At 66.8% G+C, this 112,837-nt stretch carries 101 protein-coding genes and 1 tRNA gene (2 of these 102 only partly in view); 59 read left to right on the top strand and 43 right to left on the bottom strand.

Going from position 1 to position 112,837, the window contains the following annotated elements:
- Positions 1–646 carry the 5' portion of a tryptophan--tRNA ligase gene (locus DZC73_RS03865; protein WP_124538857.1) on the bottom strand. The gene continues 563 nt to the left of window position 1, outside the view, so the window shows 646 of its 1,209 coding nt (coding positions 1–646); the start codon lies at positions 644–646; its stop codon lies beyond the left edge, outside the window.
- A gap of 70 nt (positions 647–716) precedes the next feature.
- Here DZC73_RS03865 and purN point away from each other — a divergent pair, with 70 nt between their 5' ends.
- Complete coding sequence (gene purN / locus DZC73_RS03860; protein ID WP_124539494.1) at positions 717–1,343, top strand: phosphoribosylglycinamide formyltransferase; 627 nt, start codon at positions 717–719, stop codon at positions 1,341–1,343.
- Between the two features lie 35 nt (positions 1,344–1,378).
- Here the strand turns inward: purN and DZC73_RS03855 are convergent, their stop codons facing one another.
- The 3 genes from DZC73_RS03855 to DZC73_RS03845 are packed head-to-tail and all read right to left on the bottom strand — an operon-like array spanning position 1,379 to position 2,933.
- Positions 1,379–2,023, bottom strand: coding sequence for a glutathione S-transferase family protein (locus DZC73_RS03855; RefSeq protein WP_124538856.1), 645 nt, complete (start codon positions 2,021–2,023; stop codon positions 1,379–1,381).
- Between the two features lie 25 nt (positions 2,024–2,048).
- On the bottom strand, positions 2,049–2,690 hold the full coding sequence (locus DZC73_RS03850; RefSeq protein ID WP_124538855.1) for a DUF1345 domain-containing protein: 642 nt from the start codon (positions 2,688–2,690) through the stop codon (positions 2,049–2,051).
- A 6-nt stretch (positions 2,691–2,696) separates the two neighbouring features.
- Complete coding sequence (locus tag DZC73_RS03845) at positions 2,697–2,933, bottom strand: DUF1653 domain-containing protein (RefSeq protein WP_124538854.1); 237 nt, start codon at positions 2,931–2,933, stop codon at positions 2,697–2,699.
- A 23-nt stretch (positions 2,934–2,956) separates the two neighbouring features.
- Between DZC73_RS03845 and DZC73_RS03840 the strand changes: the two genes are divergently transcribed.
- Positions 2,957–4,216, top strand: coding sequence for an RsmB/NOP family class I SAM-dependent RNA methyltransferase (locus tag DZC73_RS03840; protein WP_124538853.1), 1,260 nt, complete (start codon positions 2,957–2,959; stop codon positions 4,214–4,216).
- Positions 4,217–4,345: 129 nt separating this feature from the next.
- Positions 4,346–5,569: a DesA family fatty acid desaturase gene (locus DZC73_RS03835; RefSeq protein WP_124538852.1), complete on the top strand. Its 1,224-nt coding sequence runs from the start codon at positions 4,346–4,348 to the stop codon at positions 5,567–5,569.
- Positions 5,570–5,635: 66 nt separating this feature from the next.
- Here DZC73_RS03835 and DZC73_RS03830 read toward each other — a convergent pair whose 3' ends face one another.
- From DZC73_RS03830 to acpS, 4 genes are read right to left on the bottom strand one after another with little or no spacing between them, the layout of a single operon-like run.
- Positions 5,636–7,468, bottom strand: a complete 1,833-nt coding sequence (locus tag DZC73_RS03830) for an alpha/beta hydrolase (protein ID WP_161974440.1) — start codon at positions 7,466–7,468, stop codon at positions 5,636–5,638.
- Positions 7,465–10,011: a glycoside hydrolase family 2 protein gene (locus DZC73_RS03825; RefSeq protein ID WP_124538850.1), complete on the bottom strand. Its 2,547-nt coding sequence runs from the start codon at positions 10,009–10,011 to the stop codon at positions 7,465–7,467. Before DZC73_RS03825 ends, DZC73_RS03830 begins: the two co-directional genes overlap by 4 nt.
- On the bottom strand, positions 10,008–10,274 hold the full coding sequence (locus DZC73_RS03820) for an acyl carrier protein (RefSeq protein WP_124538849.1): 267 nt from the start codon (positions 10,272–10,274) through the stop codon (positions 10,008–10,010). Before DZC73_RS03820 ends, DZC73_RS03825 begins: the two co-directional genes overlap by 4 nt.
- 7 nt (positions 10,275–10,281) lie before the next feature.
- Positions 10,282–10,692, bottom strand: a complete 411-nt coding sequence (acpS, locus tag DZC73_RS03815; protein WP_161974439.1) for a holo-ACP synthase — start codon at positions 10,690–10,692, stop codon at positions 10,282–10,284.
- Between the two features lie 552 nt (positions 10,693–11,244).
- On the opposite strand from acpS, the gene DZC73_RS03810 reads away from it, so the two are divergent.
- From DZC73_RS03810 to DZC73_RS03800, 3 genes are read left to right on the top strand one after another with little or no spacing between them, the layout of a single operon-like run.
- Entirely contained in the window at positions 11,245–12,417 is a 1,173-nt protein-coding gene (locus DZC73_RS03810) for an acyl-CoA dehydrogenase family protein (protein WP_124538847.1), read from the top strand.
- A 36-nt stretch (positions 12,418–12,453) separates the two neighbouring features.
- Positions 12,454–13,365 carry an amino acid--[acyl-carrier-protein] ligase gene (locus tag DZC73_RS03805; protein WP_124538846.1) on the top strand — a complete coding sequence of 304 codons (912 nt, stop codon included), beginning with the start codon at positions 12,454–12,456 and terminating at the stop codon, positions 13,363–13,365.
- Positions 13,362–14,339, top strand: a complete 978-nt coding sequence (locus DZC73_RS03800; protein WP_124538845.1) for a DUF1839 family protein — start codon at positions 13,362–13,364, stop codon at positions 14,337–14,339. Before DZC73_RS03805 ends, DZC73_RS03800 begins: the two co-directional genes overlap by 4 nt.
- A gap of 87 nt (positions 14,340–14,426) precedes the next feature.
- On the opposite strand, the gene rpmG is transcribed toward DZC73_RS03800, so the two are convergent.
- From rpmG to trxB, 3 genes are all read right to left on the bottom strand, one after another.
- Entirely contained in the window at positions 14,427–14,594 is a 168-nt protein-coding gene (rpmG, locus tag DZC73_RS03795) for a 50S ribosomal protein L33 (protein WP_047498832.1), read from the bottom strand.
- 17 nt (positions 14,595–14,611) lie between these two features.
- Complete coding sequence (gene rpmB, locus DZC73_RS03790; protein ID WP_124538844.1) at positions 14,612–14,845, bottom strand: 50S ribosomal protein L28; 234 nt, start codon at positions 14,843–14,845, stop codon at positions 14,612–14,614.
- Positions 14,846–15,056: 211 nt separating this feature from the next.
- Positions 15,057–16,004, bottom strand: a complete 948-nt coding sequence (gene trxB, locus DZC73_RS03785) for a thioredoxin-disulfide reductase (RefSeq protein WP_198414772.1) — start codon at positions 16,002–16,004, stop codon at positions 15,057–15,059.
- Between the two features lie 173 nt (positions 16,005–16,177).
- On the opposite strand from trxB, the gene DZC73_RS03780 reads away from it, so the two are divergent.
- The 12 genes from DZC73_RS03780 to DZC73_RS03725 all read left to right on the top strand — a co-directional run bounded on the left by DZC73_RS03780 (position 16,178) and on the right by DZC73_RS03725 (position 30,140).
- A complete protein-coding gene (locus DZC73_RS03780; protein WP_124538843.1) occupies positions 16,178–16,840 on the top strand; it encodes a Crp/Fnr family transcriptional regulator in 663 nt (220 codons plus the stop codon).
- 52 nt (positions 16,841–16,892) lie between these two features.
- The gene (locus DZC73_RS03775) at positions 16,893–19,289 is read left to right on the top strand and encodes a DNA translocase FtsK (protein ID WP_124538842.1); all 2,397 of its coding nucleotides are present in this window, start codon (positions 16,893–16,895) and stop codon (positions 19,287–19,289) included.
- Positions 19,289–19,900 (top strand): outer membrane lipoprotein chaperone LolA, encoded by a 612-nt coding sequence (lolA, locus tag DZC73_RS03770; RefSeq protein ID WP_328589472.1) that lies wholly within the window; start codon positions 19,289–19,291, stop codon positions 19,898–19,900. Before DZC73_RS03775 ends, lolA begins: the two co-directional genes overlap by 1 nt.
- A 22-nt stretch (positions 19,901–19,922) precedes the next feature.
- Positions 19,923–20,657 carry a response regulator transcription factor gene (locus DZC73_RS03765; RefSeq protein ID WP_124538840.1) on the top strand — a complete coding sequence of 245 codons (735 nt, stop codon included), beginning with the start codon at positions 19,923–19,925 and terminating at the stop codon, positions 20,655–20,657.
- On the top strand, positions 20,654–22,081 hold the full coding sequence (locus DZC73_RS03760; RefSeq protein WP_198414771.1) for a sensor histidine kinase: 1,428 nt from the start codon (positions 20,654–20,656) through the stop codon (positions 22,079–22,081). Before DZC73_RS03765 ends, DZC73_RS03760 begins: the two co-directional genes overlap by 4 nt.
- Positions 22,078–23,403: a replication-associated recombination protein A gene (locus tag DZC73_RS03755; protein ID WP_124538839.1), complete on the top strand. Its 1,326-nt coding sequence runs from the start codon at positions 22,078–22,080 to the stop codon at positions 23,401–23,403. Before DZC73_RS03760 ends, DZC73_RS03755 begins: the two co-directional genes overlap by 4 nt.
- A gap of 223 nt (positions 23,404–23,626) precedes the next feature.
- Complete coding sequence (locus DZC73_RS03750; protein ID WP_124538838.1) at positions 23,627–24,547, top strand: branched-chain amino acid ABC transporter permease; 921 nt, start codon at positions 23,627–23,629, stop codon at positions 24,545–24,547.
- Between the two features lie 13 nt (positions 24,548–24,560).
- Positions 24,561–25,643, top strand: coding sequence for a branched-chain amino acid ABC transporter permease (locus DZC73_RS03745; protein WP_124538837.1), 1,083 nt, complete (start codon positions 24,561–24,563; stop codon positions 25,641–25,643).
- Positions 25,644–25,657: 14 nt separating this feature from the next.
- Positions 25,658–26,434, top strand: coding sequence for an ABC transporter ATP-binding protein (locus tag DZC73_RS03740; protein ID WP_124538836.1), 777 nt, complete (start codon positions 25,658–25,660; stop codon positions 26,432–26,434).
- A 30-nt stretch (positions 26,435–26,464) separates the two neighbouring features.
- Positions 26,465–27,178: an ABC transporter ATP-binding protein gene (locus tag DZC73_RS03735; protein WP_198414770.1), complete on the top strand. Its 714-nt coding sequence runs from the start codon at positions 26,465–26,467 to the stop codon at positions 27,176–27,178.
- 225 nt (positions 27,179–27,403) lie between these two features.
- Entirely contained in the window at positions 27,404–28,351 is a 948-nt protein-coding gene (locus DZC73_RS03730; RefSeq protein WP_124538835.1) for a porin, read from the top strand.
- Between the two features lie 565 nt (positions 28,352–28,916).
- The gene (locus DZC73_RS03725; RefSeq protein ID WP_124538834.1) at positions 28,917–30,140 is read left to right on the top strand and encodes an ABC transporter substrate-binding protein; all 1,224 of its coding nucleotides are present in this window, start codon (positions 28,917–28,919) and stop codon (positions 30,138–30,140) included.
- Between the two features lie 4 nt (positions 30,141–30,144).
- Here the strand turns inward: DZC73_RS03725 and DZC73_RS03720 are convergent, their stop codons facing one another.
- Both DZC73_RS03720 and DZC73_RS03715 read right to left on the bottom strand, forming a co-directional pair.
- The gene (locus tag DZC73_RS03720) at positions 30,145–31,122 is read right to left on the bottom strand and encodes a Bug family tripartite tricarboxylate transporter substrate binding protein (protein WP_124538833.1); all 978 of its coding nucleotides are present in this window, start codon (positions 31,120–31,122) and stop codon (positions 30,145–30,147) included.
- A 14-nt stretch (positions 31,123–31,136) separates the two neighbouring features.
- Entirely contained in the window at positions 31,137–32,174 is a 1,038-nt protein-coding gene (locus tag DZC73_RS03715; RefSeq protein ID WP_124538832.1) for a CDP-6-deoxy-delta-3,4-glucoseen reductase, read from the bottom strand.
- Positions 32,175–32,243: 69 nt separating this feature from the next.
- Between DZC73_RS03715 and DZC73_RS03710 the strand changes: the two genes are divergently transcribed.
- Positions 32,244–33,143 (top strand): SDR family oxidoreductase, encoded by a 900-nt coding sequence (locus DZC73_RS03710; RefSeq protein WP_124538831.1) that lies wholly within the window; start codon positions 32,244–32,246, stop codon positions 33,141–33,143.
- A gap of 3 nt (positions 33,144–33,146) precedes the next feature.
- Here DZC73_RS03710 and DZC73_RS03705 read toward each other — a convergent pair whose 3' ends face one another.
- The 3 genes from DZC73_RS03705 to DZC73_RS03695 form a co-directional block, all read right to left on the bottom strand.
- The gene (locus tag DZC73_RS03705; protein WP_124538830.1) at positions 33,147–34,187 is read right to left on the bottom strand and encodes a S1C family serine protease; all 1,041 of its coding nucleotides are present in this window, start codon (positions 34,185–34,187) and stop codon (positions 33,147–33,149) included.
- A gap of 84 nt (positions 34,188–34,271) precedes the next feature.
- On the bottom strand, positions 34,272–34,880 hold the full coding sequence (locus tag DZC73_RS03700) for a rhomboid family intramembrane serine protease (protein WP_124538829.1): 609 nt from the start codon (positions 34,878–34,880) through the stop codon (positions 34,272–34,274).
- A 131-nt stretch (positions 34,881–35,011) separates the two neighbouring features.
- Positions 35,012–35,099 (bottom strand) — tRNA-Leu (locus DZC73_RS03695).
- An 85-nt stretch (positions 35,100–35,184) separates the two neighbouring features.
- Here DZC73_RS03695 and cysM point away from each other — a divergent pair.
- The 3 genes from cysM to DZC73_RS03680 are packed head-to-tail and all read left to right on the top strand — an operon-like array spanning position 35,185 to position 36,891.
- Positions 35,185–36,102, top strand: coding sequence for a cysteine synthase CysM (cysM, locus tag DZC73_RS03690; protein ID WP_161974438.1), 918 nt, complete (start codon positions 35,185–35,187; stop codon positions 36,100–36,102).
- Positions 36,099–36,653, top strand: coding sequence for an NUDIX hydrolase (locus tag DZC73_RS03685; RefSeq protein WP_124538827.1), 555 nt, complete (start codon positions 36,099–36,101; stop codon positions 36,651–36,653). The genes cysM and DZC73_RS03685 overlap by 4 nt, the downstream gene beginning before the upstream one ends.
- Before the next feature lie 10 nt (positions 36,654–36,663).
- Positions 36,664–36,891 (top strand): sulfurtransferase TusA family protein, encoded by a 228-nt coding sequence (locus DZC73_RS03680; protein WP_124538826.1) that lies wholly within the window; start codon positions 36,664–36,666, stop codon positions 36,889–36,891.
- A gap of 15 nt (positions 36,892–36,906) precedes the next feature.
- Here DZC73_RS03680 and galU read toward each other — a convergent pair whose 3' ends face one another.
- The gene (gene galU, locus DZC73_RS03675; protein ID WP_124538825.1) at positions 36,907–37,773 is read right to left on the bottom strand and encodes a UTP--glucose-1-phosphate uridylyltransferase GalU; all 867 of its coding nucleotides are present in this window, start codon (positions 37,771–37,773) and stop codon (positions 36,907–36,909) included.
- Positions 37,774–37,873: 100 nt separating this feature from the next.
- Here galU and DZC73_RS03670 point away from each other — a divergent pair, with 100 nt between their 5' ends.
- Positions 37,874–38,851: an NAD(P)-dependent oxidoreductase gene (locus DZC73_RS03670; protein ID WP_124538824.1), complete on the top strand. Its 978-nt coding sequence runs from the start codon at positions 37,874–37,876 to the stop codon at positions 38,849–38,851.
- On the opposite strand, the gene DZC73_RS03665 is transcribed toward DZC73_RS03670, so the two are convergent.
- On the bottom strand, positions 38,793–41,639 hold the full coding sequence (locus DZC73_RS03665) for a valine--tRNA ligase (protein WP_124538823.1): 2,847 nt from the start codon (positions 41,637–41,639) through the stop codon (positions 38,793–38,795). The genes DZC73_RS03670 and DZC73_RS03665 overlap by 59 nt on opposite strands.
- 149 nt (positions 41,640–41,788) lie before the next feature.
- On the opposite strand from DZC73_RS03665, the gene DZC73_RS03660 reads away from it, so the two are divergent.
- A complete protein-coding gene (locus tag DZC73_RS03660; protein WP_124538822.1) occupies positions 41,789–42,292 on the top strand; it encodes a tetratricopeptide repeat protein in 504 nt (167 codons plus the stop codon).
- A 94-nt stretch (positions 42,293–42,386) separates the two neighbouring features.
- Here DZC73_RS03660 and DZC73_RS03655 read toward each other — a convergent pair whose 3' ends face one another.
- A complete protein-coding gene (locus tag DZC73_RS03655) occupies positions 42,387–43,364 on the bottom strand; it encodes a GMP reductase (RefSeq protein WP_124538821.1) in 978 nt (325 codons plus the stop codon).
- Positions 43,365–43,690: 326 nt separating this feature from the next.
- Here DZC73_RS03655 and DZC73_RS03650 point away from each other — a divergent pair, with 326 nt between their 5' ends.
- A complete protein-coding gene (locus tag DZC73_RS03650; protein ID WP_124538820.1) occupies positions 43,691–44,857 on the top strand; it encodes an ABC transporter substrate-binding protein in 1,167 nt (388 codons plus the stop codon).
- Between the two features lie 103 nt (positions 44,858–44,960).
- Positions 44,961–47,288, top strand: coding sequence for a UvrD-helicase domain-containing protein (locus DZC73_RS03645; protein ID WP_124538819.1), 2,328 nt, complete (start codon positions 44,961–44,963; stop codon positions 47,286–47,288).
- A gap of 8 nt (positions 47,289–47,296) precedes the next feature.
- Here DZC73_RS03645 and DZC73_RS03640 read toward each other — a convergent pair whose 3' ends face one another.
- The 8 genes from DZC73_RS03640 to DZC73_RS03605 all read right to left on the bottom strand — a co-directional run bounded on the left by DZC73_RS03640 (position 47,297) and on the right by DZC73_RS03605 (position 54,901).
- On the bottom strand, positions 47,297–48,655 hold the full coding sequence (locus DZC73_RS03640) for a DUF58 domain-containing protein (protein ID WP_235834972.1): 1,359 nt from the start codon (positions 48,653–48,655) through the stop codon (positions 47,297–47,299).
- Between the two features lie 19 nt (positions 48,656–48,674).
- Complete coding sequence (locus tag DZC73_RS03635; RefSeq protein ID WP_124538817.1) at positions 48,675–49,667, bottom strand: AAA family ATPase; 993 nt, start codon at positions 49,665–49,667, stop codon at positions 48,675–48,677.
- Positions 49,668–49,696: 29 nt separating this feature from the next.
- Positions 49,697–50,896, bottom strand: coding sequence for a DUF4350 domain-containing protein (locus DZC73_RS03630; protein WP_124538816.1), 1,200 nt, complete (start codon positions 50,894–50,896; stop codon positions 49,697–49,699).
- Positions 50,893–51,642 carry a DUF4129 domain-containing protein gene (locus DZC73_RS03625; protein ID WP_235834971.1) on the bottom strand — a complete coding sequence of 250 codons (750 nt, stop codon included), beginning with the start codon at positions 51,640–51,642 and terminating at the stop codon, positions 50,893–50,895. The genes DZC73_RS03630 and DZC73_RS03625 overlap by 4 nt, the downstream gene beginning before the upstream one ends.
- Complete coding sequence (locus DZC73_RS03620) at positions 51,626–52,360, bottom strand: hypothetical protein (RefSeq protein WP_124538815.1); 735 nt, start codon at positions 52,358–52,360, stop codon at positions 51,626–51,628. The genes DZC73_RS03625 and DZC73_RS03620 overlap by 17 nt, the downstream gene beginning before the upstream one ends.
- A complete protein-coding gene (locus tag DZC73_RS03615) occupies positions 52,350–53,378 on the bottom strand; it encodes a stage II sporulation protein M (RefSeq protein ID WP_124538814.1) in 1,029 nt (342 codons plus the stop codon). The genes DZC73_RS03620 and DZC73_RS03615 overlap by 11 nt, the downstream gene beginning before the upstream one ends.
- On the bottom strand, positions 53,375–54,085 hold the full coding sequence (locus DZC73_RS03610; protein ID WP_124538813.1) for an RDD family protein: 711 nt from the start codon (positions 54,083–54,085) through the stop codon (positions 53,375–53,377). The genes DZC73_RS03615 and DZC73_RS03610 overlap by 4 nt, the downstream gene beginning before the upstream one ends.
- 120 nt (positions 54,086–54,205) lie before the next feature.
- Positions 54,206–54,901 carry a P-loop NTPase family protein gene (locus DZC73_RS03605; RefSeq protein WP_124538812.1) on the bottom strand — a complete coding sequence of 232 codons (696 nt, stop codon included), beginning with the start codon at positions 54,899–54,901 and terminating at the stop codon, positions 54,206–54,208.
- A 200-nt stretch (positions 54,902–55,101) separates the two neighbouring features.
- On the opposite strand from DZC73_RS03605, the gene DZC73_RS03600 reads away from it, so the two are divergent.
- The 4 genes from DZC73_RS03600 to DZC73_RS03585 are packed head-to-tail and all read left to right on the top strand — an operon-like array spanning position 55,102 to position 59,761.
- Complete coding sequence (locus DZC73_RS03600; protein WP_124538811.1) at positions 55,102–56,553, top strand: alkaline phosphatase; 1,452 nt, start codon at positions 55,102–55,104, stop codon at positions 56,551–56,553.
- Between the two features lie 47 nt (positions 56,554–56,600).
- Entirely contained in the window at positions 56,601–58,028 is a 1,428-nt protein-coding gene (locus DZC73_RS03595) for an alkaline phosphatase (protein ID WP_124538810.1), read from the top strand.
- Between the two features lie 14 nt (positions 58,029–58,042).
- Positions 58,043–58,804 (top strand): hypothetical protein, encoded by a 762-nt coding sequence (locus DZC73_RS03590; RefSeq protein WP_124538809.1) that lies wholly within the window; start codon positions 58,043–58,045, stop codon positions 58,802–58,804.
- Positions 58,805–58,831: 27 nt separating this feature from the next.
- Positions 58,832–59,761, top strand: a complete 930-nt coding sequence (locus tag DZC73_RS03585) for a LysR family transcriptional regulator (RefSeq protein WP_124538808.1) — start codon at positions 58,832–58,834, stop codon at positions 59,759–59,761.
- A gap of 17 nt (positions 59,762–59,778) precedes the next feature.
- Here the strand turns inward: DZC73_RS03585 and DZC73_RS03580 are convergent, their stop codons facing one another.
- Both DZC73_RS03580 and DZC73_RS03575 read right to left on the bottom strand, forming a co-directional pair.
- The gene (locus DZC73_RS03580; RefSeq protein ID WP_124538807.1) at positions 59,779–61,215 is read right to left on the bottom strand and encodes a hypothetical protein; all 1,437 of its coding nucleotides are present in this window, start codon (positions 61,213–61,215) and stop codon (positions 59,779–59,781) included.
- A gap of 31 nt (positions 61,216–61,246) precedes the next feature.
- Positions 61,247–62,521 carry a pyridoxal phosphate-dependent aminotransferase gene (locus DZC73_RS03575; protein WP_161974437.1) on the bottom strand — a complete coding sequence of 425 codons (1,275 nt, stop codon included), beginning with the start codon at positions 62,519–62,521 and terminating at the stop codon, positions 61,247–61,249.
- A gap of 315 nt (positions 62,522–62,836) precedes the next feature.
- On the opposite strand from DZC73_RS03575, the gene DZC73_RS03570 reads away from it, so the two are divergent.
- The 6 genes from DZC73_RS03570 to DZC73_RS03545 all read left to right on the top strand — a co-directional run bounded on the left by DZC73_RS03570 (position 62,837) and on the right by DZC73_RS03545 (position 69,477).
- A complete protein-coding gene (locus tag DZC73_RS03570; protein ID WP_124538805.1) occupies positions 62,837–64,141 on the top strand; it encodes an ABC transporter substrate-binding protein in 1,305 nt (434 codons plus the stop codon).
- A gap of 170 nt (positions 64,142–64,311) precedes the next feature.
- Positions 64,312–65,211: a carbohydrate ABC transporter permease gene (locus DZC73_RS03565; RefSeq protein ID WP_124539488.1), complete on the top strand. Its 900-nt coding sequence runs from the start codon at positions 64,312–64,314 to the stop codon at positions 65,209–65,211.
- Complete coding sequence (locus tag DZC73_RS03560; RefSeq protein WP_198414769.1) at positions 65,208–66,044, top strand: carbohydrate ABC transporter permease; 837 nt, start codon at positions 65,208–65,210, stop codon at positions 66,042–66,044. Before DZC73_RS03565 ends, DZC73_RS03560 begins: the two co-directional genes overlap by 4 nt.
- Before the next feature lie 15 nt (positions 66,045–66,059).
- Entirely contained in the window at positions 66,060–67,115 is a 1,056-nt protein-coding gene (locus tag DZC73_RS03555; protein WP_124538804.1) for an ABC transporter ATP-binding protein, read from the top strand.
- A 34-nt stretch (positions 67,116–67,149) separates the two neighbouring features.
- Positions 67,150–68,523 carry a D-arabinitol 4-dehydrogenase gene (gene dalD, locus DZC73_RS03550; RefSeq protein ID WP_198414768.1) on the top strand — a complete coding sequence of 458 codons (1,374 nt, stop codon included), beginning with the start codon at positions 67,150–67,152 and terminating at the stop codon, positions 68,521–68,523.
- 18 nt (positions 68,524–68,541) lie between these two features.
- Positions 68,542–69,477 (top strand): AraC family transcriptional regulator, encoded by a 936-nt coding sequence (locus tag DZC73_RS03545; protein ID WP_124538803.1) that lies wholly within the window; start codon positions 68,542–68,544, stop codon positions 69,475–69,477.
- A 6-nt stretch (positions 69,478–69,483) separates the two neighbouring features.
- On the opposite strand, the gene DZC73_RS03540 is transcribed toward DZC73_RS03545, so the two are convergent.
- A complete protein-coding gene (locus tag DZC73_RS03540; RefSeq protein WP_124538802.1) occupies positions 69,484–70,410 on the bottom strand; it encodes a LysR family transcriptional regulator in 927 nt (308 codons plus the stop codon).
- A gap of 96 nt (positions 70,411–70,506) precedes the next feature.
- On the opposite strand from DZC73_RS03540, the gene metE reads away from it, so the two are divergent.
- Positions 70,507–72,825, top strand: coding sequence for a 5-methyltetrahydropteroyltriglutamate--homocysteine S-methyltransferase (metE, locus tag DZC73_RS03535; RefSeq protein WP_124538801.1), 2,319 nt, complete (start codon positions 70,507–70,509; stop codon positions 72,823–72,825).
- A 10-nt stretch (positions 72,826–72,835) separates the two neighbouring features.
- Here the strand turns inward: metE and DZC73_RS03530 are convergent, their stop codons facing one another.
- The 5 genes from DZC73_RS03530 to DZC73_RS03510 all read right to left on the bottom strand — a co-directional run bounded on the left by DZC73_RS03530 (position 72,836) and on the right by DZC73_RS03510 (position 76,976).
- Complete coding sequence (locus DZC73_RS03530; protein WP_124538800.1) at positions 72,836–74,011, bottom strand: hypothetical protein; 1,176 nt, start codon at positions 74,009–74,011, stop codon at positions 72,836–72,838.
- A gap of 122 nt (positions 74,012–74,133) precedes the next feature.
- The gene (locus DZC73_RS03525) at positions 74,134–74,883 is read right to left on the bottom strand and encodes an SDR family oxidoreductase (protein WP_124538799.1); all 750 of its coding nucleotides are present in this window, start codon (positions 74,881–74,883) and stop codon (positions 74,134–74,136) included.
- A complete protein-coding gene (locus tag DZC73_RS03520; RefSeq protein WP_124538798.1) occupies positions 74,880–75,674 on the bottom strand; it encodes a BPSS1780 family membrane protein in 795 nt (264 codons plus the stop codon). The genes DZC73_RS03525 and DZC73_RS03520 overlap by 4 nt, the downstream gene beginning before the upstream one ends.
- A complete protein-coding gene (locus DZC73_RS03515; protein ID WP_124538797.1) occupies positions 75,671–76,630 on the bottom strand; it encodes a homoserine kinase in 960 nt (319 codons plus the stop codon). Before DZC73_RS03515 ends, DZC73_RS03520 begins: the two co-directional genes overlap by 4 nt.
- 16 nt (positions 76,631–76,646) lie before the next feature.
- Positions 76,647–76,976 carry a hypothetical protein gene (locus tag DZC73_RS03510; RefSeq protein ID WP_124538796.1) on the bottom strand — a complete coding sequence of 110 codons (330 nt, stop codon included), beginning with the start codon at positions 76,974–76,976 and terminating at the stop codon, positions 76,647–76,649.
- Between the two features lie 495 nt (positions 76,977–77,471).
- Here DZC73_RS03510 and DZC73_RS03505 point away from each other — a divergent pair, with 495 nt between their 5' ends.
- From DZC73_RS03505 to DZC73_RS03450, 12 genes are all read left to right on the top strand, one after another.
- Positions 77,472–77,858 carry a response regulator gene (locus tag DZC73_RS03505; RefSeq protein WP_124538795.1) on the top strand — a complete coding sequence of 129 codons (387 nt, stop codon included), beginning with the start codon at positions 77,472–77,474 and terminating at the stop codon, positions 77,856–77,858.
- An 8-nt stretch (positions 77,859–77,866) separates the two neighbouring features.
- Positions 77,867–80,452 (top strand): response regulator, encoded by a 2,586-nt coding sequence (locus DZC73_RS03500; RefSeq protein WP_235834970.1) that lies wholly within the window; start codon positions 77,867–77,869, stop codon positions 80,450–80,452.
- Between the two features lie 384 nt (positions 80,453–80,836).
- On the top strand, positions 80,837–83,620 hold the full coding sequence (gene polA / locus DZC73_RS03495; protein WP_124538794.1) for a DNA polymerase I: 2,784 nt from the start codon (positions 80,837–80,839) through the stop codon (positions 83,618–83,620).
- 32 nt (positions 83,621–83,652) lie between these two features.
- The gene (locus tag DZC73_RS03490) at positions 83,653–84,420 is read left to right on the top strand and encodes a thioredoxin domain-containing protein (RefSeq protein WP_124538793.1); all 768 of its coding nucleotides are present in this window, start codon (positions 83,653–83,655) and stop codon (positions 84,418–84,420) included.
- A 694-nt stretch (positions 84,421–85,114) separates the two neighbouring features.
- Positions 85,115–86,371 (top strand): lipoprotein-releasing ABC transporter permease subunit, encoded by a 1,257-nt coding sequence (locus DZC73_RS03485; RefSeq protein WP_124538792.1) that lies wholly within the window; start codon positions 85,115–85,117, stop codon positions 86,369–86,371.
- Entirely contained in the window at positions 86,364–87,044 is a 681-nt protein-coding gene (gene lolD, locus DZC73_RS03480) for a lipoprotein-releasing ABC transporter ATP-binding protein LolD (protein ID WP_124538791.1), read from the top strand. The genes DZC73_RS03485 and lolD overlap by 8 nt, the downstream gene beginning before the upstream one ends.
- Positions 87,045–87,267: 223 nt before the next feature.
- Entirely contained in the window at positions 87,268–87,360 is a 93-nt protein-coding gene (gene kdpF / locus DZC73_RS03475) for a K(+)-transporting ATPase subunit F (protein WP_124538790.1), read from the top strand.
- Positions 87,357–89,147 carry a potassium-transporting ATPase subunit KdpA gene (gene kdpA, locus DZC73_RS03470; protein WP_124538789.1) on the top strand — a complete coding sequence of 597 codons (1,791 nt, stop codon included), beginning with the start codon at positions 87,357–87,359 and terminating at the stop codon, positions 89,145–89,147. The genes kdpF and kdpA overlap by 4 nt, the downstream gene beginning before the upstream one ends.
- A gap of 7 nt (positions 89,148–89,154) precedes the next feature.
- Positions 89,155–91,272, top strand: coding sequence for a potassium-transporting ATPase subunit KdpB (gene kdpB, locus DZC73_RS03465; RefSeq protein WP_124538788.1), 2,118 nt, complete (start codon positions 89,155–89,157; stop codon positions 91,270–91,272).
- Between the two features lie 13 nt (positions 91,273–91,285).
- A complete protein-coding gene (kdpC, locus tag DZC73_RS03460; RefSeq protein WP_124538787.1) occupies positions 91,286–91,870 on the top strand; it encodes a potassium-transporting ATPase subunit KdpC in 585 nt (194 codons plus the stop codon).
- Between the two features lie 23 nt (positions 91,871–91,893).
- The gene (gene kdpD, locus DZC73_RS03455) at positions 91,894–94,590 is read left to right on the top strand and encodes a two-component system sensor histidine kinase KdpD (protein WP_124538786.1); all 2,697 of its coding nucleotides are present in this window, start codon (positions 91,894–91,896) and stop codon (positions 94,588–94,590) included.
- Positions 94,587–95,282 (top strand): response regulator, encoded by a 696-nt coding sequence (locus tag DZC73_RS03450; protein WP_124538785.1) that lies wholly within the window; start codon positions 94,587–94,589, stop codon positions 95,280–95,282. Before kdpD ends, DZC73_RS03450 begins: the two co-directional genes overlap by 4 nt.
- Here DZC73_RS03450 and DZC73_RS03445 read toward each other — a convergent pair.
- Together DZC73_RS03445 and DZC73_RS03440 are read right to left on the bottom strand one after the other, a co-directional pair.
- The gene (locus tag DZC73_RS03445) at positions 95,264–96,307 is read right to left on the bottom strand and encodes an MBL fold metallo-hydrolase (RefSeq protein ID WP_124538784.1); all 1,044 of its coding nucleotides are present in this window, start codon (positions 96,305–96,307) and stop codon (positions 95,264–95,266) included. The two genes, DZC73_RS03450 and DZC73_RS03445, sit on opposite strands and share 19 nt — an antisense overlap.
- A gap of 4 nt (positions 96,308–96,311) precedes the next feature.
- Complete coding sequence (locus DZC73_RS03440; RefSeq protein ID WP_124538783.1) at positions 96,312–96,821, bottom strand: ester cyclase; 510 nt, start codon at positions 96,819–96,821, stop codon at positions 96,312–96,314.
- A gap of 91 nt (positions 96,822–96,912) precedes the next feature.
- Here DZC73_RS03440 and DZC73_RS03435 point away from each other — a divergent pair, with 91 nt between their 5' ends.
- The gene (locus tag DZC73_RS03435; RefSeq protein ID WP_124538782.1) at positions 96,913–97,566 is read left to right on the top strand and encodes a Crp/Fnr family transcriptional regulator; all 654 of its coding nucleotides are present in this window, start codon (positions 96,913–96,915) and stop codon (positions 97,564–97,566) included.
- On the opposite strand, the gene DZC73_RS03430 is transcribed toward DZC73_RS03435, so the two are convergent.
- The 4 genes from DZC73_RS03430 to DZC73_RS03415 are packed head-to-tail and all read right to left on the bottom strand — an operon-like array spanning position 97,559 to position 101,540.
- The gene (locus DZC73_RS03430) at positions 97,559–98,587 is read right to left on the bottom strand and encodes a VWA domain-containing protein (protein ID WP_124538781.1); all 1,029 of its coding nucleotides are present in this window, start codon (positions 98,585–98,587) and stop codon (positions 97,559–97,561) included. The two genes, DZC73_RS03435 and DZC73_RS03430, sit on opposite strands and share 8 nt — an antisense overlap.
- Positions 98,584–99,543: a DUF58 domain-containing protein gene (locus DZC73_RS03425; protein ID WP_124538780.1), complete on the bottom strand. Its 960-nt coding sequence runs from the start codon at positions 99,541–99,543 to the stop codon at positions 98,584–98,586. The genes DZC73_RS03430 and DZC73_RS03425 overlap by 4 nt, the downstream gene beginning before the upstream one ends.
- On the bottom strand, positions 99,524–100,516 hold the full coding sequence (locus tag DZC73_RS03420; protein ID WP_124538779.1) for an AAA family ATPase: 993 nt from the start codon (positions 100,514–100,516) through the stop codon (positions 99,524–99,526). The genes DZC73_RS03425 and DZC73_RS03420 overlap by 20 nt, the downstream gene beginning before the upstream one ends.
- A gap of 34 nt (positions 100,517–100,550) precedes the next feature.
- Positions 100,551–101,540 (bottom strand): S1C family serine protease, encoded by a 990-nt coding sequence (locus tag DZC73_RS03415; protein WP_124538778.1) that lies wholly within the window; start codon positions 101,538–101,540, stop codon positions 100,551–100,553.
- Between the two features lie 107 nt (positions 101,541–101,647).
- On the opposite strand from DZC73_RS03415, the gene DZC73_RS03410 reads away from it, so the two are divergent.
- The 9 genes from DZC73_RS03410 to DZC73_RS03370 all read left to right on the top strand — a co-directional run bounded on the left by DZC73_RS03410 (position 101,648) and on the right by DZC73_RS03370 (position 111,196).
- Positions 101,648–102,463, top strand: a complete 816-nt coding sequence (locus DZC73_RS03410; protein ID WP_124538777.1) for a TatD family hydrolase — start codon at positions 101,648–101,650, stop codon at positions 102,461–102,463.
- Positions 102,464–102,467: 4 nt separating this feature from the next.
- Positions 102,468–103,250 (top strand): spermine/spermidine synthase domain-containing protein, encoded by a 783-nt coding sequence (locus DZC73_RS03405; RefSeq protein ID WP_124538776.1) that lies wholly within the window; start codon positions 102,468–102,470, stop codon positions 103,248–103,250.
- The gene (locus DZC73_RS03400; protein WP_124538775.1) at positions 103,247–105,028 is read left to right on the top strand and encodes a GspE/PulE family protein; all 1,782 of its coding nucleotides are present in this window, start codon (positions 103,247–103,249) and stop codon (positions 105,026–105,028) included. Before DZC73_RS03405 ends, DZC73_RS03400 begins: the two co-directional genes overlap by 4 nt.
- 128 nt (positions 105,029–105,156) lie before the next feature.
- Positions 105,157–105,621: a tripartite tricarboxylate transporter TctB family protein gene (locus DZC73_RS03395; protein WP_124538774.1), complete on the top strand. Its 465-nt coding sequence runs from the start codon at positions 105,157–105,159 to the stop codon at positions 105,619–105,621.
- A gap of 10 nt (positions 105,622–105,631) precedes the next feature.
- A complete protein-coding gene (locus tag DZC73_RS03390; protein ID WP_124538773.1) occupies positions 105,632–107,137 on the top strand; it encodes a tripartite tricarboxylate transporter permease in 1,506 nt (501 codons plus the stop codon).
- Between the two features lie 99 nt (positions 107,138–107,236).
- Positions 107,237–108,517, top strand: coding sequence for a DUF3422 family protein (locus DZC73_RS03385; protein WP_124538772.1), 1,281 nt, complete (start codon positions 107,237–107,239; stop codon positions 108,515–108,517).
- A 77-nt stretch (positions 108,518–108,594) separates the two neighbouring features.
- Positions 108,595–110,211 (top strand): gamma-glutamyltransferase family protein, encoded by a 1,617-nt coding sequence (locus DZC73_RS03380; protein WP_124538771.1) that lies wholly within the window; start codon positions 108,595–108,597, stop codon positions 110,209–110,211.
- The gene (locus tag DZC73_RS03375; RefSeq protein ID WP_198414767.1) at positions 110,211–110,816 is read left to right on the top strand and encodes an HAD family hydrolase; all 606 of its coding nucleotides are present in this window, start codon (positions 110,211–110,213) and stop codon (positions 110,814–110,816) included. The genes DZC73_RS03380 and DZC73_RS03375 overlap by 1 nt, the downstream gene beginning before the upstream one ends.
- Entirely contained in the window at positions 110,813–111,196 is a 384-nt protein-coding gene (locus DZC73_RS03370; RefSeq protein WP_124538769.1) for a RidA family protein, read from the top strand. Before DZC73_RS03375 ends, DZC73_RS03370 begins: the two co-directional genes overlap by 4 nt.
- On the opposite strand, the gene DZC73_RS03365 is transcribed toward DZC73_RS03370, so the two are convergent.
- Both DZC73_RS03365 and DZC73_RS03360 read right to left on the bottom strand, forming a co-directional pair.
- Complete coding sequence (locus DZC73_RS03365) at positions 111,193–111,882, bottom strand: hypothetical protein (protein ID WP_124538768.1); 690 nt, start codon at positions 111,880–111,882, stop codon at positions 111,193–111,195. The two genes, DZC73_RS03370 and DZC73_RS03365, sit on opposite strands and share 4 nt — an antisense overlap.
- Before the next feature lie 114 nt (positions 111,883–111,996).
- On the bottom strand, positions 111,997–112,837 hold the 3' portion of the coding sequence (locus DZC73_RS03360) for a DUF3616 domain-containing protein (RefSeq protein WP_161974436.1). It continues 173 nt past the right edge of the window; 841 of the gene's 1,014 nt are visible here — the last part of the coding sequence; the start codon falls outside the window, past its right edge; its stop codon occupies positions 111,997–111,999.

Raw genomic sequence — 112,837 nt, 5'->3', positions numbered from 1 at the left:
ATTCGCCCTTGGCCATCGCCTCGGGCTTGCCTTCCTGCTGGTGGTCCTTGCGCTGCTTTTCCAGGTAGCGGGCGTCGTCCTTGCTCAGCTTGGCAATTGCCGCCGCCACCTTGGCGTCGAAGTCCGGCGTGCGGCCATAGAGGTGGTTGAAGCGGCGCGCCACCTCGCGGGTGATTTCGACGTGCGGGGCCTGGTCCTCGCCTACAGGCACGTAGGCGGCCTTGTAGATGAGGATGTCGGCTGCCTGAAGCAGCGGGTAGCCCAGGAAGCCGTAGGTCGCGAGGTCGCGGTCCTTGAGCTTCTCCATCTGGTCCTTGTAGGTAGGCATGCGTTCCAGCCACGACAGCGGCGTGCCCATGGACAAGAGCGTGAAGAGCTCCGCATGCTCGGGCAGGCGGCTCTGGATGAAGATGGTGGCCTTCTCGGGGTCCAGGCCCGCGGCCAGCCAGTCGATCACCATGTCATAGACATTGCGCTCGATGATCTCTCGGTCTTCGTAGTGCGTGGTCAGGGCGTGCCAGTCGGCCACGAAATAGAAGCATTCGTAGTTTTCCTGCAGCTTGACCCAGTTCTTGAGCGCGCCGTGGTAGTGGCCGAGGTGCAGGGCGCCGGTGGGGCGCATGCCGGAGAGGACTCGCTGTTTCATCGCAGTGGCGGTCTGGAGGGCTGAAGGGGCAGGAGGCGGATTGTAGGTGGCCGCTACACTTTCGCCCGCCATGAAGAACATCGTGATCCTGATCTCCGGCCGCGGCTCCAACATGGAGGCGATCGTGCACGCTTGCGCGAGCGAGGGCTGGAATGCGCGGATCGCCGCGGTGGTGAGCAACCGGCCGGAGGCGGCCGGGCTCGGCTTCGCGAAGGAGCGCGGCATCGCGACGGCGGTCGTGGACCACAAGGCCTATTCCGGACGCGAGGTGTTCGATGCCGAACTGGCTCGCGTCATCGAAGGCTTCGAGCCCGATGTGCTGGTGCTGGCGGGCTTCATGCGCATCCTCTCGCCGGGCTTCGTCCAGCGTTTCGCGGGACGGATGGTGAACGTGCATCCCTCGCTGCTGCCGGCGTTCACCGGGCTGCACACGCACCGCCGTGCCATCGAGGCGGGCTGCAAGGTGGCTGGGGCCACCGTGCATCTGGTCACGGCCGAGTTGGACCACGGGCCCATCATCGTCCAGGCTGCAGTGCCGGTTCTGCCCGGCGACGACGAGGCCACGCTGGCCGCGCGCGTGCTCAGCCGCGAGCACGTGATCTACCCGAGGGCGGTGCGCTGGCTGGTGGAAGGCGTGCTGCGCGAAGAGGGTGGCGTGGTGACGCACACCGGAGGCGAGAGCCAGCTGCTGGCGTAGTGGCCACCGCCGGCCTCGCGGCTGACGACGGCGGTCTAACCCGCCTCGACCCGCGCGCAATACATCTCGATGGTCCGCTGCCACGCGGGCCGGGCCAGGCACCGATCCCGATACGACACGACGCCCTTGTGGGGCTCGATCAATCGTTCGTCCTTGATGCCGGACAAGAGCACATGCGCCATCAGGATGTCGGCCACGGTGAACTCCGTCGTGGCGACGAACTCGCGGCCGGCGAGCCAGCGCTCCAGGTTTCCGAGCATCCGATGCACCCAGCCGACCAGGAACTCGCGAGGCTTGCCGCAGCTGCCATCCGCGGTCCAGTCGTGCACCATCAGGGCGAGCAACGGTGGCTCGACCGAGTTCATCGCGGCGAAGCACCAGCGCATCACCTGCGCCTCTGCGGCACGGTCGGCAGGGATCAGTCGGCCGCACTTCTTCGCCAGATAGACCAGGATGGCGGCGGACTCGGACAGCACCAACCCGTCGTCGTCGATGGCGGGGATTTGCTGGAAAGGACTGAACCCACGATACGTCTCGCGGCTCAGGTCGTGCGCGGGGTGGTCCATGCCAGCGAGTTCGTACGGCAATTGCAACTCCTCCAGCGCCCACAGCACGCGCAGGTCGCGCGTGTGACCGCGCGCGACGGGATTGACCTTGGAAAAGCCGTAGAGCTTGAGCATGTCGACAGTCCTTCGTTGACGCTGTTCAGAACAACCCGCTCGCGATGTTGATGAAGAATGCGAGGACCGCAGTGTTGAACACGAAGGACAGCACCGATTGCGCCAGCACCACCATGCGCATGGTCTTGTCAGTGACGGTCACGTCCGAGGTCTGCAGCGCCACCGCGATGGTGAACGAGAAGTAAAGGAAGTCCACGTAGTGCGGGCGGAATTGAGGGTCGGCACCGGGGAATCCCAAGCCCATGCCGGGTTCCCGCGAGTAGTACAGGCTCGCGTAGTTCAGCGTGAAGAGCGTGGGCAGCAGCAGCCATGAGCCGGTGACGGTGACCAGGGTCAGCGCCACCTGCGCCGTGCCGGGCTGCATGTGGCCCTGCCTGCTCGCCGCCAGCTCCAGCACGATGGCCGCCAGGCTCGCCAGCGAGGCCAGCACCACCAGCACGGACACGGTCAGCGCGCCTTCCGAATGAGCCAGCGCCGCACGCTTGAGTCGGCCGTGGTCCGCGCGGTACATGGACGTCGCGATCAGCGCGAGGTACAGCCACACCGCCATGTTCCATCCAATGAGCGCGCGGGTGACCACCGTCGATGCCGGCACGGCGAGTCCCACGGCGATGCCGATCGCCGCGGCAATGAGCATGCGGGGACGGGCGCGGAAGTGGTTGGCCATGCGGCCTCAGTCCGCGATGCGCACGAAGCGGCGCACGGTCTGGCCGTCGACTTCGAGCTCACCGAAGAACATCGCATGCGGCCGCACCCACCAGCCGGAGTCGTTGTAGAGCGTCCGGTACACCACCAACGGCTCGTGCGTCTCGCTGTGCCGGGCCACGCCCATCACTTCATATTCGCCGCCTTTGTAGTGGCGGTAGCGGCCAGTCGGCGTGGGCGGCAGGGGGGCGAGGTCGGTGCTCATGGCCGCCAAGGATAATCGCGCCCATGCATCCGAACGCCCTCCTCGAACTCGCCACCGAACTGCTGCACCGCGTGATGAGGTTCGATTCGCCCGCCGACGGCGTGGTTTCCGCCTTCTTCCGCGAGCATCGCGCACTCGGCGCCCGCGAGCGCCACACCCTGGCCGAAACCACCTACAACGTGTTGCGCAACCGATTGCTGTTCCAGCACCTGGCGCAGTCGGGCAAGGGCGAGATGGAGCGGCGACTGGCCATCCTCGGCTGGCAGGGCAATGAAGGCTTCCTGCGCGCCGCGCTCAACGAGCAGGAGCAGCACTGGCTGGAGCAGGTCAAGAAGGTCGATCGAACCTCGCTGCCCGAGAAGCTGCGGCACAACCTGCCCGAGTGGCTGGCCGAGCCGCTGCACGCCGAGCTGGGCAATGAGTTCTGGCCGCTGGTGGACAGCATGAACCAGTCCGCCGCACTCGACCTGCGGGTGAACACCTTCAAGGCCAAGCGTGACGACGTGCAGGCGGCGCTGGCACAGGCCAACATCCAGGCCGTGCCGACGCCGTATTCGCCGTGGGGTCTTCGCATCGACGGCAAGCCCAACCTTGCCAAGCTCGACGTCTTCACCAAGGGCGAAATCGAAGTGCAGGACGAGGGCAGTCAGCTGCTCGCGCTGATGACCGATGCCAAGCGCGGCGAGATGGTGGTGGATTTCTGCGCCGGCGCCGGCGGCAAGACACTGGCGCTGGGTGCGGCCATGCGTAACACCGGAATGCTCTATGCCTTCGATATTTCCGGCCATCGGCTGGCGGCGCTCAAGCCGCGCCTGGCGCGCAGCGGACTGTCCAACGTCCACCCGGTTCAGATCGCCCATGAGCGCGACGCGCGCGTGAAGCGCCTGGCCGGCAAGATCGACCGCGTGCTGGTGGACGCGCCGTGCTCGGGCCTGGGCACGCTGCGCCGCAACCCGGACATGAAATGGCGGCAAAGCCCCGAAGCGATCAAGGAATTGACGCAGAAGCAGGCAGCGATCCTCGAAAGCGCCGCACGGCTGGTGAAGCCCGGTGGCCGCCTGGTCTACGCCACCTGCAGCCTGCTGGACGAAGAGAATGAGGCGATTGCCCGCGCCTTCATCGAGGCCCATGGCCGGGATTTCCAACCCTTGCCGGCCTCCGAGATCCTGGACAAGGCCCATGTGTCCGCTTCCCAGACGCTGGTTCGTGACGAATTCCTCCGTTTGTGGCCGCACAGGCACCAAACCGATGGATTTTTCGCGGCGGCCTGGGAACGCCGTTGAACCTGGGCTGATCCACCGCAAATCATGTGAATTGATGGCGGCCAACCCCGTAGTTTCCGAGGGGAATCACCAGAGGGCGTCAGTACAATGCGCATTACCCGCCGTCGGTGACGGCTTGAAGGCTTTTTCATGAATCTTCTGATGTCGGTTTGGGATGGTCTGATCAACTGGCTGGCCAATGGCCTGTCGGGCATGGCGTGGTGGCAAGTTGCCCTCTACACGCTGGTCACCACCCACATCACGATCGCGTCCGTCACGATCTTCCTGCACCGCTCGCAGGCGCACCGCGCGCTCGACCTGGGCCCCATCCCCTCGCATTTCTTCCGCCTGTGGCTGTGGCTGATGACCGGCATGGTCACCAAGGAATGGGTTGCCATCCACCGCAAGCACCACGCCAAGTGCGAGACGGAAGAAGACCCGCACAGCCCGCAGACCCGCGGCATCAAGAAGGTGCTGCTCGAGGGCAGCGAGCTCTATCGTGAAGAAGCCAAGAATCAGCAGACGCTGGCCAAGTTCGGCCACGGCACGCCCGACGACTGGATGGAGCGCAACGTCTACAGCCGTTTCACCTGGCAGGGCGTGGGCATCACGCTCATCGTCGACCTGGTGCTGTTCGGCGCCATCGGCGCGGCCGTCTGGGCCGTGCAGATGCTGTGGATTCCCATCACCGCCGCCGGCATCATCAACGGCATCGGCCACTGGTGGGGTTATCGCAATTTCGAAGCTTCGGACGCGTCGCGCAACGTGTCGCCCTGGGGCATCATCATCGGCGGCGAAGAGCTGCACAACAACCACCACACCTACCCGACCTCTGCCAAGCTGTCGGTCAAGCCCTACGAATTCGACATCGGCTGGGCCTACATCCGCGGCCTGGAGATGCTGGGCTGGGCCAAGGTGCGCAAGACCGTGCCGCAGCTCAAGCTGGGCAACGTGAAGCCGGTGGCCGACTCGCAGACGCTGGAAGCCATCATCGCCAACCGCTATGAAGTGATGGCCAAGTACGCCAAGCACCTGCGCCACGCCTGCCGCGTGGAGCTGGCCCGGCTGAAGGCCGAAGGCGCGCAGAACACCGCGAAGTGGAAGGAAATGCACTTGGCCAAGCGCTGGCTCCATCGCGACGAAGACAAGATTCCGAGCGACGTGAAGACGCAAGTGGCCAACGCCTGTGCCCAGAACGCCGGCCTCGCCAAGCTCGTGGCGATGCGCGAAGAGCTGCGCCAGCTCTGGACGCGCACCAACGTGTCGGCCGAGCAGCTCGTGATCGATCTGCAGGCCTGGTGCAAGAAGGCGGAAGAAAGCGGCATCGCCGCGCTGCAGGAGTTCGCGCTCAAGCTGCGCGCTGCACACGCCTGAGGGTCACGCCTCGCTTGAACGAAGGGCCTGCGATGCAGGCCCTTTTTCATGGGTGCCGATGCAAGGTCAGGCCATGCCCTTGGAAGGCGACATCGCCCGGTGAGCGACCGGAGATGGTGAGCTGGTTGCCTGCACCGGCTCGATCAGCCCGGCAAGCTGCTTGACCAGGGCCTCGCGGTCTGACTGCAGCGTGAACAGGTGATCGGCGCCACGGGCGTGGTCGATGCTGAGCCTGCCCTTGCGCCTCAGTCGCTTGACGGTGGCGCCACCCAGTGACCACAGCAGCGACTCGCCATGTTCGTCGTCGGAGAACACGAGTCGGACCTGCGTGTTGCGCCGTGCAAGCTTCAACAGCTCGCTGGGCAAATCGTCCTTGAGGTGCACGCCGAGCAGGCGCATCAGGTCGCGGACACGATTCGACAGCTTGCCGCGCACCAGCTCGGCCAGGATGCGGCCCACGCGCAGGACCTTGCCGGGGTCGGCCAGGAGCGCGCGCCACCGGTCCCAGTGGAACAGGCTTCGCTTGTAGCCGCGCACGGAGTCGTTCACCTCGGTCCTCTGCACGGTCAGATCCACCGGGCCGTCGCCCACGGACAGGTACAGCAGCGGATTGATGAGGACCACCGAGTCCACCACGGTCGTTTCCACCGCAGCGCGGAATGCGTTGTAGGCGCCGGCACAGTGGCCGACCAGCTGGCAGTGGCCGACGCGGTGCTCGCGCCGCAGGTGCTGCACGGCGGCGGCGATGTCATCCAGCGCATGGCGCATGTAGGGAAGGTTCTCCGCCATGCCCGGACGCGGCTCGCTGTCGCCGATGCCCGACAGGTCCAGCCGCAGCACGATGAAGCCACGTGCAGCCCATTCCCTCGCAAAGCGTACGAAGAGACGGCCCGGGCCAATGCGCCGGTCCGCCCCGCCCGACAGCAGCACGATGGCTCGCTGCGGAGCAGAGTCGACCGCCGCAGAGGCGGGCCGGGTCACCAGCGCGGTGAGACGCGCACCGACGTCCACCGTCTCGACCTGTTCGACCAGCTCCACGCCCTGTGGCGAGGTCCAGCGCATGGCGCTTGCCACCGGCACGGACTTCACGTGTGCCGAGCCGCTGAGCGGCAAGCGTTCCATCATCCACGGCATGACCGCGTCGATGATCATCGACGGCACCTCGCAGTGGTGCGGCGAGGAGTCGCGCACCATGCCCGCAAAGCCCGGGATGCGCAGCGAGGACACCTGCGAGCCCACGCCCTGCAGGTGCTGCAGCCAGCGCGGATCGGGCGGCACGTCGTCGCGCTCGATGATGAGCGCGGGGTAGGGCGGCTTCCAGTCGTCCTTGAGCAGGTCCACGGCCTTGAGCGCTTCCTGCGTGGTGTCGTCCATCGCGAAGCCGCCGGCTTGCAGCAGGTGGTCACCGCGCTCCTGCGGCACGGTCATGCCCATGCTCGCGGCGCCCAGCGCGTAGGCCTTCAGCTCGCGCACGTAGAAGCGGCCGGCGATGAGCGGTGCGATGGCCACCATGCCCGCCACGTCGTCGCGGCCCGTTGCGGCGCAGGCGGCCAGCAAGGTGCCCAGGCGCACGCCCAGCAGGCAGACCTCGGTGACGCCGGTCTCCTGCTTGAGCGTGTCGATGGCGTCGCCGATCGATGCGATCCAGCGGCCGACGACCCCGTCGCCGAATTCAGCACCCGCGCTGTCACCGGAGCCCGGATAGTCGAAACGCAGCGCGGGCATGCCTTGTGCTGCCGCGGCCTGGGCGATGTGCTTCAGGCTGCGGTGGATGCACAGATCCTCGCGGCCGAAGCTGCTGCAGATGACCAGCCCGCGCTGCGCAGGCTGCTCGGCGTCGTGCAGCCAGGCCAGGGCCTCGCGACCGGTCTGCCCGAAGTAGAGGCTTCGCATCGTCATCTGCTGTCCTCGATGCTGATGCTGCGCCTGGAGTTGAGCGCGCGCAGGCTGCCGCGGTGGGCCGCGCCGGAGGCGGGGCCGCGCAGCAGGAGCGTCCTGGCTCCTCGCGGCGCCAAGTGGAAATGATTGTCGGCTGCGGCGTAGCCGGGCCATTCGACGCACACGTGCTGCGCGAGGCGCTCGGTGTGGATCGTGAGTTCGATGCCCTCGTCACTGCGGTGCGTGATGGCCGCACTGAGCCCCACGTCGTCTTCGCGCTGCGCCGAGAAGCCTGCCGGGAAGTGGAAGTCCTGGGCGAGCAGCTTCGCGTCCTTGTCGAGCAGGCTGGCGACGACGACCTGCGCCGGTGGCGGGCCGAAGCGGTACGCCGCCGAGAGATCGAGGAAGCCGTCGAAGAAGCCCGCCACCGGCAGGCCGCGCGTGCTGCGGGCATCGAGTGCGATGGGCTGGCTCGCGTGCCCCACCAGTGCTGCGGATTCGTTGTACGCCGCGATGGACAGCGAGGCGGCGACCGGTGCGGCCTGCTCGTTCACGGCATGAAGGTAGAGCCCGTTGCCGCCCTCGTCGGTGAAGGCCAGCGACACCGGTTGCAGCACGCGACCAAGGATATGCATCGCCGCCTTGGGCTGGCCCTGGTCGTCGAGCAAGCCCCAGCCTGCGCCAGCCCACAGGTCATGCAGGAACCACACGAGTGCACCGCCGCAGCGCGAGCCCGCGCGGCGCCATTCCTTGAACGCGGCGGCCATCACCTCGCCGGTGGCGACGCGGCCCAGTTCGAGGTAGCGCCCGTGGTCGGCGTAGCGCAGCCTGGAAGGATCGAGCTTGAAGAGTTCGGCGAGGTAGTGGTCGCGGACGTCCTCGAAGTCCCAGCCCGCGCCCAGGTCACGCGGCGTGCGCGACTTCCAGCCGGGGTGCGTCACCCTCAGGCTCTCGCCGCCGGGCATGCGGGTGATGGTCGATGCATCTGGCAGGTGGGCGAAGGCCAGGCATTCAGTGGCGAAGCTCAGGTCCGAGCGGCGGGCATCGTCCTGCGGGCGCAGGTAGGCGCCCACGCCGTAGTAGGAGGTGGTGCCGGCGTCGCCCTGGTACGGGAAGGCGCCGCCATGGGCGCTCGACGGCCAGTAGGCGGTCAGCGGCAGCGTCTCGCGCACCCAGGACGGCACATGCTCATGGAAGAGGGCGGGCGCCCAGCGCTCACGCGTCGCGCCCCACATGGCGGCCTGCTGCTCGACCTCGCTGTTGCCGCAGACCACGGCCAGGCTGGGCCGCGATTGCAGCCGGCCCAGCTGCTGGCGGACCTCGGTTTCCACCGAGGCGAGGAACGCCGGCTCCGTCGGGTAGTCCATGTTCGCGAACATGAGCTCCTGCCAAACCAGCATGCCCTGCTCGTCGCACGCGTCATGGAAGGCATCGTCTTCGTAGACCATGGTGCCGCCCACGCGCAGCATGTTCATGCCGGCGCCGCGAACTTGGGCGATGGCTTGCGTGTACGACTCGCGGTCGCTGGAGAAAGAGACAGGATCCAGCGGCGTCCAGCAGGCCCCGCGGCAGAACACCGGCACGCCGTTGACTCGGATGGCAAAGCGGCCTTGTGAGGTGTCGGCCTCGATGGTGCGAAAGCCGATGCGACCGAGGTCGACGGTCACCGGATCGTTCCGGCCGGCCAGGGACACCGACAAGCGCGCGCCGTACAGCGCCGGCTCGCCGTGGGTGTGCGGCCACCACAGCGCGGGTGCGTCAATGCTCAGCGACCCGGCGAATTGCGTCCCGGCCTCTCGCGACAACAGGGTGCGGTACGACTGCCCGTTGCGCTCGACTTCAAGCACGACGGCGTCGATGCGTTGCCCGGCGTGCGCAGCGATGCTGGCGCCGACCTGCACGACGCCCTCCGTGCCATTCACCGACGCATGCATGCGCAGATGGCTCACGTCGACCAGCGAGCGAGTCTCGATCCAGACATCCCGCCACGGCCCGACGGCTGCTGCAGGCGGCGACCAGCCGGGGGTGCGGCCCAGGACGGTGGTCCGCAACCAGCGCAGTTGCTGGTGCTCGATCATCGGCGCCCGCCACGCGGGGCGCGGGCGTTTCGCAGCCAATGCCGCATCCAGCGATCGGAAGCGCATCACCAGTTCGTTGCGGCCGGAGCGCAGCCGCGAACGCACCTCGTGCTCATGGGCGACGAACATGTTCTCGCTGGACAGCAGCAGTTCGCCGTTGAGCCAGACATCGGCCAGCGTGGCGAGTCCGTCGAAGCCGAGGACGACCTCGTCGCCGTCATCGGACTCGGGAGCGGTGAAATGGGTGCGGTACCACCAGTCGTCCGCGTCGAAGCGGCGTGGCGGATGGTCCAGCGACCATGTGCCGGCGTCGCGCAGCGCGGCGGCCACGGTGCCCGGACGCTGGGCTGCCACCCACGCATGCGGACCGGTGTCGGCCAGCTGGGACGGATCGCTCAGGCTTCCCGCTGGAACCGATGCCAGTTCCCAGTCGCGCACCAGGCGTTCGCGTCGATGGGTCGCGACACGCCCAGGCCGATGGGTCATTGCAAGCGCGCCCCGGGCAGCTGGGTGATGGCTTCGCGGATGGCGACCACGCTGGCGAACACGCTGCGCTTGAGCATGTGATCGGGGAATTCCACGTCGAAGGCGCCTTCGAGCGCCAGCATCACGTTCACGCTCGCATGCGAGGTCATGCCCGCCTGGTACAGGTCGGCATCCGGCTGGATCGACAAGGCATCCTGGCTCAGTCGGCCATGGTCCTTCAGGACCGTGCGGATCATGTTGTCGATGGTGAATTGTTCGTTCATGGCGAGACTACTGCTTCGGAGAAGGGAGAAAACTGGACGCTGCCGTGACCACTGCCATGGCGTGGTGGCCGTCTTGGCTGAGGCTGAGCGCGATGCCGTCGCTGCTCACGCCGGCCAATTCCGCGGCCTTGCCGTGCAACTGGAGCCTGCAGGTACCGTCGGCCAGGCGGCGCACTTCCATCTCGCGCCAGTCGATGCCCGCTTCGCACAGGTCCAGGGCCTTGAGGGCGGCCTCCTTGGCGGCAAAGCATTCGGCCAGTCCCGGCGCCAGCCGAGCGGCAACATCGGCCAGCTCGGTGGAGGTGAACAGGCGCTGCGTGAAACGGTCGCCGAACTGGCTCAGGGAGTCGGCGATGCGGCTGATCTGCACGATGTCGATGCCCACGCGCGTGCGGCCGTCGCCCACGAGGGCGAGCAAGCTTTCATCCTGGAAGACCACAGGCGCTGACATGACAAATGGGTGACCCTGAGGGCTAATGTGCTACCAGTTGTTTTTATCACGGGGGTCCACCCGGCAGCTCCCTTCTTACCCGCCTTCCCCCTCGGTTTGGGGGTGGATGTGAACAATTGCTCTCGCGGATCATGATTGGCGATGAGCCTGCGCCACAGATTGCGGGACCCGCCGGGCAGCCCAGCTGCCGCCAATGGCCTCGAATGCCCCGCAGGAAGTGGCAGGCCGCACTCGGCCGCACGGCCTGCACGAAGGGCCGGAAGTGTTTGGGCGACATGGCGTGCCCATTCAGGAACACGATGGTCATGTCAGCCATCGATGGATGCGCCTTGGACGAGTGCGGAATACGTCATGCAAGTCGCGGCGCACACCGCGAGTGAGGGGGACGAATGCGCCTGGAATTCCGTTCCAATCTGCGCATGCCGGGTGCCAGCCGCCGGCCAGTTCCTATTCTTGCAGCGCCTTCGTGGACGCACCCCTGGCCGATGGTCCGGTGAAAAACAGCGGGAGACCTACAACATGAGCACCACCGCCACTTTCGAGACCCTGCTGGTGGCCGTCCGAGGCATCGCCACCGAAGTGGCTGCCGTGCACGCGGCCGACGTGGACGCCAGCGCGCGTTTTCCTTCAGAGACCTTCGACGCCTTGCGCGCGGCGCGCGTGCTGTCCGCACCGGTCCCGCGTGAGTTGGGCGGATCCGGCTGCTCGATGATGGAGCTGGCCCTGTTGTGCTCCACGCTCTCGCAGGCGTGCAGCGCCAGCGGCATGGTGCTGGCCATGCACTACATCGAAGTCGCCTGCCTCGCGCGCCACGGCATGGGCTCGGCCTTCTTCCGCGGCTACATGCAGGCCATCTCGGACAAGCAGTTGCTGATCGCCTCGGTGACCTCCGAGGTCGGCACCTTCGGCGACACGCGTTCCAGCATCTGCGCGGTGGAAGTGCAGGGTGATCGCTTCACGCTGCGCAAGGATGCAACCACCGTGTCCTACGGTGCCCATGCCGATTCGCTGCTGGTGACCGCACGCCGCGCGCCGGATGCCTCCAACAGCGACCAGGTGCTGGTGCTGCTGCAGGCCGGCGACTACACCCTCACGCCGACCTCCAACTGGGACACGCTGGGCATGCGCGGCACCTGCAGCCCGGGCGGCAGGCTGGAGGCGAATGCCGGCGTCGAGCAGATCCTGCCTGGCGAGTTCGCCGAGTCCTCGGCGCAGACCATGGTGCCGTACTCGCACATCCTGTGGTCCTCGCTGTGGTGGGGCATTGCGGCCGATGCGGTCTCGCGCGCCGGCGCCTTCGTGCGTGGCCAGGCGCGCAAGAACCCGGGCACCGTGCCGCCCGCGGCGCATCAATTGGCGGAGGCCACGGCGCAGTTGCAGGTCATGCGCGCCGCCTGGGCTCAAGCGGCAGCGGAATTCGACCAGACCGCCGTGCGCCCCGAGGGCATGCAGGAGCTGCTTTCGATGGCCTGGGCGCTCAAGTTGATCAACCTCAAGGTGTCCGCCTCCGAGGCGGCGCCGCGCCTGGTGCACATGGCGCTGCAGATCATCGGCGTGATGGGCTACAAGAACGACTCGCCGTTCAGCGTGGGCCGCCACTACCGTGACGCATTGTCGGCCTCGCTCATGATCTCCAACGAGCGGCTCATGGCCAAGAGCGCGTCCATGCTGCTGGTGCTCAAGGACGCCTGATCCTTCTCAAGAGACAAGAACGACAAGGAAGCTCTCATGCCCACGGTCTACGACATCCAGGGATTCCATGACGACCTGGTCCGTCAAGGCTTCATCGTGCCCACGGAAGTGAAGGGCGGCTGGGGCCGCACGGGCAAGTTCGAGGACATCGTCGATCGCTTCAACGCGCTGGTGTCACGCACCGCCCAGGACGACGGCGCGGAGCTGTTCCAGTTCCCGCCCATCGTGCCGCGCGCGCTCATCGAGCGGGTGGGCTACATGGACAACTTCCCGCACCTGAGCGGCTCCATCAGCAGCTTCTTCGGCAACGACCGCGAGGCGCTTGCGCTGTCGGGCAAGGTCAACGGCGGCGAACGCTGGGAAGACATGCTCGCGCCCACCGAATCCATGCTCACGCCGGCGGCGTGCTACCCCGTCTACCCGATGTTCAGCGGACTGCTGCCGGGCAAGGGCCGACTGGTGACGGTGACGGGCTGGGTGTACCGGCACGAGCCCTCGGATGAACCCACCCGCCTGCAGGCCTTCCGCATGCGCGAGTTCATTCGCGTGGGCACCAACGAGCAGGTGGTGGACTGGCGCAATGCGTGGCTGGACCGGGGTCTGGCGCTGCTGAAGTCGCTGCAGCTCCCGGTGGTCAGCGACGTGGCCACCGACCCCTTCTTCGGCCGTGCCGGCAAGATGATGGCGGCCAGCCAGCGCGACCAGCGGCTGAAGTTCGAGATCCTCGTACCGGTGATCTCCGAGGAGAAGCCCACAGCCATCTGCTCCTTCAACTGGCACCAGGACCACTTCAGCGGCACCTTCGGCATCAAGGATGCAACGGGCAACACCGCGAGCACGGCCTGCCTGGGCTTCGGGCTGGAGCGGGTGACCTTGGCGCTCATCAAGCACCACGGCTTCGATGTGGCTGCCTGGCCGGCGCCGGTTCGCGCGCTGCTGTGGCCATGAGCCGTGTCTCGGTCATCCAGGGCCTGGATGCGGCGTCGTACCAGCGGCACGCGCTGCATGCCGAGGACTGCATCTGGGTCGAGAAGAACTGCTACGTCGACCTGTGGATCGAGCTGCTGCACGCTCTGAAGCTGGAGCCGCGTGCCTGCCTGGGCTTCACGCTGGCCGTCGACTTCGAGGACGACCAGTGGACCTTCTTCAAGCCTTCGCACGATGAACTGCGCGACCTGTATGGCGTGGACGTGCAGGAGCTGACGGTGTGGCGGCCGCTGATCGACCATGCGGTGGAGCAGCTCGGCAAGGGCAAATGGATCTCGACCGAGGCCGATGCCTTCTGGCTGCCCGACACCGCCGGCACGGACTATCGGCACCAGCACACCAAGACGACCATCGTGCTCAACGACATCGATGTCGATGCGCAGCGGCTGGGCTACTTCCACAACGCGGGCTACTTCACGCTGGAAGGCGAGGACTTCATCAAGACCTTCCGGCTGGATGTGGCGGGAGACGATGCGGAGTTCCTGCCGCTGTTCGCGGAGCTGGTTCGCATGGATCGGGCGGTGGATCGGGGCGAGACGGTGTTGTGGCGAGAAGCCAGGGGACTGCTTCGCAAGCACCTGTCCCGCCGGCCTGCCACGAACCCGGTCGCCCGCTTCGCGCAACGCTTCGAGCGTGACCTTCCCGGCCTGCAGGCCGCCGGCCTCGCGACGTATCACAAGTGGGCGTTTGCAGGCATCCGGCAGCTCGGTGCGGCAGCGGAGCTGTCGGCTCAGCACCTGGAATGGCTGGATGCCTCGGCCTTCGCACCGGCCATCGAGGCTTGGCGCCAGATCGCCAACGACAACAAGGCGCTTATCCTCAAGGCGGCCCGGGCGGTGAATGCCAAGCGCCCCCTCGATGCCTCCGCGACCTTCGCCAGCATGGCCGATTCGTGGGATCGGGGCATGGCGGCGCTGGATCAGTTGGCCGGCTGAACTCCGTTCAGCATCGATTCGACTCAGACAGCCAACAAAAAACCCGCCGGACTTGCGTCGGGCGGGTTCTTTGCGAAACAGCTGCTATTACTTCAGCTTGGTTTCTTTGTACATCACGTGCTTGCGAGCCTTGGGATCGAACTTCATGATTTCGATCTTCTCGGGCGTGGTCTTCTTGTTCTTGTCGGTCGTGTAGAAGTGACCGGTGCCGGCGCTGGACTCCAGCTTGATCTTTTCGCGTCCACCTTTTGCCATGATTCAGCTCCTGGATATCAGAGTTCGCCCTTGGCGCGGAGGTCTGCGACGACCTGGTCGATGCCGACCTTGTCGATGAGTCGCAGTGCGGCGTTGGTGATGCGCAGGCGCACCCAACGGTTCTCGGTCTCGAGCCAGAAGCGGCGGTACTGCAGGTTCGGCAGGAAGCGACGCTTGGTTTTGTTGTTGGCGTGGGAGACGTTGTTCCCCACCATCGGGCGCTTGCCCGTGACTTGACAGACGCGTGCCATGACGCTTCTCCGTGTGAATCTCGTTGCGTATCGCGGTGAAAAGAGCAGGACTGGCTGGGCCGGTCTTGAATAGTCACCCTGGAGCCTGTAGACGGGGACGCTGTTAGGTAAGTTGGGTAAGGAACTACGAAACAACGCCGGCCGCTTCCGGCAAAGACGACGATTATAGCCAGAATTCCGGACGACGCCAAATCGCCCGGAATGGCCGGATTTACTGCTCCAGGAAGCGCTGAGCGTCCAGGGCTGCCATGCAGCCCGTGCCGGCGCTGGTGATGGCCTGGCGATAGACATGGTCTTGCACGTCGCCCGCGGCGAAGACGCCCGGCACGCTGGTCATCGTGGCGAAGCCTTCCAGCCCGCTCTTGGTCACGATGTAACCGTCCTTCATCTCCAGCTGGCCCTTGAAGATGTCGGTGTTGGGCTGGTGGCCGATGGCGATGAAGCAGCCCTTGAGCGTCAGGTCGCTGGTCGAGCCGTCCTGCGTGTTCTTGATCCGCACACCTGTCACGCCTGACTGGTCGCCCAGCACTTCGTCCAGCGTGTTCCACAAGTGCAGCTGCATCTTGCCGGCGGCGACCTTCTCCATCAGCTTGTCCACCAGGATGGGCTCGGCGCGGAACTTGTCGCGGCGGTGGATGAGGTGCACCTTGCTGGCGATGTTCGACAGGTACAGCGCCTCCTCGACGGCGGTGTTGCCGCCGCCGACCACGCACACATCCTGGCCGCGGTAGAAGAAGCCATCGCAGGTGGCGCAGCCGCTCACGCCCCGGCCCATGAAGGCCTCTTCGGAGGGCAGGCCGATGTACTTGGCCGAAGCGCCGGTGGCGATGACCAGCGCGTCGCAGGTGTAGGTGCCGGAGTCGCCCTTGAGCGTGAACGGCCGCTTGCTGAAGTCGACGGTGTTGATGTGGTCGAAGACGATCTGCGTGTTGAAGCGCTCGGCGTGCTTCTGGAAGCGGGCCATGAGGTCCGGGCCCATGACGCCGTCCACGTCGGCGGGCCAGTTGTCCACGTCGGTCGTGGTCATCAGCTGGCCGCCCTGGGCGATGCCGGTGACGAGCATGGGTTTCAGGTTGGCGCGCGCGGCGTAGATGGCGGCGGTGTAGCCGGCGGGGCCGGAGCCGAGGATGAGGACGCGGGCGTGTTGGACGGTGCTCATGGACAGGGAGATTTCAGGGGATGGGACGTCTGGCGAGGGCGCAAGTCTGACATGGGGTTCTCTCGCGCTGGCGTCAACGGCCGCAATGGTGACAATAGCCAAATTGTAGGCAGCGTGACATCTTCACGGTCTCGCCCTAACAATAGCGATAACAACTGTCTGGAGCTTCCCGTATGGCAATGCTTTCGAATCTCGACCTGATCCGCCGTGTGCCTCTCTTTTCCATGCTCACCAACGACCAGGCGCAGGGGATCGCGGACAGCGTGGTGAAGCGCCGCTTCCGTCGGGGCGAGATCATCGTGGAGCACGGGCGCAAATCGAATGCGCTGTTCATCCTGCTCACGGGCCGGGCCCGCGTGCTGACGGCGGACTCCCGCGGCCGGGAAGTCATCCTCGCAGTGTTGCAGCCAGGCGACTACGTGGGCGAAATGAGCCTCATCGACAACGAGCCGCACTCGGCCACGGTGCGCGCCGAGGTCCAGACGGACATGCTCATCCTGGGGCGCGCGGAATTCGCACGCTGCCTGCCGGAGAATTCCAGCCTCTCGTACGCCATCCTGCGCGGCCTGGTGCAGCGCCTGCGCAACGCCGACCGGCAGATCGAATCCTTGGCCCTGCTGGACGTCTACGGCCGCGTGGCCCGCACGCTGCTGGACATGGCCGAGGACGACAACGGCATCAAGATCATTCGCAACAAGGTGTCACGCCAAGACCTTGCCAAGGTGGTGGGCGCATCGCGCGAAATGGTCAGCCGCGTGATGAAGGACCTGGAAGAGCGCGGCATCGTCGAGACCCAGGAAAATGGCTCGGTGATCATCAAGGAACGCCTGACCTGAGCCTGAGCTTTTCCGTCGCCGCGCACAGGTCGCCATCGGCCACAATCCGCGCATGACGTTTCCGCTCGGTTCGCTCCGGTCCGACGCCGGGGTTTCTCAGGTGTCTGCTTCTTCTTCGGGCGCCGCCTCGCACGGCGGCACCTACACGCGCGGCAAGAACGCCGCGGCTTCTTCTCCCGTCGAACACCATCCCGCCGGCTGGCGCGCGCAGCTGATGCTGCTGGTGGGCGGCGTCGCCTGGCTGCTGGCATTGCTGGCGCTGGCCACGCACAACGCGGCCGACGCGGCCTTCTCCACCTCGGGCAGTTCCCCCGTGCCGCTCAACAAGGCCGGCGCACTGGGTGCGTATTTCTCTGACCTCGCTTTCTTCCTGTTCGGCTATTCCTGCTGGTGGCTGATGCTGGTCGGACTGCGCGAATGGCTGGGCGGCCTCGCCCGCGTGCTGCGCGGCGGCGACGGTGCCGTCTCGAACAAGCCGCGCTGGATGTTCTGGGCGGGCCTGGCCGTTCTACTTGCAGCGAGCACCTCGCTGGAATGGACTCGCATGTACCAGTGGGATTCGCACCTCCCGGGCGGCGCATCGGGCGGCGTGCTCGGATCGCTGCTGGGCCAAGCCAGCCAGAAGCTCATCGGCTTCGTGGGGTCGGGCGTGCTGTGGATCGCCGCACTGGTCGCGGGTCTCGCGATGGCCTTCCGCTTCTCCTGGCTGCACACGGCCGAGAACATCGGCACCTGGTTCGATTCGGTGAAGGAGCGGCGCGTCGAACGCATCGAGCGCGCCGAGGACATCCGCATCGGCGAGCAGGCGCAGAAGGAGCGCGAGCAGGTCGTGGAGGTGGAGCACCAGCTGCATGAAGAGCACGTGCCCATCGTGATCGAGCCGCCGGTCATGGAGGTGCCCAAGAGCGAGCGGGTGGTGAAGGAACGGCAAAAGCCGCTGTTCACCGAACTGGCCGATACGAAGCTGCCCCAGGTCGATCTGCTCGATGCGGCGCCGTCGCGCGTCGAAGCCTCCGTGACGCCCGAGACGCTGGAGATGACGTCGCGCCTGATCGAGAAGAAGCTCAAGGACTTCGGCGTCGAGGTGCGCGTCGTTGCCGCCTCTCCGGGCCCGGTGATCACGCGCTATGAGATCGAACCTGCCACCGGCGTGAAGGGCTCGCAGATCCTCAACCTCGCGAAAGACCTGGCCCGCAGCCTGAGCCTCGTGAGCATCCGCGTGGTGGAGACCATCCCTGGCAAGACCACCATGGCGCTGGAGCTGCCCAACGCGCGGCGCCAGATGATCCGCCTGTCCGAGATCCTCGGCTCTCAGGTCTACAACGACGCCGCGTCGCAGCTCACCATGGGCCTGGGAAAGGACATCGTCGGTGCGCCCGTGGTGGCCGACCTTGCGAAGATGCCGCACTGCCTGGTCGCCGGCACCACCGGCTCGGGCAAGTCGGTGGGCATCAACGCGATGATCCTGTCGGTGCTCTACAAGGCCGAGGCGCGCGACGTCCGGCTCATCCTCATCGACCCGAAGATGCTGGAAATGAGCGTGTACGAAGGCATCCCGCACCTGCTGGCGCCCGTCGTGACGGACATGAAGCAGGCCGGCAACGCGCTCAACTGGTGCGTGGGCGAGATGGAACGGCGCTACAAGCTCATGAGCAAGATGGGCGTGCGCAACCTGTCGGGATATAACAAGAAGATTGCAGAAGCCACCGAGAAGGGCCAGTCCATTCCCAACCCCTTCAGCCTCACGCCCGAGCAGCCCGAACCGCTCGAGCGCCTGCCCTACATCGTGGTGGTGATCGACGAACTCGCCGACCTGATGATGGTGGTGGGCAAGAAGATCGAGGAGCTGATCGCCCGCCTGGCGCAGAAGGCGCGCGCCGCGGGCATCCACCTCATCCTCGCCACGCAGCGGCCGAGTGTGGACGTGATCACCGGCCTCATCAAGGCCAACATTCCCACCCGCCTGAGCTTCCAGGTCAGCAGCAAGATCGACAGCCGCACCATCCTCGACCAGATGGGGGCCGAGGCGCTGCTGGGCCAGGGCGACATGCTCTACCTCACGCCCGGCGGCGGACTGCCGGTTCGTGTGCACGGCGCCTTCGTGAGCGATGACGAAGTGCATCGCGTCGTCAGCTACCTCAAGGAGCAGGGCGGCGAGCCCAACTACATCGAGGGCATCCTTGAAGGCGGCACGCTGGACGGCGATGGCGACGTGTCCACCGCCGACATGCCCGGCGGTGGCGGCGGCGAGAACGACCCGATGTACGACCAGGCCGTTGGCGTGGTCCTGCAGCATCGCCGTGCATCCATTTCGCTGGTGCAGCGGCATTTGCGCATCGGCTACAACCGGGCAGCCCGTTTGCTGGAACAAATGGAGAAATCCGGCCTCGTATCGGCCATGTCCACCAACGGCAACCGGGACATCATCGTCCCCGCACGACCCGAATGATGAACAACAAGCTTTTCGCCGCCGCTGTCCTTGCCTTTGCCGCCGCGGCCGCCCATGCGGACGCCGTCGACACCCTCAAGGATTTCGTGGCCACCGTGAAGACGGGCCATGCCTCGTTCACGCAGGTCGTGACCTCACCCGACGGCAAGAAGAAAAAATCGTCCAGCGGCACCTTCGACTTCGCGCGCCCCAACCAATTCCGCTTCGAGTACGCCAAGCCCTTCGAGCAGCTCATCGTGTCCGACGGCCAGAAGGTCTGGATCTACGACGCCGACCTCAACCAGGTCAGCTCCCGCAAGTTCTCGCAGGCGCTGGGCGCCACGCCCGCGGCGCTGCTCGCCGGTGGATCCCTGGAGAAGGACTTCACCCTGAGCGCCTTGCCCTCGCAGCAGGGCGTGGACTGGGCGCAGGCCCTGCCCAAGGCCAAGGAAGGCACCTTCCAGTCGGTGCGCATCGGCTTCAAGGGCAAGGATCTGTCGGCGCTGGAAATCGTCGACAACTTCGGGCAGAAGTCGCTGCTGACGTTCACGCAGCTGGCAGCCAACGCGACCATGCCGCCTGAGCACTTCAAATTCACCGTGCCCAAGGGCGCGGACCTCATCGAACAGTGAACCACAGCCAAGACGAGTCGCCATGAGAATCCTGCTGGTCGAAGACGATGCCGTGCTGCGCGACGTGATGCTGCGCAGCCTCAATGACGCCGGCCACCGCATCGACGTGGCCACCACCTCGGCCGAAGCCAGCCACCTGTGGCGGGTGCAGAAGTTCGACGCCGTGCTGCTGGACCTGAACCTGCCCGACGACAGCGGCCTCACCTCCTTGCGCGAGGCGCGCTCGCGCGGCGACCGCACGCCGGTGCTCATCCTCACGGCGCGCAACCGCACGGACGAGCGCATCGCCGGCCTGGACGCCGGCGCCGACGACTACCTCGGCAAGCCCTTCGACCTGGGCGAGGTGGAAGCGCGGCTGCGCGCCATGGCACGCCGGGCGCATGGCATCGACGACCGCTGCGAGGTCGGCAGCCTGGTGCTCGACCGCAAGGCCGGGCGCTTCTTCACCAATGGCGCGCAGGGCACGGTGCCCTTCGAGCTGCCCGCACGCGAGTTCGAGGTGCTGCGCGAGCTGATGACCCCGCCCGGCCATGTGGTGAGCAAGCGGGTGCTGTCGGGCAAGCTGTCCAGCTTCGACGACGCCCTGGGCGACAACGCGCTGGAGGCCTTCATCTCCCGACTGCGCAAGAAGCTCGCGGGCACGGGCGCCACCATCCGCACGCTGCGCGGACTGGGCTATGTGGTGGAGCCGGAGCAGCGCCTGTCCGACGCTGCCTCCACCACCGCCGCCGCCACGGCATCGCCACCCGCTGCATGACAGAGCGCGCGCTCGATCCGATGGGCGAGCGCAAGGGGTCGCTGCGCACGCGCATGCTCTGGCGCGTGCTGGTGCCGCTGGCATTGATCTGGCTGGTCGGCACCCTGGTGGCGTCGATGGTGGCCTTCCTCTTCACCCGCGAGGCTTTCGACCAGACACTGATCGACGACGCCTATGCCATTGCCGCCAACGTGGTGGATCACGACGGCGAGGTGGCGCTGAGCCTGTCGGCGCCTGCCATCAGCGGCATCCTCTTTGACCGCAGCGACAAGCTGGTCTATGCGCTGCTTCGCGCGGACGGCACCTTCGTCGCCGGCACGCCGGGGCTGCGCACCGACCTGACGCCGACGAGCCCGCTGGTGGATGTGCGCGACACGATCCGGGAAGGCCATTCATGGCGGATGGCCACCGTTCGCCGCGACGAGCCGCGCCCCTTCCACGTGGTGGTGGCGCAGACCACGGTGGGTCGGGGCAAGCTGCTGCGTCGCCTGCTGGCCTATTCGCTGGGGCCGCAAGCCGTGCTGCTGCTGCTGATCGGCGCGTGGCTGCGGCGGTCCATCGGGCGCGAGCTGGAGCCGCTGGGCCGCCTGCAGCGGGCCTTGTCCCAGCGCGACTCGAACGACCTGGCGCCCGTGCAGGTGACTGCCGCCTCGCGTGACGTGGAGCAACTGACGCAGACAGTGAATGCACTGATGGAGCGCATCCACCGCGGCCTGCGCGCCCAGCGCGAGTTCGCGGGCAACGTGGCCCACGAGCTGCGCACGCCGCTGGCGGGCATCCGTGCGCTGGTGGAGTACGGCCTGGCACGCAAGGACCCCGAGGTCTGGCATGCCCAGCTCAAGAGCGTCGCCGCGAGCCAGGACCGCGCCAGCCGGCTCGTGGACCAGTTGCTCGCCCTCGCACTGGCCGACGAAGCCAGCGACAGCGTCGTGCTGCAGCCGATGATGGTCGACGAGATCGTCCACCACTGCGTGCTGGGCTACCTGACGCGTGCCGATGCCATGGGCGTGGACCTGGGTGCGCTGGGCCTGGACCAGCCGGTGTGCGCCGTCGCCAATCGCGAGCTGCTGGAAGGGCTGCTGGGCAACCTCATCGACAACGCACTGCGCTACGGGCGGCCGGCCAGCGGACAGACGCCGCGCGTCACGGTCGAACTGCGCGTGGACGGCAGCGAAGTGGTGATGTCGGTGACGGACAACGGCCCTGGCATGGACATGCAGCTGCGCGACCTGCTGCTCAAGCGCTGGGCGCAGGGCGCGGCCGGCATCAAGTTGGGCGAGGGCGCGGGGCTCGGTCTGGCAATCGTCTCGCGCTACGCGGAACTGCTGCATGGCCGGCTCGATCTCTCCCCGGGACCCGACGGTGTCGGCCTGTGCGCGGGCGTGAGGTTGAAGGCGGCCGAGCACGGCACAATCCCTCGATGAACGGCGACCTGTTGTCTTCCCTGCAAGAGCCCGGACATGCGCCGCTCGCCGAGCGCCTGCGGCCACGCACCATCGACGAGGTCATCGGCCAGCAGCATCTGCTGGGGCCGGGCAAGCCGCTGCGCGTGGCCTTCGAATCGGGCCGGCTGCATTCGATGATCCTGTGGGGCCCGCCCGGCGTGGGCAAGACCACGCTGGCGCGCCTGATGGCCGATGCCTTCGATGCGCAGTTCATCCCCATCTCCGCCGTGCTGGGCGGCGTGAAGGACATCCGCGATGCGGTCGAGCGGGCGCAGACCGTGCGCGCCAGCGGCCGCCGCACGGTCGTGTTCGTCGATGAAGTGCACCGCTTCAACAAGGCGCAGCAGGATGCCTTCCTGCCGCACGTCGAGTCCGGCTTGTTCACCTTCATCGGCGCGACCACTGAGAACCCGTCCTTCGAGGTGAACTCGGCCTTGCTGTCGCGCGCCACGGTGCATGTGCTGCGCAGCCTGGGCGACGACGACCAGGCCGCGCTGCTGCAGCGGGCGCAGGCCACGTTGCAGGCGCCGCCCATGACTCCGGCGGCGTCGACGCGACTGATCGGCTATGCAGATGGCGATGCGCGCCGCCTGCTCAACGCCTACGAGAACCTCGTTGCCAACCTCACGTCGGGTGGTGGTCAGCCCAACGAGATCGACGAAGCCTTGCTGGAGAAGTCCCTGGGCGAACAGCTGCGCCGCTACGACAAGGGCGGCGAGCAGTTCTACGACACCATCTCTGCCCTGCACAAGGCCGTGCGCGGGTCCGACCCCGATGCCGCGCTGTACTGGTTCGTGCGCATGCTCGACGGCGGCGTGGACCCGCGCTATGCCGCGCGCCGCATGGTGCGCATGGCCAGCGAGGACATCGGCCTGGCCGACCCGCGCGCCCTGCGGCTGACGCTGGACGCGGCCGAAACCTACGAGCGCCTGGGCTCGCCCGAAGGCGAACTGGCCCTGGCTCAGGCGGTGGTCTACCTGGCCATCGCGCCCAAGTCGAATGCGGTCTACGTGGCCTACAAGGCCGCACGGGCGTTCATCGCGCAAGACGGCACCCGACCGGTGCCGCTGCGATTGCGCAATGCACCGACAAAGCTGATGAAGTCGCTCGACTACGGCAAGGGTTATCGCTACGCCCATGATGAAGAAGGCGGCTTTGCCGCCGGCGAGCGCTACTGGCCCGACGACATGGAAGGCCAGGTCTTCTACGAACCCGTGCCTCGTGGGCTGGAGATCAAGATCGCCGACAAGCTCAATGAGTTGCGTCGACTGAATGAATCGGCGAAGGAAAAAGGCTCGTGATCCCCGTGTTTGGTGAGATTCGCCGGTTTGTTAGAGAAAACTCCGCATGCCCTTGGGAGGGTGCGGAACCTAGAATTTCGCCGCCAGCTGACGTTTACCGACGTTGCCGAGCCCGCCCAAGCAAACAGCCACGGCGGGCTTTTTGCTAATAGAAATCCCGCGACGGGTCGACGAGGATGTGCGTCGCCCAGTGAAGTCAGACAACCCCGAGGAGACCTCGCGAATGGACATCTTCATCCAACAGATCATCAATGGTCTGGTGCTCGGCAGCGTGTACGCGCTGGTGGCACTGGGCTACACGATGGTCTACGGCATCATCAACCTCATCAACTTCGCCCATGGCGACGTGCTGATGGTGGGCGCACTCACCAGCTGGACGGTGGTGACGGCCCTGCAAGGCACCATGCCCGGCTGGGCCCTGATGCTGGTCTCGCTGGTCGCTGCCATCGTGGTGTGCACCATCCTCAACTTCACGATCGAGAAGATCGCGTACCGGCCACTGCGCAATGCGCCTCGGCTGGCGCCGCTGATCACGGCGATGGGCGTGAGCCTCTTGATCCAGACCGTCGCGATGATGATCTGGAAGCCCAACCCCAAGCCCTATCCCATCTTGCTGCCCTCCGAGCCGATCGAGATCGGAGGGGCGGTGATCAACACCATCCAGATCCTCATCCTGGGTGTCACGGCCGCCACGCTGGCGGGCCTGATGTACCTCGTCAACAAGACCAAGCTGGGCCGCGCGATGCGGGCCACCGCCGAGAACCCGCGGGTGGCCAGCCTCATGGGCGTGAAGCCCGACTTCGTGATCTCCGCGACCTTCATCATCGGTGCCGCGCTGGCTGCGTTGGCCGGCGTGATGTACGCCGCCAACTACGGCACCGTGCAGCACGACATGGGCTTCCTGCCCGGCCTGAAGGCCTTCACTGCGGCCGTGTTCGGCGGCATCGGCAACCTCGCCGGCGCCATGGTGGGCGGCGTGCTGCTGGGCCTGATCGAGGCGCTGGGCTCGGGCTACATCGGCGAGTTCACCGGCGGCATCCTCGGCAGCCACTACAAGGACATCTTCGCCTTCATCGTGCTGATCCTCGTGCTCACGCTGCGGCCGTCGGGCCTGCTCGGCGAACGCGTGGCTGACCGCGCCTGAGGAGACCGACACCATGACCCAGAACAACACCGTGAAGTACATCATCGGCGGCATCGCGCTGCTCGCCTTGCCGCTGCTCGCGCAGCAGTGGGGAAGCGGCCCGGTGCGCATCATCGACAACGCCTTGCTGTACGTGCTGCTCGCGCTCGGCCTGAACATCGTGGTTGGCTATGCCGGCCTGCTCGACCTGGGCTACGTCGCCTTCTACGCCCTCGGCGCGTACCTGTTCGGCCTCCTGGCCAGCCCGCAGCTCCTGGACACCTTCCCGGGGCTGGCCGCCCATTTCCCGAACGGCATGCACTTCAGCATCTGGCTCGTGATTCCGATGGCGGCCGCGGTGGCGGGCCTCGCGGGCATGCTGCTGGGCGCGCCCACGCTCAAGCTGCGCGGCGACTACCTGGCCATCGTGACGCTGGGCTTCGGGGAGATCATCCGCGTGTTCCTGCTGAACCTGAACGCGCCGGTGAACATCACCAACGGCCCGCGCGGCATCGGTCCCATCGACCCGCCAATGCTGTTCGGCTTCGACTTCAGCAAGACGCACACCATTCTCGGCATGGAGGTGCCGGGCGTCACCAACTTCTACTACCTGCTTGTCGCACTGGCGCTGGTGAGCGTGCTGATCTGCTTCCGGCTGGAGCGCAGCCGCATCGGCCGTGCGTGGATGGCCATCCGCGAAGACGAGATCGCGGCCAAGGCCATGGGCATCAACACCCGCAACATGAAGCTGCTGGCCTTCGGCATGGGCGCCACCTTCGGCGGCGTGTCGGGCACGATGTTCGCGACCTTCCAGAACTTCATTTCGCCCGAGGCGTTCATCCTCAACGAGTCCATCATCATCGTGGCGATGGTGGTGCTGGGCGGCATCGGCCACCTGCCGGGCGTGATCGTCGGCGCGCTGCTGCTGGCGCTGCTGCCCGAGGTGCTGCGCTACGTCGCGAGCCCGCTGCAGAACCTCACCGATGGCCGGCTGGACGCATCCATCCTGCGCCAGCTGCTGATCGCGCTGGCAATGATCATGATCATGCTGTGGAACCCGCGCGGCCTGTGGCCCGCCAAGGAACACGGCAAGGCGGCCCCGACGCCGGCCAAATAAGGGAGACACGGGCAATGACTCAAACGGTTCTCAAGGTCGGTGGCGTGGCCAAGCGCTTCGGCGGCCTGCAAGCCCTGTCGGATGTGGGCATCACCATCAACGCGGGCCAGGTCTACGGACTCATTGGGCCCAACGGCGCAGGCAAGACCACCTTCTTCAACGTGCTCACCGGCCTGTACACGCCGGACTCCGGCACGTTCGAGCTGGGTGGCGAGCCCTACAAGCCCAGCGCCGTGCACAAGGTGGCCAAGGCCGGCATCGCACGCACGTTCCAGAACATCCGCCTCTTCGCCGACATGACGGCGCTGGAGAACGTGATGGTGGGCCGCCACGTGCGCACGCACTCAGGCCTGATCGGCGCGGTGTTCCGCACGGCGTCCTTCAAGAAGGAAGAGGCCGAGATCGCCCAGCGCGCGCAGGAACTGCTGGACTACGTGGGCATCGGCAAGTACGCCGAGTTCAAGGCGCGCACGCTGAGCTACGGCGACCAGCGCCGCCTGGAGATCGCCCGGGCGCTGGCCACCGACCCCAAGCTCATCGCGCTGGACGAGCCCGCGGCCGGCATGAATGCCACCGAGAAGGTCACGCTGCGCGAGCTCATCGACCGCATCCGCAACGACGGGCGCACCATCCTGCTCATCGAGCATGACGTGAAGCTGGTGATGGGCCTGTGCGACCGCGTGACCGTGCTGGACTACGGCAAGCAGATCGCCGAAGGCACGCCGGCCGAGGTGCAGAGCAACGAGAAGGTCATCGAGGCCTACCTCGGCGCTGGGCATGCGGCGCATTGAGTCTTGAGCAACGACGATCGGAATCACAACATGGCAAACACATTGCTCAAGGTCACCGGCCTGAAGGTGGCGTACGGCGGCATCCAGGCGGTCAAGGGCGCCTCGTTCGAGGTGCATGAAGGCGAACTGGTGAGCCTGATCGGCGCGAACGGCGCGGGCAAGTCCACCACGCTCAAGGCGGTGACGGGCCTGCAGCCGGTGGCGGCGGGCGACATCGAGTTCCTCGGCAAGTCCATCAAGGGGCAAGGCGCCTGGGACTTGGTCAAGCAAGGCCTGGTGATGGTGCCCGAGGGCCGCGGCACCTTCACGCGCATGACCATCACCGAGAACCTGCAGATGGGCGCGTTCATCCGCAACGACAAGGAGATCGATGACGACATCGAGAAGGTGTTCGCGATCTTTCCGCGGCTGAAGGAGCGGCGCAACCAGCTGGCGGGCACCATGTCCGGCGGCGAGCAGCAGATGCTGGCGATGGGCCGTGCGCTTATGACGCGTCCCAAGGTGCTGCTGCTGGATGAGCCGTCCATGGGCCTGTCGCCCATCATGGTCGACAAGATCTTCGAGGTGGTGAACGACATCCACGGCCGCGGCGTGACGGTGATGCTGGTGGAGCAGAACGCCAGCCGGGCCCTGCAGCTGGCCACGCGCGGTTACGTGATGGATTCAGGCGAAATCACCATGACCGGCGACGGGAAGACGCTGCTGAATGATCCGAAGGTGAGGGCGGCCTACCTCGGTGAGTAGAAATCGGGCGGATTGCGCACAAAACGTTGCGCCAAAGCCTTTTCAAGAAGTAAAGCCCGGCGCACCTCCGCCGGGCTTTTTCATTGGGGTTTCCTTGGAGAAACAAGGACTTGGCGCACGCAACATGACTGGCGTGAATGGACCATTGCGGCTTTGGCAACATTGCGCAGCGCCGGGACGCCACTAGCATTGCGCCGCTTATTCAACAACAAGGTTTACACCACCATGAAGAGTCATTCCTTCGCGCCGCTCGCGCTGGTCCTCGCCGCGGCTGCTGCCGCTCCGGCTTTCGCCCAGTCCAGCGTGACCATCTACGGTCGCCTGAACGAAACCGTCGAGAACCAGAAGGTCGGCACCGGCTCGTCCACCTGGGTCGAGAACAACAACAGCTCGCGCATCGGCTTCAAGGGCACGGAAGACATCGGCGGCGGCATCAAGGCCGGCTTCCAGATCGAGCACGGCTTCTCGCCCGACACCGGCACGGCCAACGCCGTGTTCTGGGGCCGCCGTTCTGAAGTGAACCTGACGCTGAGCAGCCTGGGCACCATCCGCCTGGGCAACATGGTCAGCGAGGCGTACTACGCCACCGCCGACTACGTCAGCATGCACAACCATGACACCGGCAGCTCGGCCGACCGCCTGTACGCCTACGTGTCGAACAACACGAACAAGGTGGCCTACCACTCGCCCACGTTCAGCGGCGCGACCGTGGACTTCGCCCGCACGCTGAGCGAAGGCGCTGCCGGCGTGAAGCCGACCTACGACTTGGCCGTGAACTGGGACGGCGGCCCGCTGCACGTGGGTGGCGGCTATGCCAAGAACGACAACGTGCACCAGTTCGCCGTGCGCGGCCTGTACGAAATGGGCGCCTTCACCTTCGGCGGCTATGTCCAGCGCGACAAGGACGTGTTTGCCGCCGGCAACCGCACCAACATCCGCCTGTCGGGCATGTACACCCTGGGCCTGACCGAGTTCCACCTGAACTACGGCCACGCCGGCAAGACGGGCTCGGTGGCTGACAGCGATGCCAACCAGCTCACCGCTGCGGTCAACTACAACCTGAGCAAGCGCACCAAGGTGTACGGCTACTACACGAAGTTCGACGACGGCGCCGCCAACATCTACGGTGGCGACTACCGCTCGGTGGCCTTCGGTATCCGCCACAACTTCTGATCGGTCTCCTTTTCGGACCTTTCTCAAGGGAAAGCCCGTCGCTCGAGCGGCGGGCTTTTTTGTTTTCTCGGAGATTGGGTGGGGCCGCGGCAGGCGGCATGGGCCAGGGGCTGCGGCTGTGGCGGTCGGCCTGCGGCCGACTGCGCTGTGCTGCTCGCACCGAGGGGTGTGCCTCGGAACTCCCTACGCGCCCCTGCGGTGCGCTGCGGTCAAACAGCCGAGGCAAGTATGAGGACGAAGCGTGCTGCGCACGCCACCCCTCGGTGCTGCGCTGCTCGCCGCCACAGACGCAGCCCCTGGCCCATGCCGCCTGCCGCTCAACAACCGATGGGTGTGCTCGACGAGAAAACCCGAAGCCCCAACAGCAAAGGCGTGGGTGGGCGGCTGGGGCGCGCCCCAGCCAGCCCACCCACGCCTTTGCAAAACCGGACAAGAGGCGAAAAGGAAGCAAGGACCGAGACATCTGCACGCCCACCGCGTAGTCTTACGCAGGGATCGGTCCTTTTGCGCATCTCGCACATCGAACCTATCGTTACGCTCACCGATGGGCAACTAAGGAGACGAGATGGGACAGGTCTTCACGAAAGCGGCCGTCGCCGCGATGCTGGCGATGGCCGCGCTGGGCACTCACGCGCAGACGAGCGGCGTGAAGCCGGTGAGGGTGGGCTTCATCTGCCCCTTCACGGGCGGCTCGCAGGATTTCGGCAACAGCGCCCGCATGGGGGCCGAGCTGGCGGTCAAGGAGATCAACGAGGTGGGGGGCTTCCTGGGTCGCCCGGTCGAACTTGTCGAACGCGATGACAAGTCCGCGCCCGACGAAGGCCGCAAGATCGCCGAGGACCTGGTGCTCAAGGAGAAAGTCGACTTCACCGTCGGCTTTTGCAACACCGGAGTGGCGCTGAAGTCGCTCGATGTCTTCCAGGACCACAAGCACCTGCTGATGGTGCCGGTGTCCACCGGCTCTGCGGTGACCGCGAAGTACCCTGCGGCATCGAGCTACATCTTCCGCATGTCCGCCCGCGACACGCTGCAGGCCGCCTACCTTGTCGATGACGTGGTCAAGCGAGGCTTCACCCGCGTGGCGGTCTTCGCCGACAAGACAGGCTACGGCGAGGGTGGCTTCAAGGACGTGGAGAACTTCCTCGCGGCCAAGAACCTCAAGCCCGTCTACACCGCGCGCTTCGACCTGGGCGTGAAGTCGCTCACGGCGCAGATGCTGGAGGCCAAGGCCGCTGGGGCGGAGGCGGTGATCGGCTATACCGTCGGCCCCGAGGCCGCGGTGATGGCCAGCTCGCGAGTGGAAGCGAAGTTCAATGTGCCCTTGTACGGCCCATGGCCCTTCTCGCTGCGCACCGTGTCCGAGAAGTCAAGCGGCGCCATCGAGGGCGCGATCATGGTCCAGACCATCATTCAGGATCTGTCCAACGAGCGGCGCTCGTCCTTCATCGCACGCTTGAAGCGCCAGTCAGGCAAGGAACCCATTGGCTCGCTGATGGCCGCGGCGCAAAGCTACGACGCCGTGCACCTGATGCTGCGCGCTCTCTTCCAGACCAAGGGCGACACCTCCGGCGATGCGCTCAAGCAGGCGCTGGAAACCTTGCAGCGCCCGTACTCGGGCGTGGTCACCACGCACGACAAGCCGTTCTCCGCCACCGACCACGACGCCTTCACGCGCAACATGATCTGGCTGGGCGTTTGGCGCAAGGGCGAGGTGCACTTCCTCTACCCCGAGGACGCCAAGCGCGCCGGGTTCATCCGCCGCAAGGAGCAGGCCGCCTCGGGAGCCTGAAGCTTCAGTCCACCTTCGCGCCGCTGGCCTTCACCACGCCTTCGTACTTCGCCAGTTCGCGCTTGACGAACACAGCGAACTGATCGGGCGTGGTGGGCATGGGCTCGGCGAAGAGGCCGGCGAGCCTGGCCTTCACGTCGGGCTGGTTGAGCGCATCGACGAAAGCCTTGTTCAATCGCTGGGTCACATCCGCCGGCAGCCTGGCAGGTCCGAAGATGCCGAACCAGGTGTCCACGTTGAAGCCCGACAGCGTGCGGCCGGTCTCGGCGACCGTGGGTACCTCAGGCATCGCGCTGGAGCGCTTCGTGGTGGTCACGGCCAGGGCCTTGAGCTTGCCCGCCTTGATGTTGCCCGAGGCCGAGGCGAGGTTGTCGAAGGTCAGGTCCACCTGGCCCGACAGCAGGGCCAGCTGCGCCGGATTGCCGCCCGCGTAGGGGATGTGCACCATGAACACGCCGGCCTGCGCCTTGAACATCTCGCCGGCCAGGTGCCCCGCGCTGCCGTTGCCGCCCGAGCCGTAGTTCAGCTTGCCCGGGTTCTTCTTCGCGTAGTCGACGAGGTCCGCCACCTTGCCGATGTTCAGGCGTGTGGCCGTCTCGGTGTTCATCACCAGCACGTTGGGCACCTGCGCCACGCCGGTGATGGGCGTGAAGTCGCGGATCGGGTCGTAGGGCAGCTTGCTGAACAGCCACGGGTTGATGGCATGCGTGGCCACCGCGCCCATCACGATGGTGTGGCCGTCCGGCGCGCTCTTGGCGGCCATGTCGGCGCCCAGGTTGCCGCCGGCGCCCGGCTTGTTCTCGATGATCACCACGCCCAGGGAGTCCTTGACCTTCTCGGCCAGCAGGCGCGCCACCGTGTCCAGCGGGCCGCCGGGTGCGTAGGGGACGATGAATCGGATGGGCCGCTGCTGGGAGAAGGCGGGCCAGGCCGTGATGGTGGCGGCGCCGGCGAGCGCGCGAAGGGCGGTTCTGCGTTGCATGCGATTCGTGGTTGTCAGCCGCCGTGCTTGTCGGCTTCCGAGGTGAAGGAGTCGGCGAGGAATTCGTCTTCCGGCAGCCCGCAGGTCTGCACGAAGTCTGCCTGCGCGGACTCGACCATGACGGGCGCGCCGCAAGCGTAGACCTGATGGCCCGAGAGATCCGGCAGGTCATGCATCACCGCGCGGTGGACGAAGCCGGTGCGACCCATCCACTGGTCTTCAGGCTTGGGTTCGGACAGCACCGGCACATAAGTGAGGTTGGGCAGGCGGGACGTGGCCTCCACCGCCCAGTCGTGCAGGTACAGGTCGGCCTTCGAGCGGCAACCCCAGTACAGCACGGCTGGCCGCGTGATGCCCTTGAACTCCATCTCCTCGATGATGGCCTTGATGGGCGCGAAGCCCGTGCCCGAGGCCAGCAGCACCATGGGCTTGTCGCTGTCCTCGCGCAGGAAGAAGCTGCCGAAGGGGCCTTCCATGCGCAGGATGTCCTTCTCCTTCATCGTGCTGAACACCTGGTCGGTGAACTTGCCGCCGGGCATGTGGCGGATGTGCAGCTCGATCATGGGCTTGTCGCCTTGCGTGTGCGGCGCGCTGGCCATGGAGTAGCTGCGGCGCGAGCCGTCGCGCAGGATGAACTCGATGTACTGCCCCGCGTGGTAGCGCAGCGGGTCGTTGGCAGGCAACTGCATCATCACCACCGCCACGTCAGGCGCGGGCTTGCGGATGGTGCTCACGCGGCTGGGCATCTTGCGAACCGGGAACTCGCCGGCGCCGGCCACGGTGCGCGCCTCGATGACCACGTCGGTCTGAGCGGCGGCGCAGCAGGTGAGGGTGAAGCCGGCTTCCTCTTCCTCCACGCTCAGCGCCTTGTGCTGGTGGGCCCCGTGGATCACGCGGCCTTCGAGCAGCCGGCTCTTGCAGGAACCGCAGGCGCCATCCTTGCAGCCGTAGGGCAGCCCGATGCCTTGCCGGATGGCCGCCTGCAGGATCGCTTCGTCGCGTTCGACAGTGAAGGTGCGGCCGCTGGGCTGGACGGTCACGGTGAAGGTCATGGTCGGGCTCTCGTAAACTGAGCCTCGATTTTGCCCCGCTTCCCGGGCGCATCCCTGCCTACGGTCTTGATGGCTCCCGTGTCGATTCCCACTCGTGCCAAGCGTCCCACCTTGCTCATCGTCGGCTGCGGCGACGTAGGGATGCGGGTGGTGAAGCTGCTGCATGGCCGCTGGCGCCTGCTCGCGCTCACCACGGGCGTGGAGCGTGCCGAGCACATCCGCCGCGCCGGTGCAGTGCCTGTCATCGGCAACCTGGACGACCCTCGCACGCTGGCGCGCCTGGCGGGCCTTGCGGATGCGCTGCTGCATCTCGCTCCGCCGCCAATGCAAGGGGCTGAGGACACACGCACGCGCAACCTCCTGCAGGCCATGGCTCGCAAGGGCCGCGTGCAGCGCATCGTCTATGCCAGCACGACGGGCGTCTACGGCGATTGCCAAGGTGCCCGCTTCGACGAGACGCGGGCCGTGAACCCCGCGACCGACCGCGCACGACGCCGCGTCGATGCGGAGTCGCGGTTGCGCTGGTACGGACGCAGCCACGGCGCCCGCGTGAGCATCCTGCGCATCCCCGGCATCTACGCCTCGGACCGCGAGGGCGGCCATCCGCGCGAACGCCTCGCGCGTGGCACGGCGGTGCTGCGGCCGGAGGACGACGTCTACACCAACCACATCCACGCCGACGACCTCGCGCGTGCCTGCGTGGCCGCTCTGGCGCGCGGCCTGCCGCAGCGCGTGGTGCACGCGAGCGACGACACCGAGCTGAAGATGGGCGACTACTTCGACCTCGCCGCCGACCTGTGCGGCATGCCCCGCCCGCCGCGCATCAGCCGCGATGAAGCGCGCGAACAACTGTCGCCGATGCTGATGAGCTTCATGAGCGAATCACGGCGGCTGGCCAACCGGCGATTGAAGACCGAGCTGCGCCTGCGCCTGCGCTACCCGACCGTGCACGAAGGCCTCAGGGCCTGAGCCTCACACGCCTTGCGCCTGCCGCAAGGTCTTCATGCGGTCCCGGGTGTGCGCCTTGACCGAGGTGTGCACGCCTTCGCGAGACACCACCAGCATCACATCGCGTTCCGCGGAGTCGCGCCACAGTGTCTTGTACAGGCCTTCCAGGCCGTTCACCTCGGTGTCCTCGATGCGCACGATGATGTCGCCCGGTTGCAGCCCCGCATCGGCTGCCGGGCTGTCAGGCGTGACGCGCACCACCCGCACGATGCCGTCGATCTCCACGCAGTTCAGCCCCAGCCAGGCCCGCGTGCTGCTGCGCGTCGTGCTCCGGCTGCGCAGTTCCGGCAGGATGTCCTTGAGCAGGTCCACCGGCACGAACATGTTGCCGGGCAGGCGCGGCTTGTCGGGGCCTTGCGCGTCCATCACCATCAGCGAGCCGATGCCCAGCAGCTCGCCATTCGCGTTGAACAGCGCCGCGCCGCTGTGGTCGGTGCGCGGCGGCGAGGTGAAGAGGGCGCCGTCGATGTGGTATTCCCAATAGCCGGAGAACGCCCGCCGCGAGACGAGGTGCGCCACGCTCAGGTCGCCGGCGTCGCCGCCGCTGGCGATCATCAGCGGGTCGTCGTCGCTCACCGCCGTCGAGTTGCCCAGTGCCACCGGCGGCACCTTCAGCGGAGTGAGTGCCTGCAACAGACCGAAGCCGGAAGCCAGGTCGTAGGCCACGATGCGCGCAGGCACCACCCGGCCGGTGCCCAGCTGCAGCTCGACGTCATCTGCTTCGAGGATGAGGTAGCCGATGGTGACGATGAGCCCGTCGCTGCCGATCACCACGCCCGAGCCCTGGCGGACCTGGCCCAGTGTGTCGCTGGAGCGTGCGTGGTCCACCGCCACGCTTCGCACGCCCACCACTGCCGAATGCGCCCGTTCGAGTGCGGCGATCTTGGCTTCGATTTCGGGGCTGTGCTCGTGCCGGAGGTCCTGCGCCGCGGCGGGCGCTGCAGCCAGGGCGAAGGTCAGCCCCAGCAGCCCGAGCAAATGCGACGACCTGGACCACCAGCGCATGACGACCTCCACGCGAAGGTCTTCAGCATGATCCTTTTTCGTGCCCCTCGGAAGCTCAGGGGCATGGCGGTTGCCGCGCCGTGCTCAGAAGCGCCGGCGGCCCTTGAACGGCGGCTGGCCGCGCCAGTAGCGGATCATCAGGAAGGCGCCCAGCATGCCGCCCAGGTGGGCGAAGTGGGCGACGAGGTCTTGCGCATGCAGGCCCACCCAGAGTTCCAGCACGCCAAAGACGATGACGTAGGTCTTCATCGTCATCTGCACCGGCGGGATGACCAGCGTGATGACCTTGTTGGGAAACAGCATGGCCTGCGCCAGCAGCAGGCCGTAGATGATGCTGTTGACGCCGACCATCATCGACGGCCGGCCGGTGAGCGTGGTCAGCAGCAGTTCGATCATGGCGGCGGTCAGCCCGCAGGCGGTGACGAACTGCAGGTAGCGCTTCTCGTTCCAGAGGTACTCCAGCGGCGCGCCGAAGATCCACAGGCCCAGCAGGTTGAACAGCAGCTGGACGATGTCGCCGTGCACCAGCACATAGGTGAACACCTGCCAGGGCTGGAACGAGAAACTCAGCGGATACAGCGCCAGCCAGGTGCGGATGTCCACTCCCGTGGCCATGAGGCCGATGTCGCCGACAAAGAAGACGGCCGTCAGTGCGATCAGGAACCACTTGGTGATCTTTGGAACCGGCGGCATTCAAAGGTCCTCGTCAAAACGGAAACGCAAGCGTACTAGGTTTCAGTGCCGAGGCGCCACAAGCCGTGCTCCCGTACGGCGAGCACCGCAGCGCCCAGATCGGCTGCCGCAGCAGGCAAGCAAATGCTCTTTGGTGCCGGAGGCCGGACTCGAACCGGCACGGGGTATTAGCCCGGTGGATTTTGAATCCACTGCGTCTACCGATTTCGCCACTCCGGCCAATGGGATGGGCGTGGGTACGCGCTTGAGGGGCCGGATTATGGCATGGGAGCGTGGGTCATTCGCCTGGGTCACAATGGACGCCATGAGCTCACGCAACATCCAGTACCCGACCGTCGAGGACGTGATCGGCAATACCCCGCTCGTGCGCCTTGTGCGCGTTCCCGGCGTCGACAACGAGCAGCGCGGCAACGTCATCCTCGGCAAGCTGGAAGGCAACAACCCCGCCGGTTCGGTGAAGGACCGGCCCGCGATCAGCATGATCCGCCGCGCCGAGGAGCGTGGCGAGATCAAGCCCGGCGACACGCTCATCGAGGCGACCTCGGGCAACACCGGCATCGCGTTGGCCATGGCCGCGGCCATCCGCGGCTACCGCATGCTGCTCATCATGCCGGAGGACCTGAGCGTCGAGCGTGCGCAGACGATGAAGGCCTTCGGTGCGGAGCTCATCCTCACGCCGCGCTCGGGCGGCATGGAATACGCACGCGACCTGGCCGAGCAGATGCAGCGCGACGGCAAGGGCCGCGTGCTCGACCAGTTCGCCAATGCCGACAACCCGCGCATCCACTACGAGACCACGGGGCCTGAGATCTGGCGCGACACGCAAGGCAGCATCACGCACTTCGTGAGTGCCATGGGCACGACGGGCACCATCACCGGCACCTCGCGCTTCCTCAAGGAAAAGAGCCAGGACATCCGCGTGATCGGCGCGCAGCCGGCTGAAGGCTCGCGCATCCCGGGCATCCGCAAATGGCCCGAGGCCTACATGCCCAAGATCTACGATCCGACGTGGATCGACGAGCAGGTGCTCGTGACGCAAAGCGATGCGGAGAACATGGTGCGACGGCTCGCTCGCGAAGAGGGCCTGTTTGCCGGCATCTCGGCCGCGGGTGCGTGCTGGGTGGCGCTGGAAATCGCCAAGAAGGTGGAGAACGCGACCATCGTGTTCGTGGTGTGTGATCGCGGCGATCGCTATCTCTCCACGGGGGTGTTTCCGGCATGACCGCACCCGTCCCCTACAAGTTCTGCCCGCAGTGCGCCACCGAGCTTCGCTATGTGACGCAGGATGAAGACGGCGGACCCAAGAGCCGCCTGCGCTGCCCGGCCTGCAATTGGACGCACTGGAACAACCCGACGCCCGTGCTGGCCGCGGTGATCGAACTGGCGGACCGCAACGGCCAGGTGCTGCTCGCACGCAACGCCGCATGGCCCGGCAAATTCTTCGGACTCATCACCGGCTTCATGGAAGCGGGCGAGACGCCGGAAGACGGCATCCGCCGCGAGGTGGCCGAAGAGACCTCGCTCAGCGTCGATGCGCTCAAGCTCATCGGCGTGTACGACTTCCAGCGAATGAACCAGGTGATCATCGTGTACCACGCGCTGTCTCGTGGCGAGATCAAGCTGTCGCCGGAGCTGGCCGAGTACCGGCTGTACGAGCCCGAGGAGCTCAAGTGCTGGCCTGCCGGGACCGGCTACGGCCTGGCCGACTGGCTGCGCTCACGAGGCATCGAGCCCGACTTCATCGAGCTGCCGCCCAGGCCGCAGTCGAACTGAGGACCCCACGATGGAAGCGAACAAGGAAATCGACACCCGCGGCCTGAACTGCCCGCTGCCCATCCTGAAGGCCAAGAAGGCCTTGTCGGAGATGGCCAGCGGCGAGGTGCTGAAGGTGGTGGCGACCGACCCCGGGTCCGTGCGCGACTTCCAGGCCTTCGCGCGGCAGACGGGCAACGAACTCGTCGAGCAGAGTTCCGCCAACGACGAGTTCGTGCACTACCTGCGGCGGCGCTGAGCGCGCCGCACGGGTTCAGATCTCCAGGCTCTTCAGGTATTCCTTGAAGCCCGCACCCAGCTGCGGGTGCTGCATCGCCAGTTCCACATTGGCCTGCAGGAAGCCTTCCTTGCTGCCGCAGTCGTAGCGCTTGCCGTCGTAGCGGTAGGCGAAGACCTTCTCTCGGCGCAGCAGGCCGGCGATGCCGTCGGTGAGCTGGATCTCGCCGCCCACGCCGCGCGGCTGGTTGGCGATTTCATGGAACACGCCCGGCGTGAGGATGTAGCGGCCCGCCACGCCCAGTCGGGAAGGCGCCACTTCCGGTGCGGGTTTTTCGACAATGCGGCTCACGTCCATGAGCTTGTCGTTGACCTGCGTGCCCGCCACGATGCCGTAGCGCCGGGTGTGCTCGGCCGGCACTTCCTGAACAGCGAGGATGGATGCGCGCCAATCGGCGAATTGATCGACCATCTGCTTGAGCACCGGCGGCTCGCCCACCATCAGGTCATCAGCCAGCAGCACCGCAAACGGGTTGTTGCCTACCAGACGCTGTGCGCACAGCACCGCGTGGCCCAGGCCCAGGGCCTGGGCCTGGCGCACATAGATGCATTCCATGTCGTCCGGCTTGACACTGCGCACCACTTCGAGGAGCTCGGCCTTGCCCGCTTGTTCAAGGGCTACCTCCAACTCGAAAGTCATGTCAAAGTGATCCTCGATCGGTCGCTTGTGGCGGCCCGTGACGAAGATCATTTCCCGCACGCCGGCGGCGTAAGCTTCCTCCACGGCGTACTGGATCAGAGGCTTGTCGACAACAGGCAGCATTTCCTTCGGCTGAGCCTTGGTGGCCGGGAGAAAACGCGTGCCAAGACCAGCCACGGGAAAGATCGCTTTGTTGACCAACATTTACTTACAATCTCCGCAGAAAAGGTGAATTCGGGTGCTTGAGCCATTCTGGCATGAGCAAAAACCTGACCTGCCCCTCCGCACCTCACGCACACCCCGCATGGACTTGCTGATCGTCGAACCCCTGGAGGATGAAGTCACGCAGTGGCTGAGTGCGCGCCACACGGTGCGCTACGCCCCTGAGCTGGCGCGCGACCCCCGGGAGTTCCGCAAGGCGCTCTACAACGTGCGTTCCCTGATCATCCCGCCATCCGTCTCGCTGGACCAGCACGCCTTGCACTACGCTCCCGTGCTTCGGGTGGTGGGCCGGGTGAGCTCCGGGGTGGAGAACATCGACCTGGACGCCTGCTCCCGTGCCGGCGTCGAAGTGGTGCGCAGCGTCACCGCCACGGCGCAGGCCGAGGCCGAGTTCATGATCGGCGCGCTGCTGTCACTGCTGCGCCGCGTGCCGGTGATCGGCTCGGACGGCCTTCAGGTGGGGCGCGAACTGAGCGCAGCCACCGTGGGCATGGTCGGCATGACGCCGTCGGCCCGTTCGATGTCGCAGCTGCTGTCGGCCTTCGGCTCCAAGGTGGTGGGCTACGACCCCTCGCTGCACGCCACCGACCCCGTGTGGGACCGCTGGCGCGTCAAGCCGCTGGGCCTGCGCGAGCTGCTGGAAACCTGCGACGCGGTGTGCGTGCAGCTGCATTACTTCAGCCGCTACCACGGCTTGCTGGGCGAGCGCTTCCTGCCTTATTGCAAGCCTGATCAGGTCATCGTCAGCATTGCCCACTCGGGCCTGTTCGATGAGCATGCACTGGCCCAGGCCCTCAACAGCGGTCGCCTGGCCGCCGTGTGGCTGGACAGCATGGAGCCCGGCTGGCTGGACGAAGGCCGCCCGCTGGCGGGCAGCCCCACGCTCCAGATCACGCCGCGCGTGGCCAGCACCACCCGCGAGTCGCGCCTGCGCGCCGCCTGGGCGGTGGCCAAGCGCATCGATGAGCTGCTGAGCCTCACGCCCGCAGCCCAGCCGGAATTCAAGTCGACGAGCCCAGGAGTTTCACTTGATCTAGCAGCCGGTCCCGCTTCGCCGTGAACTCGGCCACGCGCTGCTTCTCCTGAGCCACCACCTCGGGCTTGGCCCGGGCGACGAAGCTCTCGTTCGAGAGCTTGGCGTTGGCCTTGGCGATCTCGCCGTCCAGGCGCGTGGCTTCCTTGCTCAGGCGCTCGATCTCGGCGGCGACGTCGATTTCCACGTGCAGCGCCAGGCGCACGTCGCCGGACACGGCCACGGGTGACACGCCAGCGGCCTTTGCGAACTCGGCTTCGTCGGTGAAGAGCCTCACTTCAGTGGCCTTGGCCAGTGTCTTGATGACCGGTGCCGCGGCGTTGAGGAATGCCGCATCGCCAATGGCGTACAGCGGCACACGCTCTTGCGGCCCGAGGTTCATCTCGCTGCGCAGGCTGCGGGTGGCACCCACCAGATCCTTCAGGCGGGTCATCCAGGCATCCGCAATCGCATCGATGCGATCCGGCTGCGATTGCGGATACGGCGCCGCCACGATGCCGACCTGATCATCGGCCGCCTTGCGCCCGGCCACCGGCGCCACGCGCTCCCACAGCTCGGCGGTGATGAACGGCGCCACCGGATGCAGCAGCCGCAGCGCCGCCTCCAGCACGCGGATCAGCGTGCGCCGCGTGGCGCGCTGCTGGGCCTCGTCGCCGGTCTGGATCTGCACCTTGGCGATCTCGATGTACCAGTCGCAATACTCTTCCCACACGAACTGGTAGATGGCGCTGGACACGAGGTCGAGCCGGTATTCCGCAAAGCCCTTCGCGACCGCGGCTTCCACGCGCTGCAACTCGCTGGTGATCCAGCGGTCCGCGTTCGAGAAGTTCATGTAGCCGTGGAAGGGGCCGCCCGGCGCGCATTCTTCCTTCGAATGCTCCTTGAGCCCGCAGTCGAAGCCCTCGCAATTCGAGAGCACGAACTTCGTCGCGTTCCAGAGCTTGTTGCAGAAGTTGCGGTAGCCCTCGCAGCGCTTGGTGTCGAAGTTGATGTCGCGGCCCAGGCTCGCGTAGCTGGCCATGGTCAGGCGCAGCGCATCGGAGCCGAAGGCGGGAATGCCTTCGGGGAATTCCTTCTCCACGCGCTTGGCGACCTTGGGCGCGGTCTCGGGCCGGCGCAAGCCGCTGGTGGATTTGCGCACCAGTTCTTCCAGCCCCACGCCCTGGATCAGGTCCACCGGGTCCAGCACGTTGCCTTCGCTCTTGCTCATCTTCTGGCCATGCGAGTCGCGCACGAGGCCGTGGATGTACACGTCGCGGAAGGGCACCTGGCCGGTGAAGTGCACCGTCATCATGATCATCCGGGCGACCCAGAAGAAGATGATGTCGAAGCCCGTCACCAGCACGGTGGAGGGCAGGAAGAGACTCATCTCCTTGGTCTGCGCGGGCCAGCCGAGCGTGGAGAAGGGCACGAGGGCGGACGAGTACCAGGTGTCGAGCACGTCTTCGTCGCGCGTCAGTTCACCCGCGTAGCCTGCCGCCTGTGCCTTGGCGCGAGCTTCTTCCTCGCTGCGGCCGACGAAGATTTCGCCATTGGTGCCGTACCACGCCGGAATCTGATGTCCCCACCAGAGCTGGCGCGAGATGCACCAGTCCTGGATGTTCTTCATCCACTGGTTGTAGGTATTGACCCATTGCTCCGGCACGAATCGCACGCGGCCGTCCTGCACCACCTCGATGGCCTTCTCCGCGATGGACTTGCCGTCGCGGCCGGGCTTGCTCATGGCGACGAACCACTGGTCGGTGAGCATGGGCTCGATGACCTGGCCGGTGCGCTCGCAGCGCGGCACCATCAGCTTGTGCTTCTTCACTTCGACGAGAAAGCCTTGCGCTTCGAGGTCGGCAACGATCTTCTTGCGTGCGGCGAAGCGGTCCAGGCCTTGGTAGGCCTCGGGTGCGTTCTCGTTGATCTTCGCGTCCAGCGTGAGCACGCCGATGACCGGAAGCTTGTGGCGCAGGCCCACCGCGTTGTCGTTCACGTCGTGCGCGGGCGTCACCTTCACCACGCCCGTGCCGAACTCGCGGTCCACGTAGTCGTCGGCGATGACGGGGATGGTGCGGTTGCACAGCGGCAGCGTCACCTGCTTGCCAATGAAGGCGGTGTAGCGCTCGTCCTCTGGATGCACCATCACGGCGGTGTCGCCCAGCATGGTCTCGGGCCGCGTGGTGGCCACCACCATCTCGCCCGAGCCGTCGGCCAGCGGGTAGCGGATGTGCCAGAGCGAGCCGTCTTCTTCTTCGCTCGTCACCTCCAGGTCGGACACGGCGGACTTGAGCACCGGGTCCCAGTTGACCATGCGCTTGCCGCGGTAGATGAGGCCTTCCTCGTACAGCTTGACGAAGGTGTCGGTCACCACGCCGGAGAGCTTGTCGTCCAGTGTGAAGTACTCATGCTGCCAGCTCACGCTGTCGCCCAGGCGGCGCATCTGCTGCGTGATGGTGTTGCCGCTGTGGGCTTTCCATTCCCACACGCGGGCGACGAAGTTCTTGCGGCCCAGGTCGTAGCGCGACTGGCCCTTGTCCTGCAGCTGCCGCTCCACCACGATCTGCGTGGCGATGCCGGCGTGGTCCGTGCCCGGCACCCACAGCGTGTTGAAGCCACGCATGCGGTGGTAGCGCGTCAACGAGTCCATGATGGTCTGGTTGAACGCGTGCCCCATGTGCAGCGTGCCGGTGACGTTGGGCGGCGGCAGCTGGATGGAGAACGAGGGCTTCTTCTCGTCGAGCGTGGGCGCGTATACGCCACTCTTCTCCCACAGCGGCGCCCAATGGGCCTCGATGGCGGCGGGTTCGAAGGATTTGGCTAGGTCGCTCATGGGGGAGACGGTGCTGTCCACCCTGGACGGGCGGAGGTTGAAACGGGGGAGGGTCGATTGTAGGGGCGCTGCCAGTGAGCCGATCGCGGTTCCGGCCACCTCGAGTCGAGTGAGCCGGCGGCTTTCGCCGCCGGACCTAGACTGCACGGATGAGTACCACCAATGCAGCATGGGAAGAGCGCCTGGCCGAGTTGTGGCTGGCCCTCGATCAGCACGAACCCGAAGCGTTCGTCGCGCGACTTGACACCCTGGTCGCCGAGCTGCCGCCCGGCAGTGCCATCGGGTTGTTCGAGCGTGGTGCGGCGCAGGACTCCACGGGGCATCCGGAACGGGCGGTTCCGCTCTATCGCCTCGCCCTGGAGGCAGGCTTGACGGGACTGCGTCGCCGCCGAGCGGTCATCCAACTGGCCAGCTCCTTGCGCAACCTCGGCCAGGCCCAGGAAGCCGCCGGGTTGCTGACCGAGGAACTGCACGCACCCAGTGACGAGCTCGACGGTGCCGTCCGCGCCTTCCTGGCGCTTGCGCTGGTGGAGCTGGGGCGAGAGCGTGAAGCAGTCGCTCTGAGCCTGGCTGCTCTTTCCCGCTACCTGCCTCGGTACAACCGATCGCTGGCGCGCTACGCCCAGGCACTCGCGCCGTCGACGGTGCTTTGACGGACTCGCCCATGAACCTGAGCCTCCTGGCGTGGGCTGGTCCAGTGCCAGACTTTCCTGATGACGCAGGCCGCCATGACCGGCGCCGCTGCGGCTACATGAACAGATGCTCCCCGGCGTTGTCCCCGCCCAGCACCACGTAGTTCACCTTGCGGATGTCCGCCAGCTTCGTCCCGCCGGCATACGAGATCGAGCTCTGCACATCCTCGCGCATCTCGCGCAGGGTATCGGCCAGGCGGCCCTTCACCGGCTCCAGGATGCGCTTGCCCTCCACGTGCTTGTACTCGCCCTTGTTGAAGTCGCTGGCGCTGCCGTAGTACTCCTTGAACAGCTTGCCGTCGACTTCCACGGTGCGGCCCGGTGATTCCTCATGGCCCGCAAACAGCGACCCGATCATCACCATGCAGGCCCCGAAGCGCACGCTCTTGGCGATGTCGCCGTGATCGCGGATGCCGCCGTCCGCAATGATCGGCTTGGTCGCCACCCGAGCACACCACTTCAGCGCTGACAGCTGCCACCCGCCGGTCCCGAAGCCCGTCTTCAAGCGCGTGATGCAGACCTTCCCGGGACCGATGCCCACCTTGGTCGCATCCGCGCCCCAGTTCTCCAGGTCGATCACCGCCTCCGGCGTGCCCACGTTGCCCGCGATCACGAAGGTCGATGGCAGCTTCTGCTTGATGTGCTCGATCATCCGCCGCACTGTCTCCGCATGCCCATGCGCGATGTCGATGGTGATGTAGTCCACCTTCACGCCCTCGGCCGCCAGCCGGTCGATGACGCTGTAGTCCTCCGCCTTCACGCCCGAGCTGATCGACACGAACAGCCCCTTGTCGTTCATGCGCTTCGCATAGGCCACGCTGTCCAGGTCGAACCTGTGCATGACGTAGAAGTAGTCATTGGCCGCCAGCCATTCCGTGATCGGCTCGTCCACCACCGTCTTCATGTTGGCCGGCACCACCGGCAGGTTGAACACCCGCCCGCCAAATTCCACCGAGCTGTCGCATTCGCTGCGGCTTTGCACGCGGCACTTGCGCGGCAGGAGGAGGACGTTTTCGTAGTCGAAGATTTCCATGCATCGCTTTCCTGTGTTGCCAGACGTTGTGCAGTGTCTGGTCGAAGGCTGCGAGCGCTTGACTTGACTGTCCGGCCTGTGCCCCCGAAGGCCGCCGGCGTGGGCGGTGCGGGCACAAAAAAACCGGGCGACAAAATTTGGGCCCGGTGACGCATTCTACGCGCCGCATTTTTTGCTAGCGCGGATTGCGATTCGACGGGCCCACGTGATCCAGGTCACGTCAGGTGCACTACTCTCCGGGGCAACCCCGATGCCGCCTCGGACATGCCTCCCTACACTTTTTGAAACCGTTTTCTGAATGCGGTACCAGAAGTAGGAGACAACCCATGACGCAGGTGAACGGGTCGCGCCGGCAATGGCTGGCGCAGGCGGTCGGCACAACCGCCGCATTGGCATGGCCGTCGATGGCCGCGCGCGCCGCCGAGCCAGTGGTGAAGGTGGGGCTGAGCCTGCCGCTCACGGCCACGAGCACCGCGGATGCGGTCTCGTCCACCAACATCGTTCCCGACATCGGCCTGGACTACCTTGCGGGTTTTCGCGCCGGCATCGATGCCGAGCGCCACGGCATGAACATCGAGACGGTCGCCCTGGACGACATGTTCAAGCCCGAGCTGGCGAAGGCCAATGTCGAGGCGCTGGAGAAGCAGGGTGTCGTGGCCATCAGCGGCCTGTGGACGACGGAGGCGGCCCGCGCCGCGCTGCCGGTGCTCAAGGCGGCGTCGCTGCCCGCAGTGGGTCTGCGCAGCGGCGCGCCGGACTTGCGCAGCGGCAAGCATTCAATGCTCTTCCATCTTCGACCGGGCTACGAGGAAGAAGTCAGCTCCATGGTCGATGTGATGGGCGGTGCCGGCTTCACCCGCTTCGGCGTGCTCAAGGGGCACGATGAGTACGGCAAGACTTGCCTGCAGCTGCTTCAGTCGAATCCGCGGGCCAAGATCGTGAAGGCCTCATCGGTCAACGGTGGTGCGGCCGAGATGGCACAGGCCGCGCGCGAGGTGGTGTCCGCCGAGGGGGTCCAGGCCCTGATCGTTCTCGCGCCCGTCGAATCCCTCGCGCCGGTGATGACCGAGCTGCGCCTGCGCAAGAGCCCTTTCCTCGCACCGGTCAGCGGCTTGTCGCACGTGCTGTGCAACAAGCTCGCCGTGGCGCGCGACCCGGTGTACCGCGCCTTCGCCGTGACCTGCCCCTACCAGAACCCGTACACCGCGCGCACCGACGTGGCGGGGCGCTTTCGCGATGCCATGGCCGACATCGGCCTGGACCACGCCGATCGCTCCTACTCCGCCTTCGAAGGCTTCATTGCCGGCAGCCTGGTGGCGCGCAACCTGGTGGCGGTGAAGAGCACGCCCACGCGCGAGGCACTGGCGCGTTCGTTGCGCAGCCGCCCGCACGACCTGGGCGGCATGCGCATCGCCTTCGACGACAAGCAGGTGGGCTACCGCCACGTGAGCTTCCTGTACAAGTCGCCGGTGGACGGCATCTTCCGGGCGTAGGCGGTCGAGCCATGTACGTGATGTAGGCCGGTCCCGCCCAGTACCACAACGCCGGGCCGGGGCGGATCGGCGGGGCGCCATCGTGCCTCCCTAGAATGGCCGGATGAGCAGTCCGACGCCCCTCCTCGCCAACCTCAACGACGAACAGCACGAAGCGGTCACGTTGCCGCCTCGGCCTGCGCTCATCCTCGCGGGTGCGGGCTCGGGCAAGACGCGCGTGCTCACCACGCGCATCGCCTGGCTCATCCAGACCGGGCAGGTGTCGCCCGGCGGGGTGATGGCGGTGACCTTCACCAACAAGGCCGCCAAGGAAATGCTCACGCGCCTGGGCGCGATGCTGCCCATTCCCGTGCGTGGCATGTGGATCGGCACCTTCCACGGCCTGTGCAACCGCTTCCTGCGGGCGCACTGGAAGCTGGCCGCGCTGCCGCAGGGCTTCCAGATCCTCGACTCGTCGGACCAGGTGTCGGCCGTCAAGCGCGTCATCAAGGCGATGAACCTCGATGAAGAGCGCTTCGTGCCCAAGCAGGTGACGTGGTTCATCGCTGGCTCGAAGGAAGACGGCCTGCGCCCCAAGGACGTGCAGGCGCGCGACGAGAACACGCGCACCATGATCCGCGTCTACGAGGCCTACGAGGAGCAGTGCCAGCGCGAAGGCGTGGTCGACTTCGCCGAGCTGATGCTGCGCACCTACGAGCTGATGCGCGACAACGAAGCCCTGCGCGAGCACTACCAGCGGCGCTTCCGGCACATCCTGGTCGACGAGTTCCAGGACACGAACAAGCTGCAGTACGCCTGGCTCAAGATGTTCGCCGGCCCGCAGGCCGCCATCTTCGCCGTGGGCGACGACGACCAGAGCATCTATGCCTTCCGCGGCGCGCAGGTGGGCAACATGGCCCAGTTCGAGCGCGAGTTCAAGGTCGAGAAGGTCATCAAGCTGGAGCGCAACTACCGCTCCTTCGGCAACATCCTCGACTCGGCCAACGAACTCATCTCGCGCAACTCGCGGCGCCTGGGCAAGAACCTGCGCACCGAGGCCGGGCCGGGCGAACCGGTGCGGGTGTATGAATCGACCAGCGACTTCGGCGAGGCGCAGTGGCTGCTGGAGGAGATCCAGCAACTGCACCGCGAAGGCATGCCGCGCAGCGACATCGCGCTCCTGTACCGCAGCAATGCGCAGAGCCGGGTGATCGAGAGCGCGCTGTTCAATGCGGGCGTTCCGTACAAGGTGTATGGCGGCCTGCGCTTCTTCGAGCGCGCCGAGGTGAAGCATGCGCTGTCGTACCTGCGGCTCATCGAGAACCCCAACGACGACACCAGCTTCCTGCGGGTGGTGAACTTCCCGACGCGCGGCATCGGCGCGCGCAGCGTGGAACAGTTGCAGGATGCCGCGCGGGTGAGCGGCCGCAGCCTGTGCCAGAGCGTGGGCGCAGTGACGGGCAAGAGCGGCGTCAACCTGCAAGGCTTCGTGCGCATGGTCGACGACATGCGGGAAGCCACGCGCGGGCTCACGCTGCGCGAGATCATCGAGCACATGCTGCATGCCAGCGGACTCGTGGACTTCTACAGGACCGACAAGGATGGCAAGGAGCGGCTGGAGAACCTGGAAGAACTGGTCAATGCAGCGGAAGCCTTCGTGACGCAGGAAGGCTTTGGCAAGGACGCGGTGGCGCTGCCGGTGGATGAGGTGGCTGCTGTTTCCGCGCCGCAGACAGAGAGCGTTCGTCAGGAACTCGCGGCCGCCGTCACCCCCGACGCCGAGACCGGCGAGATCATGTCGCCGCTGGCCGCCTTCCTCACGCATGCGTCGCTCGAAGCTGGCGACAACCAGGCCCAGGCCGGGCAGGACGCCATCCAGCTCATGACCGTCCATTCCGCCAAGGGGCTGGAGTTCGATGCGGTCTTCATCACCGGCCTGGAAGAGGGCCTGTTCCCGCACGAGAACAGCCTGTCCGACGTGGACGGGCTGGAGGAAGAGCGGCGCCTCATGTACGTCGCCATCACGCGCGCCCGCAAGCGGCTGTACCTGAGCTTCAGCCAGACGCGCATGCTGCATGGCCAGACGCGCTACAACGTGAAGAGCCGCTTCTTCGACGAGCTGCCCGAGCCGGCGCTCAAGTGGATCACGCCACGCAACCAGGGCTTCGGGTCAGGCTTTGCCCGCGAGTATCAATCGGCCTGGTCGCGCGGGTCGGGCATGGGCTCGATGGTCGGCGCAGGCCGCGTGGAGCCGCGCGCACCCGCGGTGGTGCCCAGGGCGCCCAGCCACGGACTGCGCGCCGGCCAGAGCGTGTTCCACAACAAGTTCGGCGAAGGCGTGATCGTCACGCTAGAAGGCAGCGGCGACGATGCGCGGGCACAGGTGAATTTCGGCAGGCACGGCACGAAGTGGCTGGCGCTGAGCGTCGCGAAACTCACGCCCGTCGAGTAGGGTGGGGTCTACAAAAGGCCTGCCCGCTTGACGGCTCGATAGCGGTTCACCAGCTCCGCCGGCAAGTGCGCCGGCTCCACGTCGATCAGCAAGCCATCGCGCCCCGCCAGCTTCTGGAACGCATCGCTGCGTGTCTGCGCAAAGAGGTGGGCGCCAGCGACTTCCACGACCTGTCGATGCGTGTCCAGCGGCTGCTCGGCCATCTCGCGCAGCACCCGTTCGCGCAGGCTGGCCAGCAGCACCAGGTGCCGTGAGCGCAGCAGTTGCAAGGCAGGCTCCAGTTCACGCGCATCCTCGTCGCGGAAGTTCGTCAGCACCACGATGAGCGCGCGCTTGTGCTGCACCCGCATCAGGTCGCGGGCCGCGAGCAGGTAGTCCGAATGCGTGGCCTTGGGCTGCACGTCGTACAGCGTGGCCATCAAGCCATTCAGCGCGGCATTGCCTTTGCGAGGAGCGAAGCGCCGCATGTCCGACGCATCGGTGCCGAAGGTCATGGCGCCCACTTCGTCGCCTTCCTTCAGCGCGACGTAGGCCAGCAGCATCATCGCGTTCAGCGCTTCGTCGAAGTGGCTGCCGTTGCGTGAGGCCGGGCCTTCGTCCGCGCGCATGCGGCGGCCGCAATCCAGCAGGAACATCACGCACTGGTCGCGTTCGTCCTGGAACTGCCTCACGATGGGCCGGCTGTGCTTGAGCGTGGCCTTCCAGTCGATGTGGCGGATGGCATCTCCCACCTGGTAGTCGGCCAACTGCTTGAAGTCGGTGCCGGCGCCGCGCTGCGCGTAGCTCTTGATGCCGATGTCTGCCAGCCGCCGGTCGCTCGCCAGCCAGGCATAGCGCGATACCGCCGCGAAGTTCGGATACACCCGCAGCGATTCCTTCTCGCCCACGCGCCGCACCCACTCGAAGGTGCCGTGCAGCGTGCGCACGCGCAGCTCCGCCGGCTCGAAGCTCACCGGCCCGCGCATGCGCGGCACGATGAGGTAGTGCACCTCGGTGCGGGCCTGGGCCGGCACCAGTACCTTCAGCGGCAGGCCCTCGAAATCCAGCGAGGGATCGACGTGGTCGAACAGCTCCACTTGCCAGGTGTTCGGGCCTTCGTTGACGAGCGCGCAGGCCAGGTTGTGCTGCACGCCCAGCGCCAGCGCCGCGGGCATGCGCCGCTTCCACACCAGCGGCATGTGCCGCCAGGCCACCATGCTGCGCATGATGTCCACCAGCGCCCACAGCGTGCCGACGATGGCCGCGGCAATGGCGGCCTTCACGACAGTGTCGTACGGCACGCCCGCAACCAGCGCGACGATGGCGGCGCCACCGGCAGCGGCCACCGTCCACAAGGTGGCGCGGCTGGGGATCAGGGGAAGACGCACGTTGGTCGGTCCCGGTCCGTCAAAGGCGCGGCGCGTCCACGCTGTCGAGCATGGTCGCCAGCAGCTCGTCGGTCTTGCGGCCTTCCAGCTGCGCATCGGGCGAGAGCAGCACGCGGTGGCGCAGCACGGGCAGCGCGTGTTTCTTGACGTCATCAGGCGTCACGTAGTCGCGGGCATCCAGAAGCGCCGCCGCGCGCGCGGCACGCACCAGCGCGATGGCGCCGCGCGAGCCCGAGCCGTTGGCAATGCCCGGCCAGTTGCGCGTGGCGCGTGCGATGCGCACGGCGTAGTCCACCACCTTGTCGTCCACGCGGATGAAGCTGGCCATCTTCTGCAAGGCCATCACGTTGCGCTCGTCCAGGCGCGGCTGCACGCCGGCCAGCGGCAGCTGGTCGCCGCTTTGCGCGGTGGTGGTGCGCACGACGATGGCTGCCTCGTCAGCCAGGCTCGGGTAGCCGACCTCGATCTTGAAGAGGAAGCGATCGAGCTGCGCTTCCGGCAGCGGGTAGGTGCCTTCGGTCTCCAGCGGATTCTGCGTGGCCAGCACCATGAAGGGCCGCGACAGCGGCAGCGTCTGGCCTTCGAGCGTGACCTGGTACTCCTGCATCACTTCCAGCAGCGAGGCTTGCGTCTTGGCCGGCGCGCGGTTGATTTCATCGGCCAGCAGCAGGTTGGTGAATACCGGGCCCTTGATGACTCGCAGCGAACCGAGATCGGCGCTGGAGCCGGCCTTCACGTCGAGCACGGCGTGGCCGGTGATGTCCGAAGGCATCAGGTCGGGCGTGAACTGCACACGGGCATATTGCAGCGACAGCGCCTTGGCGAAGGCGCGCGCCAGCAGCGTCTTGCCCAGCCCCGGCACGCCTTCGATGAGCACGTGCCCCGAGGCCACCAGTGCGATCAGCGTCTGGTCCACCACCTCGCGCTGGCCGACCACCGCCTTGCCCACTTCGTCGCGCAGTGCGGACAAGACTTCGGCGGCACGGCTGATGTCGGCAGGGTTGATTTGCATGTCGTTTCCTCGGTGAACGTTTTTCTGGATCAGCGGTTCAGGGTCAGTCGCCGCGTGGCGGTTTCCAGCAGGGCCAGGGCGGTGACCAGGTCGCGGCGGGGCCGGTTGAGCGTGGTGTCCATTGCACGCGCCAGCGAGTCGGCATCGACGGCGGTGGCCCGGGCGATGGCCTCGGCGCGCGAGCGGCGATCCAGCTTGTCATGGTCGCGGATGCTGCGGCGCGCCGCCTGCTCCAGAGAGCGCAACTGTGCCCTGTGCAGGGCCTGGCTGTCGCCCTTGAAAATGAAACTCGATGTGCCACGCACCTGCTCGGCCACCGAGCGGCGCGACAGCGGCGGCACCGGCGCCCTCGGCCCGAAGCGCAGGATGGCGCGCCACAGGGCGAGCACGATGAGGCCCGCCGCGATCAGAACGACCGGCGCGGCCTTGTGCCAGATGAGCTTGAGCAGCGGCTCGCGCGTTTCGGAGTCGACAAACCAGACCTCAGGCCGCTCCTTCAGGTTCAGCGCGGCGACGTAGGCCAGCGCGTGGTCGCCGGCGAAGAGTTCGTGGTTGAAGCTCATGCTGCCGAGGATGACCGTGGCCTGGCCCTGGCCCACGGCCACGCGCGCGATCGCGGGGCCGAAGGAGGAATCCACCGACCACAGCAGCGGCGACTTGCTGACCAGGAAGACCCGCTCCATGCCCGTGCACATCTTGTAGCTGCGCGGTTCGTCGTAGGCGCCAGGGCGCGCGGTGGATTCGTTGCCGCCGAAGCATGGCGTCGGCGTGGGGTCGGGCAGCAAGCGGCGAGGGCGGCGCGGGGGTGGCGGCGGTGGCGGTGCACTGGCCGCGCCGCCGCGCCGCGCGGTGCGCTTGTCCGCTTCATCGTTGTCGATGCCGATCCACTTCGGCCGCTTCCATTGCTCCGACACCAGGTGCCCGCCGGCCTGCACCCAGGCCTGCAGGCGCTTGTCGCGCTCGGGAAAGAAGTCGTAGTCCCAGGAGTTGAGCACCAGCGTCGCGCTGGTGGGCGGCAGGCGGTCGAGGTTGTCCGGCGACACCACCTTGCCGCCCAGCTCGCGCACGAGCTTCTTGGCGGCGTAGTGCATGTCCTTGGCGGCTTCGCCCTTGGCCGGGTCGGGCACGCGCTCGTCGGCCCAGTAGGTGTTGTTGACGAACCAGAGGCCACCCAGCGCCAGCGCCACGACGAAGGCGATGTTCCAGACCAGGTCGCGATGCAGCGTCATGCGGCGGCCTCCGTGCGGGCCTTGCGCGGCAACTGCGCGTCGAAGCGGTCGCACAGCGACATCACCTGCGCATCGTCCGGCGTGCGTGCGCCGTAGACCGTGAGCAGCCAGGCCTGCACCAGGCCCTGGAAGAAGCCGCTCGCCTCGCCGGACAGTGAACGTGAGGCCAGCACCACGCAGTCGCCCTCGGTGTTGGCGGCGCGGATGGGCACTGCATGCTCGTGCACCAGCCGCGACAGCGCACCGCGGTACAGCAGCGACAGCGCCGCCCGGTGCTCCCCGCGCTGCCACAGCGCGCGTGCCGTGCCGGCGATGTCCTCGGGCAGGCTCTCGGGGCGGATGTCGAGGTCTCGCACGTGGCTGGGCAACACGACCTTGGTGCGAGAGGCCAGCCCGCCATGCACGAAGAACCAGCGGCGCGCGCCGACGACCAGCATCGCCAGGGCCAGGGCGCCGAGCAGCCAGACCAGCAGGCGGCCGGACTCGGCCAGCCAGATGCCGAGGTCGACCAGCCACGAGCGGTCGGCCTTCGGTGTGGGCGCTTCTTCTTCGTCGTCCTTCTTGTCGTCGGACTTGAACTTGAGCGTGCGCTCGGTGTGGCTGCCGCCCAGCAGCGGATCCTTCTGCACCGCGCTTGCGGCGCGGCTCACCTGCTCGACCGTCAGCGGCGCGGCCTGCGTGGCCGCGGCCGGCGTCAGCAGCGCGAGCAGCAGGCCCAGCAGCAGCGCATCAAGCCTGGAAGGCACGCCGAAACTCCTGCTCGATGTCCCAGGCCTCCAGCTCGACCCGGCGGTTGAGGTACATGGCGAATCCCGCGGCCACGTAGAACGGTTCGACTGCCAGCACCACCAGCGCATAGCCGGTGGCGGAGAAGAGGCTCTCGGCCAGCGTGCCGCCGTCTTCCATCCATTGCCAGATGAAGTTGCCGTGCTCGGATGGATTGAACAGCACGCCCAGCACCACCAGCGACAGGATGAAGATCATCTCCAGCTGGTTGAAGGCTCCCTGCAGCGCCATGCCGCTGCCGTGCTTGCCCTTCATGAGCTGGCGGCGGCGCTTGCCCAGGGCCGCGCCGCGCTGGCCTTCGAGCTGGTAGACCGGCTGCGTCATCGCGCGCCACGGCGACAGGCGGCGCAGCGTGAGCGTGCCGATGAGCTGACCCCACCAGACGCTGCGCTGCGCATCCCACAGGTCGGACAGGCGCGTGCGTTCGCCAAAGACGGCGCGCGACATCACGAACAGCAGCGTGCGGTCCATCCAGGGCTTGAGGCAGAAGATGACCGTGGCCGGCAGCCAGGGCGCGATCTCCACCGTGGACAAGGCCAGCAGCAGCACCACCAGCAGCACCGGGGTGAAGCAGGTCCAGACGTCGCGTGCGTGCTGCTGCACGAGGCGCACGCCCAGGTCGCCGGCTTCCATCATGCCGCGCGGGCGCAGGTTCACGGCGAGGGCATCAACCTGCATGCGCGGCCTCCACCGTGCGCGGGCGGCCCTGCCAGCCGAGGTAGGCCAGCACCATCACCCAGCACAAGCCGCCCACGCCGTACTTGACCTCGGGCGCGATCCAGCGCGACGACGACCAGAAGGCCTCGATGGCCGCTGCGATGAACAGCATGGCGGTCGCGAGGTACATCAGCGGGACTGCATCGGCCGAGGCCTTCCTCAAGGCTTGCGGTCGGCTCAGCCGGCGCGGCGCCACCAGCGCGTGCCCGATGGCCAGGCCCGCGGCACCGGAGATGACGATGGCCGTGAGCTCGAACGCGCCATGCGTGACCACGAAGGAATAGAAGGTCTGCGTGTAGCCCTTGTAGGTGAGGTAGCCGGCCACCGCGCCGATGACCGCGCCGTTGAAGGCCAGGAAGAAGAGGCTGCCCAGCCCGAAGAACACGCCGCCGGCAAAGCATTTGAAGGCAATGCCGATGTTGTTCATGATGTAGAAGCCGAAGGCCGACCAGTCGCCGCCGGCGCTGCGCGTGCGGCCCACCGGGTTGCTGGACGGCCCGTACATCGCATCGAACTCGCGCACGGTGTTGATGTCCTGCACCGACAGCACGAAGCCCGGGTCGAAGTAGCACAGCAGCGCGATGATGACCAGCGGCAGGCCGAACAGCGCGAGTGCCGTCCACATGTACAGCCGGTGCGCACGCACGGCCTGCGGCATGTCGACCAGCACCAGCTGGCCCAGCCGGGCGAGGCTGTTGTCGCCGGCGCGGTACACGGCCTGGTGGGCGCGCTCGGTCAGTGCTTCCAGGCGGACGGTGAGGTGCGTCGGGTAGTCGCGCGAGCGGGCCAGGGCGAGGTGCTCGCAGGTGGCGCGGTACAGCGCGGCGATGCGCGTGGCCGGGCGCTTGCTGGCCTTGTCGACGCGGCGCTTGCCCTTGTCGTCCTTCTTCGTGCGCGGTGCGCCTTCCAGATGCTCCAGCGCCTGGTCCAGCTCGTCCCAGATCGGCCGATAAGTGTTCTCGAATTGCAGCGGGGTCATGTGGTCGTCTCCCGCTTGCCCAGCAGCCATTGGGCGATGCCCAGCATGCGCGCGGTGGCGGTCTGGCCCTCGGCCACCAGGCCCAATCCGGGCGCAGCGATGGTGGCGAGTTCCGCCAGGCGCGCCTCGGTGATGCGGCTGCTGCGCGCGGCCCAGGCGATCACGGCGGCTTGTTCACGCGGGGACAGCGGACGGGCCGGTGCCTGCGGCGGTGCATCCGGCATCGCGCCGTGCAGGGTGACGGGCTTGGCATAGACGACCAGCGTGCCCGCGGCGATGTCGCCCAGGCGCTTGAAGTCGCCACGCATGAGCATGGAGGCGAAGCCGAATCCGTAGAGGAAAGGCAGGAAGTCCGCCGAGCGCAGCAGGTTGCGCACCAGCGAAGCACCGGGCGTGACGGGCAGGCCCGAGTCCATCACCACCTTGATGCCCATCGAGCGCTTGCCGGGCGTGGCGCCCGAGAGCATCAACTCGAAGACCACGGGGTAGAACCACTCGATGAGGAAGAGGACGATGAGCATCACGCCGCCACCGAACCCGCCCAGGCCCTGCAGTGCCATGGACACCACGATGAGCAGCACGAGGCGGATGAAGGCGTCGATGGAGAAGGCGTAGAAGCGCGGCACCACGCCAGCGGGGCGCAATGCGAGGGCGATGCCCTCGGGGGTCTCAGCGGTGAAGCTGGTGTCGAGCGAGGAAGGCCTCATGCGGCAGGCGTGCCCCTTGCGTCGACTGGAACGCTGCCCATCCGTCCTCCGTGGTGAAGCAGTTCGGTTTGGATGGATGGTAGCTGAAGGCCGGGCGAGCGCTCGAGGCCGCGGCGGGGATCAAATCCCGACCGTATCAAACTCCCGATACACGTCCCTCAACCACATCTTCACCCGCTGCCGATCCATCAGCCCCAGCTCCGCCGTTTCCAGCCCGCCGATGTTCTTGGCCGCCCAGAAGCTGCTGTTGGTGGCATCGATCCGGTTCATCACCGAATCGTGCAGGTGCCGCACCGACACCACTTGCGCACCCAGTTCCATCGCCCGGGCCTGCTCGCCGGATTCCTCCAGCACCGAGAAGTCCATGCCGCGCACCTGGTTGCGCACCAGCACGAAGCGCAGCTGGCCGCCGAAGCGGTCGAGCAGTTTCTTGAGCAGGTCCACGGAGTCCTTGCCGGAGTCCATCACGTGCCAGTAGAAGATGGGGATGCCCATCTCGTCGGCCAGGTTCAGCACGCCGGACTCGTCCATCCAGCGCACCAGCGGTTCGTGGGTCTGCGCCGCCAGGTCCACCAGGATGCGACGCTCGGGCTGCTCGACCGCGGCTTCCATGATCGCGTCCAGCGACTCGTAGCGGTCCACCAGCACCGGCGACGCGTAGCCTGAGTAGAAGCGCATCAGCGCGCCGTGGGAGCGGTCGGTGTCGAAGCCGAGGAAGGGCAGGTTGTGGTCGATCAGGTACTGGGCCACGCAGCGCGCGACCACCGACTTGCCCACGCCGCCTTTTTCTCCGCCGATGAAGTGAATGTTGGCCATGCCGTCTCCGTTGGTCTGCTGGTTCGCCGTGTCACGAGGGTGCGATTGTCGGGCCCCTTGTCAGGGACGCGAAAAGGGCGACTTTACCGGGTGCCATGGTCCTGCTGTCAATCGTCTTTCATGAAACCGTCACGCAGACGTAACGCGACCTTCACGGCCTGTTCCTACCCTGCGCGCTGTTTTTTCAACGGAGAGTCCGAATGCGACGCGCGACCCTTGCGGCAGCCCTGCTGTCCGCTTTGGCCATGGCTGGGTGCATCACCACCAGCAACAACGATCCCGCCCCGGCGGCCCCCACCCCGAAGAACGTCATCTTCTTCCTCGGCGACGGCTACGGCATGGTGCCGATGACCGCTGCCCGCATCTACACCGCCGGCGAAGACGGCGAGCTGACGATCGACACCTTCCCCGAGACCGCGTTCATCAAGACCTATTCGAACGACGCCCAGGTCACCGACAGCGCGCCGTCGATGTCGGCCTACATGACTGGCGTGAAGATGAACAACGAAGTCATCTCCATGTCCGCCGATACCCAGGCCCGCAGCCCGGCGGGCGCGTCGTACATCAGCGGTGTGGACAGCACCTGCCCGGCCACGGGCAACGGCACGGCGGTGACCACGCTGCTGGAGCTGGCCAAGGCCGCCGGCCGCGGCACCGGCGTGGTGACCACCACCCGTGTGACGCACGCGACGCCTGCGGCCACCTACGCGCACCTCTGCCACCGCGATGGCGAGAACACCATCGCCGCGCAGCTCGTGCCCGGCGGCGCGGGCTACAACACCGCGCTGGGCACCGACGGCGTGGATGTGGTGCTGGGCGGCGGCTGGCAGCACTTCCTGGCCCAGGGTGATGCGAAGGGCTCGGTGCGCACTGACGCGCGCGACCTCGTGGCCGAGATGAGGGCCAAGGGCTACAGCTATGTCACCGACCCTGCCGCCCTGTCGGCCGTGCCGGCCTCGACCACCAAGCTGCTGGGCCTGTTCAACAAGAGCCACATGAACTTCGACATCGACCGCGATCCGGCCAAGGAGCCCAGCCTCGCGGAGATGACGACCAAGGCCATCGACCTGCTGGCCAACAACAAGAAGGGCTATTTCCTGATGGTGGAAGGCGGCCGCATCGACCAGGCGCTGCACCCGACGCTCGCCCGCAAGGCGCTGCAGGACGCGAAGGCGTTCGACGAGGCGATCGCCGCGGCCATCGCCAAGGTCAAGGCGGTCGACCCCGAGCTGAAGAACACGCTCATCGTGGTCACGGCCGACCATGACCACACGATGGTGATGAACGGCTACGCCGCCCGCACCGGCAAGACCACCGATGCCAACCCCGGCATCCTCGGCCTGATGCGCGACTTCACCGACCCCAGCAAGCCGGCGGTCGATGCCGACGGCATGCCCTTCACCACGCTGGTGTTCGGTAACGGCGAGAACCGCGTCAACACCGCCCGCAGCGCGATGACGGTGCTGACCGATGCCGCGGTGTACGACAAGAACTACCACCAGGAAGCGGTGGTGCAGATGCCCACGGGCGGCGAAACGCACGGCGGCGCGGACGTGTTCCTCGGGGCCATGGGCCTGGGCGCGGACACCTTCCACGGCGTCATGGACAACACCAAGGTGTTTTCGCTGGTGAAGGCGGCAGTGGGGTTGTGAGCCCTGTCACAAAACCGCCATCCACCCTCCCGACATTTGAGATCACGATGAACATCAAGCATTCCCTCATCGCAGCGGCATTGACCACGACCCTTGCCGCGACCCTGGCACCGCAGGCCTTCGCCGCGGGCGAAGCCAAGAACGTCATCTTCTTCCTCGGCGACGGCATGGGCCCGGTGACCATCACCGCGTCGCGCATCTGGAAGTACAAGGAAGAAGGCCAGCTGGCCATGGAGACGCTGCCGTACACCGCCCGCGTCAAGACCTATTCGCTGGACGCGCAGACCACCGACAGCGCGCCCTCGATGGCGGCCTACATGACCGGCGTGAAGACGCGCAACGACGTCCTTTCGATGGACGGCAACACCTTCGCCAAGGCACCGGGCAAGGACGCCACCACCGGCGTGAGCGCCGCGGTGGACAACTGCCCGGCCACCGGCAACGGCGGCCCGTCGACCACGCTGCTGGAGCTGGCCATCGCCAAGGGCAAGGCCACGGGCGTGATCTCGACTGCGCGCCTCACGCACGCCACGCCGGGCGCGACCTATGCGCACAGCTGCCACCGCGACGCCGAATACAACATCGCCCGCCAGGCGGTGCCCGGCGGCGCCGGCGCCAACGCGGCGCTGGGCAACGGCGTGGACGTGATGATGGGTGGCGTGAGCAACTACTGGCGCCCCTTCGATGCGACCACGCGTCCCAAGGGCCGCCCGGACGGCCGCGACCTCGTGGCCGAGCTGCAGGCCAAGGGCTACAACTTCGTGAGCGACCTGTCGGGCTTCAACTCGCTGCCCACCACGGGGGGCACCAAGGTCATCGGCCTGTACGACTTCGCCATCGCGCAAGGCCACATGTCCTACGAGCTGGACCGCGACCCGACGAAGGAGCCGAGCCTCGCGCAGATGGCGAGCAAGAGCATCGACATCCTGTCCAAGAACGCCAACGGCTTCTTCCTGATGGTCGAAGGCGGCCGCATCGACCACGCGCTGCACGGCACCAATGCCGCCCGCGCGCTGGCCGACACCATCGCGTTCGACGATGCCATCAAGGCGGCGCTGGACAAGATGAACACCATCGACCCGGGCCTGGCCAACACGCTGATCGTGGTCACCGCCGACCATGACCACACGATGGCCTTCAACGGCTACGGCAAGCGCGGCAGCGATCCGCTGGGCCTGAGCATCAACTACGCCAACGGCGCGCCCAACACCGACGTGAACGGCAACAGCTACACCACGCTGGTGTTCGGCAACGGCTCCAACCGCGTCGCCACGCGGGCGCCGCTGGATGCGGCCACCGTCACCAACAAGGACTACCTGCAGGAAGTCGCGGTGCGCCGCGGCACGCCCGGCTCGGAGACCCACGGTGGCGGCGACGTGATGCTGTTCGCCACCGGCGCGGCGTCCAAGACCTTCAAGGGCACCATCGACAACACCAAGGTCTTCACCCTGGTGAAGAACGCAGCGGGGTACTGATGAAAGTACGTGGCTTGAAGCCTCACCGCGTGGGCCCTGCGCCCACGCTGGGGCAGGTGCTGCACCGTGCCTGGGGCCGGGCTGCCGTCCTGGCCACGGCGCTGTGCCTGGCGGCCGCGGGCGTGATGCAGGCGGCCCCGGCCGCTTTGGCGGTTTCTCCGGCGCTCGATGCGGTGGTGACCACCGAAACCAGGGTCGTCACCGCCGCCGGCGTGATGCGCACCGAGGTCTGGCAGGAGAAGGTGGTGCGCCGCGGCGACACGGTGTGGACCGAACGCATCCTGCCGCCGCAGGCCAGGGATGCACACCGGCACGAGAGCAGGCAGGAGCACGCCGGCCACAAGCATTTCGATGCCGAGGCCGCCGCGCGCTGGGTGCAGCTCGATGCGAAGGGGCAAACGGTGCTGCGCTTCGTCGACCGGGCGCATCGCATGGTGGTGAGCGTGCCGAAGTCGGAGTACGAGGCGGTGGGCTTCGACGGCCGCTTCGATGCAGCGGCGCACATCGTGCCGCCGTCGGTGATCGAGCGCATGCCGGTGCTGGCCAGCGCGTCCAGGGATGCGTCGGCGGTGTGGCACGTGGAGAAGAACGGCGAATGGTCGCACCGCGTGCTGTGGTCCACGCAGAAGCAGGTGGCGCTGCGCATCGAGTCCGAGCGCCTGGATGGCGGCTTCAGGCGCGTCGTCACGGTCGAGCCGGTGGCGCCGGCAGGGGCCTTGCCGTGGGACGGTCTCGCCACTTACGTCCAGAAGGAATACGACGACTTCATGGATTGAGCGCGGCCACGGCAGAATGCGCAGGCCATGCCCGACGCCCTCCGCCACATCACGCTGCGCCAGATCCAGATATTCCTTGCCGCGGCGGAGCATTCCAGCTTCGCCCGCGCGGCGCAGCTGCTGCACCTCACGCAGCCGGCGGTGTCCATGCAGATGTCGCAGCTGGCGGACGTGGTGGGCAGCGCCCTCTTCGAACGCCAGGGCCGCAAGATCGTGTTGACGCAGGCGGGGCAGACGCTGGTGCCCTATGCCGAACGGGTGGCGCAGACGCTGCGCGAGGCGGGTGACGCGCTGGATGCGCTGCAGGGCCTGCGCCACGGCAAGCTGCGCATCGCGGTGGTGGCCACCACCCGCTACTTCGCCCCACGCCTCCTGGCCATGTTCCGGCAGGAGCATCCGCAGATCGAGCTGGAGGTGAACATCCTCGGCCGCGAAGGCGTGATCGCGCAGCTGGAGAGCAACCATGCCGACCTGGCCATCATGGGCCGGCCGCCAGCGAACCTGCCGGTCGTCGCCGAGGTGTTCGCTCGCCATCCGCACGGCGTGATCGCACCGCCCGACCACCCGCTGGCCGGCAAGAAGAGGCTCGCGCCCGGACGCATCGCCGATGAACCCTTCATCGCCCGCGAGCACGGCTCAGGCACGCGCGCGGCGATGGACCAGTACTTCGCCGAGCACGCGCTCGATCCTCCCATTGCGCAGGAGATGCCCAGCAACGAGTCCATCAAGCAGGCGGTGATGGGCGGCATGGGGCTCGCCTTCATCTCGCTGCACACGGTGAACCTGGAGCACCGCACCGGCCACCTCGTGCTGCTGGACCTGCGCGGCCTGCCGGTGATGCGCGACTGGTACGTGCTCCACCGCGCCACGCGCCAGCTCAGCCCCGCGGCGCAGGCATTCAAGCAGTTCATGCACGCGCAGGCGCCGAAGTACATGAAGACGCTGCTGCCCAAGTAGGGTGGCAGCGTCGCTTCTCAGGCGCGCAGCGCGATGCGCTCGGCGCCGTACTTCTGCGATGCCTCCAGCCGGCCGTCGTAGATGATGCGGTCTTCGTAGTCGGACAGCCACAGCGCGTCCGGGTTGCGCCGCGCGATGATGAGGTCACCCTGCGTGCCCGCCGAGTTCGGCGAGCGGTGTACCTTCATCACGATCACACCGCCGCCGAAGATGCGGCCGACAGCGGGTGTCCATGAGTCCACCGTCGGGCCGTCGATGACCGACACCACCTCCAGCTTGCCCGCCTCGGTGGACATGGTGAATCGCGAGCGTGCCGTGTCCGACACGCCCTTCTGCGCGTCGTTGTGCAGGGCCCAGGCTTTTTCCACCGGCACTGCGAAGGCGGTGTGGCCCTCGATCTCGCGGCACTGGAAGAGGTACTTGGGCTTGATGTTGTGGCGGCGCAGTTCCTCGTGCAGCAGCCGCAGCGCCTGGGCCTCGTCGTTCACGCGGGCGATGATGGGCGTCTGGTTCTCCAGGCTCACGAAGCCGAAGCCGCGCACGGCATCGAGCGCGGCGGCCACCGGGGCCAGCCAACGGTGGTAGCCCATGCTGTCGCGGATGTACTGGTTGCTGGCGTCGCGTTCGAGCATCTCGTCGGGGTGCGTGAAGTGCACGACGAAGTTCACGTGCACCTCGGGGTAGCGGCGATGGAAGAACTCCAGCATCACGGCCAGGTTGCGGTCAAAGCGCTGCGGCCGGAAGGCCATCTCCTTGGTCCCAATGCGTACCAGGTGCACGCCGGCATCGGCCGCGGCGGCCATGTACTTGTAGAGGTTGCGGTTGGACAGCACCATCGGGTCGCCGCCGGACAGCAGCACCTCGCGGATCGGGTAGCGCGTCTCGCCGGTGGCCTTGTCCTTGCCGCCGTTCAGCGCGAGCGTGGCGTTGTAGTCGAGGATGTATTCCCGCAGTTCATCGGGCTTGACCAGCCCCTTGCCGGTGGAGCCGTTGAAGATGTCCAGCCGGTAGCAATAGCGGCAGTGCGCCGAGCAGGCGAGCGCCGAATAGCCCAGCACGATCTCGTCGTACTTGTGCAGGATCTTGCCCTTCAGGCTGTCCGGGCTGTAGCGGATCTGGTTGGACGGGTCCTTCTCGCCGCTCATGTCCGCAGCCTCGGCGAGGATGGGCACGACCAGCGCTTCCAGCGGCTTGCTGGGCGGCATGGCCGGCAGCAGCACTTCACCGCCGGGGCCGCGGTATTCCTCGCCGCGCACCAGCGCCATGTAGTACGGGTTGATGCCGAACATCATGCGCTGGTCCACGCCGTGGTCGCGCATGGTCTGGATCTGTTCAGGCGGGTAGAAGCGCTGCAGCAACGGCACCACGTTGTTGCTGTTGAAGCGGCCGCGCGCGGGCTTCACGTCGGGCAGCGCGGTCTCGGGCAAGTCGTCCGGCGATTCGATGAGAGTCATGCGGCGTTCTCCTTGAAGTGGATGCGTGGATTCAGAGCGTGGCGAGCCATTGCGTGAGGCGCAGCGTGCCGCGCACGGTCTTGGCGAAGAGGACGTGGCTGGCGGCGTCGTCGAACGGCCGGTCCAGGCGCAGCTCCCGCGACACGGCGAGGGCATGCGCGCCGTCGAACTCGACGTAGGCCAGCCGTGCGCACAGGTGGTCGGGCGCCATGCCGAAGGCGTCGCCGGGCAGCAGTGCGACGCCGGTGTCGGCCAGCAGCCGTTCGCACAAGGCCTGCGAGCTGTGGATGCCCGCCCGGTGCAGGCGGTCGGCGAAGGGCGTGAAGTCGGGGAAGAGATAGAAGCCGCCCGTGGGCAGGTGCAGGTTCACGCCGGCCTTGATGAGCTGCCGCGCCGTGATCTGGCCGATGTGGTCGAGCACGCGGCGCTGGTGGGCCAGGTAGTCGCGCGTGGCCGAGTTCCACTGGTAGGCCTCGCAGGCCGCCATCTGGACGGGCAGCGGCGCGCAGGAATAGGTTTCCGACGCGATGCCCACCAGTGTCTCGCTGAAGTCACCGAGCAACTCGTGGGGAAGCACGGCCACGCCCAAGCGCCAGCCGCCCGCGCCGCACCATTTCGACAGGCCGCCGGTGACGATGGTCCGCTCGGGGTAGTAGGCCGCGAGGCTCACGTGCTCGCCGCGGTGGTCGAGCAGGCCGTAGATCTCGTCGGAGATCACGAGCACCTCGTGCCGGTTGCACACGCGGGCGATGGCTTCGAGTTCGCTGCTGGTGTAGGACAGGCCGTCAGGGTTGCCGGGGTGGTTGAGCACGAGCAGGCTGGGCACGCCCGCATCGGACTTGCGGCGCAGGGCGTCTGCGATGGCTTCGGGCGTGGCGCGCCAGCGCTGCTCGAAGCTCGTCGCCACCCGGATCGGCGTGTGTCCGAGCAGCTTCGCCTGTGGTGCATAAGACACCCAGGCCGGTGCGGGAATGAGCACGTCGGCGCGCTCGAACGCGGCCATCACCGTGTAGAGCAAAATCTTGGATCCCGGCGCGACGAGCACCTGCTCGGCGCGTGCACGAAGCCCGAACGCGTCGACATGGAAGGCAGCGACGCGTGCGCGCAGATCCAGCAGACCCTGCACCGGCGTGTAGTCCTTGGCCGCGGCATGCACCCGCAAGGCATCGACGGCGGCTGGAAGCGGCGGAAACGGCGATTGGCCGAAGCCGAACTTGAAGATCTCGCGGCCGCTGACTTCGATGTTGCGCGACTGTTCGTTGAGCAAGAGGGTCTGCGACTTCGCGACCTGCCGGAGGTTGTTCATCTGCATGGGCTGCACGTCCATCGGGTTCGGAAGCGGCGCAGTTTATGGTCAGTGAACTTTACTGATGACGATTTTTAGATAACGATTTCTGAAGTGTTGCGGCGCAACACGACCGTGCAGAAACCACGATTACCTCATGGATGCCGGGCCAGCGTTCCCCTGGGCAAGTCCTGATAGGCTGGCGAAAGAACGTACAGGAACAGACAAATCTGTATCGTTCGCATCGGTTTCGGTCCCTAAAGTTCGCAGCATCCCCACCGGCACATCCATGCAGGTGCAGGATGACAAGACCTCAAGTCCGCACAGGAGACATCGATGAAACTGAAAGCCACCCTCGCGCTCGCTGCATCCCTGGCGCTGGCCGGCGCAGCGCAAGCCACGGAGCTGGTGATCGCCACCGTCAACAACGGCCACATGATCGAGATGCAGAAGCTGAGCAAGCATTTCGAGAGCGCCCATCCCGACATCAAGCTGAAGTGGGTCACGCTGGAAGAAGGCGTGCTGCGCCAGCGCGTCACGACCGACATCGCCACCAAGGGCGGTCAGTTCGACGTCATGACCATCGGCATGTACGAAACGCCCATCTGGGGCAAGAAGGGCTGGCTGCAGGAACTCAAGCCCGACGCAGCCTACGACGTGGACGACCTGCTGCCTGCCATGCGCCAGGGCCTGTCGGTGGACAACAAGCTGTTCGCCGCGCCCTTCTACGGCGAAAGCTCCATGCTCATGTACCGCAAGGACCTCGCCGACAAGGTGGGCGTGACCATGCCCGACCAGCCCACCTGGGCGCAGGTGAAGGACTTCGCCGCCAAGGTGCATGACCCGAAGAACGGCACCTACGGCATCTGCCTGCGCGGCAAGCCGGGCTGGGGCGACAACATGGCCTTCATCACGACGGTGGTGAATGCCTACGGCGGCCAGTGGTTCGACACCAGCTGGAAGCCGCAGCTGCAGAGCAAGCCCTGGAATGACGCGATCACCTTCTACGTCGACCTGCTGAAGAACTACGGCCCGCCGGGATCGTCGGCCAACAGCTTCAATGAAATCCTGGCGCTGTTCAACGCCGGCAAGTGCGCGATGTGGGTGGACGCGACCATCGCCGCCTCGTTCGTGTCGGACCCCAAGCAGAGCAAGGTGGCCGACAAGGTGGCCTTCGCGCAGGCACCGACGGCAGTGACGGCCAAGGGCGCGAACTGGCTGTGGGCCTGGGCGCTGGCCATTCCCGCGGGCAGCAAGAACGCGGACTCGGCGCAGAAGTTCATCTCGTGGGCGACGTCCAAGGACTACATCAAGCTCGTCGCCAAGGAGAAGGGCTGGGCCAGCGTTCCGACCGGCACGCGCAAGTCGACCTACGCCACGCCTGAATTCCTGAAGGCAGCGCGCTTCGCCGAGGCCGAGAAGAAGGCCATCGACAGCGCGAACCCGAACGACAGCACGTTGCCCAAGAGCCCGTATGTCGGCGTGCAGTTCGCCGCCATTCCGGAGTTCCAATCCATCGGCATCGCCGTGGGCCAGCAGATGAGCTCGGCACTGGCCGGCAAGACCAGCGTGGCCGACGCGCTGGCCGCCAGCCAGACGGCCGCCGACCGCGAGATGCGCAAGGCGGGCTACTACAAGTAAGCCACCGGGCCTGAGGACCATCGCCGGCCTGCACGCCGGCGATGGTTCGTCACCCCCTCGGTACGAAGAACATCGTTCTTCAGGGTATCCCCGAGACTCCAATGCAACAAAGTACAGATGCCATCATGGCCGGTACAGACCTGCTCGCCTCCAAAGCCGATGCTCTCGGCATGGAGACGAGCACCACCGACGACGACGCGGTGAAACCGCCGCACCGCTGGCTGCGCACCTTCCTGCTCGCACCCGCCGTGGGCACGCTCTTCCTGTGGATGATCGTGCCGCTGGTGATGAGCCTGTATTTCTCGGTCGTCCGCTACAACCTCATGCAGCCCGGCCCCACCGAGTTCGTGGGCCTGGCCAACTTCAGCTACTTCTTCACCGACCCCGACTTCGGTCCGGCCATCGTCAACACGCTGGTGCTGCTGGGCTCGGTCATCGCGATCACGGTGGTGGCGGGCGTGCTGCTCGGCCTGCTGGTGAATGAACCGTTCCCCGGCCGCGGCATCGTGCGCGTGCTGCTGATCTCGCCCTTCTTCGTCATGCCCACGGCCAATGCGCTGCTGTGGAAGCACATGATGATGAACCCCATCTACGGCGTGCTCGCACAGGTCAATGGCTTCTTCGGCCTGGCGCCGGTGGACTGGCTCACCGACCACCCGCTGCTGTCGGTGATCGTCATCGTGTCGTGGCAGTGGCTACCTTTCGCCTGCCTGATCTTCATGACCTCGCTGCAGTCGCTGGACCGCGAGCAGATGGAGGCCGCGCGCATGGACGGCGCCAACGCCTTGCAGCGCTTCTGGTTCCTCACGCTGCCGCACCTGGCGCGGCCCATCGCGGTGGTCATCATGATCGAGATGATCTTCCTGATGAGCGTGTTTGCCGAGATCTTCACGACCACCGGCGGCGGCCCGGGCAACGAGAGCACCAACGTCGCCTTCCTCATCTTCAAGCAGGCGCTCATGAACTTCGACGTGGGCGTGGCTTCCGCCGGCGCGCTGTTCGCGGTGGTGCTGGCCAACATCGCAGCGGTGTTCCTCATCCGCCTCATCGGAAAGAACCTCGACAAATGACACGCGACGGCAACTCCGGCTCCATGGCCGCGCTGGCGGTGCGCACGGTGGCGGCGTGGACGGTCACGCTCATCTTCGTGTTCCCGCTGCTGTGGCTGTTCCTCACTGCCTTCAAGACCGAGCTGCAGGCCATCGCGGTGCCGCCCGAGCTGTTCTTCAAGCCCACGCTGGAGAACTTCGCCGAGGTGCAGGAGCGCAGCGACTACCTGCTGTATGCGCGCAACTCCATCATCACGAGCGTGGGCTCCACGCTGCTGGGCCTGCTCATCGCTGCACCGGCGGCGTACTCGATGGCCTTCTTCCGCACGCGCCGTACCCGCGACCTGCTGATGTGGATGCTGTCCACCAAGATGATGCCGGCCGTGGGCGCTCTGGTGCCCATCTACGTGATCGCGCAGACCTCGGGCTTCCTCGACTCGCTCACCGGGCTGACCATCGTGTTCACGATGTCCAACCTGCCCATCATGGTGTGGATGCTGTACTCGTACTTCAAGGACATCCCGCCCGAGATCCTCGAAGCCTCGCGCATGGACGGCGCCTCGGTGTGGAGCGAATTCCGCCACGTCATCCTGCCGCTGGGCATGGGCGGCTTCGCATCCACGGGGCTGCTGTGCCTGGTGCTGAGCTGGAACGAGGCCTTCTGGTCGCTCAACCTCAGCTCGGCCAAGGCCGGCACGCTGGCCACGCTCATCGCTTCGTATTCGAGTCCCGAGGGCCTGTTCTGGGCCAAGTTGTCGGCAGCGTCGCTGCTGGCCATCGGGCCCATCGTCGTCTTCGGCTGGTTCAGCCAGAAGCAGCTCGTGCAGGGGCTGACCTTCGGCGCCGTCAAGTAATCAGGAAGTCCTGCCATGTCATTCCTCCAACTCAAGCGCGTCGAGAAGCACTTCGGCAACACGCGCGCCATCAAGGGCGTGGACCTGTCCATCGAGAAGGGCGAGTTCATCGTGTTCGTGGGGCCGTCGGGCTGCGGCAAGTCGACGCTGCTGCGCCTCATCGCCGGCCTGGAGACCATCGACGGCGGCTCGCTGTCGCTGGACGGCCGCGACATCACGCACCTGCCTTCTTCAAAGCGCGACCTCGCGATGGTGTTCCAGTCCTACGCGCTGTACCCGCACATGAGCGTGGCGGACAACATGTCCTTCGCGCTGCGGCTGGCCAACGTGGACAAGGCCGTCATCCGCGAGAAGGTGCAGCGTGCGGCGGAGATCCTCAACCTCGTGCCCTACCTGGCGCGCACGCCGCGTGAACTCTCGGGTGGGCAGAGGCAGCGCGTCGCCATCGGCCGCGCGATCGTGCGTGCACCCAAGGTGTTCCTGTTCGACGAGCCGCTGTCCAACCTCGACGCCGCGCTGCGCGGCCAGACGCGCGTGGAGATTGCCCGCCTGCACCGCGACCTCGGCGCCACCACCATCTACGTGACGCACGACCAGGTCGAGGCCATGACGCTGGCCGACCGCGTGGTGGTGCTGCGCGACGGCGCCATCGAGCAGGTGGGCACGCCGCTGGAGCTGTACGACAAGCCGGCCAACCGCTTCGTCGCGCAGTTCATCGGCACGCCGCAGATGAACATCGTCGAGGCATCGGCGGTGCCGCAACTGGAGAGCGTGCTGGGCCTGAAGGTCCCGGCCGGCGGCTTCGTGGGCATGCGGCCGGAGAGCGTGTCGCTCACGCCGCGCGGATCGGGCCAGGTGGGCGGCCATGTCGACCTCGTCGAGTCGCTGGGGGCGGAGACGCTGATCCACGTCAGCACCGACCAGGGTGCGCAGTTCATCTCGCGCCAGTCCACCCGCAGCGCACTGTCCGCAGGAGATTCCGTGGGGCTGGCCTTCGACCCTGGAAGCGCCCACATCTTCGACGCCAACGGCCGCGTCACCCACAGCCCGGCGGCCGCGGTCGCCCATTGATTCCGGAACACCAGAAGCCAAGAGCCGTATTGCAATGCAGTTGACCATTCTTCATCTCGGCCTGGGGTCCTTCCACCGCGCGCACCAGGCGGTGTATGTGCATCGCCTGATCGAGTCGGGCGACCATTCCTGGGTGCTCGCCGGCGGGAACATCCGCCCCGACGCCGCGGCCACCATGGACGCCCTCACGCGCCAGGGCGGTGCCTACACGCTCGAGACGGTGACGCCGGCCGGCGTGCGCGCCTATGAGCGCATCGAGGCCATCCGCACCGTGGTGCCATGGGATGCATCGCTGTCGGGCCTCATCGACATCGGCGCGCGCGCCGACACCCGCGTCGTGTCCTTCACCGTGACCGAGGCGGGCTACTACTTCAACCTGCAAGGCCAGCTGGACCTCGGCTTCGACGACCTCGCGCAGGACGTGCGGCGTGCCCGCTCGCATGAGCCGGGCGTGACCATCTACGGCGCGCTCACCGCCATCCTGCGCGAGCGCATGCGCCGCAGCGGCGGGCCGGTGACGCTCCTGAACTGCGACAACCTGCGCCACAACGGCGACCGCACGCGCGACGGCCTCACGCAGTTCCTGAAGCTCGTGGGCGACGAGGCACTGCTGGACTGGGTGAACCGCCACACGAGCTGCCCCAACAGCATGGTCGACCGCATCACGCCGCGCCCGACGCCCGAGGTGGCGCAGCGCGTGCAGGCCGCCACCGGCCGCGAGGACGCCGCGCCGGTGATGGCCGAGAGCTTCATCCAGTGGGTCATCGAGGACAAGTTCATCGCCGGCCGTCCGCAGTGGGAATCGGTGGGCGTGGAGATGGTGGCCTCGGTGGACCCGTACGAGGAAGCCAAGATCCGGCTGCTGAACGCGACGCACAGCGCCATCGCCTGGTTCGGCACGCTCAAGGGCTACGAGTTCATCCATGAAGGCACGCACGATGCGCAGGTGCGGCAGGTGGCCTACGACTACGTCACCGACGACGTGATTCCGGTGCTGCTGCCCAGCCCCATCGACCTGGCCGCCTACCGCGACACCGTGCTGGACCGATTCGGCAACCCCGCCATCCTCGACACCAACCAGCGCGTGGCGATGGATGGCTTCTCGAAGATCCCGGGCTTCATCGTGCCGACCTTCCGCGATCGCCTCAAGCGCGGCCTGGGCGTGTCCAGCGTGGCCATGCTGCCGGCGCTGTTCCTGGCCTTCCTGCAGCGCTGGCACCGCGGCCAGGTGCCCTACGACTACCAGGACCAGGCCATGAACCCCGCGGCGGCCCACGCCATCTGCGATGCCGCCGACCCGGTGGCCGCCCTGTGCGCGGACGCGGCGCTGTGGGGCGAACTTGCAGGCGATGAACGTGTCGTGACATCCGTCCGCCAGGCCTCGCAAAAGCTGAGTACGATGCTGTGACCTCCAAGGAGTGGTTCGATGCGATCCAGACCCCGGCAGCTTCCTCGACAGATCAAGCCCGTTCTCGAACTGGAACTCTCACGCAGTCCGTCGCTGGGCTACGAGCCGGCTGACGAGACCGGCATCATCCGCTGCCTCAAGCACGGCTTTCCCACGCCGTTGGCGCGCTGGCACTACCACGACGAGTACGAGCTGCACCTCATCGTGGCCACCTCGGGCAAGGCTTTCGTGGGCGATTGGATCGGCCAGTTCCAGCCGGGGCACCTGGTGCTCACCGGCCCGCGTCTGCCGCACAACTGGGTGTCCATGGATTTGCCGGAGCAGGGCGTGGCCACGCGCGACATGGTCATCCAGTTCCCGCATGAGCCCATTGCGCGCATGGCCGACGTGGTGCCCGAACTCGCCGCGGTGATGCCCATGCTCGAACGCGCCAAGCACGGCATCGAGTTCTTCGGCATGGCCGAGCAGGCGAGAGACCATTGGGAGCAGGTCAAGCAGACGCGAGGCGCCCACCGTTTCGCGGCCTTCTGCAGCTTCATGGCCGACCTGGCGAGCAGCACCGACTACCGGCTGCTGTCGAGCATGCAACTGCAGGGCGTGGACGACGACCGCTCGCTCGCGCAGATCGATGCGGTGGTCAGCCGCATCACCGAGAACCTGTCGGAGCCCTTGTCGGCCGCGGAGGTCGCGGCCGAGTTCGGCATGACCGAAAGCCGCTTCAGCCGCTTCTTCCGCCGCGCCACCGGCAACACCTTCACCGACTTCGTCAACCGCGTGCGCATCAGCCGCGCCTGCCAGCTGCTGCTGGAGTCCGACAGCCTCATCACCGACATCTGCTTCATGGTGGGCTTCAACAACGTGGCGAACTTCAACCGGCGGTTCCTGGACATCAAGGGCATGACGCCGCGGGACTACCGAAGGCAGGGCGAGATCCGCTTCGGGACCCGGCATTGAGGCCGGTCAGAGCAGGGACACGCCCTCCAGCGTGAGCAGCGATGTCTCGCGCATGAGCTGCACGAACTCCTTCACGTAGGCGCGTTCGTTGAGACGCTCCGGTACCGCGGCGTACAGGCGACCCGTCAACCCCTTCGCGCCGATGCGAGCGCTCGCGACGTAGCCCCGGTCCAGGTAGCCCTTCACCGCCCACAGCGGCAGCGCAGCAATGCCACGACCGCTGGCGACGAGCTGCAGGATGGCCACGGTCAACTCGGTCGTGCGCCGCGCGGGCGACACGCCGGCGGGAATCAGCACGCGCCGCACCAGGTCCAGCATGTCGTCGGGCACCGGGTAGGTGATGAGTGTCTGGTTGGCGAAGTCCTTCGGCCGCAGGTGGGTCTTCGCCAGCAGCGCATGGCCTTGCGGCAGCAGCGCGACGATCTCGAAGCTGAACAGCGGGTGGTAGGCCACGCCTTTCTCGTCGGTGTCGTTGAGCTCGGACACGATGGCGATCTCGGCGCGGTCCTGGTGCAGCAGGCCCACCGGGTCGGCATGGAAGCCGGACACGATGTCCAATTCCACCTCGGGCCAGCGGGTGCGGAAGGCGTCCATCACCGGCATGAGCCAGTCGAAGCAGGTGTGGCATTCCACGGCGATGCGCATGGCGCCGCTCGCGCCCGACACCAGCTTGGCCACGTCGCGTTCCGCTTCGTCCACCGAAGGCAGCACCGCATCGGCCAGTGCCAGCAGCCGCCGGCCCGTGGCGGTGAAGCTCACCGGGTTGGACTTGCGCTCGAAGACGCTGGTGGCGTAGTGGTCTTCGATCAGGCGCAGCTGGTGTGACAACGCCGACTGCGTGACGTTCAGCAGTTGCGAGGCACGCGAGAGGTTGCCTGCCTCGCGCAGCGCCACGAGCGTGCGCAGGTGCCGAAGTTCAAGAATTGATTGCATGAGACGAATTCATGATGGTGCGAAAAAACTTTCGCTTGAATCATAGAGGCGGGCGGCCGAACATGCCAGACCGATTCAACTGCTGTCGTCACGAACATGATTTCCGCCCACGTCCTTGGCTTTCCGCGCATTGGTGAACACCGCGAGCTGAAGTTCGCCCTGGAGCGCCATTGGCGCGGCGAGATCGATGCCGACCAGCTCGAAGCCGCGGGGCGTGAATTGCGTGCCCGCCACTGGCAACTGCAGCGCGATGCCGGCCTGGACTTCGTGACGGTGGGCGACTTCGCCTTCTACGACCAGGTCGCCAACCACATCCAGCTGCTGGGCTGCGAGCCGGCGCGCTTCGGCTTCGTCGAGCACGAGAGCGAGCTGGCGCGCTACTTCACCATGGCCCGCGGCGTGGCCGCCGAGAAGGAAGCGCAGGCCGAATGCGCCTGCGGCCATTCGCACGGCGAGGCCCGCCACGCGCTGGAAATGACGAAATGGTTCGACACCAACTACCACTACCTGGTGCCGGAGTTCGACAGCCACACGCAGTTCAAGCTGTCGTCACGCCGCCTCTTCGGCGAGGTGGAGGAGGCGCTCAAGCTTGGCCACCGCGTGAAGCCTGTGCTGCTCGGGCCCCTGAGCTTCCTGTGGCTGGGCAAGGAGAAAGCGGCAGGGTTCGATCGCCTGAGCCTGCTGCCGCAGTTGCTGAAGGCGTACGCGGAGATCCTCCAGCGCCTGGGCACGGCCGGCATCCAGTGGGTGCAGATCGACGAGCCCATCCTCGGCGTGGACTTGCCTGCCGCCTGGCGCGATGCCTTCGCGCCGGCCTACGAGGCGCTGAGGCGCGCCGACGTGTCGGTGCTGCTGGCCACCTACTTCGCGCCTCTGCGCGACAACCTCGCGCTGGCCTGTTCGCTGCCGGTCGCTGGTCTGCATGTGGATGCCGTGCGCGCTCTCGATGAACTCGAAACCGTGACGCGCCAGCTACCGCTGGAGCGCGAGCTGTCGGTGGGCATCGTGGATGGCCGCAACATCTGGCGCGGCGACCTCGACCTCGCGCTCGATCGGCTGCGCACGACGCTGGCGCACCGCAACGGCCGTCTGTGGGTGGCCGCTTCCTGCTCGCTGCTGCACGTGCCCACCACCCTGCGCGAGGACAAGGCGCTGGACGCCGAGCTGCAAAGCTGGCTGGCGGGCGCCAAGGAGAAGCTCGACGAGATCCGCGTGCTCAAGCAGGCCCTGGTGGATGGTCCGACCGCCGTGCGTGCTGAACTCTTCGCCGCACGGTCAGCGCAGGCCGCCCGCCGCAGCAGCCCGCGGGTGAAGAACCCGGCCGTGGCCGAACGCGCGGCGACGCTTGCTGCCGACGTGGACCAGCGCCACGCGGCATTCACCCGGCGCCAGGCCATCCAGCAGCAGCGCTTCAAGCTGCCGGCCTTCCCGACCACCACCATCGGCTCCTTCCCGCAGACCGCCGAGATCCGCGCGGCGCGGGCGGCCTTGCGCCGCGGCGAGTTGGCCGAGGGGGACTACGTCGAGGCGATGCACCGCGAGATCGCCCATGCGGTGAAGGTGCAGGAGTCGCTGGACATCGACGTGCTCGTGCACGGCGAGGCCGAGCGCAACGACATGGTGGAGTATTTCGGCGAGCAACTGGAGGGCTTCGCCTTCACCGCCAACGGCTGGGTGCAGTCCTACGGCTCACGCTGCGTGAAGCCGCCTGTGCTGTTCGGTGACGTGTCGCGCCCCAAGGCCATGACGGTGGACTGGACGGTCTACGCGCAGAGCCTGACGAAGCGGCCGATGAAGGGCATGCTCACCGGGCCGATCACCATCTTGCAGTGGTCCTTCGTGCGCGACGACCAGCCGCGCTCGGCCACTGCCTTGCAGATCGCGCTGGCCATCCGCGATGAGGTGTGCGACCTGGAGCGCGCGGGCATCGGCATCATCCAGATCGACGAGCCGGCCATCCGCGAAGGCCTGCCGCTTCGCCGCGCCGACCGTGCCGCCTACCTCGCCTGGGCGACGCACGCCTTCCGCGTGAGCGCCAGCGGCGTGCACGACGAGACGCAGATCCACACCCACATGTGCTACTCGGAGTTCAACGACATCCTGGCCGAGATCGCGGCGATGGATGCGGACGTCATCACCATCGAGACCAGCCGCTCCGACATGGAACTGCTCGCGGGATTCGGCAGCTTCCGCTACCCCAACGAGATCGGGCCGGGCGTGTATGACATCCACTCGCCGCGCGTGCCCGAGGTCGACGAGATGGTGCGCCTGATGCGCAAGGCCGCCGAGGTCGTGCCGGCTCGCAACCTGTGGGTGAACCCGGACTGCGGGCTGAAGACCCGCGGCTGGCCGGAGACCGAGGCCGCGCTGCGCAACATGGTTCAGGCGGCCAAGCAGATGCGGCAAGCCGGCTGAGCCAGCGCGTTCAGGGCGTGACGGTCAGGCTCACGGGATAGGGCATGAGCGTGACGCTTCCGTTCGCGGCGACGTTCGTCATGTAGACGATGGCGTCATAGCGGCCAGGGGCCAGGCAACCGCCGGTGCCGCTCAGCGGGCAGGCGTGCGCCGCCAGCGACAGGGTGTCGAAGTCTTGCGCATCCATGGTCGAACTGGCGACCAGCCACTCGAAGCCACCGGCGTTGGCATTGCCCGACGCGCCGGGCGGCAGGTACTCGATGTGGTCGACCAGGTTGATGGGGTGGACGCCGCTGGCTTCCAGGACGCGGACAGTCGCGACGTCCACGCGGCTGGACACGGGCATGGTGAAGGTCGAACTGGCCGGCTGTGCCACGGCCCCGCTACCGGTGGCGGTGATGGTGTAGTTGATCGGCGTCGTCTGCTGCAGCAGGACTTGCCGGCCTGTGGAAGTCACCGCCGTCGCGGTCAGGGCCAGGAACGGCTGGAACTTTCCGACGCGCGTGAGACCGGCCTTGAGCGTGACCGCAGGCGACGGCGCATTCGTCGTCTCGAGCGTGACGGCGTCCGTCGTCGGGAAGCCCAGCGACTGCGAATTCCAGATGTGCGCTTCCCAGGACTGCGTGCCAGGCGGCAGGGTGACGCCCACAGTCGTCTGGGTCGTGCCGCCGAAGGCTGCCTGCATGTCGATCGACTCGCCGGCAGACACCTTCAGCCCCGGGAGCACCGTGATGTCGTAGGGCACGGAGATCGGCGTGTTGCCCAGTGGCGTGGTGCACGCCGCGTCCAGGCACAGGAAGATTCGCAAGGCGCCCTTGAGGTGTCCCACCGTCGCGTTGAAGTTCCAGGGTTCGATGACCAGCGTGTTCCCCGAGGCGCCTCCGGAAAGGATCACGTAGGCCTGGGCCACGAGATGGTCCGGATCCTCGACGTTGACGAAGATCGTCTTGCCGTTGAGCTGGGACAGGTCGCCGGTCAGGTCGGCGACGACCTGGAACTTGGGAATGCCATCGTAGCCCTCGAAGACCTCGTGCTTGACTGCCGGCACCTGCACGTTGGTGACCGAGACCGAGTGGGCGGTCGGAAGCGAACCGTCGGAGCCGCCGCCACCACCGCCGCAGCCGGCAACCAAGAAGACGGCCGCGGCCTGGGCGGCTGCGCAACGCAGCCTTGCGATGAATGTCATGGAATCCCCCTCGGTCCTGGAGCCGTGCTTGTCCGCACGAGCGTGCGGTGCCGGGGATTCTGGATGAGTAACCTCGATGTAACTGACGAGACGGAGACCCCCATTCGGGGGGCAGCGCTCGTTCAGCCGCGCCCGATGTAGGGCATCTTCGTCGCCATGATCGTCATGAACTGCACGTTCGCTTCCAGCGGCAGCGACGCCATCTGCACGATCGCATCGGCCACGTGGCGCACATCCATGCGCGGCTCGACCATCATGTCGCCGCGCGGCTGCAGGATGCCCTGCGCCATGCGTTCGGTCATGTCGGTGGCGGCGTTGCCGATGTCGATCTGCCCGCAGGCGATGTCGTAGGCGCGGCCGTCCAGCGAGGTGGCTTTGGTGAGGCCGGTGATGGCGTGCTTGGTGGCGGTGTAGGGCGCGGTGAAGGGCCGCGGCGCATGCGCGGAGATGGACCCGTTGTTGATGATGCGACCGCCGCGCGGCGTCTGCGCTTTCATCAGCCGGAAGGCCTCCTGAGTGCACAGGAAGGCGCCGGTGAGGTTGATGTCCACCGTGTTCTTCCACTGCTCGACCGTGAGGTCTTCCAGCGGCACGGGCGGCGTGCCGGTGCCGGCGTTGTTGAACAGCAGGTCCAGCCGGCCGAAGGTGTCGCGGGTCTTGTCGAACAAGGCCTTCACCGAGGCCGGGTCGCGCACGTCGGTGGAAACGGCCAGGGTGCGAGAGCCGGCATCGCCAGCTTCCTGCACCGAGGCGAGCAGGGCGTCTTCGCGCCGACCCGCCAGGGCCACCTGCCAGCCGGCTTGCAGCAAGGCGATGGCGGTGGCGCGGCCGATGCCGCTGCCGGCGCCCGTGACGATGGCGACCTTGTTCATGTCGGCTCCTGTGGCGGCAGATCGAGCGGCAGGTCCCGCGTGTCGGCCGGCTCGAAACAATCGGCGAAGGTGAAGAAGAGCGACGCGTAGAAGGCGGCCGAAAGCATCAGGCCGCCGAGGACCATCGCGGCCAGCGCCATCTGCGGCAGCCCCATCAGCGTGAAGACGGTCAGCGAGACGAAGGCCATCGCCATCACCACGCCGAACCACGCAAGGGAAAACAAGGCCAGCGCGCCCTTGTTGCGCCAGCAGGCCACGGTGCTGAAGAACACCGCCTTGGCTGCCCCCATGCCGCCCCAGTGGATGAGGGGCGGCGCGTACCAGAAAGGCACGGAGGCCAGGCCCAGGCCGCCCATGATGACGAGGTACCAGTACTGCACCCGCGGGTCGGCCATCAGCGCGGCCACTTCCTCGGGGGACTTGTTGGCGATCAGCGCTTCTCGCAGGTTGGCCAGCGAGTCGCCGGCAGCGGCGCCAGCGGCCAGGTACACGACCACGGCGCAGGCCGCGTAGGCCAGGCCCAGGCGGACGTGCGCCCAGGTCCGCGCCTTGTCGACCTGCAGCGGCTGCACGTACACCGCCGGCGTGGGCACGCGGCCCAGCAGCGTGTGCTGCGTGGCCAGCATGAAGGCGATGGTGGCCAGCGGCGCGATGGCCAGCACCACCGACGGCGCCACCAGCATGAAGATGAGCAGCAGCATGGTGAAGGACATGGGCCGCTTGAAGAACACCTTCAGGCCATGGCGCACCCAGAGCAGGCCTTGCTGCGGCGGAACCAGCTTGAGTTTCATGCGCGTGCGTAGTGCCAGGGCGTGTCCACGCGCTCGCGCAGGACACGCTCGAAGTGCGTGGGGTCGTGTGGCTTGAGCATGCTGGCGTCGCGCGGCAGGTGGAAGTCCCACAGCCGCGAGATCCAGAAGCGCAGGGCGCCGGCGCGCAGCATGGCCGGCAGCAGGCGCAGCTCGGCGCCGCCCAGCGGGCGCACCGCATCGTAGGCGGCCACGAAGGCATGGGCCCGCTCGTCTTCGAGCCGGCCCGATTCGAGGTCGATGCACCAGTCGTTCAGGCACACCGCGATGTCGAAGAGCAGGGTGTCCATGCCGGCGAAATAGAAATCGAAGAAGCCGGTGAGCTCGTCGTCCTCGAACATGACGTTGTCGCGGAAGAGGTCGGCGTGGATGGGGCCGCGCGGCAGCGACAGGTATTGCGCCGAGGCCGCCACGTGCTGCTGGAAAACCAGCTCCGCGCTGATGAGTTCGGCTTGCGCGGCATCCAGGTGGGGCAGCACCACCGGCACCGTCTCTTCCCACCAGGGCAGGCCGCGCAGGTTGGGCTGGTGCATGGCGAAATCCTGTCCCGCGATGTGCATTCGGGCGAGCATGTCACCCACGCTCGCGCAGTGGGCCACGTCAGGCGCCATGTGGTGCTTGCCGCGCAGCCGGTCGACCACCGCGGCGGGCTTGCCCTGCACGGTGTGCAGGATGCTGCCTGTCTCGTCGGCTTTCGGGTCGGGCACCGCGATGCCCTTGCGGGCCAGGTGCTTCATCAGGTGCAGGTAGAAGGGCAACTGCTCGAAGGTCAGCCGTTCGAACACCGTGAGCACATAGCGGCCCTCGGTGGTGTCGGCGAAGTAGTTGGTGTTCTCGATGCCGGCGGTGATGCCGGTGAGGGTGGTCAGCTCGCCGATGCGAAGCCGGGACACGAGCGATGCGGCCTCGCCGAACGAGACCTCGGTGAAGACGGCCATGAGGACTGGAAAAGTTCTAGAAAGACATGACGTGCCAGACGCGCTTGCCGGCGGCGCCCCGCTGCGAGCTTGCACTGTCGGACATGTCGCGACCCTGGTCGGCCGGAAGAATCTCGTAGCTCTTCAGTCCCTTGGGGGTGACCGTGATGCGCTGCGTTTGGCCGCGTACCTTCAGTTCTTCGATGCGGGTGGCATCGTCTTCGATCACCGTGCGCTGCACCTTCGGCTCGCCATCCTTCGCCGGCCGGTCGGCCTCGGCTTCGGCCGCACGGACGGTGCCGGCGGACAGCGTCAGGGCGAGGAAGGCGCCGGCAGCGGCGGCAAGGTGACGGGCGAGGGTGCTCATGCAGGTCATTTTAGGCCCGCAAGCCCCCGCGCGCCGTAGGACGAAAGGACGAGGCGCCCGCCGCATCTGCCGACGGCGCCCGTTGTGGAAGCCAAGGAGGAGCCAAGGACTGCCGGGGCGACGCCGCAGAGGACCGGAAACTGCCGCAAGGTGGACACGAACGGCCCCACGACGGGCGCCCCAGGGAAATTGGGTGTGAAACGTGGAGAGAGGGGTGCTCGAAAACGCCCTGCCTTTAACCGGTGGACACGGGACCAGCAGGTTTGCGGCGGGCGAGGGGAGTCCGAGGGGTAAACCAGCCGCAGCGCGTCTTCGAGCAGGTGTAACCGTATCAAGAGGGCGCACTGCGTCACAACTGTCAGCCTTTACAGGTTGACGGGGTGGCGCGAAGGTTTACGGTTGTACACAATGGCTGGGACTGCCTCGGGAGTACCCTGGGACGGTCGTTGCCAGCCGGCGTTCAAAGGCCGGCAAACAGGGAAAAGAGAATTACAGATGCTTCGAATACTCGTGATCGAGGATTCGCCGGTGAACATGGCGCTCACCGTGGCGATCCTCGAAAGTGCAGGCCATTCCATTCTCCAGGCCGACCATGCGGCCGAGGGCATCGAAATCGCGCGGCGAGAGCAGCCGGACCTGGTCCTCATGGACATCCAGCTGCCCGACATCGACGGACTGGCCGCCACCCGGCGGCTGAAGGCCGACCCGCGCACCGCCCAGCTCCCGGTCATCGCGCTCACCGCCTTTGCCATGAAGGGCGACGAAGACGAGACGCGCAAGGCCGGCTGTGACGGCTACGTGACCAAGCCCATCCGCTACAAGGAATTCCTGGCGGAGGTGAATGCCGTGATGAAACGGCGCGCCGAGGCGGCACAACGCTGAGGGCCGGGATGGGAATGTCGGGCACGCTGCGCGACGACCCACCTCCGGCGCAGCCGCAGTCATCACTGCCCGCTGCCGCGCCGGTGTTGTCCACCGCCCCGGCCGGCCCCGTCGAGCGCCGGGTGGCGCTCGGCGTGGTCGTGGCTTCGGTGCTGGTCTTCACCGGCCTGGCGCCGCTGGCCACCACGCCGCTCACGCCGGTGTGGTCGTTCATCCCGATCTACCAGACCGCGCTCATCTTCGGCGACCTGATGACGGCCCTGCTGCTGCTGGGCCAGGCGCGCATCGCACGCAGCCCCGGCCTGCAGGTGCTGTCGTGCGGCTACTTCTTCACCGCGTTCATCGCGGCGATGCACATGCTCACCTTCCCGGGGCTGTTCGCGCCCACGGGCCTGCTGGGCGCCACACCCCAGAGCACGGCGTGGATCTACATGTTCTGGCACACGGGCTTCCCGGTGTTCGTGCTTGCCTATGCCTTGCCCGCCCGCGGTGCGGACTCGGCCCCGCCGGCTGCAGCCGGCCGCCCGCCGGGCGCCGGCGTGGTGGTGTTTGCCTTCGTGGCCGCGGCGCTGTGCGTGATGCTGGCCACCGCCGGGGCGCCCATGCTGCCGGCCATCATGGTGGGCAACCACTATTCGCCGGCCATGCGTGTGGTGGTGGGGTCGGTGTGGATGGCGAGCCTGGCGGCCATCGTGGTGCTGTGGCGGCGCAAGCCGCACTCCATCCTCGACCTGTGGCTGCTGGTGGTGATGTGCGCCTGGGTGTTCGACATCGCCTTGTCGGCGGTGCTGAACGCAGGCCGCTTCGACCTGGGCTTCTACGCCGGCCGCATCTACGGCCTGCTGGCAGCGAGCTTCGTGCTCGTCATGCTGGCGGCGGAGAACGGCACGCTGTATGCCCGCCTGGCCCGGGCCCATGAGCGGGAGCAGCACAAGGCCGCCGACGCGCGCGAACTGAGCCTGCAGCTGGAGGCGGTCAACCTGACGCTGGGCGAGCAGAACCGGCAACTGGAAGAGGCCAGCCGGCTGAAGTCGCAGTTCCTGTCGAACATGTCGCACGAGCTGCGCACGCCGCTGAATGCAGTGATCGGCTTTTCCGAGGTGATGAAGGACGGCCTGGCCGGCGAGCTCACGCCGCAGCAAGGCGGCTACGTGGGCCACATCTTCGAGAGCGGCCAGCACCTGTTGTCGCTCATCAACGACGTGCTGGACCTGTCGAAGATCGAGGCCGACAAGGTGGAGATCGAGTTCTCCGCGGTCGACCTGGACGCCATGCTCGCCGACAGCGTGGCCCTGCTGTCGGACAAGGCTGCCTCCACCCAGGTGCGGCTGCGCCTGGAGGCCACGCACACGCTGGGCAGCTTCATGGCCGACAAGCGGCGCCTGCGGCAGATCGTGCTGAACCTCCTGTCCAACGCCATCAAGTTCACGCCGGCTCACGGGCAGGTGAGCCTGCATGCACGGCTGGTGGACCGCGCCACCGCCGACAGCGCCTTGCCCGGCTTCGGCCTGGGCGTGCGCATGACCTTGCCGGACAACGCGTTCCAGCGCTTCGTGGAACTGTCGGTGGTGGACACCGGCATCGGCATCACGCCCGAGGATGCACGACGCCTGTTCATGCCGTTCACGCAGATCGCCAACCAGCTGACGAAACGCATCGAGGGCACCGGGCTCGGCCTGGCGATGGTCAAGCGCCTGGCCGAGCTGCATGGCGGCACCGTGGCGGTGACCAGCGAGACCGGCCGGGGCAGTTGCTTCACCGTGTGGCTGCCGTGGCGCGAGGCCGAAGCTCCCGTGGCAGTGGACACCGTGCCCGCACCAGCCGCCGCGCGGGCCACCGCGAACCCAACGCCGCTGGCCCTCATCATCGAAGACGACGACGAGGCCGCCGCGCTGATGATGCTGCAGTTGCGCACCGAGGGCTTCGAGGTGCGCGCCGTGACTTCGGCGGAGGCGGCCCTCGCACTGACGGGCAGCATCACGCCGGACGTGATCACGGTCGACATCCTCTTGCCGGGCATGGACGGCTGGGAGTTCATCGAGCGGCTGCGCGACGTGCCGGCCTGGGCGGACATTCCCGTGGTGGTGGTCTCGGTGATGGCCGACCACCGCCGCGGCTTCTCGCTGGGCGCCTCGCTGGTGCTGCAAAAGCCGGTGGGCCGCCACGTGCTGTCACGCGGCCTGGCGCGCATCGGCCTGAAGCCAGGCGGCGATTCGACGGTGCTGGTGGTGGACGACGATGCCAACGCGGTGGAGATCATGGCCACGCACTTGCGCCAGTCGGGCTACACGGTGCTGCGCGCCACGGGCGGCGCCGAGGGCATCGAGCTGGCCCGCCGCTACCGCCCCGACCTGATCGCGCTGGACCTGGAGATGCCCGAGGTGAGCGGCTTCGACGTGGTGGAGGCCCTGAGCGGCCATCCAGGCACATCGGGCATTCCCATTGTGATCGTGACGGCGCGGCAGGTGACGCCGGCCACCCGCAAGCGGCTCAATGGCCACATCCACGACATCGTGGACAAGGTGGGCTTCGACAGGGGCCGCTTCATGGGCGAGGTGCGACGGGCGATTTCGCGTCAGGCCGAGGGAGCCTGATTCGTTTTTCGCGGGATCGGGAGAGCGGGCTGTGTGTGCTGCTCCGCTCATGCCCGACGCCAAGGCGTCGGGCGCTCGCCAGGCACAAACAGTCCACTGGACTGTTTGTGTCCGGGCTCTCTCCCCCGGACCGGGCTTCGTCCGGCCCTCCTCCTTTACTTCGCTACGCAATGCGCCCAGCCCACTCGATCCTGCACTGGGTTTTCGCGGCGAGGGTGCGGCACGGCGGTGTTTGCCGAGGCCGATGGGGTGGCTGACGTAGCGAAGTAAAGGAGGAGGACTGGGCGCAGCCCAGGCCGGGGGACATGAGCGGAGTCGGCCACCCCATCGGCCTCGGCAACCCACCCGAAACCACAGCCATCAGCCTTCGCAGACAATCGCCCGATGACCGCCGAAATCACCACAGAATCCGACCCCGGCACATTGCTGCTGGTCGATGGCTCCAGCTACCTCTACCGTGCCTTCCACGCGCTGCCGGACCTGCGCAGCCCCGATGGGTTTCCGACCGGTGCGATCCACGGCATGGTGGCGATGCTCAAGTGGCTGCGCGACAAGATTCCCTGCGAGCACGCAGCCTGTGTGTTCGATGCCAAGGGCAAGACCTTCCGCGACGATTGGTATGCCGAGTACAAGGCCAACCGGGCCGCCATGCCCGAAGACCTGGCCTTGCAGGTGGAACCCATCCATGAGGTGGTCAAGCTGCTGGGCTGGCCGGTGCTGCAGGTGCCCGGGGTCGAGGCGGACGATGTCATCGGGACGCTGGCCTGCGCCGCGGCTCGCGGCGGGCACAAGGTCGTGATCTCCACCGGCGACAAGGACTTGGCCCAGCTCGTCACGCCGAAGGTGTCGCTCATCAACACCATGAGCAAGCCGCCCGAAGTGCTGGACGTGGACGGCGTGATCGCCAAGTTCGGCGTGCCGCCGGACCGCATCATCGACTACCTCACGCTCATCGGCGACACCGTGGACAACGTGCCCGGGGTCGACAAGGTCGGCCCCAAGACCGCGGTGAAATGGATTGCCGAGCACGGTTCGCTGGATGGCGTCATCGCCAATGCGGCGGGCATCAAGGGCGTGGTGGGCGACAACCTGCGGCGTGCGCTCGACTGGCTGCCGCAAGGGCGTCGCTTGGTGACGGTAGTGACCGACTGCGATCTCGCGGGCCATGTGATGGACTGGCCCGAGTTCCAGTCGCTCGCCTTCGGCGACGTGAAGCGCGAGGCGCTGCTGGAGTTCTACCAGCGCTACGGCTTCAAGACCATGCGCAAGGAGCTGGAAGCCGAGCTGGCGGGCGATGCAGCCATTGCGAGTGGCGACCTTTTCTCGGAACAGCCTGCTGCTGCGGCTGCTGCTGAACCGCTCAACAAGCACTACGAGACGGTGGTCTCGCGCGAGGCGCTGGACGCGTGGATGGCGAAGATCGAGACCGCGCCGCTCACGGCCATCGACACCGAGACCGACTCGCTGGATGGCATGGTCGCGCGCATCGTGGGCATCTCGCTGAGTGTGGCGCCCGGCGAGGCGGCCTACATTCCGCTGCGCCACAACTACGCCGGCGCACCGGACCAACTGCCTGCGGATGAAGTGCTCGCACGATTCAAGCCCTGGCTGGAGAATCCCGCGAAGCTCAAGCTCGGCCAGAACATCAAGTACGACACGCACGTGTTCGCCAACGCCGGCATCGACGTGCAAGGCTATGCGCACGACACCATGCTGCAGAGCTACGTCTTCGAGGCGCACAAGCCGCACAGCCTGGAAAGCCTGGCCGACCGCCACCTGGGGCGCCACGGCCTGAGCTACGAGGACGTGTGCGGCAAGGGCGCGAACCAGATTCCCTTCGCGCAGGTCGAGGTGAACCGTGCGGCGGAATACTCCTGCGAAGACAGCGACATGACGCTGCACGTGCACCAGACGCTGTGGCCGCGCATCGAAAGCGATGCGGGCCTGCGCCGCATCTACGAAGAGATCGAGATGCCCGTGTCGCAGGTGCTCAAGCGCATCGAGCGCAACGGCGTGCTCATCGACGCTGCCGTCTTGCAGGCGCAGAGCCAGCAGCTGGGCGAGCGCATGATGCAGCTCGAACGCGAGGCCTATGACATGGCCGGCCAGCCTTTCAACATCGGCTCGCCCAAGCAGATTGGCGAGGTGCTGTACACCAAGCTGGCCATGCCCGTGCTCAAGCGCACCGCCAGCGGCGCGCCCAGCACCGACGAAGAAGTGCTGGAGAAGCTGGCCGAGGACTACCCGCTGCCGGCCAAGATCCTGGAGCATCGCAGCCTGTCCAAGCTCAAGGGCACCTACACCGACAAGCTGCCGCTGATGGTCAACCCGGCCACCGGCCGCGTGCATACCAACTACGCGCAGGCGGTGGCGGTGACGGGGCGGCTGTCCAGCAACGACCCCAACTTGCAGAACATTCCCATCCGCACGGCGGAAGGCCGGCGCATTCGCGAGGCCTTCATCGCGCCGCCGGGGCACGTGGTGCTGAGTGCGGACTACTCGCAGATCGAGCTGCGGCTGATGGCGCACATCAGCGAAGACGTGAACCTCGTGAAGGCCTTCGTCGAAGGCATGGACGTGCACCGCGCGACCGCGAGCGAGGTGTTCGGCGTCAAGCCCGAGGAGGTGACGAGCGAGCAGCGCCGCTATGCCAAGACCATCAACTTCGGCCTCATCTACGGCATGAGCGCCTTCGGCCTCGCGTCCAGCCTGGGCATCGAGCGCAGCGCCGCGTCGGCCTACATCGAGCGCTACTTCGCCCGATACCCCGGCGTGAAGCGCTACATGGACGAGACCAAGGCTTCGGCCAAGGCGCAGGGCTTCGTGGAGACGGTGTTCGGCCGGCGCCTGTGGCTGCCGGAGATCAACAGCCCCAATGGCCCGCGCAAGTCGGGCGCGGAACGGCAGGCCATCAATGCGCCGATGCAGGGCACGGCGGCCGACCTCATCAAGCTGTCGATGATCGCCGTGCAGAAGGTGCTCGATGAGGAGCGCCGCGCGACCAAGATGGTGATGCAGGTGCACGACGAACTGGTGTTCGAGGTGCCGGATGCGGAGGTCGAGTGGGCGCGTGCGGCCATCCCGAAGATCATGTCCGACGTGGCGGCAATGAAGGTGCCACTGGTGGCGGAAGTCGGCGTGGGGCCGAACTGGGACGAAGCACATTGAGACCTGGCATTCCAGGCAAGGGAGGATTGGTGATGTTTGTTCGCTGGCTGTCGGCGTTGGCCGTCTTGATGCTGGCCTCGATGCAGGTGTGGGCGGCGGGAGAACCGATCGAGTCGGTCGAGCCTGGCGCGATCGAGGCGCTGGTTCAATCGCACAAGACCGGCATGCTCGTCGTGTCGATCACCTCGCTGGACAGCAATTGCCGTCCGTGCATCCGCGCCAACACGGAGTTCCAGCGGGTCGCGAAGGAGATGGGCGGCAAGGCGCGCTTTGTCCAAGTGGCCTGGCAGCCTTGGTCGCGATTTCCGACGGAGATCCAACCCTTCCTGAAGCAGTACGGCATCCCCGGCGTGCCGGCACGCCTGGTGTTCCAGGACGGCAAGTTCGAAGGGAAGATGATCGGCGAGCCGCCTCCTCCTCCCAAGCCCAGCCCGCTGAACGTCACCGGCTCGATCGAGCAGGTGGACCCGACCAAGGCCGAGCAGGCCGTGGCGAAGTCGAGCGGCGTGGTGGTGGTGATGCTCTCGTCCTTCGAGACCCAGTGCGTCTTCTGCATGAAAGCCAATCCGCTGTTCGAGTCGCTCGCGCAGCGGACGGCATCCGGCGACGCCAAGGTGAAGTACCTGCGCGTCATGTACCGGCCCTGGACCTCCGTCACGCAGGATCACTTTGGCGAGAAGCTCCAGGTCAACGGGCTGCCGGTCTTCCTCACCTACAAGGACGGCCAGCCCGTGCGTCGCAGGAACGGCATTGCGGAGGTGGGTGAGCTGGAGAAGCTGCTGCTGGACGGTGTGCGGTAGCCGTTCAGGGGAATGAGCCACGCGAGTGGCTGACCGGGACAAATGGCGGGCATTGCGGCCATTTCAGACGCGACACCATTCCTGGCCGGTCCTAGGCTTGAGATGGGGTTCGCGCCAGTGTGCCCCTCAAGCCAAACCGACGAGCCTTCACGAGGCGAAACCCAGCCGCGGGTCTTTGGATGCTTGACTCGTGAGAGTCCTCGCTCTCATGAGCGCTTCGTCAAGAGGCGTGCAGTGAGGGTGAGTCAAGAGGCATTCGAACCTTGCCCGCGGAGCGGGAGTTTCGTTGAAGGATGCTGAAAATGAAAACAACAATCTTATGGGCGGTTGCCTTTGTGGGCTTGGGCCTGTGCGGGACTGATGTCTGTACTGCACAGACGGCCCGCCCCGTCCAGGTGCGGTCCTGCTGGGCGGCCATGGATCCGAAAACAGAGGAAATCTACCAGTCCTATTTCGCGTTGAAGGGGGTAGACACCACGACCCTGTCCGTTGACATCAAGGAAATGTACAGAGGCGGTCACGGGAGTACCTACAAGGTGATCACGTGGAGCCACACGGTGCCAGGTGACAAATGCGGTGACGCCAAGCCGGCGTGGTTCCCATATCCATAGTCGCTTGCGGCAGAAGAAGGCCCTCCGGGGCCTTCTTCCATTCCAGGCTCGCTGCCGCCCGCGTCAGTTAGCATCCCCACCCAATGAACCTGCCCTACGAACTCCAGATCGGCTGGCGCTACACCCGCGCCGGGCGCGCCGGGCGGCGCAATGGCTTCATCTCCTTCATCTCGGGCGTGTCGATGCTGGGCATCGCACTCGGGGTGGCGGCGCTGATCATCGTGCTGTCGGTGATGAACGGCTTCCAGAAGGAGGTGCGCGACCGCATGCTGTCGGTGGTGGCGCACATCGAGGTCTACGAAGGCCACGGCGATGCGCTGCAGGACTGGCACGCGCTGGCCGACAAGGCACGGACGAACAAGGCCGTCGTGGGTGCGGCGCCCTTCATCGCCGCGCAGGCGCTGATCGCCCGCGGCGACGACATGCGCGGCTCCATCATCCGCGGCATCTCGCCCGATGACGAGGCCACCGTCACCGACCTCGTCCGCGCCACCCGCTCCACGACCTTTGGCAAGCTGGAGTCCGGCGCCTGGAACATCGTGCTCGGCGGCGAACTGGCGCGCAACCTGGGCGTGCACGAGGGCGACCAGGTCACCATCGTCGCCCCCGGCGGCCAGATGACGCCCGCCGGCGTGGTGCCGCGGCTCAAGCACTTCACGGTGGTGGGCATCTTCAATGCCGGCCACTACGAGTACGACAGCGGCCTGGCCTTCATCCACGTGGACGATGCCGCCAGGCTCTTTCGCGTGGCCGGCCCGACCGGCGTGCAACTGCGCCTGAAGGACGTGCACGCCGCGCGCGAAGTGGCCGACCAGCTCGCCGGCATCCTGGGCCCGGAGGTCGAGGTCCGCGACTGGACGCGCACCAACCGCAACTGGTTCGACGCGGTGCAGATCGAGAAGCGGCTGATGTTCATCATCCTCACGCTCATCGTTGCGGTGGCGGCCTTCAACCTCGTGTCCACGCTGGTGATGACGGTGACGGACAAGCAGGCCGACATCGCCATCCTGCGCACGCTGGGCGCCACGCCGCGTTCCATCATGGGCGTGTTCATGGTGCAGGGCGCGGCCTCGGGCGTCATCGGCACGCTGACGGGCATGTTGCTCGGGCTGCTGGTGGCCTTCAACATCGACGTGATCGTGCCGGCCATCGAGCGCCTGCTGAACACCAGCTTCCTGCCCGGCAGCGTCTACCTCATCAGCCGCATGCCCAGCGACCCGCAGAGCGCCGACATCGTGCCCATCGTCCTCATCTCCTTGCTGCTGTCCTTCGTGGCCACGCTGTACCCGAGCTGGCGCGCCAGCCGCGTCCAACCCGCGGAGGCGCTGCGCTATGAGTGACGACCTGGTCATCCGCGCGCTGGGCCTGCACAAGCGTTTCAGCGAAGGCGGGCTGGACGTGCACGTGCTGCAAGGCGTGGAGCTGAGCGTGAAGCGCGGCGAGACGGTGGCGGTGGTGGGTGCATCGGGCTCGGGCAAGAGCACGCTGCTGCACCTGCTGGGCGGCCTGGAAGCGCCCACGACCGGCACGGTGGAACTGCAAGGCCGCGACTTTGCCCACATGGGTCCGGCGGAGCAGGGGGCGTGGCGCAACCAGCACCTGGGCTTCGTGTACCAGTTCCATCACCTGCTGCCCGAGTTCACCGCGCTGGACAACGTGGCCATGCCGCTGCGCATCCGCCGGCAGACGGTGAACGAAGCGCGCGAGAAGGCGCGCGAGGTGCTGGGGCAGGTGGGGCTGGCGGCCCGCGTCGACCATCGGCCCTCGCAGCTCTCGGGCGGCGAGCGCCAGCGCGTGGCCATCGCCCGTGCACTGGCCGGCAACCCGGCCTGCGTGCTCGCCGACGAACCCACCGGCAACCTCGACAAGAAGACGGCCGACACGGTCTTCGGCCTGATGATGGACCTGGCCCGCAGGCAGGGCATGGCCTACGTGATGGTCACGCACGACGAGGTACTGGCCTCACGGTGCGACCGGGTGCTGCGCCTGAACGGTGGACGACTGGCCGCTTGAGCGTGGCCGAGGTGGGTGCGGCGGACCGAGCCTGCCGTCTTGATACCGTCTTGATGCCCGCCGAGCGGAACTTGCCGACATCTTGATGCCCATCTTCCTAGGATGACTCTCCATGAAAGGAGGGCGTCCGGATGGATGTCGTTTATCTCGCGCTGGCTGCTGCGTTCTGGCTTTTGATGGCCGGCATGGCCGCAGGCTGCGCCACCTTGAAGGGGCCTGCGGCATGAGCTGGCTCCATGTGCTGGGCAGTGCCGTGTCGGTGGGCCTGCTGATCTATCTCGTCGCCGCGCTGGTGCGCCCGGAGAAGTTCTCGTGACCGCGCACGCCTGGACATTGCTCGCGGTGTACACCGTGGTGCTGCTCGTGCTCGCGGTGCCCATGGGGCGCTACATCGCCCACGTGGCGGAAGGCCGCCTGGCCTTCGCGAACCGCATCGAGGGGCTGCTCTACCGCATCGCAGGCATCAAGGCCGAGGCCGAGATGGGCTGGCTTCACTACGCCATGGCCATCCTGATCTTCAACGGACTGGGCGTGCTCGTCGTCTATGCCTTGCAGCGGCTGCAGCTGTGGCTGCCGCTGAACCCGCAAGGCCTGGCCAACGTGTCGCCGGATTCGTCGTTCAACACCGCGGTGAGCTTCGTGACCAACACGAACTGGCAAGGCTACAGCGGCGAGCAGACCATGAGCACCCTCACGCAGATGCTGGGGCTGGCCGTGCAGAACTTCTTCTCTGCCGCCACTGGCATCGTGGTCGTGGTCGCACTGATCCGCGGCTTCGCCAGGCACACGAGCACCAGCGTGGGCAACGCATGGGTGGACCTCACCCGGGTGACGCTGTGGATCCTGCTGCCAATCTCGTTCGTCTATGCCCTGTTCCTCGTTCAGCAGGGATCGCCGCAGAACTTCGATGCCTACAAGGACGTGCAGACCCTGGAGGTGACGAAGTACCAGGAGCCCAGGCAGGCCGCCGACGGCCAGCCCATGAAGAACGACAAGGGCGAGCCGGTGATGGAAGACAAGGCCACCGGCCGGCAGACCCTGGCGATGGGGCCGATCGCTTCGCAGGAAGCCATCAAGATGCTCGGCACCAACGGGGGCGGTTTCTTGAACGCCAATTCGGCGCACCCCTACGAGAACCCGACGGCCTTGGCCAACTTCGTCCAGATGCTGTCGATCTTCCTGATCCCGGCGGGCCTGTGCTTCACCTTCGGCCGCATGGTCGGCGATGCGAGGCAAGGGTGGACGTTGTTGATCGCCATGACGGTGCTGTTCGTGGCAGGAGCCATCGCCGCCACGGCCTTCGAGCAGCAGGGCAATCCGCGGCTGGCTGCGCTGGGCGTGGATCAATCCGCGACTGCCAGCCAGGCAGGCGGCAACATGGAAGGCAAGGAAACGCGCTTTGGCATCGCCGAGACGGCGCTGTTCGCCACCATCACCACCGATGCGTCGTGCGGCGCGGTCAACGGCATGCACGACTCCTTCACGCCACTGGGCGGCATGGTGCCGCTGGTCAACATGCAGCTGGGCGAAGTGGTATTCGGGGGCGTGGGCACGGGGCTGTACGGCATGCTGGTGTTCGCCATCCTCGCGGTGTTCATCGCGGGGCTGATGATCGGCCGCACCCCCGAGTACCTCGGCAAGAAGATCGAGGCCTACGAGATGAAGATGAGCTCCGTCGCCATCCTGGTCACGCCCTTGCTGGTGCTCCTGGGCGCGGCCGTCGCAGTGATGGCCGAACCCGGCCGCGCAGGGGTGGCCAACCCCGGCGCACACGGCTTCTCTGAAGTTCTCTATGCCTTGACATCGGCGGCCAATAACAACGGCAGTGCCTTCGGCGGCATCTCGGCCAACACGCCGTTCTACAACGTGCTGCTGGCGGTGGCGATGTGGTTCGGCCGATTCGGCGTGATCGTGCCGGTGCTGGCCATGGCCGGTTCGCTCGCAGCCAAGAAGCGCCTGGCGGCCACCACCGGAACCATGCCTACGCACGGACTGCTCTTCGTGTCGCTGCTCATCGGCGTCGTGTTGCTTGTGGGCCTGCTGAACTACGTGCCGGCGCTGGCGCTGGGCCCGGTCATCGAGCACCTGATGCTCTGGAAGTGATCCATCCATGACCCGCAAGACATTCACACTCTTTGACCCTGCGCTGATCCGGCCCGCCGTGGCCGATGCATTCAAGAAGCTGGACCCGCGCGTCCAGTGGCGCAACCCGGTGATGTTCGTCGTCTACACCGGCAGCATCATCACCACGATCCTGTTCTTCCAGGCCCTGGGCGGCAGCGGCGAGGCGCCGGCCGGTTTCATCCTCGCCATTGCGCTGTGGTTGTGGTTCACCGTGCTCTTCGCCAACTTCGCGGAGGCGCTGGCCGAGGGGCGCAGCAAGGCGCAGGCTGCATCCTTGCGCAGTCTGAAGAAGCAGACCTGGGCCAAGAAGCTGGAAGAGCCGCGTTTCGGCGGCAAGTGGCATCCCATCGAGTCGTCTGACCTGCGCCGCGGCGATGTGGTGCTGGTGACCGCGCAGGACGTGATTCCGGCTGACGGCGAGGTGATCGAGGGCGTGGCCTCGGTGGATGAAAGTGCCATCACCGGCGAATCCGCGCCCGTCATCCGTGAGAGCGGCGGTGATTTCAGCGCCGTCACCGGCGGCACGCGGGTGCTGTCGGACTGGATCGTGGTGCGCATCACCGCGAATCCGGGCGAGACCTTCGTGGACCGCATGATCGCCATGGTCGAGGGCGCCAGGCGCCAGAAGACGCCCAACGAGATCGCGCTGACCATCCTGCTGGTGGCGCTGACCATTGTGTTCCTGGGCGTCACGGTGACGCTGCTGCCGTATTCGATGTACAGCGTCGATGTCGCCAAGGCCGGTTCGCCCATCACCGTGACGGTGCTGATCGCGCTGCTGGTGTGCCTCATTCCCACCACCATCGCGGGCCTGCTGTCGGCCATCGGCGTGGCCGGCATGAGCCGCATGATGGAGGCCAACGTGATCGCCACATCCGGCCGCGCGGTGGAAGCCGCGGGCGACGTGGATGTGCTGCTGCTGGACAAGACCGGCACGATCACCCTGGGCAACCGGCATGCGTCGGCTTTCGTGCCAGCGCCCGGCGTCAAGGAGGGCGACCTCGCCGATGCGGCGCAGCTCGCCTCGCTGGCCGACGAGACGCCCGAGGGCCGCAGCATCGTCGTGCTGGCCAAGCACAGGTTCAACCTGCGCGAGCGCGACCTGCAATCCCTCGGGGCGCACTTCGTGCACTTCTCGGCGCAGACGCGCATGAGCGGGGTGGACCTGCCGCTGGCGGTGCAGGAGCAGATGGTCGTGGGCGGCAGCCATACGCCGGCGCGCGTGCGGCAGCTGCGCAAGGGGGCGGCCGAAGCCATCCGCAAGCACGTCGAGTCGCTGGGCGGCAGCTTCCCTGCGCAGGTGCAGGCCACGGTCGACGACGTGGCACGCCGCGGCAGCACGCCGCTGGTGGTCGCCGACGGCCTCAAGGTACTGGGCCTCATCGAACTCAAGGACATCGTCAAGGGCGGCATCAAGGAGCGGTTTGCCGAGCTGCGCCGCATGGGCATCAAGACGGTGATGGTGACTGGCGACAACCGGCTGACCGCGGCGGCGATCGCGGCGGAGGCGGGCGTGGACGACTTCCTGGCCGAAGCCACGCCGGAACAGAAGCTGGCACTCATCCGCCAGCACCAGGCCGAAGGCCGGCTGGTGGCCATGACGGGCGACGGCACCAACGACGCACCCGCGCTGGCCCAGGCCGATGTGGCGGTGGCCATGAACTCCGGCACGCAGGCCGCCAAGGAGGCCGGCAACATGGTCGACCTGGACAGCAACCCCACCAAGCTGATCGAGGTGGTGGAGACCGGCAAGCAGATGCTGATGACGCGCGGGTCGCTGACCACCTTCAGCATCGCCAACGATGTGGCGAAGTACTTCGCCATCATTCCGGCGGCCTTCGTCACCACCTACCCGCAGCTGTCGGCGCTGAACGTCATGCACCTGGCAAGCCCGAACTCGGCCATCCTGTCGGCGGTGATCTTCAATGCGCTGATCATCATCTTCCTCATCCCGCTGGCCTTGAAGGGCGTGCCTTACAAGCCGCTGGGCGCAGCGGTGCTGCTGCGCCGCAACCTGCTGGTCTACGGCGTGGGCGGCGTGGTCGTGCCGTTCATCGGCATCAAGCTCATCGACCTGCTGCTGAGCGGCGCAGGACTTGTGTGAAGGCCATCAAATCATGAAGACACTCATCCGTCCCTCCATCACCTTGTTCGTCGTCTTGAGCATCGTTTGCGGTGTGGCGTATCCGCTGGCCGTGACCGGCGTGGCCATGGCGGTGTTTGCGCCGCAGGCGGCAGGCAGCCTCGTCTACAGGGACGGCAAGCCCGTGGGTTCCTCCCTCATCGGCCAGAACTTCAGCGACCCGAAGTACTTCTGGGGACGCCCGTCGGCCACCAGTCCCATGCCGTACAACGGTGCCGGGTCCGGCGGATCGAACCTGGGCCCGCTGAACCCGGCGCTGGTGGATGCGGTCAAGGGCCGTGTGCAGGGCTTGCGCGACGCCGACCCGGGCAACACCCTGCCGGTGCCGGTGGATCTCGTCACGGCATCCGCCAGCGGACTGGACCCTCACATCAGCCCGGCTGCTGCGGCCTACCAGGCGCCGCGCGTGGCCCGCCTGCGCGGCATGCCGGTGGATGCGGTCGGCCTGCTGATCGCTCGTAGCACGGAAGACCGGCTCTTCGGCCTGCTGGGCGAGCCGCGGGTGAATGTCCTGGCGTTGAACCTCGCACTGGACGAGGCCACACCACGCAGGCCCTGACCCAAGGATCACAATGGCATCGAATGACCGAGCACACGCGTCCTGACCCCGACGAATTGCTGCAGCGCCTCAAGCAGCAAGAGGCGCTGGCCGCGCGTGGCAGGCTCAAGGTGCTCTTCGGCGCTTCTGCAGGCGTGGGCAAGACCTTCGCGATGCTCTCGTCCGCGCACGCACAGAAGCTGCAGGGCGTGGATGTGGTGATCGGCGTGATCGAGACCCACGGACGCGCCGAGACTGAAGCATTGGTGGCGGGTATCGAGCGCCTGCCGATGAAGGACGTGAGCTACCGCGATCGCACGCTCAAGGAATTCGATCTCGACGCGGCGCTCGAACGCAAGCCGAAGCTCATGCTGGTGGACGAGCTGGCCCACTCCAACGTGCCCGGCTCGCGCCACCCCAAGCGCTGGCAGGATGTCGAGGAACTGCTCGACGCAGGCATCGATGTGTGGACCACCATGAACGTCCAGCACCTCGAAAGCCTGAACGACGTGGTCAGCGGCATCACCGGAGTCCGCGTCTGGGAGACGGTGCCTGATCGCGTGTTCGATGAGGCCGATGAAGTCGTCATCGTCGATCTGCCGCCCGACGACCTGCTGCAACGCCTGAAGGAGGGCAAGGTCTACCTGCCGCACCAGGCCGAGCGCGCGGTGCGCAACTTCTTCCGCAAGGGCAACCTCATCGCCTTGCGTGAGCTGGCCCTGCGGCGCACGGCCGACCGGGTGGACGACGAGATGCTTCAGTACCGTCGCACGCTGTCGGTGGCGCCCGTGTGGCAGACGCGCGAAGCCTTGCTGTTGTGCATCGGGCCGGACGAGCGCAGCGAGAAGCTGGTGCGTGCCGCTGCCCGCATGGCGGCACAGCTCGATGTCCCGTGGCGCTGCGTCTACGTCGAGACGCCCGGTTTGCAGCGGCTGCCCGAGGCCAGGCGGCAGCAGATCCTGCGCGTGCTCAAGCTGGCGCAGGACGCCGGCGCGGTCACCGCCACGCTCACCGGGAACACGCTGGCCTCGACGTTGGTGAAGTACGCGCATGAGCACAACCTGTCGCGCGTCGTGCTGGGGCGTGACACAGGGCGATGGCCCCGGCCGTGGCGCTTGACGCTGGCCGAAGCGGTCGGGGCCCTGGGCCAGGATCTCGATGTCATCCAGATCGCGCTGCCGCCACGGGAGCGGATGCAGCGCTTGCCGGCACCGGGCGCGGCGCCGTCGCCATCCACCGGCGGGGCCTGGCGGCCTTATGCGATGAGCGCGGCCGTGTGCGGCGCCGTGGCCTTGCTGGCCGCGCCACTGCATTCGGTGTTCGACCTGTCGAACATCGTCATGGTGTTCCTGCTGGCGGTGGTGTTCGTTGCCACGCGCTACGGTCGTGGTCCGGCAGTGCTCGCGGCCTTCCTGAGCGTGGGCGCCTTCGACTTCCTGTACGTGCCGCCGCGCTTCTCCTTCAGCGTGACAGACGTGCAATACCTGCTGACCTTCGGCGTGATGCTGGTGGTGGCACTGGTCATCGGCCAGCTCACCGCGGGCCTGAAATTCCAGGCCCGCGTGGCCACGATGCGCGAGGAGCGGGTCAGCTCGCTGTACGAGATGTCGCGCGACCTCTCCGGCGCCTTGATGGCAGAACAGGTCGCGGAAATCGCCTCGCGCTTTCTGCGCTCGGAGTTCGAGGCCCGCGCCGCACTGATGATCGCCGGGCTGGACGACAAGCTGCAACCGCCCGTCGCCGCCCAGGACCTCCCCAAGGGCGTGGACCAGGGCGTGGCGCAATGGGCCTACGACCACTCGGAAGCGGCCGGCCATGGCACCAACACGCTGCCGGCCTCGCCCATGCTGTACCTGCCGCTGAAGGCGCCGATGCGCCTGCGCGGCGTGCTCGCCATCGACCCGGCCAATCCGCTGCGGCTGGCGGGGCCGGAGCAGCGGCGCCTGCTGGACACCTGTGCCTCGTTGCTGGCGCTTTCGCTGGAGCGCATCCACTACGTCGACGTGGCCCAGAGCAGCACCCTTCAAATGGAATCCGAACGCCTGCGCAATTCCCTGCTCGCCGCGATCTCGCACGACCTGCGCACACCGCTGTCGGCGCTGGTGGGCATGGCCGAGTCACTGCCGCTGACGCCGCAAGCGCAAGCCGGGGAGCGGGCCACGGCCATCAAGGAAGCGGCGCTGCGGATGAACTCGCTGGTCAACAACCTGCTCGACATGGCGCGGCTGCAGGCCGGGCCGGTGCAGCTCAACCGGCAATGGCTTCCACTGGAGGAACTGGTGGGCAGCGCGCTCCAGGCGATGGCGCCGTCGCTGGACGTGTCGCGGGTCAAGGTGGTGCTGGCGGCGGACCTGCCGCTGGTTCAGGTGGATGCGGTGCTGATGGAGCGTGTGTTTTGCAACCTGCTGGAGAACGCACACAAGTACACCCCGCCGGGCAGCCCGATCGAGATCAGTGCGGTGGCCGACAGCCAGCAGGTGCGCATCATGGTCGATGACCGTGGGCCGGGTTTACCGCGCGGTCGCGAGGAAACCATCTTCGAGATGTTCGAGCGCGGCCGCAAGGAGAGCTCCACCGCGGGCGTGGGCCTCGGGTTGGCCATCTGCCGCGCCATCGTGCAGGCCCATGGCGGGCGCATTCGCGCCGAGAATCGCGCGAACCAGGGTGCGCGTTTTTGCATCGAGCTGCCGCGCGGCGAACCGCCCGCAATGCCTGGCGCGGAGGAAGAAGGAACAGCATGAGCGGCAATCCGACCAAGATCCTTGTCGTCGAAGACGAGGCCGAAATCCGCCGCTTCGTGTGCCTGTCGCTGGAGCGCGCGGGCGACTTCGAGGTGTTCGAGGCCGATACGGTGGCACGCGGACTGATCGAGGCTGGCACGCGGCGGCCGGACCTGCTCATCGTCGACCTCGGGCTGCCCGATGGCGATGGCGTCGACCTGATCCGCGACCTGCGCGGCTGGTCCGACGCGCCGGTGGTGGTGCTGTCCGCCCGCACCGCGGAGGACGACAAGATCGAGGCTCTGGACGCGGGGGCCGATGACTACCTCGTGAAGCCCTTCAGTGCCGGTGAACTGCTGGCGCGGGTGCGCGCCCACCTCAGGCGGCAGGCGGGCGGCCCGCGCAACGGCAACTCGGTGGTCGAGTTCGGCGAAGTCAAGCTGGACCTGGCCAGGCGCATCGTGGAGCGTGCCGGCCAGCCGCTGCACCTCACGCCCAACGAGTACCGGCTGCTCACTCATCTCACCGCGCACCCGCAATGCGTCATCACGCATCGGCAATTGCTGAAGGCCGTGTGGGGCCCCAACCATGCGCAGGACACGCACTACCTGCGCGTGTACATGGGACAGTTGCGCAAGAAGATCGAAGACGACCCCGCACAGCCCAGGCACCTGCTGACGGAGACGGGCATCGGCTACCGCTTCGTGCCGTGAAGCGAGCCGCAGGACCACTGCCCGAACAGGTGGCTGGCCGGCGCGCCCGGGAACAGCCAGTGCGGCGTGCATTCGCTGGACGGCACACAGTTGGCGAACCCGTGGTCGGTTGATGGCCCGGCGATGCACTTCTCCTGCACCATCGACAGGTACTGGTCGATGCTGCTTTCCTGCGTGTTGCCGTTGAGGATGACCTCCGCGCCCGTGGCCTTGGCGTAGCGGCGGATGGCGTTTTGGCGCGAATGCTCGGGTGCCCAGCTGTCGGCAGACACGCCGTTCTCGCTGCTGACGCGGATGCCGTCCGGTGTGCGGATGACCAGGGAGTGGTTGCCCCCGGTGTGCCCGGGCGTGTGCACGAACGCGATGCCGTGGCCGAACTGCACGCTGCCGTCGAAGGCGGTCACGCGCGAAGCGTCGATGCCCTCGGTCCCGCCAGGGCAGTACCAGTCCGACTGCAATGGCAGCAGCGCGCGGGCACTGGCCCACTCCTGGCGATGCACCAGCAGCCTGGCCTTGGGAAAGAGCCCGTCGTCACCCAGCCAGCGGCGCAGGTCCTGCGTGTGGAGATGATCAAAGCTGAGATAGTCGACCTCGGTGGGCGAGACGCCGCAGGCGGTGAGGGCCTGAGGCACCGTGGCGTACACGGGTGCCATGGCGCCGTGCAGGAACGAGGGTGTCTTCTGCGCCAGCCGCTGGAAGAAGGGCGTGGCCCGGCCGCGCTCATGGTCGCTCGCGCCGAACAGCAGTGTGCGCGCCTCGCCCTCGAAATCGACGAAGCGGATCACCGTCATCCGCGTGAGCAGGTGCACCATCAGCGGCTTGATCACCGCCTGCGCATAGACGCCGGTGAAGGCGTACCAGCTCGGGTAGGGCACCCGCAGCAGGTCCAGGCTGCGTGCGCCGGTGATGACGGGCTCGTCCAGGAAGCGCTCGCGGAAGGCGGCACTGCGGCGACGGATCTCGCGCAGCCGGTCCAGGGGCGATGCGGCGTCGCGCGCGCCATCGAAGTCGGCAAGGGCCTGCATGGGGTCAGGCCGTCTGCTGCCGCAGCAGCTTCAGCACGCGCAGCGCACGCAGCCAGCTGCCCGGCTTCCACAGGCTGGGCTTGCCCATGAGCTGGCGCGCGATGCCCATCGCGTCGAAGTACACCCGCTCGCATTGGAGCACCGTGCCCTCGAAGATGAAGAAGGCCGTCATGCGCGTCTCGAACGACGCGCCTGTGGGCTTCACGCCCGAGTCATGGCCCGAGTGCGTGCCGCGCAGCCAGAACTCCACGATCACCGCGTCGTCCGCATGCCGCAGCGCGATGAGCTCGTTGCGCTGGTCCGGGAACATGCGCCGCGAGCTCATGTAGTAGCCGTTGACCGCCTGCGTGCCATCCAGCGTCTTGCCGCTTGGAATGATTTCGTAGTGCGGATGCGGGAAGGTGCCGAGCACCCGCTCGAAGTGCTTGGTGTTCTCGTTTTCCATGTGCTCGCGCACGATGCGTTCGCGCGTGCTGCGCACGAGCTGTGTCTGTTCCGTCTCGGTGTGATTCATGATGGTGTGGCGTGGTGCGGACGCCTACTATCGGTAACGCTTTTCCTGCTGACTGTCGCGTTCTGTCATTTGCAGCCCCGGACAATCCCGCATGACTTCTGCCGCCACAGCCAACGACCCGATGCGCCTGCCCGACGAGGTGCAGTCACTGCTGCTCGCGCAGTCGCGCTTCAAGCCGCTGGTGGCCGGCGAGTCGCTCTTCCTCAAGGGCTCGATGCCCGATGCACTGTTCGGCGTGGTCAGCGGCTGCCTTCGCGTGAGCGTGTCGGCCGAGAACGGCCGGCAGGCGGTGATTTCTCTGCTGGAGCCGGGCCACTGGTTCGGCGAGGTGTCGCTGCTGATCGGCCGGCAGCGGGTCTACGACATCATCGCGGTGGAGCCGGGCGAGGTGGCCATCGTCAATGCGGAGGACTTCCACCGGCTCATCGAGGAGCGCCCTGACGTGCACATGGCTTTCACGAAGCTGGTGTGCCTGCGGCTGCGCGTGGCGCTGTCGTGGATCGACGACGTGATCCTCATGCCGCTGGCCGCGCGCCTGGCCAAGCGCATGCTCTCGCTGGAGACGCGCGTGCACGACGGCACCACCATGCTCGGCGTGTCGCAGGAAGACCTGGCCGCGATGCTGGGCGTGTCACGCCAGAGCGTGAACCGGCAGTTGCGGCAATGGGAGGCCGAGGGGCTGGTGCGGCTGCACTATGGGCGCATCGAATTGCTGGATGCGGCGGCCATGGCCAAGGTCACATGACCCGCCCGAACCACGCCACCGACAGCCCGGCGGCCAGCACCACCAGCACCGCCGCGGCGGCTGCGAACAAGCCGCTGATCTCGGTTTCCTTCTTCTCCACCACGAGCCGCGTGCTCAGCGACTGGTAGACCTTCTTCAAATCGGCTGCGGTGCCGGCGTAGAAGTATTCCGCCCGCGTGGCGCTGGCGATGTTCTTCAGCGCGTCCTCGTCCAGCCGCACCCGCATGCTCCAGCCTTCGAAGCCGATGGTTTCGCCGTCCTTGGTGCCGATGCCCACCGCATAGACCTTCACGCCGCGGTCGGCGGCCATCTTGGCGGCGTCCATGGGGTCGGGCCCGGTGGTGCGCTGGCCGTCGGTGAGCAGGATGATCGCGCCCGAGCCGTAGGAGCCCGGCGCCACCGGCTCAGGCTCCTTCTTCTGCTTGTCCTTCGGGCCCACGGGCATGTTGCGTGCGCCGGTGATCTGCGAGAGGTCGATGCCCGCCTCGGGGAACAGCGTGGCCAGCGAGAGCACGATGCCGCTGCCGATCGCCGTGCCGCGTTGAAGCTGGAAGCGGTCGATCGCGGCCACGATGTCCTCGCGGCTTTGCGTGGGCGGTTGCACGACAGCCGCCGTGCCGGCGAACGACACCACGCCCACGCGCACGCTGCGCGGCAGGTCCTTGATGAAGGCCTTGGCCGCCTCCTGTGCGGCCACGAGACGGTTGGGTTGCACGTCCGTGGCCTGCATGCTGCCGGAGACGTCCATGGCGAGGACGATGGTTTCCTGCTGGCTGGGCAGCGTCACGATGGCCAGCGGCCGCGCAGTCGCAACCAGCAAGGTGGCGACGGCCAGCAGCAACAGGGCCGGCGGCACGTGCCGGCGCCAGCCTGGGCCCTTGCCGGCCGCCTGCTTCACCAGCGCCAGGCTGGCGAATCGCACCGTGTTCTTCTTGCGCCGGTACAGCAGCCACGCGTAGGCCAGCACCAGCAACGGCAGGCTGAGCAACAACCACAGCAGATCGGGCCAGGCGAAGGTCATGACTGCTCCCTTGCTGACGAGGCGGCGCCCGTGCGAAGCAGATGCACCGGCAGCCCGCCGCCCGAGGACAGGCGGCTGCGCTGGCGCCTCATGTCGGCAAAACGAAGCACTGCATCCACCAGATCATCATCGGTCGCCAGTTCGAGCGTGTCCACCCCCGCATGCAGCAGGGCTTCGTGCAGTTGTTCCTCGTTGTGCTGGGCAGCTTGCATGAAGCGCTCGCGAAAGCGCGGGTCGTGGGTGTCGACGAACATCTGCTCGCCGGTTTCGGCGTCCTGGATGGTGACGAGGCCCAGGTCCGGCAGTTCCATTTCGGCCGCGTCGTACAGGCGGATGGCCAGCACCTCGTGGCGCTGCGCCAGGCGCGCGAGGCCCGCTTCCCAGCCGGGTTCGCTCATGAAGTCCGACAGCACGAAGACCATCGAGCGCCGCGGGATCATGCCGCGCGCGGCCTCCAGCAGGCGGCGCAGCTGCGTCGGCGATTCACTGCGCGGTGCCTGGTAGCTTTGCATGCGCTGCAGCATGTGCAGCACGTGCATGCGGCTGTGGCGGGCGGGCAGCACGGCGTCGACGTCCGAGCCGAAGAAGATCGCGCCCACGCGGTTGCCGTGCCGCGTGAGCAGCCGCGCCAGCACGGCGGCGAATTCCGCCGACACCACGCGCTTGGTGCGCTCGCCCGAGCCGAAGTCCACGCTGCCGCTCAAGTCCAGCAGGAACCAGGCATTGAGCTCGCGGTCTTCGGTGAACTCGCGCACGTGCGGCGTCTGCAGCCGTGCGGTGACGTTCCAGTCGATGTGGCGCACGTCGTCATGCAGCTGGTATTCGCGCAGGTCGGCGAAGTCCAGCCCGGCGCCGCGGAACAGCGTCCGGTAGTCGCCCTGGAGCATGCCGTCCAGGCGGCGGATCACCGTCCATTCCAGACGGCGAAGAATCGCTTCAGCCGTTGTTGCGCTCATTGGCCATGGGTTTGTCGGGCTTGGGAACCTTGCTCACGATCTGCGAAACGATCTGGTCCGGGCTCAGCCCTTCGGCCAGCGCTTCGTAGCTCAGCACCAGGCGGTGCCGCAGCACGTCGGGCACGAGGTCGACCACGTCCTCGGGCAAGGCATAGGATCGTCCGCGCAGCATCGCCATGGCACGCGCGCCTTCGATGAGGCCGATGGTCGCGCGGGGGCTGGCGCCGAAGCTGATGAACTTCGAGAGATCAGGCAGGCCATGCCGCGCAGGCTCGCGCGTGGCCGACACCAGCTTCACCGCGTACTGCATCAGCGACGGGTCCACGTAGACCTTGCGGCATTCCATCTGCAGTTCGCCCAGCTGCCCCGTGCTCACCACCGGCGTGACCACGGCGGGGTCGCCCGTCACGCGCTGCACGATCACGAACTCTTCTTCCTCGCTCGGGTAGCCCACCACCACCTTCATCATGAAGCGGTCCACCTGCGCCTCGGGCAACGGGTAGGTGCCTTCGGTCTCGATGGGGTTTTGCGTGGCCATCACCAGAAAGGGCGACGGAACTTTGTGCGTTTCGCCTGCAATCGTTACTTGCCGCTCCTGCATCACTTCCAGCAGCGCGCTTTGCACCTTGGCCGGCGCGCGGTTGATTTCATCGGCCAGCAGCAGGTTGGCGAACACCGGGCCCAGCGAGGTGCTGAAGTCCCCGGTCTTCTGGTTGTAGATGCGCGTGCCCACCAGGTCGGCGGGCACCAGGTCGGGTGTGAACTGGATGCGCTTGAAGCTGCCGCGCAGCGTGGTGGCCAGCGTCTTGACGGTGATGGTCTTGGCCAGCCCCGGCACGCCCTCGACCAGCAGGTGCCCCTGCGCGAGCATGGCCACCATCACGCGTTCGAGGAACTTGTCCTGCCCGACGACGACGCGCTTGACCTCGTACAGGATGCGCTCCATCAGGCTGGCGGTGTCTGGCGTGTCCATGCGGCTCCTTGATGTGAATGCAGCGTTGGAGAGTTCAGAACGGCGGCATGCCCGCGGCGGCGGCGGCGTTCTCGATGGGCACTGCGAAGCCGATGCCGATGAAGGTGCCCTGCTCGCCGGGGTTGAGGATGGCGGTGACGATGCCCACCACCGCGCCGTCCATGGTGACCAGCGGCCCGCCGGAATTGCCCGGATTGGCGGCCGCATCGAACTGGATCAGGTTGGTGAGCCGTTCGCCTTCGGGCGCGCGGAAGCTGCGCTTGAGCCCGGAGATGACGCCGCCCGAGGCGGAGGGGCCGATGCCGAAGGGGAAGCCCACGGCCAGCACCTCGTCGCCCGGAATCAGGTCGCCGGTGCCGCGCATGGTGGCGGGCTGCAGGTCGTCGGGGATGCTCTTGGCGCGCAGCACCGCGAGGTCGTTCTCGGCCTGCACGCTGACCAGGTTGGCATCGGATTCATGCCCGTCCGCGAAGGTGACGCGGATGCGCTTGGAGCCCGCCACCACATGCAGGTTGGTGAGGATGGTGCCGTTGTCCACGATGACCACGCCCGTGCCGGTGGAACGCGAGTGCAGCCGCGGATCGTCGCCGGGCTTGGGATCGTCCTTGTCGTCGTCGCTGCCCACGATGCGCACCACCGACGGGCGGATGGCCGCGTAGGCCCGCGCATAGGGCGAGGGAAGCACCTCCTTGACCAGCGACTGCTTGACGGCGTTGTCGATGTCCTCCTGCGTGAGGATTCGCGAGGGTGCGAGCATCGCACGCTGCAGCCCGGCGCCGGTGAAGACCAGCAGCACGGCGACGGCCGCCCACAGGGGCGCGCGATGGCGGGTGAAGAACTGGTGGAGGCGCTGGCGCCGCGTGGGTATGGCGGCAGGCGCCGTGGCGGCAGGGATGGGGCCGGCCGCGGTGGGCGGTGGCGAGGAGGGCGCGGTGGAAGGGTCTCGCGCAGGCACCGTCACCTCTGGCCGGGTTGTGGAACCCAGTCGATGGCGTGAACGGCTGTAAAGCGGAGCCTTCTTCATCGCTGCACCCCCTCGGCTTGCCTTCAGCAAGCCCGGTGCCTGAAACGTATCACGGCCACGCGTTTCGTGCACGTGGGGGGAAGTACAAAGCAGGCATGATTCGACGAATGTCATGGATCGATACCCATTGCCATCTCGATGCCCGCGAATTCGATGCCGACCGCCAGGCGGTGGTGCAGCGCGCACGGGCCGCGGGCGTGCACCAGATCGTGCTGCCTGCGGTGGCGGTGTGGGATTTCCAGCAGGTGCGCGAACTCGCGCACGAGCACCGCTTTTGTTATGCCCTGGGCATTCATCCGCTGTGCGTGGATGAGGCACATGACGACGACCTGACCACCTTGCGTGCTGCGCTGCGGGAACACATCGGCGACCCGCGGCTGGTGGCGATCGGCGAGATCGGAATCGACCATTTCGTCGAAGGCCTGGACCGTGCAAAGCAGGAGCGCTTCTACGAGGCCCAGCTGAAGCTTGCGGTGGAGTTCGAGCTGCCGGTCATCGTGCACGTGCGCCGCTCCGCCGACACCTTGCTCAAGCACCTGCGGCGATTTCCCGTGAAGGGCATCGCCCATGCGTTCAATGGCAGCGAGCAGCAGGCGCAGGTGTTCGTCGAGCTGGGTTTCAAGCTGGGCTTCGGCGGCGCGATGACCTTCGACCGCGCCCTGCAGATCCGCCGGCTCGCGGCCATGGTGCCGGCGGATGCCATCGTGCTGGAGACCGATGCGCCCGACATCCCGCCGCACTGGCTGTACAAGACCGCCAGGCAGCGGGCGAACGGCGAGACCTCGCGCAACGAGCCGGCCCAGCTGCCCCGCATCGCGCAGACCCTGGCCGAGCTGAGGGGCTGGTCGATCGAGGATGCCGCACGCATCACCACCGCCAACGCACATGCTGCGCTGCCGCGGCTGGCCGCTCTGGCAGACTGAGCGGATGCCCTCACGACAAGAACAGGCCGAGGACCTTGCACCGGCCACCATCTCCGAATCCGACGGCGTGCGCTACCTGCACCTGGGCACGCCCTGGGTGCAAGGCGCCATGCGCATTCGCAAGCCACAGGCGCTGGAGCTTGAGTACATCCAGCGCATGATGGCGTGGATGCTGTTTCGACCGACCGAGGAACTCTGCCAGGGCCATGCGGTGCAGCTGGGCATGGGCGCGGCGGCGATCACGCGTTTCACGCACAGCGTGATGAAGATGCGAACCACCGTGGTCGAGCTGAACCCGACCGTGATCGGCGTGTGCCGCCTGTGGTTCAAGCTGCCCGAGGAAGGCGCACGCTTCAAGGTGCTGAACATGGACGCCGCCGAGTTTGCAGCCGATGCCGACCAGCATGGCAGCGTCGACGCCCTGTGCGTGGACCTCTATGACCATGAGGCGGCCAGCCCCGTGCTCGACAGCGCCGCCTTCTACCGCGATTGCCGCCGCCTGCTGTCCGACGGCGGCGTGATGAGCGTGAACCTCTTCGGCCGCGACGCCAGCTTCGAGCGCAGCGCGAGCCGCATCGCCACCGCCTTCGGCCGCGACCAGGTGCGCACGCTGCGGCCCACCCGCGAGGGCAACACCATCGTGGTGGCGCTCAAGGGCGCCGGGATGCCCGACCGGGACGAGCTTGCCGCTCGGGCTGAAAACATCGAAACTCGATTCCAGTTGCCCGCCCGCAAATGGCTGCGCATGATCCGCGTGCTGCCGGCGGAACCGGGTTTGAACACATGAACGTCACCGATCTCCCCACTCGCACCACCCCCGCCGGCCGGCTCGACTGGCGCGTGCTGCTCAAATGGCTGCGCGACGACCGCATCATCACGCCCGAAGACGCCGAGGTGACGCGCAAGCGCTTCAGTGGCGCTGACAGCGCGCAGCATCCGCTGGTGCGGCTGGGCGGGGCGGGCCTGGCGCGCGTGGGCACGGGCAAGATCCTCGACACCGAGGCGCTCACCGAATGGCTGGCCGGGCGTTGCGGCATTCCGTATGTGCGCATCGACCCGCTCAAGGTGGACGTGGGCCGCGTGGCCGAGGTGATGTCCATCAGCTATGCCGAGCGGCGCCGCGCGCTGCCCATCAACGTGGGGGCGCACGACATCACCATCGCCACCTGCGAGCCTTTCGATGCCGCCTGGGTGCCGGAGATCGAAAGCCACACGCGCAAGACCATCAAGCTGCAGCTGGCCAGCCCGCTGGAGCTGCAGCGCTACACCACCGAGTTCTACACGCTGTCGCGCTCGGTGCGGGCGGCCATCAAGACCGGCGAGACCGCGGCGCTCGCGAGCTTCGAGCAACTGGTCGAGCTGGGCCGCAGCAACCGCCAGCTGGACGCCAACGACCAGGGCGTGGTGCAGGTGGTGGACTGGCTGTGGCAGTACGCCTTCGACCAGCGCGCCTCCGACATCCATCTGGAGCCGCGCCGCGAGCTGAGCGCCATCCGCTTTCGCATCGACGGCGTGATGCACACGGTGTACCAGCTGCCGCCCGGCGTGATGAACGCGATGATTGCCCGCGTCAAGCTGCTGGGCCGCATGGACGTGATCGAGAAGCGCCGTCCGCTGGACGGCCGCATCAAGACCCGCAACCCCGACGGCGACGAAGTGGAAATGCGCCTGTCCACGCTGCCCACCGCCTTCGGCGAGAAGATGGTGATGCGCATCTTCGACCCCGACACCACCGTCAAGCCGCTGGAGCAGCTGGGCTTCGGCAGCCATGATGCCAAGCGCTGGGAAGCCCTGGTGGCCAAGGCGCACGGCATCATCCTCGTGACCGGGCCCACCGGCTCGGGCAAGACCACGACGCTGTATTCGACGCTGCGGCGCCTGGCCACCGACGAGGTCAACGTCTGCACCATCGAAGACCCGATCGAAATGATCCAGCCCGCGTTCAACCAGACGCAGGTGCAGCCGGCCATCGACCTAAACTTCGCCGAAGGCCTGCGCGCGCTGATGCGGCAGGACCCGGACATCATCATGGTGGGCGAGATCCGCGACCTGGAGACGGCCGAGATGGCCATCCAGGCGGCGCTCACCGGCCACCTCGTCTTCAGCACGCTGCACACCAACGACGCCGCCTCGGCCATCACGCGGCTGGTGGACCTGGGCGTGCCACCCTACCTCATCGGCGCGACCGTGATCGGCGTGCTCGCCCAGCGCCTCGTGCGCACGCTCTGCCCGGCGTGCAAGCAGCCCGACGAGGAGATGACGGCCGAGCGCCTGGCCGAGATGGTCAAGCCCTGGCGCCTGAACGGCAACGTGCGGGCCTACAAGCCGGTGGGCTGCCTCGAATGCCGCATGACGGGGTACCGCGGCCGCGCGGGCCTGTACGAACTGCTCACGGTGGGCGATGCCGCGCGGCAGTGCGTTTCGCCGGTGCCCGACAACGCGAGGCTCAGGCAGCAGTCGCTCAAGGACGGATTGCGTCCCTTGCGCATGGCCGGCGCCATGAAGGTCGCCGAAGGCCTCACGACCATGGACGAAGTGCTGAGCGCGACCCCGGCCTGGGATTGAGCGTCCCGGTGCGGGCGGGGTGTGCGTACTCACCGCGTGGGCCGCTACGTGTAAACCACAGACGGCCCGGAAGGGGTGCTGCCTAGAATCTGACTTGGTCAGCATCCCGCAAGCTTTGGAGACATCCTTTGAAAATCAAGAGTCAGCGCGACTTCTGGTCTGGCCTGATGTTCGTGGTGGTGGGCGTCGTGTTCGCCGTCGGTGCCACCAACTACTCGCTGGGTTCCTCCGCACGGCCGGGCCCCGGCTACTTCCCGCTGATGCTGAGCGTGATCATGGCCATCCTCGGCGGCATCGTGTTGTTCAAGTCGCTCACCATCGAGACCGAGGGCGGCGACCCGATCGGCGCCGTCGCCTGGCGGCCGCTGCTGGTCATCGTCGCGGCCATCGCCTTGTTCGGCTTCGCACTGCCGCGGCTGGGCATGGTCATCACCATTCCCATCCTCATCGTCGTGACGAGCTTCGCCGGGGACGAGTTCCACTGGAAGGGCGTGCTGCTCAGCGCCATCGTGCTCACCGTCGGCTCGTGGGCGATCTTCATTCTCGGGCTGAAGCTGGTCATCCCGATGTGGCCCTCCTTCTTCGGCGCCTGAGGAACTGACCATGGATCTGCTTCACAACCTGTCGATCGGTTTCGGCGTCGCCTTCACGCTGCAAAACCTGATGTACGCCTTCTTCGGCGCGGTGCTGGGCACGCTCATCGGCGTGCTGCCGGGCCTGGGCCCCGTGGCCACCATCGCGATGCTGCTGCCGTCCATCTACTCGCTGGACGCGACGCCCGCGCTCATCATGCTGGCGGGCATCTACTACGGCGCGCAGTACGGCGGCTCGACCACTGCCATCCTCATCAACGTGCCGGGTGAATCGAGCTCGGTGGTGACGGCCATCGACGGCTACCAGATGGCCCGCCAGGGCCGGGCTGGTGCCGCGCTGGCGGCCGCGGGCCTGGGATCGTTTTTCGCCGGCTGCGTGGGCACGGTCATCATCGCGGCCTTTGCGCCGCCCCTGACCGAGCTGGCCTTCCAGTTCGGCCCGGCCGAATATTTCTCGCTGATGGTGCTGGGCCTGGTGGGTGCGGTGGTGCTGGCCTCGGGCTCGCTGATCAAGGCCATCGCGATGATCATCCTGGGCCTGCTGCTCGCGCAGATCAACACCGACGTGATCTCCGGCCAGGCGCGCTACAGCTTCGACATTCCCGAACTCACCGACGGCATCGGCTTCGTCATCATCGCCATGGGCGTGTTCGGCTTCGGCGAGATCATCGCCAACCTGGGCATGCCGGCCGAGCACCGCGAGGTGTTCACCAAGGACGTGAAGGGCCTGTGGCCCACCAAGCAGGACTTCAAGGACGCCTGGCCCGCGGTGGTGCGCGGCACGGCGCTCGGCTCCATTCTTGGCGTGCTGCCGGGTGGCGGTGCGCTGCTGGCCTCCTTCGCCTCGTACACGATGGAGAAGAAGGTGGCCGGCGCCAGCGGGCGCTTCGGCAAGGGCGACATCCGCGGCGTGGCAGGCCCCGAGTCGGCCAACAACGCCGGTGCGCAGACTTCCTTCATTCCCATGCTGACCCTGGGCATCCCGCCCAATGCGGTGATGGCGCTGATGGTGGGCGCGATGACCATCAAGGGCATCCAGCCCGGTCCGCAGGTGATGACGAGCAATCCGCAGCTGTTCTGGGGCCTCATCGCCTCGATGTGGGTGGGCAACCTGATGCTCGTGATCCTGAACCTGCCGATGATCGGCATCTGGATCAAGCTGCTGACGGTGCCCTACCGCTATCTCTTCCCGGCCATCACGCTGTTCTGCTGCATCGGCGTCTACACGCTCAACAACAACACCTTCGACGTGTACCTCACGGCCCTGTTCGCGGTGATCGGCTACCTGTTCTACAAGCTGAGCTGCGAGGCCGCGCCGCTGCTGCTGGGCTTCATCCTCGGGCCGATGATGGAAGAGAACCTGCGCCGTGCGCTGCTGCTGTCGCGCGGCGACTGGAGCACCTTCGTGACTCGGGGCCTGTCGGCCGGCCTGCTGGTGGCAGCGGTGCTGATGATCGTGATCGTCATGCTGCCGTCCATCAAGAACAAGCGCGAAGAAGCTTTCTCAGAGGACTGACCGACCCGTCGGGCAAGCACAACCGCCTTCGGGCGGTTGTCTCATTTTTGCCCCACGGGTTTTGTATGCTCGGTGCTCACCAATCGCACCACACTGCCCATGCTGACGGCGCACCCCCAGCGCGAAGCGCTCCACAACGAAGTCCACGCACGGCCCTATGAGCGGCTGATGGCGCCGCTGGTGCTGTCCCACGTCGCGCTGGTGGGCGGGGCCGACGAGGCGCGCGAGCACATTGCCTCTTTGCTGCGCAACCGGCACCTGCCGCTGCCGGCCGAAGATGCCAACCACCTGAGCGTGGACCTGGGCGGCGTGCACCTTCGCTGGGAAAAGCACACCGAGTTCCACACCTGCACTTTCTGGAAGGCGCTGCACGAGGCGCCCGAGTCCTTCGACGGCACCGCCATGGCCGAAGTGCCGCGCGACTGGCTGGCGGCCATGCCCGGCGAATGGATCGTCGGCATGCACCTCATGGTGCGCACCGACAAGGGCGCCGAGGCCTCGGCCCGGGTGCAGCAGCTGGTGCGCCGCTGCCTGCAGGAAGACAGCCTGCTCGGTGCGAGCGTGATGGACGACGATGCCGAGGTCTACACCGACCTGCAGCTGGCGGCGGACGGCTTCGAGCGCTTCATCGTCATCGCCAACGGCATGAGCCCGCGCCGCCTGGGCCGCGCGGTGCAGCGCCTGCTCGAGATCGAGACCTACCGCATGATGGCCCTGATGGGCCTGCCAATGGCGCGCGAGGTGGCGACCTCGCTGCTGCATGCGGAGCGCGACCTGGCCAACGTGGCCGAGCTCATCCGCAGCGCGCAGCGCCACCAGGAGCCCGAGTTGCTGCGCCAGCTCACGCTGCTGGCCGGCCAGGTCGAGAGCCTGTACGCCCGCACGCATGCGAGGTTCTCCGCCAGCAGTGCCTACTTCGAGCTGGTGCAGCGGCGCATCGAGGAACTGCACGAGCGCCGGCTGGAGAACCTGCAGACGCTGGGCGAATTCATGGAGCGGCGCCTGGCGCCCGCCATGCAGACCTGTGTCTGGGCCGCGCGCCGGCAGCAGGCCCTGTCCGAACGCATCTCGCGCACCAGCAACCTGCTGCGCACGCGGGTGGAGATCGAGCAGCAGCAAAGCAGCCAGGAACTGCTGGACGCGATGAACCGCCGGCAGAAGGCGCAGATGCTGCTGCAAAGCGCGGTGGAGGGCCTCTCGGTGGCCGCCGTGACCTACTACGGCGCCGGCTTGGTCGGCTACTTCGCCAAGGGCCTGAAGGCCGCCGACTGGCACGTGTCGCCGGACATCGCCGTGGCGGTGTGCATCCCCATCATCGCGTTGGCGGTGTGGCTGGGCATCCGCCGGCTGCACCGACAGGTGCATGCCGAGGTCGAGTAGGGCGCGCTGCGCACCGGGTTGGCCGGCGTCTTCGCGCCGTGCTCAATAATCGTCCGGGCCTCACTCCCGGACGAACCATGACTCCCTTCCAATGGTCCAGCGGCTACCCCAGCCAGCGTCTTCCGATCTTCGGCCGCAACGTGGTGGCGACCTCGCACCCCCTGGCCGCGCAGGCGGGCCTGCGCATGCTGCAGCAAGGTGGCAATGCGGTGGATGCGGCGATCGCGACCGCGGCGGCCATGACCATCGTCGAGCCGGTGAGCAACGGCCTGGGATCGGATGCGTTCTGCATCCTGTGGGATGGGACGACGCTGCACGGCCTCAATGCCTCCGGCCGTGCGCCTGAAGCCTGGACGCCTCAATACTTCAAGAACAAGTACGGCGCCGATGCACGCACGCCGCCCAAGCGCGGCTGGGATGCGGTGACGGTGCCCGGTGCCGTGTCGGCCTGGGCAGCGCTGAGCGAACGCTTCGGCCGCCTGCCCTTTGCCGACCTGATGGCACCGGCCATCGAGATCGCCGAGCGTGGCTATGCCGTGCCGGTGGTGGTGCAGCAGAAATGGGCTGCCGCGGCGGGTGAGCTGCGCAGCGGGGCTGGCTTTGCAGAAGCCTTCCTCCCGCATGGGCGTGCGCCGCAGGTGAGCGAGCTGTTCCGATTCCCGTCGGCGGCGCGCAGCCTGCGGTTGATCGCCGACACCAAGGGCGAGGCCTTCTACCGCGGCGAGATCGCGCAGGCGGCGGTGCTGCATGCCCAGCAGCACGGCGGCGCCATCGGCCTGCAGGACTTCGCGCGCTACGAACCCGAGTGGGTCACGCCCCTGGCCAAGGACTACCGCGGCCACACGCTGCATGAGATTCCACCCAACGGCCAGGGCATCGCCGCACAGATCGCGCTGGGCATCCTGCAGCACTTCGACCTGTCGTCGATGCCGGTGGACAGTGCAGAGCACCAGCACTTGCAGATCGAGGCGATGAAGCTCGCCTTCGCCGACGTGTACCGCTACGTCGCCGAGCCCGCGAGCATGACGGTGAGCGCCGACGCGATGCTTGACGATGGCTACCTGCGCGAACGCGCGAAGCTCATCGACAGGAAGCTCGCGCAGGACTTCGGTGCGGGCAACCCGGTCAAGGGCGGCACCATCTACCTCACCGCCGCCGACGAACGCGGCATGATGGTCAGCTTCATCCAGAGCAACTACATGGGCTTCGGCTCGGGCGTGGTGGTGCCGGGCTATGGGCTGTCGATGCAGAACCGCGGCCATGCCTTCTCGCTGGACCCCGTCAGCCCCAACGCGGTGGCGCCGGGCAAGCGGCCCTTCCACACCATCATTCCCGCCTTCCTCACCAAGGACGGCTCCGCCGTGATGTCCTTCGGCGTGATGGGCGCCAACATGCAGCCGCAGGGGCACATGCAGACCCTGGTGCGCATGCTGGACCACGGGCAGAACCCGCAGGCCGCATGCGATGCGCCGAGGTGGCGGTTCAATGAGGGCCTGTCGATCAACGTCGAATCGCAGATGGATGCGGCCACGCTGCAAGGGCTGGTGGACCGCGGGCACCAGGTGGAGGTCATCAACGACAGCTACCAGGACTTCGGGGCGGGGCAGTTCATCTGGCGATTGGGCGAGCCGTCGGTGGAAGGGTATGTGGCGGCGAGCGACCCGCGAAGGGATGGTCAGGCAGTGGCGTTCTGATGGTTCACCGAAAGCTTCTCGTGCTGGATCTCGACGAAACCCTCATCCATGCAACGGAAGAGGAGAGCGAGCATGCGCCTGCCTTCGAGTACGGGACTTATTCGGTGCACAAGCGGCCTCATCTCGAAGTCTTCCTGCAGTCAGCGTTCGCGGAGTTCGATGTCGGCATCTGGACCTCGGCGGGGGCGGACTATGCACACTACGTCGTGTCCAGGATCATGGATCCCGGTGACCTGAAGTTTCTCTGGGCCAGCAAGCGATGTACCTTGCGACGCGACTTCACCACTGGCGACTACTACCCGCTCAAGCGGTTGTCCAAGCTCAAGTCGCTGGGCTACCGGCTCGAGCACATCATCGCGGTGGACGATTCGCCCGAGAAGCACCGAGCCAACTATGGCAACTTGATCCGTGTGTCGGAGTTCACCGGCGATGTCGACGATGCGGAGCTGCCGCGGCTGTTGCAGTACTTGCGCCTTCTGGCGGCGGAGCCCAACGTGCGTCGGATCGAGAAGAGAGACTGGCGGCTCAAGATTTCGAATTCGCCAGGATCGCTGAATGCCCAGACTTCGCCATCCATGGCGCCCTCGCCCAGGACCTCCCCATGAAACGCACCCTCATCAGTTCAGGTTCCACGTTCGAGCAGGAGATCGGCTACTCACGGGCCGTTGCCCAAGGCGACTGGGTCTTCGTCTCCGGCACGACAGGGTTCGACTACTCGACCATGTCCATCGCCGAAGGCATCCAGGCCCAGACCGAGCAATGCCTGAAGAACATCGAGGCCGCACTCGTGCAGGCGGGCTCCAGCCTGAAGGACGTCGTCCGCGTGACCTACGTCCTGCCGGACGGCAAGGAATTCCCCGAATGCTGGCCGGTGCTGCGCAAGTATTTCGGCGATGTCCGGCCCGCGGCGATGATGATCTCGGCGAACCTGCTGGACCCGCGCATGCGCATCGAGATCGAAGTGACTGCGCTGAAGCAGTCCTAGCTCTGCGCCTTCGCCGACACCTTCATCGTCTGGAAGAACACATCGATCTTCCCCGAGTACTTCGCGTCCACGCCCATCAGCACCCACACATTCCCGTCCGACGGCGCCACCACGTCGTGCTGCAGGCTGCCGCTGACTTGCTTGGCGGCGTAGGTGAGGTGGGCGCAGTCGCCGCTGCCGACCGAGATCGAACCCAGGTCGGTGATGGTTCGGGTCAAGGTGGTGCCCGACAAGGTGTCGGAGTTGAGGCGCCAGGTGCCGTCGGACAACTGCGTCGTTGAGGGCTCCGTCGTGTCGGCCAGCATCATGAGGTGCGTGTCCGCGCCGGTCGCACCGGATGAATCGGCGCAGCCCGTCGATGCATTGGTGAACACGCCCACGTCGACCTCGAAGCTGTAGGTCACGCCCGGCTCCAGGCCGGTGAAGAGCTTCTTGGTCCAGATCATCGCGTCCTGGCTGCGGTTGGTCAGCGACAGGTGGTAGGCGCTGCCTGAACCCGGGCTCGGCAAGGTGTCGAACGCCCAGGCCGCGTCGGTCGGCTTGTTGGCGTCGGTGTAGTCGCTCAGGCCGGTCACCCAGCCGCTGACGCCCTGGGAGAAGTTTTCCTCGAAGGTCGTGTCACACGTGTTCCCGGTGGAGCACTGGCTGAACAAGGTGGCAAAGCTGATGGCGACGACGCACTTCATGGAGGAGTCCGGCTTCAGTGGAATGGGCCAGTCTTCGAGCGTGCCATCGGTTCAAAGTTCGAGTTCACATCACCCTGAGGCCGCCGAGGTCTTGACGCTTGTGCGATCGGCGGCTCATGGGTGCGCAGCAGGCCAGGGCAAGACCCATGAGCGGAATGACTTGCGGTCCGCAGGCACCGACTTGTCCTTGCAATCCACCGGACCCACTTGTTCGTCGCCATCGTCGCTGAGCAGGACGATGTCCCGCGTGTCGGCGTCGAAGAAGAGCGCCTCGGCGCGGAAGCTGCCGTTGTCGAGCGACTGAAGTTTCTCGGGCTTCGCACCCGGCTTGCCGCTCCAGCGGTAGAGCGCGAAGGCCGGCCTGGCCTTGCTCTGCGATGCGGTGGCAAATGGCCCTGCCGCGATGAGGTAGTCATGGCCCGCCCGTTCGATGCTGCGGATGCCGCGCTGGCCCAGGTCCAGGCGGATCAGTTCGCCGAATTGCGGCCGGGCACCGCCATCGATCACCTGCTGCGGATTCAGCAGCAGCACAACCAGCGCACGTCCCTTCGGCAATGGATTGCGAAAGCCGATCAGCAACCCACCCTCGGGCGTCGACGCCAGCCCTTCGATGTTCAGGCCATCCTTGTCTTCCGGCTTGCGTTCGGAGGCCGTCTTCAGCACGTCGAAGCGCGGGTCCTGGAGCAACTCTTGCAACAGCGCCTCGTGCACCTGGCCCACCGGTTTCACCGTCGGCACCGGCCCGCTGCGGTCGATGTCGGTTGCGAAGAGGCGATGCCGGTTGGGGTCAGCATCGCCGCTCTTGCCCTTGCGTGCATGCGAGCTGATCCAGTAGATGCGTTCGCCGACCATGGCCGCGCCTTCGATGTCCGCCTCGACAGCCTTGCCGCTGGGCTTGCGGTTGCGCAGCACGTCGGTGAGGTCCACCGATGCGACCGGTGCGGCGGTGTCGCGC

Source organism: Rhizobacter terrae, assembly GCF_003852895.1.
Classification (GTDB): domain Bacteria; phylum Pseudomonadota; class Gammaproteobacteria; order Burkholderiales; family Burkholderiaceae_C; genus Albitalea; species Albitalea terrae.
The sequence above is the reverse complement of the archived record's forward strand: the minus strand, read 5'-3'. Positions and strand labels throughout refer to the sequence as shown.

What these genes read in the sequence shown, in the direction of transcription:
- DZC73_RS03380 (WP_124538771.1), top strand. Translation starts at nt 108,595, where the DNA reads ATGACTCCCTTCCAATGGTCCAGCGGCTACCCCAGCCAGCGTCTTCCG.
- DZC73_RS03385 (WP_124538772.1), top strand. Translation starts at nt 107,237, where the DNA reads ATGCTGACGGCGCACCCCCAGCGCGAAGCGCTCCACAACGAAGTCCAC.
- DZC73_RS03575 (WP_161974437.1), bottom strand. Translation starts at nt 62,521, where the DNA reads ATGAACAACCTCCGGCAGGTCGCGAAGTCGCAGACCCTCTTGCTCAAC.
- DZC73_RS03430 (WP_124538781.1), bottom strand. Translation starts at nt 98,587, where the DNA reads ATGACCTTCGCCTGGCCCGATCTGCTGTGGTTGTTGCTCAGCCTGCCG.
- DZC73_RS03490 (WP_124538793.1), top strand. Translation starts at nt 83,653, where the DNA reads ATGTTTGTTCGCTGGCTGTCGGCGTTGGCCGTCTTGATGCTGGCCTCG.
- DZC73_RS03700 (WP_124538829.1), bottom strand. Translation starts at nt 34,880, where the DNA reads ATGCCGCCGGTTCCAAAGATCACCAAGTGGTTCCTGATCGCACTGACG.
- DZC73_RS03510 (WP_124538796.1), bottom strand. Translation starts at nt 76,976, where the DNA reads ATGAGCACCCTCGCCCGTCACCTTGCCGCCGCTGCCGGCGCCTTCCTC.
- DZC73_RS03520 (WP_124538798.1), bottom strand. Translation starts at nt 75,674, where the DNA reads ATGAAACTCAAGCTGGTTCCGCCGCAGCAAGGCCTGCTCTGGGTGCGC.
- DZC73_RS03600 (WP_124538811.1), top strand. Translation starts at nt 55,102, where the DNA reads ATGCGACGCGCGACCCTTGCGGCAGCCCTGCTGTCCGCTTTGGCCATG.
- DZC73_RS03720 (WP_124538833.1), bottom strand. Translation starts at nt 31,122, where the DNA reads ATGCAACGCAGAACCGCCCTTCGCGCGCTCGCCGGCGCCGCCACCATC.
- lolD (WP_124538791.1), top strand. Translation starts at nt 86,364, where the DNA reads ATGAGTGACGACCTGGTCATCCGCGCGCTGGGCCTGCACAAGCGTTTC.
- DZC73_RS03660 (WP_124538822.1), top strand. Translation starts at nt 41,789, where the DNA reads ATGAGTACCACCAATGCAGCATGGGAAGAGCGCCTGGCCGAGTTGTGG.
- DZC73_RS03530 (WP_124538800.1), bottom strand. Translation starts at nt 74,011, where the DNA reads ATGACATTCATCGCAAGGCTGCGTTGCGCAGCCGCCCAGGCCGCGGCC.
- DZC73_RS03725 (WP_124538834.1), top strand. Translation starts at nt 28,917, where the DNA reads ATGGGACAGGTCTTCACGAAAGCGGCCGTCGCCGCGATGCTGGCGATG.
- DZC73_RS03540 (WP_124538802.1), bottom strand. Translation starts at nt 70,410, where the DNA reads ATGCAATCAATTCTTGAACTTCGGCACCTGCGCACGCTCGTGGCGCTG.
- DZC73_RS03645 (WP_124538819.1), top strand. Translation starts at nt 44,961, where the DNA reads ATGAGCAGTCCGACGCCCCTCCTCGCCAACCTCAACGACGAACAGCAC.
- dalD (WP_198414768.1), top strand. Translation starts at nt 67,150, where the DNA reads ATGCAGTTGACCATTCTTCATCTCGGCCTGGGGTCCTTCCACCGCGCG.
- DZC73_RS03650 (WP_124538820.1), top strand. Translation starts at nt 43,691, where the DNA reads ATGACGCAGGTGAACGGGTCGCGCCGGCAATGGCTGGCGCAGGCGGTC.
- DZC73_RS03745 (WP_124538837.1), top strand. Translation starts at nt 24,561, where the DNA reads ATGACCCAGAACAACACCGTGAAGTACATCATCGGCGGCATCGCGCTG.
- DZC73_RS03755 (WP_124538839.1), top strand. Translation starts at nt 22,078, where the DNA reads ATGAACGGCGACCTGTTGTCTTCCCTGCAAGAGCCCGGACATGCGCCG.
- DZC73_RS03605 (WP_124538812.1), bottom strand. Translation starts at nt 54,901, where the DNA reads ATGGCCAACATTCACTTCATCGGCGGAGAAAAAGGCGGCGTGGGCAAG.
- DZC73_RS03505 (WP_124538795.1), top strand. Translation starts at nt 77,472, where the DNA reads ATGCTTCGAATACTCGTGATCGAGGATTCGCCGGTGAACATGGCGCTC.
- DZC73_RS03580 (WP_124538807.1), bottom strand. Translation starts at nt 61,215, where the DNA reads ATGACTCTCATCGAATCGCCGGACGACTTGCCCGAGACCGCGCTGCCC.
- DZC73_RS03440 (WP_124538783.1), bottom strand. Translation starts at nt 96,821, where the DNA reads ATGAATCACACCGAGACGGAACAGACACAGCTCGTGCGCAGCACGCGC.
- DZC73_RS03800 (WP_124538845.1), top strand. Translation starts at nt 13,362, where the DNA reads ATGAGCCGTGTCTCGGTCATCCAGGGCCTGGATGCGGCGTCGTACCAG.
- DZC73_RS03760 (WP_198414771.1), top strand. Translation starts at nt 20,654, where the DNA reads ATGACAGAGCGCGCGCTCGATCCGATGGGCGAGCGCAAGGGGTCGCTG.
- DZC73_RS03500 (WP_235834970.1), top strand. Translation starts at nt 77,867, where the DNA reads ATGGGAATGTCGGGCACGCTGCGCGACGACCCACCTCCGGCGCAGCCG.
- DZC73_RS03370 (WP_124538769.1), top strand. Translation starts at nt 110,813, where the DNA reads ATGAAACGCACCCTCATCAGTTCAGGTTCCACGTTCGAGCAGGAGATC.
- DZC73_RS03825 (WP_124538850.1), bottom strand. Translation starts at nt 10,011, where the DNA reads ATGACCCATCGGCCTGGGCGTGTCGCGACCCATCGACGCGAACGCCTG.
- lolA (WP_328589472.1), top strand. Translation starts at nt 19,289, where the DNA reads ATGAACAACAAGCTTTTCGCCGCCGCTGTCCTTGCCTTTGCCGCCGCG.
- DZC73_RS03730 (WP_124538835.1), top strand. Translation starts at nt 27,404, where the DNA reads ATGAAGAGTCATTCCTTCGCGCCGCTCGCGCTGGTCCTCGCCGCGGCT.
- DZC73_RS03435 (WP_124538782.1), top strand. Translation starts at nt 96,913, where the DNA reads ATGACTTCTGCCGCCACAGCCAACGACCCGATGCGCCTGCCCGACGAG.
- DZC73_RS03685 (WP_124538827.1), top strand. Translation starts at nt 36,099, where the DNA reads ATGACCGCACCCGTCCCCTACAAGTTCTGCCCGCAGTGCGCCACCGAG.
- DZC73_RS03420 (WP_124538779.1), bottom strand. Translation starts at nt 100,516, where the DNA reads ATGGACACGCCAGACACCGCCAGCCTGATGGAGCGCATCCTGTACGAG.
- DZC73_RS03665 (WP_124538823.1), bottom strand. Translation starts at nt 41,639, where the DNA reads ATGAGCGACCTAGCCAAATCCTTCGAACCCGCCGCCATCGAGGCCCAT.
- DZC73_RS03820 (WP_124538849.1), bottom strand. Translation starts at nt 10,274, where the DNA reads ATGAACGAACAATTCACCATCGACAACATGATCCGCACGGTCCTGAAG.
- trxB (WP_198414772.1), bottom strand. Translation starts at nt 16,004, where the DNA reads ATGAGCACCGTCCAACACGCCCGCGTCCTCATCCTCGGCTCCGGCCCC.
- DZC73_RS03750 (WP_124538838.1), top strand. Translation starts at nt 23,627, where the DNA reads ATGGACATCTTCATCCAACAGATCATCAATGGTCTGGTGCTCGGCAGC.
- DZC73_RS03635 (WP_124538817.1), bottom strand. Translation starts at nt 49,667, where the DNA reads ATGCAAATCAACCCTGCCGACATCAGCCGTGCCGCCGAAGTCTTGTCC.
- DZC73_RS03715 (WP_124538832.1), bottom strand. Translation starts at nt 32,174, where the DNA reads ATGACCTTCACCGTGACCGTCCAGCCCAGCGGCCGCACCTTCACTGTC.
- DZC73_RS03445 (WP_124538784.1), bottom strand. Translation starts at nt 96,307, where the DNA reads ATGCAGGCCCTTGCCGACTTCGATGGCGCGCGCGACGCCGCATCGCCC.
- DZC73_RS03390 (WP_124538773.1), top strand. Translation starts at nt 105,632, where the DNA reads ATGGATCTGCTTCACAACCTGTCGATCGGTTTCGGCGTCGCCTTCACG.
- DZC73_RS03560 (WP_198414769.1), top strand. Translation starts at nt 65,208, where the DNA reads ATGACACGCGACGGCAACTCCGGCTCCATGGCCGCGCTGGCGGTGCGC.
- DZC73_RS03410 (WP_124538777.1), top strand. Translation starts at nt 101,648, where the DNA reads ATGTCATGGATCGATACCCATTGCCATCTCGATGCCCGCGAATTCGAT.
- kdpC (WP_124538787.1), top strand. Translation starts at nt 91,286, where the DNA reads ATGAAGACACTCATCCGTCCCTCCATCACCTTGTTCGTCGTCTTGAGC.
- DZC73_RS03595 (WP_124538810.1), top strand. Translation starts at nt 56,601, where the DNA reads ATGAACATCAAGCATTCCCTCATCGCAGCGGCATTGACCACGACCCTT.
- kdpB (WP_124538788.1), top strand. Translation starts at nt 89,155, where the DNA reads ATGACCCGCAAGACATTCACACTCTTTGACCCTGCGCTGATCCGGCCC.
- DZC73_RS03765 (WP_124538840.1), top strand. Translation starts at nt 19,923, where the DNA reads ATGAGAATCCTGCTGGTCGAAGACGATGCCGTGCTGCGCGACGTGATG.
- DZC73_RS03620 (WP_124538815.1), bottom strand. Translation starts at nt 52,360, where the DNA reads ATGCAGGTTGATGCCCTCGCCGTGAACCTGCGCCCGCGCGGCATGATG.
- DZC73_RS03425 (WP_124538780.1), bottom strand. Translation starts at nt 99,543, where the DNA reads ATGAGCGCAACAACGGCTGAAGCGATTCTTCGCCGTCTGGAATGGACG.
- DZC73_RS03810 (WP_124538847.1), top strand. Translation starts at nt 11,245, where the DNA reads ATGAGCACCACCGCCACTTTCGAGACCCTGCTGGTGGCCGTCCGAGGC.
- DZC73_RS03405 (WP_124538776.1), top strand. Translation starts at nt 102,468, where the DNA reads ATGCCCTCACGACAAGAACAGGCCGAGGACCTTGCACCGGCCACCATC.
- kdpD (WP_124538786.1), top strand. Translation starts at nt 91,894, where the DNA reads ATGACCGAGCACACGCGTCCTGACCCCGACGAATTGCTGCAGCGCCTC.
- DZC73_RS03850 (WP_124538855.1), bottom strand. Translation starts at nt 2,690, where the DNA reads ATGGCCAACCACTTCCGCGCCCGTCCCCGCATGCTCATTGCCGCGGCG.
- DZC73_RS03400 (WP_124538775.1), top strand. Translation starts at nt 103,247, where the DNA reads ATGAACGTCACCGATCTCCCCACTCGCACCACCCCCGCCGGCCGGCTC.
- DZC73_RS03485 (WP_124538792.1), top strand. Translation starts at nt 85,115, where the DNA reads ATGAACCTGCCCTACGAACTCCAGATCGGCTGGCGCTACACCCGCGCC.
- DZC73_RS03565 (WP_124539488.1), top strand. Translation starts at nt 64,312, where the DNA reads ATGGAGACGAGCACCACCGACGACGACGCGGTGAAACCGCCGCACCGC.
- DZC73_RS03670 (WP_124538824.1), top strand. Translation starts at nt 37,874, where the DNA reads ATGGACTTGCTGATCGTCGAACCCCTGGAGGATGAAGTCACGCAGTGG.
- DZC73_RS03780 (WP_124538843.1), top strand. Translation starts at nt 16,178, where the DNA reads ATGGCAATGCTTTCGAATCTCGACCTGATCCGCCGTGTGCCTCTCTTT.
- DZC73_RS03710 (WP_124538831.1), top strand. Translation starts at nt 32,244, where the DNA reads ATGGCTCCCGTGTCGATTCCCACTCGTGCCAAGCGTCCCACCTTGCTC.
- polA (WP_124538794.1), top strand. Translation starts at nt 80,837, where the DNA reads ATGACCGCCGAAATCACCACAGAATCCGACCCCGGCACATTGCTGCTG.
- DZC73_RS03775 (WP_124538842.1), top strand. Translation starts at nt 16,893, where the DNA reads ATGACGTTTCCGCTCGGTTCGCTCCGGTCCGACGCCGGGGTTTCTCAG.
- DZC73_RS03805 (WP_124538846.1), top strand. Translation starts at nt 12,454, where the DNA reads ATGCCCACGGTCTACGACATCCAGGGATTCCATGACGACCTGGTCCGT.
- rpmB (WP_124538844.1), bottom strand. Translation starts at nt 14,845, where the DNA reads ATGGCACGCGTCTGTCAAGTCACGGGCAAGCGCCCGATGGTGGGGAAC.
- DZC73_RS03450 (WP_124538785.1), top strand. Translation starts at nt 94,587, where the DNA reads ATGAGCGGCAATCCGACCAAGATCCTTGTCGTCGAAGACGAGGCCGAA.
- kdpF (WP_124538790.1), top strand. Translation starts at nt 87,268, where the DNA reads ATGAGCTGGCTCCATGTGCTGGGCAGTGCCGTGTCGGTGGGCCTGCTG.
- rpmG (WP_047498832.1), bottom strand. Translation starts at nt 14,594, where the DNA reads ATGGCAAAAGGTGGACGCGAAAAGATCAAGCTGGAGTCCAGCGCCGGC.
- purN (WP_124539494.1), top strand. Translation starts at nt 717, where the DNA reads ATGAAGAACATCGTGATCCTGATCTCCGGCCGCGGCTCCAACATGGAG.
- DZC73_RS03735 (WP_198414770.1), top strand. Translation starts at nt 26,465, where the DNA reads ATGGCAAACACATTGCTCAAGGTCACCGGCCTGAAGGTGGCGTACGGC.
- DZC73_RS03365 (WP_124538768.1), bottom strand. Translation starts at nt 111,882, where the DNA reads ATGAAGTGCGTCGTCGCCATCAGCTTTGCCACCTTGTTCAGCCAGTGC.
- DZC73_RS03740 (WP_124538836.1), top strand. Translation starts at nt 25,658, where the DNA reads ATGACTCAAACGGTTCTCAAGGTCGGTGGCGTGGCCAAGCGCTTCGGC.
- DZC73_RS03655 (WP_124538821.1), bottom strand. Translation starts at nt 43,364, where the DNA reads ATGGAAATCTTCGACTACGAAAACGTCCTCCTCCTGCCGCGCAAGTGC.
- metE (WP_124538801.1), top strand. Translation starts at nt 70,507, where the DNA reads ATGATTTCCGCCCACGTCCTTGGCTTTCCGCGCATTGGTGAACACCGC.
- DZC73_RS03835 (WP_124538852.1), top strand. Translation starts at nt 4,346, where the DNA reads ATGAATCTTCTGATGTCGGTTTGGGATGGTCTGATCAACTGGCTGGCC.
- DZC73_RS03855 (WP_124538856.1), bottom strand. Translation starts at nt 2,023, where the DNA reads ATGCTCAAGCTCTACGGCTTTTCCAAGGTCAATCCCGTCGCGCGCGGT.
- DZC73_RS03615 (WP_124538814.1), bottom strand. Translation starts at nt 53,378, where the DNA reads ATGACCCCGCTGCAATTCGAGAACACTTATCGGCCGATCTGGGACGAG.
- DZC73_RS03525 (WP_124538799.1), bottom strand. Translation starts at nt 74,883, where the DNA reads ATGAACAAGGTCGCCATCGTCACGGGCGCCGGCAGCGGCATCGGCCGC.
- DZC73_RS03680 (WP_124538826.1), top strand. Translation starts at nt 36,664, where the DNA reads ATGGAAGCGAACAAGGAAATCGACACCCGCGGCCTGAACTGCCCGCTG.
- DZC73_RS03610 (WP_124538813.1), bottom strand. Translation starts at nt 54,085, where the DNA reads ATGAGGCCTTCCTCGCTCGACACCAGCTTCACCGCTGAGACCCCCGAG.
- DZC73_RS03545 (WP_124538803.1), top strand. Translation starts at nt 68,542, where the DNA reads ATGCGATCCAGACCCCGGCAGCTTCCTCGACAGATCAAGCCCGTTCTC.
- galU (WP_124538825.1), bottom strand. Translation starts at nt 37,773, where the DNA reads ATGTTGGTCAACAAAGCGATCTTTCCCGTGGCTGGTCTTGGCACGCGT.
- DZC73_RS03375 (WP_198414767.1), top strand. Translation starts at nt 110,211, where the DNA reads ATGGTTCACCGAAAGCTTCTCGTGCTGGATCTCGACGAAACCCTCATC.
- DZC73_RS03585 (WP_124538808.1), top strand. Translation starts at nt 58,832, where the DNA reads ATGCCCGACGCCCTCCGCCACATCACGCTGCGCCAGATCCAGATATTC.
- cysM (WP_161974438.1), top strand. Translation starts at nt 35,185, where the DNA reads ATGAGCTCACGCAACATCCAGTACCCGACCGTCGAGGACGTGATCGGC.
- DZC73_RS03705 (WP_124538830.1), bottom strand. Translation starts at nt 34,187, where the DNA reads ATGCGCTGGTGGTCCAGGTCGTCGCATTTGCTCGGGCTGCTGGGGCTG.
- DZC73_RS03415 (WP_124538778.1), bottom strand. Translation starts at nt 101,540, where the DNA reads ATGAAGAAGGCTCCGCTTTACAGCCGTTCACGCCATCGACTGGGTTCC.
- DZC73_RS03630 (WP_124538816.1), bottom strand. Translation starts at nt 50,896, where the DNA reads ATGACGCTGCATCGCGACCTGGTCTGGAACATCGCCTTCGTCGTGGCG.
- DZC73_RS03555 (WP_124538804.1), top strand. Translation starts at nt 66,060, where the DNA reads ATGTCATTCCTCCAACTCAAGCGCGTCGAGAAGCACTTCGGCAACACG.
- DZC73_RS03845 (WP_124538854.1), bottom strand. Translation starts at nt 2,933, where the DNA reads ATGAGCACCGACCTCGCCCCCCTGCCGCCCACGCCGACTGGCCGCTAC.
- DZC73_RS03840 (WP_124538853.1), top strand. Translation starts at nt 2,957, where the DNA reads ATGCATCCGAACGCCCTCCTCGAACTCGCCACCGAACTGCTGCACCGC.
- DZC73_RS03515 (WP_124538797.1), bottom strand. Translation starts at nt 76,630, where the DNA reads ATGGCCGTCTTCACCGAGGTCTCGTTCGGCGAGGCCGCATCGCTCGTG.
- DZC73_RS03570 (WP_124538805.1), top strand. Translation starts at nt 62,837, where the DNA reads ATGAAACTGAAAGCCACCCTCGCGCTCGCTGCATCCCTGGCGCTGGCC.
- DZC73_RS03830 (WP_161974440.1), bottom strand. Translation starts at nt 7,468, where the DNA reads ATGACGATGCGAAGCCTCTACTTCGGGCAGACCGGTCGCGAGGCCCTG.